This window comes from Achromobacter sp. UMC71 (genome assembly GCF_014170305.1).
Classification (GTDB): domain Bacteria; phylum Pseudomonadota; class Gammaproteobacteria; order Burkholderiales; family Burkholderiaceae_B; genus Achromobacter.
The window spans coordinates 229,637-340,669 of the sequence record NZ_LZZT01000015.1 but is presented as its reverse complement, the minus strand read 5'-3'; the positions used below and the strand labels follow the sequence as shown (position 1 = coordinate 340,669).

107 protein-coding genes, 3 tRNA genes, 3 rRNA genes and 1 other RNA gene (2 of these 114 only partly in view) are annotated in these 111,033 nt (G+C 65.4%); 56 read left to right on the top strand and 58 right to left on the bottom strand.

What is annotated here, in order from left to right:
* The 7 genes in view from sctQ to sctC are tightly spaced (at most 47 nt apart) and all read left to right on the top strand, a layout consistent with a single transcriptional unit that may run on beyond the window.
* Positions 1-403, top strand: partial view of a type III secretion system cytoplasmic ring protein SctQ gene (gene sctQ / locus A9974_RS07885; RefSeq protein WP_255468070.1) — the final stretch only. The gene continues 665 nt to the left of window position 1, outside the view; the window shows 403 of its 1,068 coding nt (coding positions 666-1,068); its start codon lies beyond the left edge, outside the window; it ends in the stop codon at positions 401-403.
* The gene (gene sctR / locus A9974_RS07880) at positions 400-1,068 is read left to right on the top strand and encodes a type III secretion system export apparatus subunit SctR (RefSeq protein WP_183003539.1); all 669 of its coding nucleotides are present in this window, start codon (positions 400-402) and stop codon (positions 1,066-1,068) included. The genes sctQ and sctR overlap by 4 nt, the downstream gene beginning before the upstream one ends.
* A gap of 7 nt (positions 1,069-1,075) precedes the next feature.
* Positions 1,076-1,342, top strand: a complete 267-nt coding sequence (sctS, locus tag A9974_RS07875) for a type III secretion system export apparatus subunit SctS (RefSeq protein WP_008163300.1) — start codon at positions 1,076-1,078, stop codon at positions 1,340-1,342.
* 15 nt (positions 1,343-1,357) lie between these two features.
* Positions 1,358-2,158, top strand: a complete 801-nt coding sequence (sctT, locus tag A9974_RS07870) for a type III secretion system export apparatus subunit SctT (RefSeq protein ID WP_183003538.1) — start codon at positions 1,358-1,360, stop codon at positions 2,156-2,158.
* Positions 2,155-3,213: a type III secretion system export apparatus subunit SctU gene (gene sctU, locus A9974_RS07865; RefSeq protein WP_183003537.1), complete on the top strand. Its 1,059-nt coding sequence runs from the start codon at positions 2,155-2,157 to the stop codon at positions 3,211-3,213. Before sctT ends, sctU begins: the two co-directional genes overlap by 4 nt.
* Entirely contained in the window at positions 3,210-3,608 is a 399-nt protein-coding gene (locus tag A9974_RS07860; protein ID WP_183003536.1) for a CesT family type III secretion system chaperone, read from the top strand. The genes sctU and A9974_RS07860 overlap by 4 nt, the downstream gene beginning before the upstream one ends.
* Before the next feature lie 47 nt (positions 3,609-3,655).
* Positions 3,656-5,581, top strand: a complete 1,926-nt coding sequence (gene sctC, locus A9974_RS07855; RefSeq protein WP_304503311.1) for a type III secretion system outer membrane ring subunit SctC — start codon at positions 3,656-3,658, stop codon at positions 5,579-5,581.
* Positions 5,582-5,645: 64 nt separating this feature from the next.
* On the opposite strand, the gene A9974_RS07850 is transcribed toward sctC, so the two are convergent.
* The 4 genes from A9974_RS07850 to A9974_RS07835 form a co-directional block, all read right to left on the bottom strand.
* Positions 5,646-6,257, bottom strand: coding sequence for an RNA polymerase sigma factor (locus tag A9974_RS07850; RefSeq protein WP_183003534.1), 612 nt, complete (start codon positions 6,255-6,257; stop codon positions 5,646-5,648).
* Positions 6,258-6,453: 196 nt separating this feature from the next.
* A complete protein-coding gene (locus A9974_RS07845) occupies positions 6,454-7,023 on the bottom strand; it encodes a hypothetical protein (RefSeq protein ID WP_183003533.1) in 570 nt (189 codons plus the stop codon).
* 192 nt (positions 7,024-7,215) lie between these two features.
* Positions 7,216-8,439: an ABC transporter substrate-binding protein gene (locus tag A9974_RS07840; RefSeq protein WP_183003532.1), complete on the bottom strand. Its 1,224-nt coding sequence runs from the start codon at positions 8,437-8,439 to the stop codon at positions 7,216-7,218.
* Positions 8,436-10,439 (bottom strand): SpoIIE family protein phosphatase, encoded by a 2,004-nt coding sequence (locus A9974_RS07835; protein ID WP_183003531.1) that lies wholly within the window; start codon positions 10,437-10,439, stop codon positions 8,436-8,438. The genes A9974_RS07840 and A9974_RS07835 overlap by 4 nt, the downstream gene beginning before the upstream one ends.
* Before the next feature lie 109 nt (positions 10,440-10,548).
* Here A9974_RS07835 and A9974_RS07830 point away from each other — a divergent pair, with 109 nt between their 5' ends.
* On the top strand, positions 10,549-13,017 hold the full coding sequence (locus tag A9974_RS07830) for an MFS transporter (protein WP_183003530.1): 2,469 nt from the start codon (positions 10,549-10,551) through the stop codon (positions 13,015-13,017).
* 102 nt (positions 13,018-13,119) lie between these two features.
* On the opposite strand, the gene alr is transcribed toward A9974_RS07830, so the two are convergent.
* A complete protein-coding gene (gene alr, locus A9974_RS07825) occupies positions 13,120-14,268 on the bottom strand; it encodes an alanine racemase (protein ID WP_183003656.1) in 1,149 nt (382 codons plus the stop codon).
* Between the two features lie 134 nt (positions 14,269-14,402).
* Positions 14,403-14,834, bottom strand: a complete 432-nt coding sequence (locus tag A9974_RS07820; RefSeq protein WP_183003529.1) for an ATP-binding protein — start codon at positions 14,832-14,834, stop codon at positions 14,403-14,405.
* Between the two features lie 194 nt (positions 14,835-15,028).
* Here A9974_RS07820 and A9974_RS07815 point away from each other — a divergent pair, with 194 nt between their 5' ends.
* Positions 15,029-15,364 (top strand): STAS domain-containing protein, encoded by a 336-nt coding sequence (locus A9974_RS07815; protein ID WP_183003528.1) that lies wholly within the window; start codon positions 15,029-15,031, stop codon positions 15,362-15,364.
* 24 nt (positions 15,365-15,388) lie between these two features.
* Here A9974_RS07815 and A9974_RS07810 read toward each other — a convergent pair whose 3' ends face one another.
* The gene (locus A9974_RS07810; RefSeq protein WP_183003527.1) at positions 15,389-15,625 is read right to left on the bottom strand and encodes a hypothetical protein; all 237 of its coding nucleotides are present in this window, start codon (positions 15,623-15,625) and stop codon (positions 15,389-15,391) included.
* Positions 15,626-15,835: 210 nt separating this feature from the next.
* Here A9974_RS07810 and A9974_RS07805 point away from each other — a divergent pair, with 210 nt between their 5' ends.
* The 3 genes from A9974_RS07805 (at position 15,836) to A9974_RS07795 (ending at position 18,796) form a co-directional block, all read left to right on the top strand.
* The gene (locus A9974_RS07805) at positions 15,836-16,771 is read left to right on the top strand and encodes a hypothetical protein (protein ID WP_183003526.1); all 936 of its coding nucleotides are present in this window, start codon (positions 15,836-15,838) and stop codon (positions 16,769-16,771) included.
* A gap of 127 nt (positions 16,772-16,898) precedes the next feature.
* Entirely contained in the window at positions 16,899-17,780 is an 882-nt protein-coding gene (nadC, locus tag A9974_RS07800) for a carboxylating nicotinate-nucleotide diphosphorylase (RefSeq protein ID WP_183003525.1), read from the top strand.
* A 29-nt stretch (positions 17,781-17,809) separates the two neighbouring features.
* The gene (locus tag A9974_RS07795; RefSeq protein ID WP_183003524.1) at positions 17,810-18,796 is read left to right on the top strand and encodes a tripartite tricarboxylate transporter substrate binding protein; all 987 of its coding nucleotides are present in this window, start codon (positions 17,810-17,812) and stop codon (positions 18,794-18,796) included.
* A gap of 79 nt (positions 18,797-18,875) precedes the next feature.
* On the opposite strand, the gene A9974_RS07790 is transcribed toward A9974_RS07795, so the two are convergent.
* The gene (locus A9974_RS07790) at positions 18,876-19,553 is read right to left on the bottom strand and encodes a tellurite resistance TerB family protein (protein WP_183003523.1); all 678 of its coding nucleotides are present in this window, start codon (positions 19,551-19,553) and stop codon (positions 18,876-18,878) included.
* Positions 19,554-19,734: 181 nt separating this feature from the next.
* On the opposite strand from A9974_RS07790, the gene A9974_RS07785 reads away from it, so the two are divergent.
* Positions 19,735-20,133 (top strand): OsmC family protein, encoded by a 399-nt coding sequence (locus A9974_RS07785; protein ID WP_183003522.1) that lies wholly within the window; start codon positions 19,735-19,737, stop codon positions 20,131-20,133.
* 40 nt (positions 20,134-20,173) lie between these two features.
* On the opposite strand, the gene fabI is transcribed toward A9974_RS07785, so the two are convergent.
* The 3 genes from fabI to gloB all read right to left on the bottom strand — a co-directional run bounded on the left by fabI (position 20,174) and on the right by gloB (position 23,335).
* On the bottom strand, positions 20,174-20,959 hold the full coding sequence (gene fabI, locus A9974_RS07780) for an enoyl-ACP reductase FabI (protein ID WP_183003521.1): 786 nt from the start codon (positions 20,957-20,959) through the stop codon (positions 20,174-20,176).
* A 131-nt stretch (positions 20,960-21,090) separates the two neighbouring features.
* Positions 21,091-22,506 carry a transglycosylase SLT domain-containing protein gene (locus A9974_RS07775; protein ID WP_183003520.1) on the bottom strand — a complete coding sequence of 472 codons (1,416 nt, stop codon included), beginning with the start codon at positions 22,504-22,506 and terminating at the stop codon, positions 21,091-21,093.
* A gap of 7 nt (positions 22,507-22,513) precedes the next feature.
* A complete protein-coding gene (gene gloB / locus A9974_RS07770) occupies positions 22,514-23,335 on the bottom strand; it encodes a hydroxyacylglutathione hydrolase (protein WP_183003519.1) in 822 nt (273 codons plus the stop codon).
* Positions 23,336-23,355: 20 nt separating this feature from the next.
* Between gloB and A9974_RS07765 the strand changes: the two genes are divergently transcribed.
* From A9974_RS07765 to A9974_RS07735, 7 genes are all read left to right on the top strand, one after another.
* The gene (locus A9974_RS07765) at positions 23,356-24,159 is read left to right on the top strand and encodes a methyltransferase domain-containing protein (protein ID WP_183003518.1); all 804 of its coding nucleotides are present in this window, start codon (positions 23,356-23,358) and stop codon (positions 24,157-24,159) included.
* Between the two features lie 26 nt (positions 24,160-24,185).
* Complete coding sequence (gene rnhA, locus A9974_RS07760) at positions 24,186-24,647, top strand: ribonuclease HI (protein WP_183003517.1); 462 nt, start codon at positions 24,186-24,188, stop codon at positions 24,645-24,647.
* A 199-nt stretch (positions 24,648-24,846) separates the two neighbouring features.
* Entirely contained in the window at positions 24,847-25,935 is a 1,089-nt protein-coding gene (locus A9974_RS07755; RefSeq protein ID WP_183003516.1) for an efflux RND transporter periplasmic adaptor subunit, read from the top strand.
* A gap of 33 nt (positions 25,936-25,968) precedes the next feature.
* Positions 25,969-29,091: an efflux RND transporter permease subunit gene (locus tag A9974_RS07750; RefSeq protein WP_183003515.1), complete on the top strand. Its 3,123-nt coding sequence runs from the start codon at positions 25,969-25,971 to the stop codon at positions 29,089-29,091.
* Between the two features lie 4 nt (positions 29,092-29,095).
* On the top strand, positions 29,096-29,818 hold the full coding sequence (gene dnaQ / locus A9974_RS07745; RefSeq protein ID WP_183003514.1) for a DNA polymerase III subunit epsilon: 723 nt from the start codon (positions 29,096-29,098) through the stop codon (positions 29,816-29,818).
* Between the two features lie 60 nt (positions 29,819-29,878).
* A tRNA-Val gene (locus tag A9974_RS07740) sits at positions 29,879-29,953 on the top strand.
* Between the two features lie 381 nt (positions 29,954-30,334).
* Positions 30,335-30,502, top strand: a complete 168-nt coding sequence (locus A9974_RS07735; protein ID WP_183003513.1) for a hypothetical protein — start codon at positions 30,335-30,337, stop codon at positions 30,500-30,502.
* Positions 30,503-30,533: 31 nt separating this feature from the next.
* On the opposite strand, the gene A9974_RS07730 is transcribed toward A9974_RS07735, so the two are convergent.
* Genes A9974_RS07730 through A9974_RS07710 form a run of 5 tightly spaced genes read right to left on the bottom strand, consistent with a single transcriptional unit; the run spans position 30,534 to position 34,552 of the window.
* The gene (locus A9974_RS07730) at positions 30,534-31,001 is read right to left on the bottom strand and encodes a YaiI/YqxD family protein (protein ID WP_183003512.1); all 468 of its coding nucleotides are present in this window, start codon (positions 30,999-31,001) and stop codon (positions 30,534-30,536) included.
* The gene (locus A9974_RS07725) at positions 31,001-31,264 is read right to left on the bottom strand and encodes a hypothetical protein (RefSeq protein ID WP_183003511.1); all 264 of its coding nucleotides are present in this window, start codon (positions 31,262-31,264) and stop codon (positions 31,001-31,003) included. The genes A9974_RS07730 and A9974_RS07725 overlap by 1 nt, the downstream gene beginning before the upstream one ends.
* Positions 31,265-31,306: 42 nt before the next feature.
* Positions 31,307-32,809, bottom strand: coding sequence for a TAXI family TRAP transporter solute-binding subunit (locus tag A9974_RS07720; RefSeq protein ID WP_183003510.1), 1,503 nt, complete (start codon positions 32,807-32,809; stop codon positions 31,307-31,309).
* Positions 32,806-34,014 (bottom strand): sodium/glutamate symporter, encoded by a 1,209-nt coding sequence (gene gltS, locus A9974_RS07715; protein WP_183003509.1) that lies wholly within the window; start codon positions 34,012-34,014, stop codon positions 32,806-32,808. The genes A9974_RS07720 and gltS overlap by 4 nt, the downstream gene beginning before the upstream one ends.
* A 34-nt stretch (positions 34,015-34,048) precedes the next feature.
* On the bottom strand, positions 34,049-34,552 hold the full coding sequence (locus A9974_RS07710) for a GNAT family N-acetyltransferase (protein ID WP_183003508.1): 504 nt from the start codon (positions 34,550-34,552) through the stop codon (positions 34,049-34,051).
* Positions 34,553-34,821: 269 nt separating this feature from the next.
* On the opposite strand from A9974_RS07710, the gene A9974_RS07705 reads away from it, so the two are divergent.
* Positions 34,822-35,874, top strand: a complete 1,053-nt coding sequence (locus A9974_RS07705) for a glycosyltransferase family 2 protein (RefSeq protein ID WP_183003507.1) — start codon at positions 34,822-34,824, stop codon at positions 35,872-35,874.
* On the top strand, positions 35,874-37,463 hold the full coding sequence (locus A9974_RS07700; RefSeq protein ID WP_183003506.1) for a glycosyltransferase family 39 protein: 1,590 nt from the start codon (positions 35,874-35,876) through the stop codon (positions 37,461-37,463). Before A9974_RS07705 ends, A9974_RS07700 begins: the two co-directional genes overlap by 1 nt.
* On the opposite strand, the gene A9974_RS07695 is transcribed toward A9974_RS07700, so the two are convergent.
* Positions 37,420-37,815, bottom strand: a complete 396-nt coding sequence (locus tag A9974_RS07695; protein WP_183003505.1) for a GtrA family protein — start codon at positions 37,813-37,815, stop codon at positions 37,420-37,422. The genes A9974_RS07700 and A9974_RS07695 overlap by 44 nt on opposite strands.
* 36 nt (positions 37,816-37,851) lie before the next feature.
* On the opposite strand from A9974_RS07695, the gene A9974_RS07690 reads away from it, so the two are divergent.
* Positions 37,852-38,718, top strand: coding sequence for a ChbG/HpnK family deacetylase (locus A9974_RS07690; RefSeq protein ID WP_183003504.1), 867 nt, complete (start codon positions 37,852-37,854; stop codon positions 38,716-38,718).
* A 9-nt stretch (positions 38,719-38,727) separates the two neighbouring features.
* Here the strand turns inward: A9974_RS07690 and A9974_RS07685 are convergent, their stop codons facing one another.
* Entirely contained in the window at positions 38,728-39,591 is an 864-nt protein-coding gene (locus A9974_RS07685; RefSeq protein WP_183003503.1) for a LysR family transcriptional regulator, read from the bottom strand.
* 109 nt (positions 39,592-39,700) lie between these two features.
* Between A9974_RS07685 and A9974_RS07680 the strand changes: the two genes are divergently transcribed.
* Positions 39,701-40,186: a multidrug/biocide efflux PACE transporter gene (locus A9974_RS07680; RefSeq protein WP_183003502.1), complete on the top strand. Its 486-nt coding sequence runs from the start codon at positions 39,701-39,703 to the stop codon at positions 40,184-40,186.
* Here A9974_RS07680 and A9974_RS07675 read toward each other — a convergent pair.
* The 9 genes from A9974_RS07675 to A9974_RS07635 all read right to left on the bottom strand — a co-directional run bounded on the left by A9974_RS07675 (position 40,173) and on the right by A9974_RS07635 (position 48,516).
* The gene (locus A9974_RS07675; RefSeq protein WP_183003501.1) at positions 40,173-40,823 is read right to left on the bottom strand and encodes a GntR family transcriptional regulator; all 651 of its coding nucleotides are present in this window, start codon (positions 40,821-40,823) and stop codon (positions 40,173-40,175) included. The two genes, A9974_RS07680 and A9974_RS07675, sit on opposite strands and share 14 nt — an antisense overlap.
* Positions 40,823-41,788, bottom strand: coding sequence for a branched-chain amino acid ABC transporter permease (locus tag A9974_RS07670; protein WP_183003500.1), 966 nt, complete (start codon positions 41,786-41,788; stop codon positions 40,823-40,825). Before A9974_RS07670 ends, A9974_RS07675 begins: the two co-directional genes overlap by 1 nt.
* Entirely contained in the window at positions 41,789-42,691 is a 903-nt protein-coding gene (locus tag A9974_RS07665; protein WP_183003499.1) for a branched-chain amino acid ABC transporter permease, read from the bottom strand.
* Between the two features lie 10 nt (positions 42,692-42,701).
* Complete coding sequence (locus tag A9974_RS07660) at positions 42,702-43,907, bottom strand: ABC transporter substrate-binding protein (protein ID WP_183003498.1); 1,206 nt, start codon at positions 43,905-43,907, stop codon at positions 42,702-42,704.
* 64 nt (positions 43,908-43,971) lie between these two features.
* Positions 43,972-44,706, bottom strand: coding sequence for an ABC transporter ATP-binding protein (locus tag A9974_RS07655; protein WP_255468069.1), 735 nt, complete (start codon positions 44,704-44,706; stop codon positions 43,972-43,974).
* A complete protein-coding gene (locus A9974_RS07650; RefSeq protein ID WP_183003497.1) occupies positions 44,699-45,454 on the bottom strand; it encodes an ABC transporter ATP-binding protein in 756 nt (251 codons plus the stop codon). Before A9974_RS07650 ends, A9974_RS07655 begins: the two co-directional genes overlap by 8 nt.
* An 85-nt stretch (positions 45,455-45,539) precedes the next feature.
* Positions 45,540-46,451 (bottom strand): dihydrodipicolinate synthase family protein, encoded by a 912-nt coding sequence (locus A9974_RS07645; RefSeq protein WP_183003496.1) that lies wholly within the window; start codon positions 46,449-46,451, stop codon positions 45,540-45,542.
* Between the two features lie 218 nt (positions 46,452-46,669).
* Positions 46,670-47,557 carry an alpha/beta hydrolase gene (locus A9974_RS07640; RefSeq protein WP_183003495.1) on the bottom strand — a complete coding sequence of 296 codons (888 nt, stop codon included), beginning with the start codon at positions 47,555-47,557 and terminating at the stop codon, positions 46,670-46,672.
* Positions 47,558-47,628: 71 nt separating this feature from the next.
* Positions 47,629-48,516, bottom strand: a complete 888-nt coding sequence (locus tag A9974_RS07635; protein ID WP_183003494.1) for a LysR family transcriptional regulator — start codon at positions 48,514-48,516, stop codon at positions 47,629-47,631.
* Between the two features lie 94 nt (positions 48,517-48,610).
* On the opposite strand from A9974_RS07635, the gene A9974_RS07630 reads away from it, so the two are divergent.
* On the top strand, positions 48,611-49,048 hold the full coding sequence (locus A9974_RS07630) for a CidA/LrgA family protein (RefSeq protein WP_255468068.1): 438 nt from the start codon (positions 48,611-48,613) through the stop codon (positions 49,046-49,048).
* Positions 49,038-49,730: an LrgB family protein gene (locus tag A9974_RS07625; RefSeq protein WP_183003493.1), complete on the top strand. Its 693-nt coding sequence runs from the start codon at positions 49,038-49,040 to the stop codon at positions 49,728-49,730. Before A9974_RS07630 ends, A9974_RS07625 begins: the two co-directional genes overlap by 11 nt.
* Before the next feature lie 53 nt (positions 49,731-49,783).
* On the opposite strand, the gene A9974_RS07620 is transcribed toward A9974_RS07625, so the two are convergent.
* Entirely contained in the window at positions 49,784-50,428 is a 645-nt protein-coding gene (locus A9974_RS07620) for a LysE family translocator (RefSeq protein WP_183003492.1), read from the bottom strand.
* The gene (locus tag A9974_RS07615) at positions 50,425-51,351 is read right to left on the bottom strand and encodes a DMT family transporter (protein WP_183003491.1); all 927 of its coding nucleotides are present in this window, start codon (positions 51,349-51,351) and stop codon (positions 50,425-50,427) included. Before A9974_RS07615 ends, A9974_RS07620 begins: the two co-directional genes overlap by 4 nt.
* A gap of 175 nt (positions 51,352-51,526) precedes the next feature.
* On the opposite strand from A9974_RS07615, the gene A9974_RS07610 reads away from it, so the two are divergent.
* From A9974_RS07610 to fusA, 4 genes are all read left to right on the top strand, one after another.
* Entirely contained in the window at positions 51,527-52,921 is a 1,395-nt protein-coding gene (locus A9974_RS07610; protein WP_183003653.1) for a PLP-dependent aminotransferase family protein, read from the top strand.
* Positions 52,922-52,971: 50 nt separating this feature from the next.
* Positions 52,972-53,316, top strand: coding sequence for a TIGR01244 family sulfur transferase (locus tag A9974_RS07605; RefSeq protein WP_025137488.1), 345 nt, complete (start codon positions 52,972-52,974; stop codon positions 53,314-53,316).
* A gap of 87 nt (positions 53,317-53,403) precedes the next feature.
* Positions 53,404-53,868 carry a universal stress protein gene (locus tag A9974_RS07600; RefSeq protein WP_183003490.1) on the top strand — a complete coding sequence of 155 codons (465 nt, stop codon included), beginning with the start codon at positions 53,404-53,406 and terminating at the stop codon, positions 53,866-53,868.
* Positions 53,869-54,196: 328 nt separating this feature from the next.
* On the top strand, positions 54,197-56,308 hold the full coding sequence (fusA, locus tag A9974_RS07595; RefSeq protein ID WP_183003489.1) for an elongation factor G: 2,112 nt from the start codon (positions 54,197-54,199) through the stop codon (positions 56,306-56,308).
* 50 nt (positions 56,309-56,358) lie between these two features.
* Here the strand turns inward: fusA and A9974_RS07590 are convergent, their stop codons facing one another.
* Positions 56,359-57,315: a DMT family transporter gene (locus A9974_RS07590; RefSeq protein WP_255468067.1), complete on the bottom strand. Its 957-nt coding sequence runs from the start codon at positions 57,313-57,315 to the stop codon at positions 56,359-56,361.
* A 243-nt stretch (positions 57,316-57,558) separates the two neighbouring features.
* On the opposite strand from A9974_RS07590, the gene A9974_RS07585 reads away from it, so the two are divergent.
* Positions 57,559-58,029: an Lrp/AsnC family transcriptional regulator gene (locus tag A9974_RS07585; protein WP_183003488.1), complete on the top strand. Its 471-nt coding sequence runs from the start codon at positions 57,559-57,561 to the stop codon at positions 58,027-58,029.
* Between the two features lie 19 nt (positions 58,030-58,048).
* Here A9974_RS07585 and A9974_RS07580 read toward each other — a convergent pair whose 3' ends face one another.
* Positions 58,049-58,858 (bottom strand): alpha/beta fold hydrolase, encoded by an 810-nt coding sequence (locus A9974_RS07580; protein ID WP_183003487.1) that lies wholly within the window; start codon positions 58,856-58,858, stop codon positions 58,049-58,051.
* Positions 58,859-58,943: 85 nt separating this feature from the next.
* On the opposite strand from A9974_RS07580, the gene A9974_RS07575 reads away from it, so the two are divergent.
* Entirely contained in the window at positions 58,944-59,441 is a 498-nt protein-coding gene (locus A9974_RS07575) for a YbaK/EbsC family protein (protein ID WP_183003486.1), read from the top strand.
* A gap of 56 nt (positions 59,442-59,497) precedes the next feature.
* On the opposite strand, the gene A9974_RS07570 is transcribed toward A9974_RS07575, so the two are convergent.
* The 10 genes from A9974_RS07570 to A9974_RS07525 form a co-directional block, all read right to left on the bottom strand.
* Positions 59,498-60,289 (bottom strand): ABC transporter ATP-binding protein, encoded by a 792-nt coding sequence (locus A9974_RS07570; RefSeq protein WP_183003485.1) that lies wholly within the window; start codon positions 60,287-60,289, stop codon positions 59,498-59,500.
* A complete protein-coding gene (locus A9974_RS07565) occupies positions 60,286-61,329 on the bottom strand; it encodes an iron ABC transporter permease (RefSeq protein WP_183003484.1) in 1,044 nt (347 codons plus the stop codon). Before A9974_RS07565 ends, A9974_RS07570 begins: the two co-directional genes overlap by 4 nt.
* 5 nt (positions 61,330-61,334) lie before the next feature.
* Positions 61,335-62,027, bottom strand: coding sequence for a tol-pal system protein YbgF (gene ybgF / locus A9974_RS07560; protein ID WP_183003483.1), 693 nt, complete (start codon positions 62,025-62,027; stop codon positions 61,335-61,337).
* A gap of 85 nt (positions 62,028-62,112) precedes the next feature.
* The gene (gene pal / locus A9974_RS07555; protein WP_025137478.1) at positions 62,113-62,610 is read right to left on the bottom strand and encodes a peptidoglycan-associated lipoprotein Pal; all 498 of its coding nucleotides are present in this window, start codon (positions 62,608-62,610) and stop codon (positions 62,113-62,115) included.
* 31 nt (positions 62,611-62,641) lie between these two features.
* On the bottom strand, positions 62,642-63,964 hold the full coding sequence (gene tolB / locus A9974_RS07550; protein ID WP_370539592.1) for a Tol-Pal system beta propeller repeat protein TolB: 1,323 nt from the start codon (positions 63,962-63,964) through the stop codon (positions 62,642-62,644).
* Positions 63,965-63,984: 20 nt separating this feature from the next.
* A complete protein-coding gene (gene tolA, locus A9974_RS07545) occupies positions 63,985-65,094 on the bottom strand; it encodes a cell envelope integrity protein TolA (protein ID WP_183003482.1) in 1,110 nt (369 codons plus the stop codon).
* Positions 65,095-65,133: 39 nt separating this feature from the next.
* On the bottom strand, positions 65,134-65,592 hold the full coding sequence (locus A9974_RS07540; RefSeq protein ID WP_006392914.1) for an ExbD/TolR family protein: 459 nt from the start codon (positions 65,590-65,592) through the stop codon (positions 65,134-65,136).
* Complete coding sequence (tolQ, locus tag A9974_RS07535) at positions 65,592-66,272, bottom strand: protein TolQ (protein ID WP_025137474.1); 681 nt, start codon at positions 66,270-66,272, stop codon at positions 65,592-65,594. The genes A9974_RS07540 and tolQ overlap by 1 nt, the downstream gene beginning before the upstream one ends.
* 2 nt (positions 66,273-66,274) lie before the next feature.
* Complete coding sequence (ybgC, locus tag A9974_RS07530; protein ID WP_025137473.1) at positions 66,275-66,697, bottom strand: tol-pal system-associated acyl-CoA thioesterase; 423 nt, start codon at positions 66,695-66,697, stop codon at positions 66,275-66,277.
* 58 nt (positions 66,698-66,755) lie between these two features.
* The gene (locus tag A9974_RS07525) at positions 66,756-68,486 is read right to left on the bottom strand and encodes a proline--tRNA ligase (protein WP_183003481.1); all 1,731 of its coding nucleotides are present in this window, start codon (positions 68,484-68,486) and stop codon (positions 66,756-66,758) included.
* Between the two features lie 65 nt (positions 68,487-68,551).
* Between A9974_RS07525 and A9974_RS07520 the strand changes: the two genes are divergently transcribed.
* The 6 genes from A9974_RS07520 to A9974_RS07495 all read left to right on the top strand — a co-directional run bounded on the left by A9974_RS07520 (position 68,552) and on the right by A9974_RS07495 (position 74,606).
* Positions 68,552-69,124 carry an RNA pyrophosphohydrolase gene (locus tag A9974_RS07520; RefSeq protein WP_006217428.1) on the top strand — a complete coding sequence of 191 codons (573 nt, stop codon included), beginning with the start codon at positions 68,552-68,554 and terminating at the stop codon, positions 69,122-69,124.
* A complete protein-coding gene (locus A9974_RS07515) occupies positions 69,105-69,791 on the top strand; it encodes a response regulator (protein ID WP_025137471.1) in 687 nt (228 codons plus the stop codon). Before A9974_RS07520 ends, A9974_RS07515 begins: the two co-directional genes overlap by 20 nt.
* A gap of 10 nt (positions 69,792-69,801) precedes the next feature.
* Positions 69,802-71,334 (top strand): sensor histidine kinase, encoded by a 1,533-nt coding sequence (locus A9974_RS07510; RefSeq protein ID WP_370539590.1) that lies wholly within the window; start codon positions 69,802-69,804, stop codon positions 71,332-71,334.
* Between the two features lie 217 nt (positions 71,335-71,551).
* Positions 71,552-72,031: a tripartite tricarboxylate transporter TctB family protein gene (locus tag A9974_RS07505; protein WP_175195624.1), complete on the top strand. Its 480-nt coding sequence runs from the start codon at positions 71,552-71,554 to the stop codon at positions 72,029-72,031.
* 6 nt (positions 72,032-72,037) lie between these two features.
* Entirely contained in the window at positions 72,038-73,561 is a 1,524-nt protein-coding gene (locus A9974_RS07500; protein ID WP_183003480.1) for a tripartite tricarboxylate transporter permease, read from the top strand.
* 115 nt (positions 73,562-73,676) lie between these two features.
* The gene (locus A9974_RS07495) at positions 73,677-74,606 is read left to right on the top strand and encodes a glyoxylate/hydroxypyruvate reductase A (protein ID WP_183003479.1); all 930 of its coding nucleotides are present in this window, start codon (positions 73,677-73,679) and stop codon (positions 74,604-74,606) included.
* Here the strand turns inward: A9974_RS07495 and A9974_RS07490 are convergent.
* On the bottom strand, positions 74,600-75,550 hold the full coding sequence (locus A9974_RS07490; protein ID WP_183003478.1) for a LysR family transcriptional regulator: 951 nt from the start codon (positions 75,548-75,550) through the stop codon (positions 74,600-74,602). The two genes, A9974_RS07495 and A9974_RS07490, sit on opposite strands and share 7 nt — an antisense overlap.
* Before the next feature lie 126 nt (positions 75,551-75,676).
* Between A9974_RS07490 and A9974_RS07485 the strand changes: the two genes are divergently transcribed.
* Entirely contained in the window at positions 75,677-76,309 is a 633-nt protein-coding gene (locus tag A9974_RS07485) for an FMN-dependent NADH-azoreductase (protein WP_183003477.1), read from the top strand.
* 52 nt (positions 76,310-76,361) lie between these two features.
* Here the strand turns inward: A9974_RS07485 and A9974_RS07480 are convergent, their stop codons facing one another.
* The 4 genes from A9974_RS07480 to A9974_RS07465 all read right to left on the bottom strand — a co-directional run bounded on the left by A9974_RS07480 (position 76,362) and on the right by A9974_RS07465 (position 81,113).
* Positions 76,362-77,267, bottom strand: coding sequence for an NAD(P)-dependent oxidoreductase (locus A9974_RS07480; RefSeq protein WP_183003476.1), 906 nt, complete (start codon positions 77,265-77,267; stop codon positions 76,362-76,364).
* A gap of 52 nt (positions 77,268-77,319) precedes the next feature.
* Positions 77,320-78,924, bottom strand: coding sequence for a gamma-glutamyltransferase family protein (locus A9974_RS07475; protein WP_183003475.1), 1,605 nt, complete (start codon positions 78,922-78,924; stop codon positions 77,320-77,322).
* Between the two features lie 205 nt (positions 78,925-79,129).
* Complete coding sequence (locus tag A9974_RS07470) at positions 79,130-80,635, bottom strand: tripartite tricarboxylate transporter permease (protein WP_183003474.1); 1,506 nt, start codon at positions 80,633-80,635, stop codon at positions 79,130-79,132.
* Positions 80,636-80,648: 13 nt separating this feature from the next.
* Positions 80,649-81,113: a tripartite tricarboxylate transporter TctB family protein gene (locus A9974_RS07465; RefSeq protein ID WP_183003473.1), complete on the bottom strand. Its 465-nt coding sequence runs from the start codon at positions 81,111-81,113 to the stop codon at positions 80,649-80,651.
* A 396-nt stretch (positions 81,114-81,509) separates the two neighbouring features.
* On the opposite strand from A9974_RS07465, the gene A9974_RS07460 reads away from it, so the two are divergent.
* From A9974_RS07460 to A9974_RS07445, 4 genes are all read left to right on the top strand, one after another.
* Positions 81,510-82,040: a hypothetical protein gene (locus A9974_RS07460; RefSeq protein WP_183003649.1), complete on the top strand. Its 531-nt coding sequence runs from the start codon at positions 81,510-81,512 to the stop codon at positions 82,038-82,040.
* The gene (locus tag A9974_RS07455; RefSeq protein ID WP_025137459.1) at positions 82,040-82,351 is read left to right on the top strand and encodes a cell division protein ZapA; all 312 of its coding nucleotides are present in this window, start codon (positions 82,040-82,042) and stop codon (positions 82,349-82,351) included. Before A9974_RS07460 ends, A9974_RS07455 begins: the two co-directional genes overlap by 1 nt.
* A gap of 44 nt (positions 82,352-82,395) precedes the next feature.
* Positions 82,396-82,580: non-coding RNA, 6S RNA (gene ssrS, locus A9974_RS07450), on the top strand.
* Between the two features lie 74 nt (positions 82,581-82,654).
* Positions 82,655-83,425 (top strand): SIMPL domain-containing protein, encoded by a 771-nt coding sequence (locus A9974_RS07445; RefSeq protein ID WP_183003472.1) that lies wholly within the window; start codon positions 82,655-82,657, stop codon positions 83,423-83,425.
* Here A9974_RS07445 and lgt read toward each other — a convergent pair.
* Positions 83,400-84,188 carry a prolipoprotein diacylglyceryl transferase gene (gene lgt / locus A9974_RS07440; protein WP_183003471.1) on the bottom strand — a complete coding sequence of 263 codons (789 nt, stop codon included), beginning with the start codon at positions 84,186-84,188 and terminating at the stop codon, positions 83,400-83,402. The genes A9974_RS07445 and lgt overlap by 26 nt on opposite strands.
* A 155-nt stretch (positions 84,189-84,343) precedes the next feature.
* Here lgt and ilvD point away from each other — a divergent pair, with 155 nt between their 5' ends.
* The 3 genes from ilvD to msrA are packed head-to-tail and all read left to right on the top strand — an operon-like array spanning position 84,344 to position 86,930.
* The gene (gene ilvD, locus A9974_RS07435) at positions 84,344-86,029 is read left to right on the top strand and encodes a dihydroxy-acid dehydratase (RefSeq protein WP_183003470.1); all 1,686 of its coding nucleotides are present in this window, start codon (positions 84,344-84,346) and stop codon (positions 86,027-86,029) included.
* Positions 86,013-86,348 (top strand): c-type cytochrome, encoded by a 336-nt coding sequence (locus tag A9974_RS07430; RefSeq protein WP_183003469.1) that lies wholly within the window; start codon positions 86,013-86,015, stop codon positions 86,346-86,348. Before ilvD ends, A9974_RS07430 begins: the two co-directional genes overlap by 17 nt.
* A gap of 27 nt (positions 86,349-86,375) precedes the next feature.
* Entirely contained in the window at positions 86,376-86,930 is a 555-nt protein-coding gene (gene msrA / locus A9974_RS07425; RefSeq protein ID WP_183003468.1) for a peptide-methionine (S)-S-oxide reductase MsrA, read from the top strand.
* Between the two features lie 89 nt (positions 86,931-87,019).
* Here msrA and hppD read toward each other — a convergent pair whose 3' ends face one another.
* Entirely contained in the window at positions 87,020-88,132 is a 1,113-nt protein-coding gene (hppD, locus tag A9974_RS07420; RefSeq protein ID WP_183003467.1) for a 4-hydroxyphenylpyruvate dioxygenase, read from the bottom strand.
* A 157-nt stretch (positions 88,133-88,289) separates the two neighbouring features.
* On the opposite strand from hppD, the gene A9974_RS07415 reads away from it, so the two are divergent.
* The 6 genes from A9974_RS07415 to rrf all read left to right on the top strand — a co-directional run bounded on the left by A9974_RS07415 (position 88,290) and on the right by rrf (position 95,409).
* Positions 88,290-88,766: an Lrp/AsnC family transcriptional regulator gene (locus A9974_RS07415; protein ID WP_183003466.1), complete on the top strand. Its 477-nt coding sequence runs from the start codon at positions 88,290-88,292 to the stop codon at positions 88,764-88,766.
* A 1,271-nt stretch (positions 88,767-90,037) separates the two neighbouring features.
* Positions 90,038-91,568: ribosomal RNA gene (locus A9974_RS07410) — 16S ribosomal RNA — on the top strand.
* A gap of 134 nt (positions 91,569-91,702) precedes the next feature.
* Positions 91,703-91,779 (top strand) — tRNA-Ile (locus tag A9974_RS07405).
* 33 nt (positions 91,780-91,812) lie between these two features.
* Positions 91,813-91,888: transfer RNA gene (locus A9974_RS07400), tRNA-Ala, on the top strand.
* 321 nt (positions 91,889-92,209) lie between these two features.
* A 23S ribosomal RNA gene (locus A9974_RS07395) occupies positions 92,210-95,094 on the top strand.
* A 202-nt stretch (positions 95,095-95,296) separates the two neighbouring features.
* A 5S ribosomal RNA gene (rrf, locus tag A9974_RS07390) occupies positions 95,297-95,409 on the top strand.
* Together the 16S, 23S and 5S rRNA genes with 2 tRNA genes alongside form the textbook arrangement of a ribosomal RNA operon.
* 153 nt (positions 95,410-95,562) lie before the next feature.
* Here the strand turns inward: rrf and A9974_RS07385 are convergent.
* Both A9974_RS07385 and A9974_RS07380 read right to left on the bottom strand, forming a co-directional pair.
* A complete protein-coding gene (locus A9974_RS07385) occupies positions 95,563-96,987 on the bottom strand; it encodes a sigma-54 dependent transcriptional regulator (RefSeq protein WP_255468066.1) in 1,425 nt (474 codons plus the stop codon).
* Positions 96,971-98,947 carry an ATP-binding protein gene (locus tag A9974_RS07380; protein ID WP_255468065.1) on the bottom strand — a complete coding sequence of 659 codons (1,977 nt, stop codon included), beginning with the start codon at positions 98,945-98,947 and terminating at the stop codon, positions 96,971-96,973. The genes A9974_RS07385 and A9974_RS07380 overlap by 17 nt, the downstream gene beginning before the upstream one ends.
* 293 nt (positions 98,948-99,240) lie before the next feature.
* On the opposite strand from A9974_RS07380, the gene A9974_RS07375 reads away from it, so the two are divergent.
* Complete coding sequence (locus tag A9974_RS07375) at positions 99,241-100,575, top strand: dicarboxylate/amino acid:cation symporter (protein ID WP_183003465.1); 1,335 nt, start codon at positions 99,241-99,243, stop codon at positions 100,573-100,575.
* 101 nt (positions 100,576-100,676) lie between these two features.
* Here the strand turns inward: A9974_RS07375 and A9974_RS07370 are convergent, their stop codons facing one another.
* From A9974_RS07370 to A9974_RS07340, 7 genes are all read right to left on the bottom strand, one after another.
* Positions 100,677-101,294: a nucleoside triphosphate pyrophosphatase gene (locus tag A9974_RS07370; protein WP_183003464.1), complete on the bottom strand. Its 618-nt coding sequence runs from the start codon at positions 101,292-101,294 to the stop codon at positions 100,677-100,679.
* A 60-nt stretch (positions 101,295-101,354) separates the two neighbouring features.
* Entirely contained in the window at positions 101,355-101,825 is a 471-nt protein-coding gene (rlmH, locus tag A9974_RS07365) for a 23S rRNA (pseudouridine(1915)-N(3))-methyltransferase RlmH (protein ID WP_183003463.1), read from the bottom strand.
* Between the two features lie 10 nt (positions 101,826-101,835).
* On the bottom strand, positions 101,836-102,240 hold the full coding sequence (gene rsfS / locus A9974_RS07360; protein WP_183003462.1) for a ribosome silencing factor: 405 nt from the start codon (positions 102,238-102,240) through the stop codon (positions 101,836-101,838).
* 73 nt (positions 102,241-102,313) lie between these two features.
* On the bottom strand, positions 102,314-102,901 hold the full coding sequence (gene nadD, locus A9974_RS07355; protein WP_183003461.1) for a nicotinate (nicotinamide) nucleotide adenylyltransferase: 588 nt from the start codon (positions 102,899-102,901) through the stop codon (positions 102,314-102,316).
* Positions 102,898-103,809: an oxygen-dependent coproporphyrinogen oxidase gene (hemF, locus tag A9974_RS07350; protein WP_183003460.1), complete on the bottom strand. Its 912-nt coding sequence runs from the start codon at positions 103,807-103,809 to the stop codon at positions 102,898-102,900. The genes nadD and hemF overlap by 4 nt, the downstream gene beginning before the upstream one ends.
* A 13-nt stretch (positions 103,810-103,822) precedes the next feature.
* Positions 103,823-105,130 carry a phosphoribosylamine--glycine ligase gene (gene purD / locus A9974_RS07345; RefSeq protein ID WP_183003459.1) on the bottom strand — a complete coding sequence of 436 codons (1,308 nt, stop codon included), beginning with the start codon at positions 105,128-105,130 and terminating at the stop codon, positions 103,823-103,825.
* 130 nt (positions 105,131-105,260) lie between these two features.
* A complete protein-coding gene (locus A9974_RS07340) occupies positions 105,261-105,992 on the bottom strand; it encodes a YebC/PmpR family DNA-binding transcriptional regulator (RefSeq protein ID WP_183003458.1) in 732 nt (243 codons plus the stop codon).
* Positions 105,993-106,151: 159 nt separating this feature from the next.
* Between A9974_RS07340 and A9974_RS07335 the strand changes: the two genes are divergently transcribed.
* From A9974_RS07335 to A9974_RS07325, 3 genes are all read left to right on the top strand, one after another.
* Positions 106,152-107,675 carry a helicase HerA-like C-terminal domain-containing protein gene (locus A9974_RS07335; protein WP_183003457.1) on the top strand — a complete coding sequence of 508 codons (1,524 nt, stop codon included), beginning with the start codon at positions 106,152-106,154 and terminating at the stop codon, positions 107,673-107,675.
* Between the two features lie 122 nt (positions 107,676-107,797).
* The gene (locus A9974_RS07330; protein ID WP_183003456.1) at positions 107,798-108,865 is read left to right on the top strand and encodes a tartrate dehydrogenase; all 1,068 of its coding nucleotides are present in this window, start codon (positions 107,798-107,800) and stop codon (positions 108,863-108,865) included.
* A 2-nt stretch (positions 108,866-108,867) separates the two neighbouring features.
* Positions 108,868-109,848, top strand: a complete 981-nt coding sequence (locus A9974_RS07325; protein WP_183003455.1) for a hypothetical protein — start codon at positions 108,868-108,870, stop codon at positions 109,846-109,848.
* 47 nt (positions 109,849-109,895) lie between these two features.
* On the opposite strand, the gene A9974_RS07320 is transcribed toward A9974_RS07325, so the two are convergent.
* Positions 109,896-111,033 carry the 3' portion of a DHA2 family efflux MFS transporter permease subunit gene (locus tag A9974_RS07320; RefSeq protein ID WP_255468064.1) on the bottom strand. 482 nt of this gene lie beyond the right edge of the window, so the window shows 1,138 of its 1,620 coding nt (coding positions 483-1,620); its start codon lies beyond the right edge, outside the window; the stop codon is at positions 109,896-109,898.

Below are 111,033 nucleotides of genomic sequence, written 5' to 3'. Positions count from 1 at the left end.
CACGCCGGAAGGCGAACTGTGGCTTGGCGCCGGCCGCCAGGGGCTGCGCGTGCGCCGGCAAGATTCCTCATACCTCATCACTCAAGGCTGGACCTCTCTTATGACCGAGACGCCGCAACCCTCGGCCGACGCCGCGGCGGCCGCTGTAGCGTCGGGCGCCGTAGAGCCGCTCGACCTGGACGCCATTCCCGTCAGGCTGACTTTTGAACTGGGCGAACGCCAGATCACCCTGGGCGAGCTCAAGCAGTTGCAGCCCGGCGAAACCTTTGACCTGCAACGGCCGCTGGCCGACGGCCCCGTGCTGGTGCGCGCCAACGGCGCGCTGGTGGGCAGCGGCGAGCTGGTCGAGATCGACGGCCGCATCGGCGTGACGCTGCATCGGCTGGGCAAGGCGGGCGCATGAGCGGCGCGGATCCCATCAGCCTGGCGGTCGTGCTGGCGCTATTGGCGCTGGTGCCGCTGGCCGCCGTGATGACCACATCGTTCCTGAAGATCGCCGTGGTGCTGACGCTGGTGCGCAACGCCATGGGCGTGCAACAGGTGCCGCCGAACATGGCGCTGTATGGGCTGGCACTGATCCTGTCGGCCTACGTCATGGGCCCGGTGGTGATGCAGATCGGCGACGAACTGCGCGCCCCGCCCGCGGTGGTGGCGCCGGGCGCGGCGCAGCCCGACCGGCTGGAAGGCATCCTGGACGCCGTGGCGCGTGGCGCCGAACCGATGCGCGCCTTCATGCTGAAGAACAGCCGGGCGGAGCAGCGCGACTTCTTCATGCGCACCGCGCGCAGCCTGTGGGGCGAGCAGCAGGCGCGCAACCTGAAGCAGGACGACCTGCTGGTGCTGATCCCCTCGTTCCTGCTGTCGGAGCTGACGGCGGCGTTCCAGATCGGTTTCCTGCTGTACCTGCCGTTCGTCATCATCGACCTGATCGTGTCCAACATCCTTTTGGCGATGGGCATGATGATGGTATCGCCGGTGACGATTTCCATGCCCCTGAAGCTGTTCCTGTTCGTCATGGTCGACGGCTGGACGCGGCTGATCCAGGGCCTGGTTCTGTCCTACGCCTGAGGCCGCCATGGGAACCGTCGACCTCGTCTCCTACATGACTCAGGCGCTGTACCTGGTGCTGTGGCTGTCGCTGCCGCCCATCGCCGTGGCGGCGATCGTGGGCACGCTGTTTTCGCTGTTCCAGGCGCTGACGCAGATCCAGGAACAGACGCTGTCGTTCGCCGTCAAGCTGATAGCGGTGTTCGCCACCATCATGCTGACGGCGCGCTGGCTCAGCGCCGAGCTCTACAACTTCACGATCTCCGTGTTCGACCTCTTCTACAAGATCCACTAGGAGCGACACGCGGCCATGATCTCGGGCATCACCTACGTCGAAGCAAAAGTCTTCCTGGGCACGCTGGCGCTGACGCAGCCGCGGATCCTGGCGCTGTGCGCGATGCTGCCCCTGTTCAACCGGCAGCTTCTACCCGGCATGCTGCGCTACGCGGTCTGCGCGGCCATCGGCATCGTGCTGGTGCCGGCGTTGGCGCCGCGCTACGTGCAGATGGACCTGGGCGCCATCGAACTGGTGCTGCTGGTGGCCAAGGAGGTGTTCGTCGGCCTGGTCATGGGGTTCCTGGTGGCGATTCCGTTCTGGATCTTCGAGGCGGTGGGCTTCGTGGTGGACAACCAGCGCGGCGCCAGTCTGGGGGCCACCATCAATCCGGCCACGGGCAATGATTCATCGCCGCTGGGCATTTTGTTCAACCAGGCCTTTATGGTGTTCTTCCTGGTCGGTGGCGGCTTCATGCTGATGCTGACGATGCTGTACGACAGTTTCCGCCTGTGGGACCTGTGGGACTGGACGCCCACGCTGCGCCGCGAAAGCGTGCCGCTGATGCTGGACCAACTGGGCCGCTTCCTGCGGTTGACGCTGCTGTTCGCCGCGCCGGCCATCGTCGCCATGTTCCTGGCCGAAGTGGGGCTAGCGCTGGTCAGCCGTTTCGCGCCGCAGTTGCAAGTGTTCTTCCTGGCGATGCCGATCAAGAGCGCGCTGGCCCTGCTGGTGATGGTGCTCTACATGAATACGCTGTTCGAGTACGCCGCCGAGGCCACGGGCCAGATCGGGTCGGCGCTGCCGTTCCTGGACAACCAATGGCGGGCGCCATGAGCGGCGAAAAGACAGAACAGCCCACTACCAAGAAGCTGCGCGACGCTCGCCAGAAGGGCGACGTCGCGCACAGCAAGGACTTCACGCAGACGCTGCTGGTGCTGGCGCTGTTCGGCTACATGCTGGCCAACGCGCACGGCATCGTCGAGGCCCTGGGGCGGCTGATCCTGATTCCGTCGACGCTGGTGGGCCAGCCGTTCGAGCAGGCGTTGCCGTTGGCGCTGGACGCGGCGCTACGCGAGGCCGTCTACCTGGTGCTGCCGTTCGTGCTGATCGTGCTGGTGGTGGGGATGTTCTCGGAATTCCTGCAGGTGGGGGTGGTGCTGGCATTCGAAAAGCTCAAGCCGTCGGCCAAGAAGCTGGACGTGATGACCAATCTGAAGAACATGTTCTCGAAAAAGAACCTGGTCGAACTGCTCAAGTCCGTCATCAAGATCGCCTTCCTGTCGGTGCTGGTAACGCTTGTGGTGCGCGATGCGCTGCCGGAATTGATGGCGGTGCCGCACAGCGGCCTGGCCGGGCTGGAGGCGGGCGTGGGCGGCATGATGCGCACGCTGATCGTCAACATCGCCTTTGCCTACGTGGTGATCTCGCTGGCCGACTTCGTCTGGCAGCGCATGCAATACCGCAAGGGGCTGATGATGAGCAAGGAAGACATCAAGCAGGAATTCAAGGAGATGGAGGGCGACCCCCACATCAAACACAAGCGCAAGCATCTGCACCAGGAAATGGTGATGCACGGCGCGGTGGCCAATACCCGCAAGGCCTCGGTGCTGGTGACCAATCCGACGCACCTGGCGGTGGCAATCTATTACGAGCCGGGCGAGACGCCCCTGCCGATGGTGTTGGCCAAGGGCGAGGGCGCGCTGGCCGAACAGATGATGCAGGCCGCGCGCGAAGCCGGCGTGCCGGTGATGCAGAACATTCCGCTTGCGCGCGCGCTGATGGCGTCCGCGCAACCTGACCAATACATCCCCAGCGAGCTGATCGAGCCCGTCGCCGAAGTCTTGCGGCTCGTCAGGAAATTGGCTGGCAACCCGGACGAGCCGACATGAACGCGACCCCCCATCCCCTGATTTCCACCTACGCGGCGCGCCACGGCCTGGCGCCGTCCACGCGCGCCGATGGCCGTGTCACCGTGGTGATCGATGACCGCTACCGGGTCCACCTGCTGGCGGGCCGCGACGGCTGGCTGGTCCTGAGCGCGCGGCTGTGTGCCTTGCCGGCCCGCCAGGCCGGCCGTGACGAATTGATGCAGGAGATCGGCAAATTGGCCGCCGGCATGCTGGCGCGGCACGCCGCCGCCTGCGTGGTCGACCCGCAGGAGCGGGCGTTGTGGCTGCAGCAATTGCTGCGGCCCGACAGCAGCGAGCTGGCGCTGGATGAAGCCATGGGCGCGTTCGCGAACGCGCTCTCCTTTTGGGCCGGCGCCGTGCGGCGGCTGGCATGAACATGGGTGACGGGTACCCCGCCCGAGGAGAAAGAGTGTTGAAGCGGATGATTCTGGCGACCGCGCTGTCGCTGGGCCTGACGGCCGGCGCGCAAGCCGCGCCAAACTGGCCGAACGTGCCCTATAGCTACTATGCCCGGGAAGAGAACCTGCAGACGCTGCTGCGCGAATTCGCCGGTGGCTTCAGCCTGTCGCTGCAGATAGGACCCAACGTCACGGGCACGGTCAACGGCAAGTTCAATGCCAACACGCCCACCGAATTCCTGGACCGGCTGGGCGGCGTGTATGGTTTCAATTGGTTCGTCTACGCGGGCACGCTGTTCGTCAGCCGCACCAACGACATGAAGACGCGTTCGGTCAGTGCCATGGGCAGTTCGATCAGCGCGTTGCGCCAGGCCTTGCAGCAGCTGGGCGTGCTGGACCCGCGCTTCGGCTGGGGCGAATTGCCCGACCAGGGCATCGCGCTGGTGTCCGGTCCGCCGGGCTATGTGGACCTGGTCGAACGCACCGTGGCCGCCTTGCCGATGGGCGCGGGCGGGCAGCAGGTGGCGGTGTTCCGGCTCAAGCACGCCTCGGTCAACGACCGCACCATCAGCTACCGCGACCAGAAGGTGGTGACGCCCGGCCTGTCGACCGTGCTGCGCAACCTGATCACGGGCGGCGGTGGCGGGGCCAACAATGAAACCCTGGCGGCTATCGCGGCGCCGCTGCGCGACAACCCGCCGGCCTTTCCGCAGGTCAACGGCGGCGGCGGCGGTGGCGGTGGCGGCGGCGACGGCGGGGGCGCAGGCGCGCAAGGCAGCCAGGCGGCGGCGCCGGCTGCGCCCGGCAAGTCGGGCCTGCGTCTGCGTGAACCCACCGTGCAGGCCGACGCGCGCCTGAACGCCATCATCGTGCAGGACATTCCCGACCGCATTCCCATCTATCGCAGCCTGATCGAACAGCTCGACCTGCCCAGCACGCTGGTCGAGATCGAGGCCATGATCGTGGACGTGAATTCCGATCTGGTCAGCGAGCTGGGCGTGACCTGGGGCGCGCGCGCCGGCAGCACCTCGTTCGGCTACGGCAACCTGGGGCTGGGTCCCAGTGGCGGCCTGCCGCTGGAAAGCGGCGCGGCCCTGTCGCCCGGCACCATCGGCATCAGCGTGGGCAACACCCTGGCGGCACGCCTGCGCGCGTTGCAGACCAAGGGCCAGGCCAACATCCTGTCGCAGCCGTCGATCCTGACGGCCGACAACCTGGGCGCCATGATCGACCTGTCGGACACGTTCTACATCCAGACGCGCGGTGAGCGTGTGGCGACGGTGACGCCGGTCACGGTGGGCACGTCCCTGCGCGTGACGCCGCGCCATATCGAAGCCAAGAGCGGCTCGCGGGTGGAGCTGACGGTGGACATCGAAGACGGCCGCATCCAGGAAGAGCGCCAGATCGACAATCTGCCGACGGTCAGAAAGAGCAACATCAGCACCCTGGCTATCGTCGGCAACGACCAGACGCTGCTGATCGGCGGCTACAACAGCAGCCAGAATTCGGAACAGGTCGACAAGGTGCCGATCCTGGGCGACATCCCGGGGCTGGGCATCCTGTTCTCCAACAAGTCCAAGACCGTGCAGCGGCGCGAACGCCTGTTCCTGATCCGGCCGAAGGTGGTGGCGATCAACGGCGAAGCGGTGGCCACGCCGGGCGCGGCCGGTACCGGTCCGATGCTCAATGCCACCTGGGGCAGCGACGGCCGCATGACGGCGGGCCAGTACCTGGACCTGGCGCAGAGCCAGCGCACCCGCATCCTGTTCGGGCCGAACGTCGAACTGCGGCGCGTCAGCGGGCCGGTGCGGCCGTCGGAATGGCTGCAAGGCACGCCGACGGCGGACCCGGTGGCCACGCCGGTGCTGGAAGGCACGTCCAATGCACGGCAAGGGCCGGTGATCCAGATCGAGCCGGTGGCGGCGCCGGGAACGGGGCGGGCGCCGTAAACGGGCAACGGGGCGGGGCGGCCGGCAAGCCTTGCGTGAGGGACGGGCCGGTGGCGCCGGCCGTTCAATCGTCCAGTTGCAGGCCTTTTTCGGCCAGTTTGGTGCGCAAGGCAGAGCGCGCGCGCGACAGGCGACTGCGCACGGTGCCGATAGGCACCGTCAGCAGCGCGGCGGCTTCTTCGTAGGAAATGTCATCCACGCCGACCATGAGCAGGATGTCGCGCATGTTCTCGGGCAGTTCCTCCAGCGATTCCTGCAGCAGCGCCAGGGTCTGGTTCTGCTCGAGGATGCGGTCGGGGGAAAGGTCGGTACAGGCATGCTCGGCCAGCACGCTGTCGCTGACGAAATCGTGGCGCCGTTCGGGGGCGCGCGACAGGTAGTTGCGCACCAGGTTCAGCGCAATGCCGTACAGCCAGGAAGACAGTTGCGATTCGCCGCGAAAATTGCGGTATGACCGCGCGGCTTCGACAAAGGCCTGCTGGGCCAGGTCTTCGGCCTCGCTGGTATTGCCGATGTGCTTGATGATGAAGCGTTGCAGGCGGGTGGAATGCTCCCGCACCAGATCCCGCAGCAGGTATTCGTCGCCCGTGTCCCAGCCAGACCCGTCGCCGTCAGCGCGAATGGGCGGCAGATCCGCTTCCGGGGAAGCGGTTGTGCAATCGCTGGGGTTGGTCATGGAAGGGGAAAAGAAACGTGTATTAAGCTACAAGTTACTACCGGCATGGCCGAGATTATCGCAGCATACCGACGTCACAATATTTCGATTTTCGAAATATTGAGGCAAAAGTAGCTTTTTTATAGTCAGATATGTAAAAACAAGTAAGCCATTTTCGGACGGCGATCTGACCGTCGAAATGAGGGACGTAAAACCCCTAGGCCTTGAGCAGTTCGCGCAGCCAACCGGCGGCGGTGCCCAGCGATACCGGGCTTTGGCCGGATTGAGCGGCATGGTCGAAACGAGCCTGCATGGCCTGGTCCAGCGCGCCGCGGCGGGCGGCATCCAGGCTGGCGGGCGCCACGCCAGCATCGGCGCAGGCTTGCTGGAAGGCAGGTGCGCCATTGGCGGCCGACAGGGCCAGGCGGGTCAGGAAGTCCACCCCCGACAGCGCATCGCTTGAGGTTTGCGCCATGTCCAGCGCCAGCGCGACAGTGCGCGCGGACAAGGGCTTGCCGGGATTGGGTTCCAGGCCCAGTTCGCGCGACACGGCGCTGGCGATGCCTTGGCCGTAGCTGCGGGCCAGCGCCTGGGCGAACATTCCGGTCGTGTCGACATTGGGCGCGACCCATGCCACGCTGCGGCCGCCGGGCGTGGCGCCCATGCCCAGGACCTGCAGCTTTTCGCCCGCGATGTCGACGTAGATGTCTTGCCCGCTCTCGGCTGCCTTGGCGAAGGCATCAAGAGAGACGAAGGGCGACGAAGGGGTAACCGATGAGATTGTCATGCAGCCAATAAATCCGGCGTGTCCGAAATCGGGCCCGAAATGAGGTCTAACGGCGGGGTCTGATTGCCCCTGTAGTTAAGTAACCTCGATGGCGCTTTTAGTTCCATCGCCCAGACGCGTGGATGAATTCTAAGCGATTGGGCGAGCAGGGGCCGGCGGCGCGGAAACAGCGGGTTACCGCCGCCCGGTCCCTTACTGGGCTTCGTAGACCTCGTCGGCGGCCAGCAGGATGTCCACCGGCGGGTCAAAGCCGATGACCCGCGCGGTCTGCAGATTCAGCGCGATCTTGGCGGGATCGATCCACACCTGGCTCAGTTCGCGCGCCTTGGCGCCGTTGAAAATGCGGGCCATGGTTTCGGCGTAGAACAAGCCGACGTACGAATAGTCCGCCTGGGCCAGGCTCAGCAGCAGGCCATGCTTGACCTCTTCGGACCCCAGCATCGAAAAGCTGGGCACTCGCGCCTGGCGCAGGATTTCGGCCACCGTATCGACCGAGGTCGGGGTCACGCCCCGGTGCACCGTCACGTAGGCTGCGTCGATCTGTGGCGCCAGCTTGGCATAGCACTCCAGCGCGTTGCGGGTGGCGACTTCCGGGGCGATGCCGTTGGACGGCGCATTGCACGTCAGCACCTTGAAGCCTTGCTCGCGCGCGACCTGTTCCACGGCGTCCACCGCGCTATAGGTGCGGCCTTCGGGGCTGTCTTCGTAGACCAGGCCCAGCCGCTTGAACGGCACGATCTCGTGGAACAGGCGCACCTGGCGCTGATAGCGCTCGGGTTGGACGCGGGCATGCAGATTGTCCAGCCCGCTGTCCTGCGCCGAGCGGGTGATGCGGGCGCCCACCGCGTCGCTGGTGGAGGCCACGATGGTGGGCACCGGCGCGCCCATGCTGGCCATGTCCTGGCCGGCCCAGGTGCCCATGGCGATGATCAGGTCGATGTCCTTCTTGCCTTCGAGCCGCTGTTTGATCGACTCGCGCACGGCGGGGCGCTGGGCGGCGTCGAAATTGCCCGGTTGCCACCAGGCATCGCGCACGAATTCGAGCGTGTCGCTGCGGGCGTTGTCGGCCAGGTATTCCCACATCTGCTTGCCGCTCAGCCCGTCGGGAATGGCGGGCACGGTGATCCAGCCCAGTTTCTGCAGGCCGTCCACCGTGACCCGCAGCGTGCGCGGGTATTCGCTGTAGTCGCCGCTCTCGAAATAGCCGATGCGCCATTTCTTGCCGTCGGGACGGGCAATGGGCTTGGTCGGGAACACCTGGGGCGTCGCGGCTGCGGGCGTCCCGGCAGCGGGCGTTCCCACTACGGACGCTCCCGGCGTGCCGGCCGCGGAAACCGCCGCCGCGGCCTGGGCCAGGCAGGCGGTGGGCGCCAGCAGGGCCAGGCTCAGCAATAGGGTGGGCAGCGATGTCTTCATGGGCGGCGGATCACGATCAATGTGATGTCATCGGATTGTTCCGCGCCGTCGGCAAAGGCCTGCACGTCTTCGAGCAGACGCTTGGCGAGGCTGGCCGCCGGCACGGGGGGATTGGACAGCACGGCCAGCAGGCGGGGATCGCCATACTGCGCATTCTGCGGATTGACAGCTTCGGTGACGCCGTCGGTGTAGCCCACCAGCATCTCGCCGGGAGCCAGCACCGTCGACAGGCAGCGGTACTGCAGGTCTTCCTGCACGCCGCAGGCCGGACCGCTGCGGCCTTGCAGCAGCCGCACCACGCCGTCGGCGCCCACTACCGCCGGCGGCAGATGGCCGGCGTTGGCCCACTGCAATTCGCCGGAAGTCATGTCCAGCACGCCGATCAGCAGCGTGACGAACATCATGTTCGGGTTGTTCTCGGACAGGCGGTTGTTGATCTTCTGCATCATCAACGCCGGGTCGGTCTCGTCCTCGGCGGTGGCGCGGATCAGGGTCCGCGTGACCGCCATGAACAGCGCGGCCGGCACGCCCTTGTCCGACACGTCGCCGATGGCCAGGCACAGCCGGCCGTCGGGCAGCGTGAAATAGTCGTACAGGTCGCCGCCCACTTCCTTGGCCGGCAGCATCACCGCGTTCAGGTCGATCTGCTCGCGGGTGATGGCCGATAGCGGCACCGGCAGCAGGCCCAACTGGATGGCGCGGGCGATGTTCAGTTCGCTCTCGAAGCGTTCGCGCGCAGTGGTCTCGCGCATCAGGCGGGCGATATTCTCGCGCAGCTTGCGGTCCATGAACAGGAACGACGACGCCAGCCGGCCGACTTCGTCCTTGTGCTTGGCTGGCAGCGCCGCGATGTGGGCGGGCACGCTGGAGGCGGTGGTCAGGTCCTGCTCGGGCAGCAGGCGGGCATAGCGGGTCAGCGTCTCCAGCGGCCGCACGATGCGTGCGGCCACCAGCCACGCGCACACCAGTGCCACCAGCATCATGATCACGAAGATCAGCGCCTGCCGGTTCAGCAGTTCGCGCGCCGGCGCGGTCAGGTCGCTCTCGGGTACCACCGCCACCACGGTCCAGCCCAGCGGCGCGAAGCGCGCGCTGTCGATCTGCCAGGGGCCGTCGCCGCCGTCAAAGCGCAGGCTTTGCAGCTTGCCGCCACCGTCCTGGCGCGCCAGCAGGGCGCGCAGCGTTTCGCCGCCACTGTCCTTGGCGTCCAGCAGCCCGGCGCGGGCCGTGGGCGGGGGCACCACCATGCGGCCGTCGTCGGTCGCGATGAAAATGAAGCCCGATTGCGCCAGGGTCAGTTTCGACAAGGTGTCGCGCACGGAATTTTCCAGCTGCGCGCGGCGCGTCTCGATCTGCTCGATCACGTCGTGGGCGCTGTCGGAAATGGCGAACACCCAGTTCCACGGACGGAAGTAGCCGAAGTAGGCATAGCGCGTTTCACCCTCGCCGCGTTGGGCCGACGGCGGCCAGCGGTAGATGGCGAAACCGTAGCCGGACGTGCGGCTTTCTTCCAGCAGCGCTTGCGCCAACGGCCGGTTCTTGAAGTCGGACAGCGCCGACAGGTCGCGGTCGATCATGTCGGGGTTGCCGCTGGCCAGCACCTGGAAGTCGGCGTCGTAGACGAACGCGTAGCGGCGGTCGTCCAGCTTCAGGCGGTTGATCCACGCGCGCGCCATGCCCTTGGCCGCGCCGGGAGTCATGATGCCGCGTTCGGCGAGGTCGGCGTAGGCGCCCAGCGCCGCCGCGACCACCGTGCCGCTCTGCATCAACTGGCGCCGGCCGCTGCGCACCGTGGATATCTTGTCCGCCAGCAGCGCGCCCCAGCGGGCCTCGGCGTCGCGCAGCACCAGTTCCATCACATTGCTGACGGCATGACGCTCGCTGTTCATCACCGTGCGCGTCACATTGCGCTGCGAGGTCAGCATCACGAATGCCGCCACCGCCAGGAGCAGCGCTACGACCAGTAGAAAAATCTTGCTACGGAGCGAGCGCAACGACATGGGGGCGATGGGGGGCGGGTGAGGTAATGACGTGAAATAAGATGCAATTTGCATTAATTGTAAATACCATTAGTGCCCGTGTGTAAATACTTTGCGGTGGCGTGGCCCCATGCGTAGCGAACCAATACAAATAGTGCTCGATGGGTTGCGTCGCCGCCCGGTGCTTGAAGTCACATTGGCCTGTCTGGCCGTGCTGTTGCTGGCCCAGGCGCTGATCGGCGCGCTGAGCCTGTCGGCCCTGAACCGACTGGTGGTGGACACCACCGCCGACCGCGTCGAAGTGGTGGCGCGCCGCGTCGCCGGCAACATCGAAAACGGCTTGCGCCTGGGCAAGCCGCTTGAACAATATTTTGGGCTGCGCGATACGCTGCGCGACGGCGTCGCGGGCTCGCGCGACCTCCAAGGCGCGGCGGTGCTGCTGGCCGATGGCCAGGCCTTGGCCATGCAAGGCGAGCTGCCCGAAGACGCCGCCTACCTGGCGCGCACGCTGGACACGCGCGGCGCGCCCGGCGCCGGCCTGACGCGGCGCGGCTCCGGCGCGCTGGTGGGGGTCGCCGACAACCGCGTGACGGTGGCCGTGCCGCTGACCGCTGCCGGCGGCAAGGCGGTAGGTGCTGTGGTGCTGTCCGCCGCCAAGGACGGCGAAGCCAGCCGCCGGCTCATCGTGGACAACCTGCAGGTGCTGCTGATCGTCACGGTGCTGGTCGGGCTGGGGCTGGCCGCGGTCTTCAAATACGTGGTGCCGCTGACCTCGCTGGCGGCGGGCGGCCGAGCCCGTTTCGTGGTGCCCTTGCTGGCGCTGGTGCTGGCCCAGGGTGTGTACGCGGCCTACACCATCTCGACCTTCCGCAGCGGCTGGCTGGAGGTCACGCGCAATAACGTGGGGCTGCTCGCCGAAGGCTTGCAGCGCGATCTGAACCGCGTGCTGGGCTATGGGCTCGAAGTCGATCGCCTGCGCGGCGTGGACGCGCCGTTTTCGCGTCTGGCAGGCACTTTCCCGGCCGTGGCGCAGATCGAATTGGCCGACCGCGACGGCCGCGTGCTGTACGGCGCCGATGCGCGCGGTCCGCTGGATGTGTCGCGCCTGCCGCAGGCCCGTCCGCAACCCGACGACCTGACGCTGGTATTGCCGCTGGGCGCCGCGCTGGCCGACCCGAAGGCGCACGGCGACCTGGTGTTGCGGCTGTCGGGCGATGTGATCGCCGCGGGCGTGCGCGGCCGGGCGCTGGACGCCGTTACCGTCGTGGCCGTGGCGCTGGTGGCCGCGATTGAAATGCTGTTGCTGTTGTCGCTGCTGATGAATCGCGCGTTCGCCGCGCGTGCCACGCTGCCGGACGGCACGCGCGTCGGACCGGACGATGAGTCCGAAGTGGGCCGCATCGCGCGGCCGGTGATGTTCGGCTTCCTGTTCGCCTGGGCCTTGCCGCTGGGCTTTCTGCCCTTGTATGCGCGCAGCCTGTCCGCCGGCGGCCTGGATCTGCCGGCCAATCTGCTGCTGGCGCTGCCGATCTCGGTGGAAATGGGCTGCGGCCTGTTGACTTCGCTGCTGGCGGGCCGGCTGACCGATCGCAAGGGCTGGCAGGTGCCGGTGCTGGCTGGCCTGGGCGTGTCCGCCGCGGGCATGCTGGCTTGCGCGGCCGCCAGCAACCTGCTGATGTTCAGCGCCGCGCGCGGCCTGGTGGGCCTGGGCTACGGCCTGACCTGGATGGGTCTGCAGGGCTTCATCGTGACCCGCAGCCCGCCGCAATACCGTGGCCGCAATATGACGGGCGTGATCGCGGGCCTGTTCGCCGGCCACCTGTCCGGCGCGGCGGTGGGCGCGATGCTGATGGAGCAGGTGGGCTTTCGCGCCGTGTTCGCGGTGGGCGCTGTAATGCTGGTGATGCCGCTGGCCGGCGTGCTGGTGCTGATGAGGCCGTACATGGACCGCGGCCGCAAGCTGGCCGTGCAGACCGCGGGACGCGCCCGCGCGCATTTCTCGGATACTTTGAAGCTGCTGTTTTCGCGTGATTTTGGCTTGCTGCTGGTGGGCAGCGTGATTCCGTTTTCCATCGCGCAGGTGGGCTTGCTGTCCTTCGCGTTGCCGCTGTACCTGGAAGCCGAAGGCGTGGCCGCCTCCAGCATCGGCCGCGTGCTGATGATCTACGGTTTGTGCGTGATCTACGTCGGGCCGCTGATGGGCCGCGTGGTGGACCGCAGCCACATCAAGAAAAGCTGGATCGTGCTGGGCGGCCTGGTGGGCAGCGTCGGCATGCTGGGCCTGTACTTCACCAGCGGCCTGCTGGCTGCCGCGGCCGCGGTGCTGCTGCTGGCCCTGGCCAGCTGCTTTGCCGGCGCTTCGCAATCGCCCTACATGCTGGCGTTGCCTGACGTGCAGCGCTATGGCGCGGCGGGCGCCACCAGCGTCATGCGCGCCGCTGACAAGCTGGGCCAGATGGCGGGGCCCCTGGTGGTCGGCGCGATGTTCGGCGCCGCCGGCATGGGCGCGGGCCTGGCGGCCACGGGCGTGATCTATCTGTGCGCCACCCTGTTGTTCCTGTTGTTCGCGCCGGCCAAGCCGCGCGAAGAGACCGCCTGACACGGCGGGTAGAGCCGCTCGCGGGCGGCGCGGCCTACAGGCCGCGCCGCTGCGAGCTGCGGCAGGCTTGAACGTGGCGCCGTCGTGCGTGGGCGCCGCCATTCAGCGCACGGGGCCCGCGCCGGCCTGCGCCACCGGCACCCGGGCCGACAGCCCCGTCAGCAACTCCGCGGCGATCGTGCCCGCGGACGAGGCAACCTCTTCCACCGGCAGGCCATCTGCGCCCCACAGCGTCACGGGCGAGCCGATGGCGGCCCGCGGCACGGGCCCCAGATCCACCGCCATCATGTCCATCGACACGCGGCCCAAGAGGCGGGTGCGCGCGCCGGCCACCACCACCGGCGTGCCGGTGGGCGCATGGCGCGGGTACCCGTCGGCGTAGCCGCAGGTCACGATGCCCACGTCCATGGGGGCGACGGCCTGGAAGGCGCCGCTGTAGCCAACGCCGGCGCCGGCCTTGACACGCTGGATGCCCACCACTTGCGAATGCAGCGACATCGCCGGCAGCAGGCCCAGGTCGGCCGCGCTGCGGTCGGCGAACGGACTGGCGCCATACAGCGCCAGGCCCGGCCGCACCCATTGGGTGCCCGCGGCCAGGACGCCATGGCGCAGCACGGCGGCGGAATTGCTGGTGGACACCGGGCCCGGCAGGCCGTTGATGACCTGGCGGAACAAGGTGTCGGCAGCGGCCACGCCGTCGGCCTCGTCGGCGCGGGCGTAATGGTTCAGATGGCCGACCTCGCCGATCAGGCCGCGCGCGGCCAGGCCGGCGGCCAGCTCGAAGGCGGGGCGGTAGTCGTCGGCGCTGAAGCCGGTGTGATGGATGTCGCCCGCGAAACGCAGCCACACCGCGGGCCGTTCGGCCGCCGGCGATTGCGCCAGCCATTGCAGCTGCGCCGCGTGGGTGATCACCAGGTGCAGGTCCGGCGTGTCCAGCAGCAGCGTGTCGGCCTGCGAATACAGCCCGCCGTACACCAGCACGGGGCCGCGCCAGCCCAATCGGCGGCAGGCGCGGGCTTCGTCCAGATGCAGCACGGCCAGTCCGTCGGCGTCGCGCAGCGCGGGCAGCACACGCGCCAGGCCGTGACCGTAGGCGTCGGCTTTCACGGTGGCCCACAGGCGCGGCGCGCCGGCGGGCAGCGCCGCGCGCAGGCGGGCGAGGTTATGGGCCACGGCGCCCGCGTCGACGCGGGCGTAGAGCGGGCGGGCAAGCAATCCTTCTGGACGATAGGGAGCGTTCACGGGCGGCATCTGGGCGTGGGCCGCGCGCAACCTTGCGCGCAGTCTATGCATGAGTGACAGATGGACCGGTTTTGTTCGGTACTTTCTGTCTATGCATTGCAAGTTGTCGATAGCGCATCTTGATCAGCCGCGCCAAGAGTGGCTCACGCGGCGCGCATGACCAGTGTCAGGCGGTTCTCGTCGCCATGACGCGCGTAGCGCAGTTCGTGCAGGTAGTGCTGCATCAGCCGCACGCCATGGCCGCCGATTTCGGCGTCATCGAGCGTTGCTGCCAGTGGGGGAGGCGGGGTTTTGGTGGGATCGTACGGCCGGCCATTGTCGATTATCTCCAGCGATATCCATTCGCCGTCCTGGCGGCAGGCGAGGCTGACGCGGGCGGGGTGGGGGGCAAGAAGGGGATCGTCGAAGGCGTATGAAACGATGTTCGTCAGCGCTTCGTCCAGGCTCAAGGACAGACCGAAACTCAGCTTGGGCGACCAGGCGTCGCGCTCGGCGATGGCCTCGATCCATTGCATGGCGGAGGCGACGGCGCGGGCGTCGGGAGCGAGGTCAAGCGTATCGGGCTGAGAGGGCATGGTCGCCTTGCGTTCAGTGGTACACGTGCAGGTGCAAGTATGCCCGATTGCAGGCGGGTGGCGTAACGGGGCGGCGATGCGCCGCGTCGAAGGAAGTTTGCTTGGCAGCGTGGACGGCTCGCGTATCATCTCGGCATCGCGCCGCCACCCGCATGGGCCGGGATCGGGGCGCCGGTCATTTATCGGGAACCACTATGAATCTCGCAATCGAGAAAGTCGGAGAAGTGCTGGTTGTCTCGCCCGAAGGCCAGATCAACAGCGGCAACGCCGCGGGCATCGAAGCCGACTTGCTGTCGCATGTGGAAAAAGGCGAACGCCGTTTCGTGCTCGACATGTCCAACCTGAACTACATCTCCAGCGCCGGCTTGCGTGTGGTGCTGGTGCTGGCCAAGCGCCTGAAGCAGGGCTCGGGCGCGCTGGCCTTGTGCGCCATGCAGCCGCATGTGCGCGAAGTGTTCGACATCAGCGGCTTCCTGGCCATCCTGACCGTGGTCGACACGCGTCAGGAGGCGGTGGCCAAGGTCGGCTGAACGGCCAGGTTTCGCGCCGCTGCGTCAACGCTTGTGGTTTTCGTAGGACGTATCAAGCACGTCGTCTTCGGGCGTGATAATGCCGGGGTCGCCGGGCTCTTCGATGGCGCGGCCGCGGCGCGGCATGCCGGCCACCGTGTCGCTTTGCGCGGGCATCGGCAGGATGCCGGTGCCCTTGCGCGGATCGACCGGATTCGGGTGCTCGATGGTGCCGTCCGGCACGGGTTGGACGGGGGGGGAATCGTTGGCGGTTTTCAGCATGATGGCGGCTCCGGTTGCGGGCGTCCCAGGATGGCGGCGCGCCGGGATTCTTGTTCCATCTTAGGACGGCGCGGCGCCCGCCTGGCGCTTTGCGCTGTCACGTTTGCAAGGGGCTGTTGCAGGGCCCGAACCTTATAATGCCGAGCGCTTCGCGACGTGGTCCGACCCTGACCGCTACGCCTGGTTTCTTCCATTTTTTCCAAGCCTACCTTGACCGAATCCGTCGAACGCTCCGTGCATGCCGAACTCGTCGCCGTCCTGGTCGCCGTCACCAACGGCGAGCCGCGGGTGCTGACGACAGATGACGCGCGGGCCTTGCCGGCGGGGCCGTTCGAACTCTCGCACCGCTCGCTGCAGGCAGGCTTGCGCGCCTGGGTCGAAACGCAGACGCATCATCCGCTGGGCTATGTCGAGCAGCTCTACACCTTCGCCGACGGCGACCGTTCCGACGAATCGGGCGGCCGCGTCATGTCGGTCAGCTACCTGGGCTTGACGCGTGAGGCCGGCGAGACCGGCGTGGCGCAGGTGGGCTGGCAGGACTGGTACCGCTATTTCCCATGGGAAGACCGCCGCATGGGCACCCCGGCGCTGGTCGACGAGCAGATCGTGCCGCGTCTGCAAGCCTGGTGCGATGACACGCCCGATGCCGCGGCGCGCAGCCGCCGGCGCCAGCGCGCCGCCATCACCTTCGGACTGGAGGGCGCTGCCTGGAATGAAGATATGGTGCTGCAGCGCTACGAGCTGCTGTTCGAGGCCGGCCTGGTGCCCGAGGCGGCCCGCCGCCAGCCGGGCGCGGCGCTCGCGGCATTGCCGGGCGAACCCATGCGCCACGACCACCGCCGCATCCTGGCCACCGGCATTGCGCGGTTGCGCGCCAAGATCAAGTACCGGCCCGTGGTGTTCGAACTGATGCCGGCGCAGTTCACGCTGCTGCAACTGCAACTGGCCGTCGAGGCCTTGGCTGGGCGCGGCCTGCACAAGCAGAATTTCCGCCGCTTGATCGAACAGCAGGCGCTGGTGGAAGAAACCGGCGACATGGCCACCGGCACCACGGGGCGCCCCGCCAAGCTGTTCCGCTTTCGCCGCGACGTGCTGCTCGAGCGCGCCATCGCAGGCAGCAAGCTGCCTTTGTCGCGCGGTCTGTAGGGCTACGCGCGTCCTGGCCGGGCGCAGCCCGGCTTTGTGCAGCGCAGCTTGACAAGCAATATGCTCATCTCTAGCATAAGTGTTGCGCAATCTTTGCGCGCCTTTTTTTAACTACTAAATACTCAAAATGAGCATAAAAGGTGTAGTCCCCGCTGCCGCCCGTTTGGCCATTCCCGCCCTGCCGGATGTGATGCTGGAGCCGCTGGTGCGCTCGGCCTTGCTCGAGGATCTGGGGCGCGCCGGCGACCTGACCACCGACGCCATCGTGCCCGCGGATGCCGTGGCCGAGACGCGCCTGGTGGCTCGCCAGGAAGGCGTGCTGGCCGGACTGGACCTGGCCCGCCTGGCGTTTCGCGCCATGGATCCCGCCATCGAATTCATCGTGGCGCAACGCGACGGCGCCGCGCTCGAGCCCGGCATGGAGATCGCGCGCATCCGCGGCAACGCCCGCGCCATGCTCTCCGCCGAGCGGGTGGCGCTGAACTTCCTGTGCCACCTGAGCGGCGTGGCCACTGCCACGGCGTCCATCGCCCGCGCCATCGCCGGCCATGGCGCCCGCGTCACCTGCACCCGCAAGACCCTGCCGGGCCTGCGCGCCGTGCAGAAGTACGCGGTGCGCGTGGGCGGTGGCAGCAACCACCGCTACGGCCTGGACGACGCGGTGCTGATCAAGGACAACCACATCGCCCTGGCCGGCGGCGTCGAGGCCGCGGTGCAACGCGCCCGCGCCGGCGTGGGCCACATGGTCAAGATCGAGCTGGAAGTGGACACGCTGGCCCAGCTGGAAACCGCGCTGGCGCTGGGCGTGGACGTGGTGTTGCTGGACAACATGAGCCTGGACGAACTGCGCCAGGCCGTCGCCATGGCGCGCGGCCGCGCCATCACCGAAGCCTCCGGCCGCATCACCCCCGACACCGCCGCGGCGGTCGCCGCCACCGGCGTCGACCAGATCGCCGTGGGCTGGTTGACCCACAGCGCCAAGGTGCTGGACATCGGCCTGGACGCCTGAGCCCGGCCCCGCCACGACAGGCAGACATCATGAAACGCGCGCGCTTATCCTCATCGTTGCTGTTGGCCCTGGCGCTGGGCGCTTGCGGCAATCCGCCCTCGGGCGACACGCCGTCCGACGCGACCTATCCGACCCACCCCATCACCATCGTGGTGACCTTTCCGCCGGGCGGAGGCACCGACCTGCTGGCCCGCCGGCTGGGCGCCAGCCTGCAAGAGCAGTTCGGCCAGCCGGTCGTGGTCGAGAACCGTCCCGGCGCCAGCGGCAATATCGGCGCCCGCATCGTGGCGGAATCACCGCCCGACGGCTACACGCTGCTGATGGTCAACAGCTCGTTCGCCATCAATCCGGGCGTCTATCGCAACCTGGGTTTCGCGCCCAAGCGCGATTTCACGGCAGTGATCAACGTGGCGTTCGTGCCGTCCGTCTTCGTGGTGCCGACGGCATCGCCGCTGCGCAGCCTGGACGACGCGCTGGCCGCCGCGCGGCCCGACAAGCCGCTGCCGTTCGCTTCATGCGGCAACGGCACGCCGCAACATCTGGCCGGCGAAATGCTGGCCCGCGCCACCAGCGCCTCGTTGCAGCACGTGCCCTACAAGGGCTGCGGGCCGGCCCTGACCGACGTGGTGGCCGGCCAGGTCGGCATGGGCGTCGTCACGGCCTCCAGCGCGGCGCCGCTGATCGCGGCGGGCAAGCTGCGGGCCCTGGCCGTGACGTCGCCGCAGCGCTCGCCGTTGCTGCCCGCCGTGCCCACCGTGGCCGAGCAGGGCGTGCCGGACTACGCGTTGGATCAGTGGCACGGCCTGCTGGCGCCGGCCGCGACGCCGCCGGCGGTGGTGGCCAAGCTGAACGCGGCGGTGGCCCGGATCGTGCAGCGGCCGGACGTGCAGGCGTCGCTGCGCGAGCAAGGTTTCACACCGACGATCAGTTCGCCGCGCGCGTTCCAGGTGATGATCAACGCGGACATCGACCGCTATACCGCGCTGACCGACGCCATCGGACTGCGGGCCGATTAATGGCGCGGGCGGCCGGTTACTGCATGCAAACGGCCGCCCGAGTGGGGCGGCCGTTTGCGTATAGGGGGAGAGACGGCCTTCAGGCCACCGCGGCCCTGGCGTGCTGTTCCAGCTGTTCCTTCAGGCCGGGCTGCAATTGCAGGCGGCGCGCCAGTTCGTCCAGGTAGGCGCGTTCCATGTAGCTTTCCTCGTCCACCACCAGCAGGCTGGCCAGGTACATTTCGGCCGCCATTTCCGGCGTCTTGGCCGACTGCGCGATCAGGGCGGGATCCAGCGGGCGCGCCAGTTCGGCTTCCAGCCAGCGGTGGTCTTGCGCGTCGGTGGACAGCTTGCTCATCTCGGATTCCAGCAGCGCGCGCTCTTCGGGGCCGATATGGCCATCGGCCTTGGCTGCGCCGATCATCGCGGTCAGTACCGCGGTGCTGTGCTGTTCGGCTTCGGGTGGGGGCAGGCGGTCCAGCGTTTGCGGCGGTCCGGACGGGGCGCCGGCCTGCTTGCGCTGCCAATCGCCGTAGGCCCGGTAGGCCAGGGCGCCCAGCGCGGCCATGCCGCCGTACATGGCGACCTTGCCGCCGATCTTGCGGGCCTTCTTGCTGCCCAGCAGCAGTCCCAGCGCGCCCGCGCCCAAGGCGCCGCCGCCCAGGCCGGTCAGGAAGGAGCCCTTGCCGCCAGTGGCTCCCTGCACCTTGGAATTGGCGTCGGACAGCAGGCCCTGGCCGGATTGCAGCAATTGATCTAGAAGTTGTCTGGCGCTCATGGTGCCCCCTGGTGAATGCAATCGATTTTGCGGATAGGGATATCCGACCGGCGGGGCGCCAAGAAGTTCAGCTTACAGTCAGAAATGGATGTTGCCGCGCAGGGCGGGAGCCGGCGGCGGATGCTACAACGTGGAGCAGGGGTGGCCGTGCGCGCCGCCCGCAACGCGAGGAAATCCGCTCATGACCATCCACGTGCGCCAGAACGCGCCCAACACCCTGCAATTCACCGCCACGGCCGAAGGCCACGATCTGCCGCTGGACATGCCGCAGCCGCAGGGCGCGGGCCCCGATCCGCATGACTATTTCGATACCGCGCTGGGCGGCTGCAAGGCCATGACGCTGATGGTCTACGCGCAGCGCAAGGGCCTGCCGCTGGAATCGGTGGGGGTGGACGTGGTGCGCGATGCCGGGGAAGAGCGCAAGGGCATCTATCGCCTGACGGCCAAGCTGACGCTGCATGGCGCGCTGTCGGACGCCCAGATCGACGAATTGCTGGCTGTGGCCGAGAAATGCCCGATCCACAGGCTGATGACGGCGGTGGACGTGCAGGTGTCCACGCTGATCGTGCGGCCGGCCTGACCGGCAAAAAAAAGCGGGCCGCCTGGCCCGCTTTCTGGTCTTACTCTTCCATGCCCGGTACGACCGTCGAGAAACCCGCATCCACGTGGGTGATCTCGCCGGTGACGCCAGCGGCCAGGTCCGACAGCATGAATGCGGCTACGTTGCCGACGTCGTCGATGGTGACGTTGCGGCGCAGCGGTGCCTGGGCTTCGACGAACTTCAGGATGGACGAGAAGTCCTTGATGCCGCTGGCGGCCAGCGTCTTGATCGGGCCGGCGGAAATGCCGTTGGCGCGGATGCCGCGCGGGCCCAGCGCGGTGGCCAGGTAGCGCACGCTGGCTTCCAGCGAGGCCTTGGCCAGGCCCATGGTGTTGTAGTTAGGCACCACGCGTTCGGCGCCCAGGTAGGTCAGGGTCAGCACCGAGCCGTTGCGGCCTTCCATGAGCGGCAGCGCGGCCTTGGCCATGGCGGCGAAGCTGTAGGCGGAAATGTCGTGGGCGATGCGGAAGCCCTCGCGCGACAGGCCGTCCAGGAAGTTGCCGGCGATGGCTTCGCGCGGCGCGAAGCCGATGGAGTGCACCAGGCCGTCCAGGCCGTCCCAGCGCTTGGCCAGGTCGGTGAACGTGGCTTCGATCTGGCTGTCTTCGGCGACGTCGCACGGCAGCACGATGTCGCTGCCGAATTCGGCGGCGAATTCGCTCACGCGATCCTTGAAGCGGTCGCCCACGTAGGTGAACGCCAGTTCGGCGCCTTGCTGGTGACAGGCACGCGCGATGCCGTAGGCGATGGAGCGATTGGAAAGCACCCCGGTGACCAGGATGCGTTTGCCGGCGAGAAAGCCCATGTGTGGTTCCTTTGATTTTTCCTTCTGGAGACCGCCTATTTTAAGGAGTTTGGCGGCCTCGCGGACAAAACAGAGCGGCGCCCTGGCGGGCGCCGCGATATGGCGTGGGAAGCGGCGAGGCGCCTGCGGCCTTAGCCGCGGGCGTTGGTGCCCGGCACGCGCAGTTGGGCGCCGACCTTCAGCGCGTTGCCCTTCAGGTTGTTCAGGGCGCGCAGCGCATCCACCGACGTGCCGTATTGCTTGGCCAGCGAGAACAGGGTGTCGCCCTGGCGGACCTTGTGGGTGCGCACGTTGGGGCGGGCCGACGCGCCGCGCGCGGCGGGGGCGCTGGCCTTGCCGCGCGGCGCCGGCGTCTTGCTGGAAACGGGGGCCGAGTCCAGCGCGCCCACCGGGGCGGCCAGCGAGGCCAGTTGCACGCCGCCTGCGCCCGGATCACCCGGCACCAGCAGCGACTGGCCCGAGGCCACCTTCTGGCGCGAGCTGATGTCGTTGGTTTCGCGCAGCTTGGCTTCGGTCACGCCGAAACGCTTGGCGATCGAGGCATAGGATTCGCCGCGGCGCGTAGGGTAGACCTTCCAGGCGCTCAGGTCGCCCTTGTAGTTGGTCAGGTTGGCGTTGAAGATCTCGACGCGGTCGGCCGGCAGCAGCAGCGTGGGGCCGTGGTCGCCGCGGATGACGGGGCGGTTGAACGACGGGTTCAGGGCCTTGAATTCGTCCAGCGGCATTTCGGCCAGCTTGGCGGCGATTTCCAGGTCGATGTCGCTGTTCTTTCGCACCGTCACGAAGTACGGGGTGTTGCCCACCGGGGGCAGCGCGACCGCATAGCGCTGCGGATCGGCGATGATGTTCTTGATGGCCTGCAGCTTGGGAACGTAGTTGCGGGTCTCGTCCGGCATGTTCAGGGACAGGTAGTCCGTGGGCTGGCCGGCGGCCTCGTTCTTGGCCATGGCGCGCTGCACCGAGCCTTCGCCCCAGTTGTACGAGGCCAGGGCCAGGTACCAGTCGCCCTGCATTTCAAACAGCTTTTCCAGGTAGTCCAGCGCCGCGTTGGTCGAGGCGATGGGATCGCGGCGTTCGTCGCGCCACCAGTCTTGCTTCAGGTTGAAGTGCTGGCCGGTGGCCGGCACGAACTGCCACAGGCCGGAAGCCTGGGCGCGCGACAGGGCCGTGGGGTTGTAGGCGCTCTCGACGAAGGGCAGCAGCGCCAGCTCGGTCGGCAGGCCGCGGCGGTTGATTTCGTCGACGATGAAATACAGGTACTTGCCGGCGCGCTCGGCCATGCGCTGCACCGCCTCGGGGTGGGACGCGTAATAGTCGGTCCACTGCTGCGAGAGGTCGGTGTTCAGGTTGGGGATGGCGAAGCCGCGGCGGATGCGGTCCCAGGCGTCGGCCGGCGGGTTGGTCAGGTCAACCGTGCGGGACGTGTCGCGGGCGATGTAGCGCCCTTGGGAGTTGGTGGTGAGATTCTTGCTGTCGGGGGACTTGGTTCCTGCGCAACCGGCGAGGACTGCCAGCAGAAGCGGCAGAAGGAGTCGGGATAGATTCATCGGGCGGTCACTTGAAATCGTTCTTCCATTCACGAAGGGAGGCAAAAACCTCTACCGGCGTAGTTTGGTCGCGGCCGGCCCAGTTACCTGCGGCGCGGACGACGTCGGCTTGCTGCGTACGCAAAAACGGGTTGGTCGCGCATTCCTGACCGATGGTCGACGGAAGCGTGGGATGACCTTCTGCGCGTAATTGCTGGGCCCGCTGATACCACTGTTGCAGGGTGCGGTTGGCGGGTTCGACTGCCATGGCCCAGCGCAAGTTCGCTAGAGTGTACTCGTGTGCGCAAAAAACCTGTGTATCTGGCGGTAAAACAGAAAATTTTTCCAGGGAATCATGCATTTGCGCGGGAGTTCCCTCGAAAAGCCGGCCACACCCCCCGGCAAACAATGTGTCCCCACAGAACAGGACAGGCTGTTTTCCCGCCGCCCGGCCGACATACGCGATGTGGCCGGCCGTGTGGCCCGGCACGTCCAGCACGGTCAGGTCCAGGTCGAGCTCGGGCAGGGTCACCCGGTCGCCCTCGGTCAGCGGCACATCGCAGCGCGGCAGCTTTTCGCGGGCCGGGCCATATACGGTGAGATCGCCGATGCGGGACAATTCCAGGACGCCTCCCACATGGTCGCCATGGTGGTGCGTGAGTAGAATGGCGCGCAGCTTCAGGCCTTCGCGGGCCAGCCATTGCAGCACGGGGCCGGCTTCGCCGGGGTCGACCACGGCGGCCTGGTCACCGCGCACGATGGCCCAGATATAGTTGTCGGTGAAGGCGGGCAAAGGCAAGACCGCGGCAGTGCTTTCGCGGCCGCCTGCGGGGGCGGTCAAGGCTTGCATGAGATTCGAAGGAATAAGACGTGGCAGAAGAGACTGCGCCGATTGTAGAACTGGCTGAATGGTTCCAGACGCCGCCAGGGCAATACGCCCTGGCCTGGGAACGCGCGCAGTTCGACGCGGCCGTGGCGGACGTGTTTGGATATTACGCCTGGCAGGTCGGCCTGGCCGACATGAACCTGCTGCGCGCCAACCGCATGCCCTTCAAGGGCTACGTCGGCACCGAGACCCCATCGCCCGAAAGCACCACGGGCTGGCAGTCGCGGGTGGTGTTGGCCCAGCCCGAGGCCCTGCCGTTCGAATCCCAGAGCGTCGACCTCCTGATCTTGCCGCACGCCTTCGAATGCGCCGCCGAGCCGCATAACGTGCTGCGCGAAGTCGAGCGCGTGCTGGTGCCCGAGGGGCGGGTGGTGATCTCCGGCTTCAACCCCTGGAGCATGTGGGGGGCGCGCACGCGCATGCCCGGCATGGAGCCCTGGCTGCCGCAGCCGCCGTCGTCCCAGGTGTCGCTGCCGCGCCTGAAAGACTGGTTCAAGCTGCTGTCGCTGGAAGTCGAGCAAAGCCATTTCGGCTGCTATGCACCGGCCTGCCGCAGCGAAAAATGGCTGCAGCGCTGGGGCTTCCTGGAGTCCGCCGGCGCCCGTTGGTGGAGCCTGGGCGGCGCGGTTTATCTCGTGTCGGCCGTCAAGCGCGTGGCCGGCATGCGTATCATCGGTCCGGCCTGGAAGACCAAGCCCAAGCGCGCCCGCGCGGCGTCGGTGGTGGTCAACCGCCAGGCGGACGGCGGTTTCGACCGCGCCTCGCGCGGCCGGCCGGATTCTCTGTGACAGTACAAGGACAACCAAGCAGCACCATGCAGGACAACAACGCGAACGACCAGAAAGTGGAAATGTGGACCGACGGGGCCTGCAAGGGCAATCCCGGTCCCGGCGGCTGGGGGGTGCTGATGCGCGCCGGCGCGCACGAAAAGACAATGCATGGCGGCGAGGCCCAGACCACCAACAACCGCATGGAATTGCTGGCCGTCATCGAGGGGCTGCGGGCGCTGAAACGCTCGTGCTCGGTCACCATCCACACCGACTCCCAGTACGTCATGAAGGGCATGACCGAATGGCTGGCCAACTGGAAGCGGCGCGGCTGGATGACCGCCGACAAGAAGCCTGTCAAGAACGCCGAGCTGTGGCAGGCGCTGGACGAGCAGGTGCGCCGCCATACCGTGTCCTGGCGCTGGGTCCGCGGCCACGCGGGCGATCCTGGCAACGAGCGTGCCGACCAGCTGGCCAACCTGGGCGTGGAGTCCATCAAGCGCTCTTGATCGGCCGCAATGGGGGCGGGCGGCCGCCGCGCCGCATCGGGATATACCCTGGGTCGGGCGTTTTAGTGCTTTCAGTGCGCTACCGGATTGTTCCAGTATGTAAATCCGGGTGCTACAGTGCCAAGCCTTATTCCAGATCCAGCGGCGCCGCCCCAGCGGGGCATGCGTGGCGCGCGCCGCGATACCGCCACATTCACGCATGAAAAAAGCTGTATTGATGGCCGCCGTCGCGGCCGGGTTGGCCGCGGGGGCCGCTCTTGGCGTATTCGTGCCGCGCTGGCTTGCGCCGGCGGCCGTCGACGCGCCCAAAGCCGCGGCCAGCGCCAAGCCGGCGCCCAAGGCCGCGCCCGTCCGGGTCGAAGTCGCCGCTGTCACTGAGATTCCGTTTGCCCGGGGCCTGTCGGCCGTGGGCAGCCTGCGCTCGGACGAAGCCGTGGTGCTGCGTCCCGAGGTGGCCGGGCGCATCCAGTCCATCGATTTCAAGGAAGGCCAGCCGGTCAAGCGTGGCCAGCCCCTGGTCCGCCTGGACGATTCGGTGCCGCGGGCCGAACTGGCCCAGGCCCGCGCCAACCTGACACTGGCGCAGAGCCACTACCGCCGGGCCGTGGCCCTGCAGGGCAAGGGCTTCGTCAGCCAGCAGGCACGCGATGAATCGGCCAGCACGCTCAAGGTGCAGGAAGCCGCCGTGGCGCTGGCCCAGGCGCGCCTGGACAAAATGACCATCACCGCGCCGTTCGCCGGCTTTGCCGGCCTGCGCAGCGTGTCGGTGGGCGACTACGTCAACCAGGGCCAGGACCTGGCGCCGCTCGAGGCCATCGATCCGCTCAAGGTCGATTTCCGCGTGCCGGAAATGTATCTGAGCAAGGTGGGCGTGGGCCAGCAGCTGACGCTGCGCCTGGACGCGTTGCCCGGCCAGGAACGCCAGGGCCTGGTGTACGCCGTCAGCCCGCTGGTCGACGCGGGCGGCCGCTCGATCCTGCTGCGCGCCACCGTGGCCAACCAGGATTCGGTGCTGCGGCCGGGCATGTTCGCCCGCGTGCAGCTGATGTTCAACCAGGACAAGGCGCTGGTCGCGCCCGAGGCCGCGCTGTCGCCTTCCGGCGAAACGCAATACGTCTACCGGGTTAAGGACGGCGTGGCCGAGCGCCGGGAAGTCACCATCGGCGAACGCCGCGAGGGCCGCGTCGAGATCCTGACCGGCGTGGCGGCGGGCGACCACCTGGTGGTGTCGGGCCTGCAACGCGTGACCGACGGCGGCGCCGTGCAGGTCGTGAATAACGGCGTGTGACGCCAATTTCTTTACAGTTAGCGGCGGCCCACCATGCGTATTTCCGAAACCTGTATCAAACGGCCGGTGTTCGCGTCGGTGCTGTCGCTGATCATCGTCCTGATCGGCCTGATCTCGTATTCCCGCCTGTCGGTGCGCGAATATCCCAAGATCGATGAACCCATCGTGTCGGTAGACACCACCTACAAGGGCGCCTCTCCCGAGGTGATCGAATCGCAGGTCACCAAGCCGCTGGAAGACCAGTTGGCCGGTATCGAAGGCGTGGACGTGATGACGTCGCGCAGCCGCTCCGAGCGCAGCCTGATCAACATCAAGTTCAACCTGTCGCGCAACCCGGACGCGGCGGCGGCCGAAGTCCGCGACAAGGTCTCGCGCGCCCGGCGCTTTTTGCCCGACGAAATCGACGAACCCATCATCGGCAAGGTCGAGGCCGACTCCCAGCCCATCATCTACATCGCGGTGGAGTCCGGCTCGTACTCGGCCATTCAGACCTCCGACTACATCAACCGCTACATCAAGACGCGCCTGTCGGTGCTGCCGGGGGCGGCCGAAGTGCGCGTCTTCGGCGAACGGCTGCCGTCGATGCGCATCTACGTGGACCGCGACAAGCTCGCCGCCTACGGCCTGACCGTGCAGGACGTCGAAACCGCGCTGCGCAGCCAGAACGTGGAAATTCCCGCCGGCCGCATCGAATCGCGGGCCCGCGAATTCTCGGTGGTCTCGTCCACCGACCTGCAGACCCCGGCGCAATTCGAGAACGTCATTGTCGCCAATGTGAAGGGCTATCCGGTGCGGCTGCGCGACGTTTCCAAGGTCGAGATCGGCGCTGCCAACGACCGGGTGCTGTCGCGCTTCAATGGCAAGCCCGCCATCAATATCGGCATTACCCGCCAATCCACCGCCAACCCGCTGGAATTGTCCAAGGCGGCGCGCGAAGAGATCGTGCGCCTGAACGAAAACCTGCCGGCGGGCATGAAGCTGACCATCGCCTACGACTCGTCGGTCTTCATCGAGAGGTCGATCGATTCGGTGTTCCACACCATCGGCGAAGCCATCATCCTGGTGGTGCTGGTGATCTTCTTCTTCCTGCGCAACCTGCGGGCCAGCATCATCCCCATCGTCACCATCCCGGTGTCGCTGGTGGGCGCCTGCGCATTGATGTACCTGTTCGGCTTTTCCATCAACACGTTGACGCTGCTGGCCATGGTGCTGGCCATCGGCCTGGTGGTGGACGACGCCATCGTGGTGCTGGAGAACATCTTCCGCCATATCGAAGACGGCATGCCGCGCAAGGAAGCCGCGCTGCGCGGATCGCGCGAGATCGGCTTCGCGGTGGTGGCGATGACCATGACCTTGGTGACCGTGTACGCGCCGCTGGCGTTTGCCACCGGCCGCACGGGGCGGCTGTTCATCGAGTTCGCGTTGGCGCTGGCCGGCGCGGTGCTGGTGTCCGGCTTCGTGGCCCTGACGCTGACGCCGATGATGTGCTCGGTGCTGCTGCGCCACCAGAGCAGCCATAGCCGCTGGTACAACCTGATCGAAGGCTGGCTCAATGCCATGAGCAGCGGCTACCGCCGCCTGCTGGGCGCATCGCTGCGGCACCGCTGGCTCGTGGTGGCCATCGGCGTGGCCGTCGCGGCCGGCAGCGGGGTGCTGTTCAAGGTAGTCAAGAGCGAGCTGGCGCCCATCGAGGATCGCGGCGTGGTGTTCGGCATTGTCAGCGCGCCCGAAGGCGCCACGCTGAACTACACGCTGGACAGCATGCAGGGCATCGAAGGGTTCTACGCTGGCATTCCCGAGGCCAGCGGCAGCCAGGTGACCGTGGGCTTTCCCACCGTGACGGACGGCACCGCCATCCTGCGCCTGAAGCCCTGGGAAGAGCGCAGCCGCAAGCAGCAGGCCATCACGCAGGAACTGCAGCCGCTGTTCTCGTCGCTGCCCGGCGTGCGCGCGTTCCCCACCAATCCGCCGTCGCTGGGGCAATCGGCGCGCTCCAAGCCGGTGGAGTTCATCATCATGAGCCAGGCTTCCTACCCGGAGCTGGCCCGCCTGACCGAGGTATTCCTGACCGAGCTGCGCAAGTATCCCGGCCTGATGAACCTGGACACCGACCTGCGCCTGAACACGCCTGAACTGCGGGTGCGGGTGGACCGCGACAAGATGGCGGACGTGGGCGCCAACGTGGATACCGTGGGCCGCACGCTCGAATCGATGCTGGGCGGCCGCCAGGTTACGCGCTACAAGGACCAGGGCGAGCAGTACGACGTGATCGTGCAGGTGACGCCGCGCGACCGCGCCAACCCCACCGACATTTCCGGCATCCACATCCGGGCGCGCGATGGCAGCATGGTGCAGCTGGACAACCTGCTGGGCGTGCACGAAGGCGTGTCGCCGCAGTCGCTGAACCACTTCAACCGCCTGCGCGCGGTCAAGATCGACGCCGCGGTGGCGCCGGGCTATGCGCTGGGCGAGGTGCTGACCCACATGCACCAGGTGGCCCGCGATGTCCTGCCCAACACGGTGGTGACGGACCTGGACGGCCAGTCGCGCGAATTCCGCGATTCGTCCGGCAGCATCTACCTGGTGTTCGCCATGGCGCTGGCTTTCATCTACCTGGTGCTGGCCGCGCAGTTCGAAAGCTGGCGCAACCCCTTCATCATCATGCTGTCGGTGCCGCTGTCCATGACTGGCGCGCTACTGGCCCTGTATCTGACGGGCGGCACGCTGTCGATCTACAGCCAGATCGGCCTGATCACCCTGGTGGGGCTGATCACCAAGCACGGCATCCTGATCGTGGAATTCACCAACCAGTTGCGCGACGAGGGCAGGGAACTGTTCGAGGCCGTCACCGAGGCCAGCGTGCTACGCCTGCGGCCGATCCTGATGACCACCGGGGCCATGGTGCTGGGCACCGTGCCGCTGGCGCTGTCGTCGGGCGCCGGCGCCGAATCGCGCCAGCAGATCGGCTGGGTCCTGGTGGGCGGACTGATGCTGGGTACACTACTGACCTTGTTCGTCGTGCCGGTGGCCTACACCCTGATCGCCACCGCACGCCAGAAACCCGGCCCCGCCGGCAGCGCAGCGCATCCCCCGGCCCAGCCGGATGGCCCGGATGCCCATACGCCGCCGGCGCCTGCGGCCCATGCGTCGGAATAGCTTTATGCGCCAGATCATCTTTGACACTGAAACCACCGGACTGGACCCGGCCCAGGGACACCGCATCGTCGAAATCGGCTGCGTCGAACTGGTCAACCGGATGTCCACGGGCAACAACCTGCACATCTACCTGAACCCGGACCGCGACAGCGACCCCGAGGCATTGGCGGTGCACGGCTTGACCACCGAGTTCCTGTCCGACAAGCCGCGCTTTGCCGACGTGGCCGACGAATTCGTCAAGTTCATCCAGGGCGCCGAACTGATTGCGCACAACGCCGCGTTCGACGTGAAGTTCTTCAACGCGGAATTGGCCAAGACCGGCCGCGGCGCCATCACCGAATACTGCGACACCATTACCGACTCGCTGTTGCACGCGCGCTCGCTATTCCCAGGCAAGCGCAACTCGCTGGACGCGCTGTGCGACCGCTTCGGCATTTCCAACGCCCACCGTACGCTGCACGGCGCATTGCTCGACTCGCAGCTGCTGGCCGAGGTCTGGCTGGCCATGACCCGCGGCCAGGACGCGCTGCTGATCGATGTCGACGACAACAACCAGGGCGCCAATGGCGGCGTGGTGCTGGCCAAGTTCGATGCCTCGGGTCTGCCGGTGCTCAAGGCCAACGATGCCGAATTGGCCGAGCACGAAACCTACCTGGCCGCGCTGGACAAGTCGGTCGGCGGCGAATGCGTCTGGCGCAAAATGGACGCGCCGGCAGCGGCCAACTGAAGATTTTCCGAGGCGGCTTGCACACATCCAAAAAAGCGTGCTAATATTTCGCCTCTTTCGGGGTGGTTAGCTCAGTGGTAGAGCACTGCCTTCACACGGCAGGGGTCACAAGTTCGAAACTTGTACCACCCACCAAAGACCCTCGAAGAGCATGGCGCAGGCCTAGGCCCAGGTCCAGACCCAAGCCCCGGCCGATTAGGCCAACAGGCGCGCGATTGCGATTCGAGACAGGTAGCCAAAGGCCGCCTACAGCAATGAAGCCAACCCTAGCGGTTGGCTTTTTTGTTTTCCGGCAGGGATAGAGCAAAGCAGCTGCTGAAGGCCACGGAGGGCTATGGAGCTAGGGCCCGAAGCGACAACAAAGCCCAACTCATTGATCTCGCGCAAGCGGTGCGGCCCCGATTGCGCGTCGTCGCGCCGGGTTTTGCCTATGATGAAGGTGGGCCAAGGCAGCAGCCTTGGCAGGCAGGCCAGGGCAACAGCCCTGGCGGAAAGCCCAGCCTTTCGGAGACCGTCATGCATCCCAGCACCAACACCATGTTGATCATCATCGTCACCGGCGTGGCGCTCATGCTGGTCGGGTTTGGACTGCGTGACCGCAATATCGGCATGGGCCTGATGGGCGTGGGCCTCATCACGGCCATCGGCACCATCATCTACAAGGCGTACATCACGTTCTATTGATGCGGGCCGGCAGCGCAGCCCGGTTGTCCGCTCAGCCCTTGGGCGCGGTTTGGCGCGCCACGCGCGCCAACAGGGTATCGAGCTGGTTGGCGAAGGCCTTGCGGTCCGCCTGACTGAACGAGGGCGGCCCGCCCGTGTCCACGCCGCTGGCGCGCAATTCTTCCATCATGTCCCGTACTGCCAGCCGTTCCCGGATGGTTTCCGGCGAATAGCGCTCGCCGCGCGGATTCAGCGCCATCGCGCCCTTTTCCAGCACCTGCGCGGCCAGCGGGATGTCGCCGGTGATCACCAGGTCGCCCGCGACGGCCCGTTCGACGATGTGATCGTCGGCCACGTCAAAGCCGCGCGGCACCTGCACCGCGCGGATCAGCGGCGACGGCGGCGTATGCAGCGGCTGGTTGGCCACCAGGGTCAGGGGCACCTGCCAGCGCTGCGCGGCGCGGAACAGGATGTCTTTGATGACCCCGGGGCAGGCGTCGGCGTCGACCCAGATATGCATCAGCCCAGAGCCTTTTGCAGGGCTTCGGCCACGAGGTCGTTGGTGGTGACGCCGCGTTCGGCGGCCGCCGCGCGCAGCTGGTCCGCCTGGGCCTGCGACAGCTTCAGGGGAAACGGCACCAGGCCGGCGGCCTGATCCAGTTTGCGCTGCTCGCGGCGGTCGGGTGCCTGCGAGGCCGCGCCGAAGCGGTCGGGCGTGGCGGATTGTTTGAGTTGGCCGGCCAGTTTCAGCGCCTGGTTCTTTTGCAGATCGAATTTATTCATGAAGATTCCTGATTGGGAGCGCCATCATAAGCGCAAGCGCCGTTAGCGGGGTTTGGGGTGCTCCAGCGCGGCCAGACCTTCTTCCGCGCCGTCGTGCAGCGGCACGGTCAGGCCGCGCCGGGCGGTGGCCACGCTGACCTGGGCGCCCTGGGCCGACCCGGCGGCCAGGAGATCCTGTCCCGTCTGGTAGACCGCGCGCACGACCTGCAGGGCCTCGTCGCGGGTCAGGTCCGAGGTGGTCAGCAGCAACGCCGCCATGCCGACGGTGGCGACCGGCTCGGCCTGATTCGGGTAGGTGCCGCCCACGATATCCATGGGCATCAGGGCGCTGTCCTGCGTGGCCAGGGCCTTGATCGCGGCGGGGTCCAGCGGCAGCAGCTTGAGGTGCGCCTGGGTCAGCGCGTCGCGTAGCGGCGCGGCGGGCACGCCGATCACCTGCGCGGCCGCGTCGATCGCGCCCGAGTTCAGCGCGGGCAGCGAGCCGGCAAACGGCGCGGGCACGGCCTCGTAGTCGCGTCCGGCCTGCAGGCCATGGGCTGCCAGCACCGTTTCCAGCGTGGCGCGCACCGCCGAGCCCTCGGCGCCCAGCGCGATCTTCTTGCCCTTCAGGTCGCGCACGCTGCGCAGCTTGGCGTCGTCGCGCACGACGATGTGCACCAGTTCCGGATACAGGCTGCCCAGCGCGCGCAGCCCCGTGAACGGGCCTTGCGCCGCGAACGGGCCGCGGCCCTCGTAGGCCAGCTTGGCCGTGTCGGCCTGGGCCAATCCGACCACGGCGTCGCCGCTGCGCAGCAGGGCGATGTTCTCGGCCCCGCCGCCGGTGATCAGCGGCGTGACCCGGATCTGGCGAGCCTGGCCCACCGCGCCCAGCGCCCGCGCGAAGTTGACGTATTCGCCCCGGTCCGGGCCGCCCGCCAGCGGGTAGCCCTGCTGCATGCGTGCCAGGCGGCCGTTGATGCGGGCGACCGAGCGTTCCAGCTCTTGCTGCACGACGTGCTGCGCGGTGCTGGACGCGCTGTAGGCCACGGAATGCGTGATCTGGTCCAGCGTTTCCAGCAGGCGCTGCGTCACGGGCGGCGGCGCGCCGGTGTCCAGCGACGGGGCCTCGGCGGCCTTGAAGCCGGCCGGGGTTACCAGCGACCAGGTGTCGCCGTCCTTGCGGTAGATGGCGCTGGCGTGGGCCACGATGCGGTCGCCGGCCTGGTTGCCGCTGGACTTCACGCCGCTGATGCTGCGCGGACCGGCGCCCAGCAAGGTCACCAGCGCGGCCGCGCCCGGCTGGTCCCACGCACCCAGCGAGATGTCGCGGGTCACTTCCAGCCGCAGGTCGTAATAGACCACGCGGCGGGTTTCACCGGCCGGCGCGCTGTTGTCGGCAGCCGAGCCCATGCGTTTGATTTCATTGATGCGGAACAGGTCCGCGCCATAGGTGGCGGTCAGGCTGCGTTCGACGTCCGCGCGCAGCGCATCCGTCTCGGGCGCCCGGCCGCAGGCGGCCAACACCAGGCACAGGGCCATCAGCAGGAAGCGTTTCAGCATGCTCACATCCCCCCCACGAACGGCAAGGAGATCAGCGAGGTCAGCACGATCACGTTCAGGATGTCCACCAGGAAGGCGCCGGTCACGGGCACCACGATGAAGGCCTGGGGCGCGGGGCCATGGCGGCGGGTCAGCGCCTGCATGTTGGCGATGGCGGTGGCGGTGGCGCCCAGCGAGAAGCCGCAGAACGCCGCCGACATGATGGCGGCCTCGTAGTCGCGCTTGAGCAGGCGGAACACCACCACGCTCGCGTACAGTGCGCAGAACAGCGTCTGCACTGCGAGGATCAGCGCTAGCGGGCCGGCCAAGCGTGCCACGCTGGACAGGTCCAGCGTCATCATCGTCATGGCCAGGAACAGCGACAGCGTGATGGTGCCGATGATTTCGGTGGCGCGGTCGTCCAATTTCAGGCCCAGGCGTTCGCCGCCGTTGCGGATCAGCACGCCGGTCGCCAGGCACCACAGGAAGTTGGGCAGGCTGACGGGCGCGCCTTCCACCAGCGTCGCCAGGAAGCCGCCCACCACCAGGCAGACGAAGGCCGCGGTCATGGACGTGATGAACGACGCCGGCGTCGACGGCGCCTGCGCTTCGGTCAGGTCGGGCGCGTCGTGGCCGCCTTCGGCCTGCGGATCCAGGCTGCCGCGCAGCTTGTGGCGCCGCATGATCCATTCAGCCACCGGGCCGCCCACCACGCCGCCCAGCACCAGGCCGATCGTCGCGGCGGTCATGGCCAGCGCCATCACGTCCTGGATATTGTTGACGTCGGCAAAGCGGGTGGCGTAGGCCGCGCCCGTGCCATGGCCGCCGACCAGCGTGATGGTGCCGCCGAGCAGGCCCATCAGCGGATGCATGTCCAGCAGCCAGGCCATGCCCAGCCCCACCGCGTTCTGCAGCACCAGAAAGGGAATCAGCGCCAGCAGGAACGCGATCAGCCGCGGGCCGCCCTTGGCCAGCAGCTTCAGGTTGGCCGTCAGGCCGATGCAGCCGAAGAACAGCAGCAGCAGCGTCGGCTTGATGCTGGTTTCCAGCGCCACGGAAACGCCGCCCCAGGTCGACAGCAGATAGGCGCCGATGGCAAACAGCAGGCCGCCCACGATGGGGTCCGGGATGCTGTAGCGGGCAAGCACGCCGATCCGGGTGGTCAGCAAGCGGCCGACGGCGAGCACCAGGCAGCAGGCCAGCAGGGATTGGACAGGGGAAAGCGAAATCATGGAAACCTTTGTGCCCCGTGGGGCGCGGCAAAATTCAGAGCGGAAACGCGCGCGCCATGTAACTGGCGTCCTGGCCGTAGCCTTCGAGCTTGTCGGCCAGGGCCTGGCCGCCGGCCGCGACCGGCGCGTAGCCGTGGCGCAGCCAATACCCCACCGCGGAACCCAGCGATACCAGGCTGGCGCGCCGTAAACCCGACTGCATGGCGCCCTGGGCCGCCGCGCGCAGCAGCGCCTGGCCCACGCCCAGTCCTTGGGCCGTCGGCGCCACGGCGCAATCGTGCAGGAACCAGTGGTCCGCGGCCGGGGGCAGGGCGGTCAGCGGCGCATCCAGCGCCGGCGGCAGGCCCGCGTCCCAGGGATACGACACCAGATAACCCAGCAACGGGTCCGCATCGCGCGGCCCGGCGGCTTGCGCCACCCAGCAATGGGCCGGCGCCAGCGCCAGCCGGTTCAGGAAGAATTCAGCGCTTTCCAGCAGAAAACCGGGGTAGGCCTGGGCCTGCACCTGCAGGATGCGGTCCACGTCGCCGGTCAGCATGGAGCGGACTCGGTATTGCATAACCACCTTGTAAAACAAGAACTTCGCGCATTTTACCGATGTCGGTCGGGTGGGGCGGCCGGCGCTGCTTTACGGCATTTCACATATCGGGGACAGAGATTCACCGGACTTCATACATTTACCGCTCCCGCTTCCTAGAATCAGCATGAATTCATGCCGGTTCGGCAGCTGTGTCATTTCATGAAAATTCGACGAGGGCCTGCGCATACTCCGTCCCATAGCGTCCCGTACTCCAGTTCCAGAGCCTTATGCACATCCAATTCCGGTCCGAGCCCATGGGGCAGCAAGTCCTGACCAAACCGCTTCCCTCGGAAACGGTTTGGCCGACTGCCGCCGCCAACGTGCCCTACGACACCTGCGTCACTTGCGTCATTCCATGCCTGAATGAATGCGAGAACCTGCGCGTGCTGCTGCCCTTGCTGCGCAGCCGCCTGGCGGCGCTGTGCTCGGGCTGGGAAATCATCGTGGCCGACGACGGCAGCACCGATGGCACCGAAGCGCTGATGGCCGAATGGACCCAGTACGACGGCTTTCGCTACGTGCAGCTGTCGCGCAACTTCGGCAAGGAAGCCGCGCTCAGCGCCGGCCTGGAAAGCGCCACCGGCGACGTGGTCATCTGCCTGGATGCCGACATGCAGCATCCGCCCGCGCTGATCGAACAGATGCTGGCCCGCTGGGCCGCCGGCGCCGAGATGGTCTACGCCGTGCGCGAAACCCGCAACGACGAATCCTGGATCAAGCGCACGGGCGCGCGCTGGTTCTACAAACTGCTTAGCGGCGCGCGCGGCGTGGACGTGCCGGCCCATGCCGGTGACTTCCGCCTGATGGACCGCGGCGTGGTGGACGCGCTGAACGCGCTGCCCGAACGCACCCGCTTCATGAAGGGCCTGTACGCCTGGGTCGGTTTCAAGGGCGAAGCGTTGCCCTACACGCCGGACGAGCGCATGCATGGCGACAGCCGTTTTGGCAGCATGCGCCTGGCGCGGCTGGCGCTGGACGGGCTTACCGCCTTCACCACTTGGCCGCTGCGCCTGGTCAGCCTGGTCGGCGTGCTGTTCGCCGTGCTGGCCATGGCCTACGCGACGTACCTGGTGATTGAATACCTGGTGTCCGGCAACGAAGTGTCGGGCTGGACCACGATCGTGACGGCGGTGCTGTTCTTTGCCGGCGTCAACCTGATTTCCCTGGGCGTGGTCGGCGAATACGTCGCCCGCATCTTTGACGAGGTCAAGGGACGCCCGCTGTTCGTGGTGCGTCGCCGCCAAGGACAAGCCTCCCGTATCGACAAGGCAGCACACTGATGACCACCGCGACGCAACGCCCGGCGCGCTCCGAATGGATCCCGCCGGCAGGGTGGTTCCTGCTCGCGATCGGCTTTTGGTTGATCTTCCTGGCTTGGGTGCGGCCGCTGACGCTGCCCGATGAGGGCCGCTACGCCGGCGTCGCCTGGGACATGCTGCGCAGCGGCTCGCATGCCGTGCCGCTGCTGGACGGCATGCCGTATTTCCACAAGCCGCCGCTCTACTACTGGATGACCGAACTGTCGTTCACGGTGTTCGGCGTGCACCCGTGGGCCGCGCGCCTGCCGTCGCTGCTGGCGTCCTGGGCCGCGATCGCCGCGCTCTATGGCTTCGTGCGGCGCTATCGCGACGCCGCCAGCGCCACCATGACCGCGCTGGTCCTGGCGACCGTGCCCTTCTTCTACGGCGGTTCGCAGTTCGCCAACCTGGACATGCTGGTTGCCGGCATGATTACGCTGTGCGTGCTGGCCGCGGCCGATACGGTGCTGCGCGTCGAGCGCGGCCAGGCCTATCGCTGGATGTCGCTGGCCGCCGCCGCGCTGGCGGGCCTGGCGGTGCTGGCCAAGGGCCTGATCGGCCTGGTGCTGCCGGGCGCCATCCTGTTCATCTGGCTGGTCTGGAGCCGCCGCTGGCGTGGCCTGGCCGCCCTGGTGTGGCCGCCCGCACTGTTGGTGTTCGCCATTGTCGCGGTGCCGTGGTTTGCCCTGATGCAGATCCGCTACCCGGGCTTTTACGACTATTTCTTCGTCTATCAGCACTTCCAGCGCTTCGCCGAGGGCGGCTTCAACAACGCCCAGCCGTTCTGGTTCTACCTGCCGGTGGTAGTGGGCCTGTCCCTGCCCTGGTCGTTGTGGGGCGGCGGCATCCTGCGCAAGGCCTTCTGGGCGGAAAGCCCGCAGCGCGACCTGCGCCGCCTGGCGCTGGTCTGGTTCGTGGTGGTGGTGGGCTTTTTCTCGCTACCCAATTCCAAGCTGGTCGGCTATGTGTTGCCGGCGCTGCCGCCGCTGGCCTTCCTGCTGGCCGAGGTCATCATTGCCGCGTTGCGCCAGAAGAACGAGTCGCTGGCGCCGCGCCTGGTGCGCATCTGCGCTGGCGTGGGCGCCGGTATCTGCGTGGTGGCCATCGGTATCGCCGCCCACAGCGCCCGCGGCAGCGCGGGGCCGTTGGCGGCCGTGATCCGGCCGTTGGCGCAGCCTGGCGATACCTATGTGTCGCTGCACACTTATCCGTTCGACCTGGCGTTGTATGCGCAGGCGCCCAAGCCGTCGTGGGTGGTGGATGACTGGCTCAATCCGGACGTGCCGGTGCGCGACAACTGGCGCAAGGAGCTTTACGACGCCGCGAAGTTCGAACCCGAGATCGGCAAACAGGTGTTGATCAGTGCGCAGGAATTCGATGCACGGCTGTGCGCGGCGCCCGACGGGTCCCGCTACTGGGTCTGGGGTACCAATTCAGATGGGAGCAACTACCGCGCGCTGCAAGGTTCGCAGCCGGTGGCGACCAGCGTGAAATACGTGATCTGGCAAGTGGTGTCGGACGCCGCTTTCAAGCAGCGGGTTTGTGGCGGAACGCCCAAAGCCGGCTCGTGATGAAGGTGGCGACCGCCAGCGCAATCAGGATCAGTGCCAACAGGATGTCGTAGCGTACGGCCGTTACCCGCAGCAACCATGCGTAAGCGGATTCATTGATCACGAAGCCAACGGCTGAAATGAAGAAGAAACGGCGGACTGCTATGGTCCAGGGTGTGTGGGAATGTCTGAACGTAAGCCGGTAGTGCCCGCTGAAGGAAACCACGAACGCCACCAGCCAGCCGATCAGGTTGGCCAGGAGCGGCGCGGCGCCCAGGGCTTCCACGCAGGTGACGGCGACTCCCCAATGCGTGGCGGCCGCTGCGCATCCGACGGCGATGAACAGGCTGACTTGTTGAAGCAGGGCGCGCATGTGGGGCGTGTCGAGGAAAAATTGCGGGGTGAGGACATGACCAAACGGATAGTGGTCTGCGGTGATGATTTTGGCATGAATGCCGACATCGATGAAGGCATGATTGCGCTGGTCGCCATGGGCCGGCTGAGCGCCGTCAGTTGCCTGGCCCAAGGCCCGACCCTGGCCGCCAATGCGCCGCGCCTGGCCGTCCTGGACGCCGATATCGGTCTGCATATCAACTTCACCGAGGCGATGGATGCCAGCGACGCCGGCCTGCCGTCTTTGTCCGGGCTGATCCTGCGCGCCTACGCCCGCCGACTGGAGCTCGCCTGGGTCGACCAGCGCCTGGCACGCCAGTTCGACGCCTTCGAAGCCGCGTTCGGCCGCGCGCCCGACTACGTGGATGGGCACCAGCACGTGCACCAGCTGCCCATCATCCGCGAACGCCTGTTGCTGCTGCTCAAGCAACGCTACGGCGCCAGCATGCCGTGGGTGCGCCAGACCGCGCCGGGCATGCTTTGCGGCATTCCGCTGAAAGAATCGATCAAGGCGCGCATCATCGGCGCGCTGGGTGCGGGCGAGTTTGGCCGCCAGGCCCGCCAGGCCGGGTTGCGCAGCAACCGCCGCCTGTTGGGCGTCTACGGTTTCGAAGGCGGCAAGCGGCGCTATGCCGACCTGCTGCAGAACTGGCTGTTCAATGCCCGCGACGGGGACCTGCTGATGTGCCATCCCGCCAAGGACTGCCAGGACGGCAGCGCCATGGCGCGCCAGCGCCAGGCCGAATACGACGTGCTGGCCAGCCCCAAACTGGGTGACTGGCTTGCCGCCAACGGCATGCGCATCGCACGTCTGTCGGCCGTGCCCGCCGGCGCCGAGGCGCGCCCGGGCGTGACCCCGCGGCGCCAGGCGGCAGCCAGCTAGGCGGTAGCGCTAGGCCTGCGTCAGGTTCTGCAGCAGCCAGGCGCCCGCCGGGCCCAGCGGGCGGCGCGTCGACCAGACCGCATCCACCCGGATCTGCCGGGGCCAGCCCGGTACCGCCAGCTCCACCAATTGCCCCCGCCCGAAACGTTGCAGCATCCAGCGCGGCAGCTCGGCCCAGCCGAATCCCAGGTTGGCCATTTCCAGCAGCATCAGATAGCCCGGCGCCGACCACGTCGAATGCGAGGGGGCGGGCGCCTTGTCGTCCAGTTCGTAGGTGCTCAGGCGCAACTCGCGTTCGGTCTTCAGGTGGTCCGCCGTGATGCCGGACAGGGCCGCCAGCGGATGGCCGCGGCCCACGCACAGCACGATCTCCGAGGCTTCGCGCAGCGTGGCGTGCGCCACGTCGGGCGGGTAACTGTCCTGCGCCGCCATCAGGCCGAGGTGGGCACGGCCCTGCTGCACCAGCGCCACCACATCTTCGTATTCCGCGATCAGGCATTCAAAGCGCAGCGCCGGATAGCGCCGGTCGATCTGGCTGAGCATGTTTTCAAAGGTTTCGGACTGAAACGTGTCCGACAGCACCACGGTCAGGCGCGGTTCCAGTCCGGCCGATAACTGGCTGGCGCTGCGGTTCAGGCGGTCGTTGGCCGCCAGCACCTGCAAGGCCTGGCCCAGCAGCACCTGGCCGGCCTCGGTCAGCGCCGGCTGGCGCTGGCTGCGGTCGAACAGCGCCACGTTCAGGTCAACCTCGAGGTTGGCGATGGTTTCGCTGACGGTGGATTGGCTCTTGCCCAGCTTGCGGGCTGCGGCGGAAAAGGTGCCTTCGGCGGCAACCTGGGCGAAGGTGGCCAGGGATTCCAGGGAATGGCGCATGGGAGGGTGGGATTTTTATATCGGATTTTCCGATGGATATTATCTTTATCGTACCGGAAATATCGTCGAAAATCGCGCCGTTACTCAAGCAACCGACCTCAGGTGGGTCATGACGCAAGCCAAGAAAACCCTCAAAGAACGCTTCTTCCACGCGTTCCTGTTCGAAATCCTCGCCATCGGCCTGTGCGCGCCGGTCGCGGCCTGGGCCATGGGCAAATCGCTGTTTGAAATGGGCGTGCTGACGGCCGTGATCGCCTGGATCGCGCTGCTCTGGAACATGATCTACAACGCCGGCTTCGACCGCCTGGAAAACCGCCTGGGCTTCACCCGCAACCTGCGGGTGCGCATCCTGCACGCGTTCGGCTTCGAGCTGGGGCTGATCCTGATCGTGATTCCGCTGGCGGCCTGGTGGCTGAGCATCAGCCTGTGGCAGGCGTTCGTGCTGGACATCGCGCTGGTGCTGTTCTATCTGCCCTACGCGTTCTTCTACAACCTGGGCTACGACCGGGCGCGTCCGCGCGTCATGGCCTGGCTGGCGCGCGGCGCCAAGGACGCGGCCGAGCCGGCCGCGGCCGCCGCCGCTACGCGTCAATGACCTTGCGCGTGAACATCTCCAGGTAGTCCATCAGCGAATCCGCGCCCTTGATGGCCGCGGCTTCGTCACCGGTGGCGATGCCCTCGGCCATGGCCATGTGGCGCCGGGCGCCCTCGGTGATATCGCCTTCGTGCTGGTAGGCGTACCAGAAGCGCCGGCACTGGATGATCAGGGGTTCCACGGCATTCACCGCCGATGCGTTGCGGCAGGCGTTATGGCAGACGTGGTCCAGGGACTGGTCGGCCTGCATGTAGTCGTCCAGGTTGCCGCCGTCGGCGGCGCGGATCATCTGGGCCGCGCATTCCACGATCTGGCTGCGCTGCGCCGGCGTGGCGCGGCGCGCGGCACTGGCAGCGATCAGCTGTTCCAGCGCCCGTCGGGTCTGGATCAGGTCCATGTGGTCGGCCAGCTGGATCATCGATACCCGCAGGCCGCGGCGCGGCTCCTGGCGGATCAGCCCGGCCGCCACCATGCGCAGCAGCGCTTCGCGCAGCGGGGTGCGGCCCAAGCCGGTTTTCTCCACCAGATCCGCTTCCACGACCGCGCTGCCGGGCTGCAATTGCAGCGTGGCGATCATGCTTTCGATCTGGTCGTAGGCGACGTCGGCGGCGCGCCGTTTGGGTTCTGCTCCGGCCATCAATTATTGTTTTCCTTCGTTCTGCGCCACTGCGTGTAGGCCAGCCATTCGCCGACGAACCCGCGCCGGAAGAACGACACGCACAACACGAAAATCAACCCGATGACGATGGTGACGACATCGCCCAGGGTGGCAAGGTAGTTCTGCAGGCTGACCACCAGGGTGGCGCCCACGACGGGGCCCCACACGGTGCCGATGCCGCCCAGCAGCGTCATCAGCAGCACCTCGGTGGACGTGGCCAGCGACACATCGTTCAGGGCCACCAGTTGCAGCACCAGCGCCTTGAGCGAACCGGCCAGACCGGCGACCGAGGCGGACAGCACGAATGCCAGCAGCTTGCACCGATCCGTATCGTACCCTAGCGAAATCGCACGCGGCGCGTTGTCGCGCAGGGTCTTGAGCACCTGTCCGAAGGGAGAGTGGATCACCCGGTACACGAACAGGAATCCCAGCACGAAGACCCCCAGCGTGAAGTAATACATATGGGTGTCCGAGCTCAGGTCGACCAGGCCCAGGAACTTGCCTCGGGGGATGCCCTGCATGCCGTCTTCGCCGCGCGTCCAGCGGACCTGCACCGCCATGAAGTACGCCACCTGCGACAGCGCCAGCGTGATCATCGCGAAATAGATGCCGGTGCGGCGGATGGCCAGCCAGCCGATCGCATAGCCGATGGCGGCGGCCATGGCCACGCCGCACAGCATCGCGATTTCAGGCGGCAAGCCGGCCGCGCCGTACAGGATCATCATTTCGCCGGCGGCATACCCCGCCCAGCCAAAGAACGCGGCGTGGCCGAACGACACCAGGCCGGTGAAGCCGGTCAGCAGGTTGAAGGCCAGCGCGAACAGCGCAAAGCACAGCACCTTCATGACGAACACCGGATAGACAATCTGCGGAAAGAACGGCACCAGCAGGGCCGGCACCAGCAGCAACGCCAGGATGCGGATCGAAAGGGGGAGGCGCGACACTTATTTCTCCTTGCCGAACAGGCCCGCGGGGCGCATCAGCAGCACCACCGCCATCACGATGAACACGACCACGGTGGAGGCTTCCGGGTAGAACACTTTGGCCAGGCCTTCCAGCAGGCCCAGCGCCAGCCCGGTGACGATGGCGCCCATGATCGATCCCAGGCCACCGATCACCACCACCGCGAACACGATGTTGAGCAGGTTCGAGCCCATCAGCGGATTGATCTGCATTACCGGCGCCGCCAGCACGCCCGCCACCCCCGCCAACGCTACGCCGAAGCCGTAGGTCAGGGTGATCATCACCGGCACGTTCACGCCAAACGCCTGCAGCAACTTGGCGTTTTCGGTGCCGGCCCGCAGCATGGCGCCCAGGCGGGTGCGCTCGAACAGGTACCAGGTCGCGATGCACAGCGTCAGCGAGGCCACCACCACGAATGCCCGATACGCCGGCAGGAACATGAAGCCCAGGTCGAAGCCGCCCTGCAGGATCTCGGGCGGTTCATAGCCCACCCCCGAGATGCCGTAGAAATAGCGGAAGCCGCCTTCCATCATCAGCGCGATGCCGAAGGTCAGCAGCAGGCCATACAAATGGTCCAGGTGGTAGAGCCGCTTGAGCAGCGTCTTCTCGATCACCACGCCAACGGCGCCCACGACCAGCGGCGCCAGCACCAGGGCGGCCCAGAAATTGATCTGGACGCCCGGGCCCAGCAACTGCGGCAGCTGGGTGAAGCCGATCCACGCCAGGAACGCCGCCATCATGAACTGGGCGCCATGCGTGAAGTTGACGATGTTGAGCAGGCCGAAAATGATGGCCAGCCCCATGCTGAGAATGGCGTAGAAGCAGCCGTTGATCAGCCCCACCAGCAATTGGGCCAGCAGGGCGGGTAGCGAGATGTCGAACATGGCGGCCGGCTTAGGACTTGTTCAACGGGCAGGCGGCCTGCGGCTTGGGAAACACTTCGTCGCCCTTCAGGACCGACTTCACGTGGTAGTAGTCCCACGGCGCCTTGGACTCGGCGGGCGCCTTGACCTGCAACAGCAGCATGTCATGCACCAGCGCGCCGTCCGCACGCAGCTTGCCGTTGCGGATCACGGCGTCGTTGATGGTCATCTCGCGCAGCTTGGCCATGACGGCCGGTGCATCGTCGGTGCCGGCCGCCTCGATCGCCTTCAGGTACGACAGCGTGGCCGAATACACGCCGGCCTGCGACGCGGTCGGCATCTTCTTGGCCTTGTCGAAGAACTTGCGGGCCCAGGCGCGCGAGGCGTCATCGAAGTCCCAGTAGAACGCTTCGGTCAGGTACATGCCCTGAGCCTTGGGCAGGCCCATGCTGTGCACGTCCGAGATATAGGTCAGCAGCGGCGCCACGATCTGCTTCTTGGTGATGCCGAATTCGTTGGCCTGCTTGACCGCGTTGACGGTGTCGTTGCCGGCGTTGGCCAACGCGATCACGTCGGCCTTGGACGCCTGCGCCTTCAGCAGGAACGACGAGAAGTCGTTGCCGGGGAAGGGATGGCGCGACACGCCCACCACGGCGCCGCCGTTTTCCTGGATTACCTCGGTGGCGTCCTTTTCCAGCGAGTGGCCGAAGGTGTAGTCGGCGGTGATGAAGTACCAGGTCTTCTTGCCTTCCTTGACCAGCGCGCGTGCCGTGCCGGCCGCCAGCGCGTAGGTGTTGGTGGTCCATTGCGCGTTCAGCGGCGAGCATTTCTCGCCCAGGATCGCGGTGGACAGGCCGGCCGACGGCATCGTGACGCGGTTCTTCTGCTTGGCGATCTCCATCACGGCCAGCGCGGTCGAAGCGGTGGGGAAGTCGGTGATCATGTCGACCTTGCCCTGGTCGAACCATTCGCGCGCCAGGTTGGCGGCGACGTCGGGCTTGTTCTGGTGGTCCGCCGCCACCACTTCCACTGGCTTGCCCAGCACCTGGTTGCCCATTTCCTCGGCCGCCATGCGGGCCGCAATCACGGAGCCGTTGCCGGCCAGGTCGGAATAGACGCCCGACAGGTCGGTCAGCACGCCGATCTTGACGATGCCGTCGCTGATGCCGGCCTGCGCGTGGGCGGCGCCCGCCAGGCCAAGGGTGCACAGCGCTGCTGCGATTCGATTCAATTTCATCTGACTACGCTCCGGATAGGAATGGGACTGCGGTCGGAACAACGATGGAAAACTGCGTGGGCCTTCAGATGCCGAGCAGGGCGTTCAGCCGGTCTTGCGAGTGCTGGACTTCGGCCCGGTCGATCACGGCGGCCACCTGGCCATGCTCGATGACGTAGTGGCGGTCGGCCAGGTGCTGGGCGAAGCGGAAGTTCTGCTCGACCAGCACGGTGGTGTAGCCACGTTCTTTCAATTGTCGGATCACCCGGCCCAGCGCCTGCACGATCACAGGGGCCAGGCCTTCGGTGATTTCATCGAGCAGCAGCAAGCGGGCGCCGGTGCGCAAGATGCGCGCCATCGCCAGCATCTGCTGCTCGCCGCCCGACAGCCGCGTGCCGGGGCTGTGGGCGCGTTCCTTCAGGTTGGGGAACATCGCGTAGATCTCGTCCAACGACATGCCGCCGGGCCCCACCGAGGGCAGCAGCATCAGGTTTTCCTCGGCGCTCAGCGAGGCATAGATGCCGCGCTCTTCGGGGCAATAACCGATGCCCTTGCGCGCGATCTTGTGCGGCGGCAGGGCGATGGTTTCCTGTCCCATGACCTTGATGGAGCCGCTGCGGCGGCCCACCAGTCCCAGCACCGATTTCAGGGTCGAACTGCGACCGGCGCCGTTGCGACCCAGCAGCGTGACGCATTCGCCGGCCTGCACGTCCAGGTCGATGCCGTGCAGGATGTGCGATTCGCCATACCATGCATGCAGGTCGCGGATCTCCAGCATGGCCTGGGGCGCGCCAGCGCCGTTCGCACGGGTCTCATTCATCTTCCGCTCCCATGTACGCCTCGCGCACCGCCGGATTGGCCGATACCTCGGCATACGGCCCTTCGGCCAGGATCTCGCCGCGTTGCAGTACCGTGATGGCGTCGCAGATATCGGCCACCACTTTCATGTTGTGTTCCACCATCAGGATGCTGCGCCCGGCCGAGACCTGCTTGATCAGGTGCTTGACGCGGTCCACGTCCTCGTGGCCCATGCCTTGCGTGGGCTCGTCCAGCAACAGCAGCTCGGGTTCCAGCGCCAGCGTGGTGGCGATCTCCAGCGTGCGCTTGCGGCCATAGGGCAGGTCGCCCGCGGCCACGTCCAGCTGCGCGCGCAGGCCGACCTGGTCCAGCAGTTCCTCCACGCGCTGATGCAGGCGCTCCAGCGTGCTTTCCGAGCGCCAGAAGCAGTAGTCCACGCCCAGCTTGCGCTGCAGCGCCACGCGCACGTTCTCGCGTACCGACAGCTGCGGGAACACCGCGGAGATCTGGAACGAGCGCACAATGCCGCGGCGCGCGGTCTGCGCGGGGCGCTCGGCGGTGATGTCCACGCCGTCATAGACGATCTGGCCGCGGGTCGGAATATGGAACTTGGTGAGCAGGTTGAAGACCGTGGTCTTGCCCGCGCCGTTGGGCCCGATCAGCGCATGGATCGCCCCGCGCCTGACGCTTAGGTTGACGTCGTTGACCGCCACGAAGCCGCGGAATTCCTTGGTAAGGCCCCGGGTCTGAAGGATGATGTCGCTTTGCATGGTGTCCAAGTGGCTGCGGCAAGGCGGCGCGGCGCGGCCTGCGCCGCGCGCATCGCGCCGGTCCTGCTTTGCGGGGCTGGGTCGCTTACTTCGACTGGTATTGGCGCGGCCGCTTGGCCAGTTGCGCCTCGATGATGGCGGCGCAACGTTCGCGTTCGGCGCCCACCAGCGGCAGGCGCGGGCGGCGTACGTGTTCGTTGCCCACCCCGGCCAGCGTTTCGGCCAGCTTGATGTTCTGCACCAGCTTGGTCGACACGTCCAGGTGCAGCAGCGGCGTGAACCACTGGTACAGCGCCAGCGCTTCCTGCCACTTGCCCGCCTTCATCAGGTCGTACAGCGCCACGGTTTCCCGCGGGAACGCCGTCACCAGGCCCGCCAGCAGGCCATCGGCGCCCAGCGCCAGGGCTTCGAACGACAGGTCGTCCACGCCGATGAACAACTGGTAGCGGTCGCCCAGCGCGTTGCGCAGGTCGGTCACGCGACGGATGTCGTCGCTGCTTTCCTTAATGGCCACCAGCCACTTGCAGTCGGCCAGCTCGGCCATGTGCTCGGGCTTCAGGTCCACCCGGTAGGCCACCGGGTTGTTGTAGATCATGCAGGGCTTGGCGGCGGCTTCGGCCATCGTGCGGATGCTTTGCATCGCTTCGCGCGAATCGGCCACGTAGATCAGCGACGGCATCAGCATGAAGCCGTCCACGCCCAGCGCCACCGCTTCCTTGATGAAGCGCAGGGCCTCGCGGGTGCTGGTCTCGGACACGTTGGCCAGCACGGGGATGCGGCCGGCGCTGACTTCCACGGCGCAGCGCGTCACGGCCAGCTTTTCCTCCAGCGTCAGCGTGCTGGCTTCGCCCAGCGATCCGCAGGTGACAAGGCCATGCACGCCGTTGTCGATCAGGAAGCCGAAATGCTTGCGCATCGCTTCGAAGTCGAGGGTTTCGTCGGCATGGAACTTACTGGTTACGGCAGGAAAGACGCCCTGCCAACGCACGTTACTCAACTTGGTTCTCCTCGGAAGGCCGGCGCCGCGATGGGGGAGCGGCGGGCAGGAGAAAGTCTAATATTCATTAAATATATTTAGAAGATATTTTGATATGGGAGTTTCCCCAGAGCGGGTTTTCCCGGGACGGTGCGTGGCGCGAGGGGGCAGTGGGCCAACGGCCAGGCCGAGGCGGCAAGCGGGACAGCCGGCGCGCGCCGGCCGGCTTGCAGGCGGGGTCAGCCCGCCTTGCGTTTATAGGCGCGGCTGGCGTCCTGCATGAAGGTCTTCACGGCGGCGTCGTATTGCGCGCCGCTGCGGAAGGCGCCGGAGTGGGTGGCGCCTTCGATCTTGACCAGGCGCTTGAGGTCCGGCGACACATTGCGGGCGGCGGCGTAGAGCTCGTCGCTCATCGTGTGCGGCACCACGCGGTCGGCGGTGCCGTGCATGAACAGCATGGGCGTATGCATGCCGGCCAGCTTGTCGACCGAGTCGAACGGCTGCGTGACCAGAAGGCCGGCGCCCGGTACACGGCCCCATTTCATGGTCGCCAGCATGGCGCCGATGCTGGTGAAGCTGGACTCGACGATCAGGCCGGCGAAGTCCGGCTGTTCCGGCCGCGCCGCCAGATCGATGGCGATGGCGCCGCCCAGGCTGTGCCCGTAAACAAAGCGGCGCGACGCATCGGGCTGCAGCCGCGCCAGTTCCTTCAGCCCGGCCATGGCGTCTTCCAGCGCGCTGGCTTCGGAGGGCAGGCGCGGGGTCGACGCGCCAAAGCCGCGGTAGTCGATCGCCAGCACCGAGTAGCCCATACGGGTCCAGCCGTCGATGCGGAAGGCGCTGCCGTTCAGGTTCCAGCGGGCGCCGTGCAGGTACAGCACGGTGGGCGCGCCGGCCTTGGGGCTTTCCCAGTACCAGGCGCGCACTTTGTCGCCATTGGCCAGCGCCAGGTCGTAGACCTGCGTGCCCGCGGCGGGCTCGCGCCACCATGTCTGCGGTTCGGATTGGGGCGAGAAAATGGTCTGCCGTTGCCAGGAATCCAGTTGCGAGCAGCCGACCACGCCGGCGGCGGTCAGGAGGGCGGCGCCGAACAGACGGCGGAAAGTGAATCGGGGCAGGGCGGGCATGACAAATATGACTCAGGCGGACGGGCGTGGTTCCGCGGGCAGCATACAACGCGGTCCGGCGGCCGATCGCATCAAGCCGTATCCGGATGCATCTCGCGGGCCAGCGCCAGCCAGGCCTGCGCCGGCTGCGACAGATAGCCGCCGCGGCGCCACACCAGGCCCATTTCCCAGTCCGTGCCGGCATCGCGCAGCGGCACTTGCGACACGCCCGCGCAGCGTTCCTCGTCCGCCTTGATGCGCGGCAGGAAGGCCACGCCCAGGCCCGCCGTCACCAGCGCCACGATGAAATCGATCTGGCCGCTGCGGGCGGCCACCGCGGGCGCGAAGCCGGCCCGCAGGCAGGCGTCCTGGATGATGCGGTTCAGCGCAAAGCCGCTTTCGAATAGGATGAAGGGCGAGTCGCGCAGCTCGGCCAGTCCGACGGACGTGGCCTGCGAGCACGGGTGGTCGGCGGGCAGCAGCGCGATCAGCGGTTCGCGCGCCACGGGCTGCCAGTCGAAATTGGCGGAATCTGGTCGCAGCGAGGCGGCCAGTTCGATGTCGCCGGCCATCACCATTTCTTCCAGGCGATGGCCGCCGTGTTCCAGCAGGCTGATTTCGATGCGCGGATAGCGGCTGCGAAAACGCGCGAACATCGGCGCGAACAGCGCGTTGCTGCCCAGCGGCGGCAGCCCCAGGCGCAGTGTGCCGCGCGTCAGACCGCGCAGCTCGTCCAGTTCGGCGTACAGATCGTCGCGTTCGGCCAACATCTTCACCGCCCGCCGGTAGACGATTTCGCCGGCCTCGGTCAGCCGCGGCGGCTGGGCCTGGCGATCCAGCAGCGGCATGCCAATCTCGTCCTCCAGCTGGCGCACCGCCTTGCTGACCGTGGGCTGGGTGGCGAAAACGGTCTTGGCTGCCTGCGAAAAGCCGCCCTGGCGGACGACCTCCACCAGGGCGCGCAAGGGACGCAGATCCATGATTATTCCAATATCGAATGGGATGAATTCAACAAATTCATTTTATCTATGGTGCGGCCAGGCGTAAAACGTTTCCATCCGCCGGAATTTCCCCATGTCACGCCCGCTCCTGCTCGTTCGTCACCCCGTGTTCCCCGCTCGCCATGCCGTCATGGTGCGCAGCCTGCTGCGCCGCAGCCGCGTCCTGCAGATCGCGCTGCTGATCCTGTTTTCGCTGCTAGGCCAGGCGCTGGCCAACGCCGCCAGCCTGCCGGTGCCAGGAGGCGTCATCGGCATGGTCTTGGTATTGGCGCTGCTGGCCGCCGGCCTGCTGCGGGTGCGCAACGTGCACCGCGGCGCCAACTGGCTGCTCGGCGAGATGCTGCTGTTCTTCGTGCCGGCGGTGATGTCGCTGCTGGACCATCGCGAATTCCTGGGCGTGCTCGGCCTGAAGCTGCTGGCGGTGATCCTGCTGGGCACCGCGCTGGTCATGATCGGCACGGCCTTGACGATCGAGCTGTGCTATCGCTGGATGAACCGCCATGCGCGCTGAATTCAATCTGCTGTTCTGGCCGCTGGCGACTGTGCTGGCCTATCTCTGCGCGCGCCTGTTCTACCGCCGCTACGCCTACTGGTGGACGTCCACGCTGGTGGTGGCGCCCGCCCTGCTGCTGGTGCTGGCGCTGTTGCTGCACACCGGCTACCGCGACTACATGTCGGGCTCGCACTGGCTGATGATGATGCTGGGGCCGGTCATCGTCGCGTTCGCGCTGCCGCTGTATGAGCAGCGCGCGCTGATCCGGCGCTATTGGCCCGTGCTGGTCGCGGGCGTGGCGGTGGGCAGCGCTATCGCCGGCGCCAGCGCCTGGTTGCTGGGCAGCTTGCTGGACCTGCCGCCGGACTTGCGCCTGAGCTTGCTGCCGCGCTCGGTGGCCACGCCGTTCGCCATCGCGGTGTCCTCGCACGTCGGCGGCGTGCCGGACCTCACCGCGGTGTTCGTGATCGTCACCGGTGTATTCGGCGCGGCGATCGGCCAGCTGATGCGGCACTGGTTGCCGCTGCGTTCGGCCTTGGCGCGCGGCGCGCTGTTCGGCATGGGCGCGCACGGCGCCGGCACGGCCAAGGCCCGCGAGCTGGCTGCCGAAGAAGGCGCCGTGGCGGGCCTGGTAATGGTGATGGCGGGGCTGTTCAACGTGCTGGTCACGCCCGCCGTGGTGGCGGGCCTGCTGGCGTAGCGCCGCCGCCAGATGCCGGACTTTGACTCGGCCTGAGCCGTCCGGCGTGTGGATCAGTGCAGCGCTTCCAGCACCACCGGATACAGCGACGCTACCAGCAGCAGCGCCATGCCGATGTTGAACGCGCGGATCGCCCAGGGCTTGTGCAGCACGCGGCGCAGCGCGGTGCCGAAGGTGACCCAGATGCCGATGCTGGGCAGGTTGACGATGCCGCAGACCACCGTGGCGATAACCAGGTTGGCGAAGAACCCGGCTTGCGGCGTATAGGTGGCCACCACGCCCACCGCCATTACCCAGGCCTTCGGATTGACCCACTGGAATGCCGCGGCCTGCAGGAAGGTCAACGGCTTGGCGCGGGCCTCGCCTTCTTCCATGCCGCCGGAATTGGCGATCTTCCAGGCCAGGTACAGCAGGTAGGCTGCGCCCACGTACTTCAGCACCGTGTACAGCACGGGCACCTGCTGGAACACCGAGCCCAGGCCCACGCCCACCAGGAAAATCATCAAGGTAAAGCCCAGGTTCACGCCCAGCAGGTGCGGCATGCTGCGGCGGAAGCCGAAATTCAGGCCGGACGAGGCCAGCATCACGTTGTTTGGCCCGGGCGTAATGGAACTGACCAGGGCGAACAGCGCCAGGGGTCCCAGCAGAGACAGCGAAGCGAGCGGCACATCGGCCAGACTGGCGGGGAACAGCGTCATTTCTTGACTCCAACAATCGCGCGGCGGCCGCCGGCGATGACTACGATAACGGCGGCGGCGAACAGGAACGTGGCCAGGTCCACCGATTCACCAAAAAACAGGGCCGCGGCCAGCACCGTCAGGAACGGCTGCAGCAGCTGGATCTGGCCGACGCGGGCGATGCCGCCCGCGGCCAGGCCGCGATACCAGGCGAAAAAGCCCACGAACATCGAACCGAACGCCAGGTAGGCGCAGGCCAGGACGACATCGGCGCTGGGCCAGCCGGCCTGCTGCGACGCCAGCCAGCCTACCGGCGCGGCGATGAACGGCGCGCTGATGACCAGCGCCCAGCAGATGGTGCGCCAGCCGCCCAGGGTGCGCGAGGCGCGGGCGCCTTCGGCATAGCCCAGGCCGCCCAGAACCACGGCCAGCAGCAGCCAGAAATCGCCGACGGCCAGCGTGCCGTGGCCCTGGCGCAAAGCGAAGGTGCAGACTAGCGCCGCGCCCACCATGGCCCACAGCCAGAACGAGCGCGATGGGCGCTCGCCGCTGCGCCAGGCCGCGAACGCCGCGGTCGACAGTGGCAGCAGGCCGTTGAACACCGCGCCGTGCGAGGACGATACGCTTTGCATGGCCAGCGTCGATGCCAGCGGCCAGCCGACCACGATGCCCACGGCGGCCAGGATCACCCCCGGCCATTCGTGGCGGTCGGGCCGGCGGCTGCGGGTGAGCCACAGCAGGATCAGCGCCGGTACGGCGGCTAGCAGGGCGCGGCCCAGCCCGATCAGCAGGGGCGGCAGTTCCGCCACCGCCAGGCGGGTCATCGGCAGGGTCAGTGAGAAGATCAGCACGCCCAGGAAACCGTAGCCGTAGCCCTCCCAGGGAGGGGCCGCAGACGCGGCGGGAGCAGTCTGGGGCGACGGGTACAGCACGGAGCGGTTCATGCGGGAGATCCACGAAAAATGGGTGCCCATGGCCGGCACTTGCGGGCTTGGGGCATTGCTGTCACTCTACGCATAGTCATCGGTACAGTACCGGTACACTTTGGCATATCACTCTAACCACTGGCCTGGTGAAATCCCCATGACAGTTGCTTCGCCTTCCATGCCCTGGCAGCCCGTGCGCCAGGCCGACGCCACCCTCGTGGCGCAATTGGCCGACGGCCTGGCTCGCCGTATCGACGAGCAGGGCCTGCGTCCTGGTACCCGCCTGCCGTCCATCCGCAAGATGGCCGAGCAGTCCGGCGTCAGCCGCTTCACGGTAGTGGAAGCCTACGACCGGCTGGTGGCGCGCGGCCTGGTGCAGTCGCGCCGCGGCGCCGGCTTTTTCGTGCGCGCGCGCAGCGGCCCGCTGGCCGCCGTCGCCGCGCCCGCGGCGCACTCGTTCACGCCGCCCGCGCGGGTCGACATCGCCTGGCTGCTGCGCAGCATGTTCCGCGAGAACGGCGGCCCCGGCATGCCCGGCGGCGCCGGCCTGCTGCCCGCGGAATGGCTGGACCCGGACATGGTGGCTGGCGCCGTGCGCGCCGTGGGCCGCTCGGTGCGCGGCCAGCTCGTGTCCTACGGACATCCCCAGGGCTTTGCGCCGCTGCGCCAGCAGATCGCCGCCTCGCTGCAAAGCGAGGGCGTGCCGGCCCACCCCGAACGCAACCTGTTGACCACCAACGGCGTCACCCATGGCCTGGACCTGATCACCCGCCTGCTGGTCCAGCCCGGCGATACCGTCCTGGTCGAGGACCCGGCCTGGTTCGTCATCTTCGGCCGGCTGGCCGCCTTCGGGGCCCGCCTGATCGGCGTGCCGCGAGGCCCCGACGGTCCCGATATCGCGCTGCTCGAACAACTGGCGGCGCAGCACAAGCCCAAGCTGTTCATCGTCAACAGCGCCGTGCACAACCCGACCGGGCATACCCTGTCGGCCGGTGTCGCCTACGACATCCTGCGAATCGCCGAACGCCACGATTTCATGGTGGTGGAAGACGACACCTACGGTGACCTGCATCCGGGCGGCGCCATGAAGCTGGCCGTGCTGGACCGGCTCAACCGCGTGATCCTGGTCAGCGGGTATTCCAAAATGCTGGCCGCCAGCCTGCGGGTGGGCTATGTGGCGGCCAATCCGGACATCCTGCAAAAGCTCGCCGACCTGAAAATGCTGGCGGGGCTGACCTCGCCCGAGTTGGGCGAACGGGTGGTGCACCGGGTGCTGACCGAAGGCCAGTACCGGCGCCACATCGAACGCGTGCGCCTGCGGGTGGACGAGGCCCGCCAGCGCTGCGTCAAAGGGCTGCTCAAGCTGGGGCTGACCATTCCGCACGAGCCCCACGCCGGCATGTTCGTCTGGGCCGATTGCGGCCGCGACAGCGAGGTGCTGGCCCGCGCCGCCGCCGACCGCGGCATGCTCCTGGCGCCGGGCACGCTGTTCTCGCCGTCGCAGGCGCCATCCACGATGCTGCGCTTTTCCGTGTCCATGGCGGACGACCGCGGCGTCTGGAATGTGCTGGAAAAACTGTTCGCCTGAAACGGCCCCTACAATCAATAATACGCAGCTATCTCTATCAAGGAATCGCCATGTCCGCACCGATCAAGCCCCTCACCGAGAATTTCGCCGTCGCCCCGCAACTGGGGCCTGACGACATGGCCGACGTGGCCGCCGCCGGCTACAAGAGCGTCATCATCAACCGCCCCGATTTCGAAGGCGGCCCCGACCAGCCGACCGCCGCCGACGTTTCCAAGGCCGCTGCCGCCGCCGGCCTGAAGATCGAATACCAGCCCGTGGTGGGCAGCGCCATGACCGCCGCGGACGTGGTCCGTTTCGCCGAACTGTTGCGCACGCTGCCGGGCCCCGTGCTGGCGTATTGCCGCACCGGCACCCGTTGCACCAATCTGTTCGCCGCCGCCCAGCAGCTGGGTTGATGCGCATCAAGCGCCCCAGGTTCGCTTGATGTGAACCTGGCGGGTTTCCGGTAGCATGGAGCTTCCTCTCAAACAGGAGCAGGCAAGATGTTCAAGAAGATCCTGATTCCCACCGACGGCTCGCCGCTGTCGGCCCAAGCCGCCAACGCCGGCATTTCGTTTGCGCGTTCCGTGGGCGCCGAGGTCGTTGCGCTCTACGTGACGCAGCCTTTCGCCGCCACCATCGGTTTTGACGGCATGGCCGCGGCCTACGCCATCACCGACGAAGACTACGAAAAAGCCTCCGCCGAGCAGGCCGACAAGTACCTCAAGCAGATCACCGACCGTGCCGATACCGGCGGCGTGAAGGCCGAGGCACGCGCCGTGTCCAACTTCAACGTGGCCGACGGCATCGTGCAGGCCGCCGCCGACGCCGGCTGCGACCTGATCTTCATCGGCAGCCACGGCCGCAGCGGACTGTCGCGCCTGCTGCTGGGCAGTGTCACGGCCAAGGTGCTGTCGCTGGCCAGCACCGCCGTGCTGGTGTACCGCGTCAAGGAAGACAAGAAGTAAACGCCACCGGCGTCAGGCGGCTGTCAGGCCGTCCGGCGCCGCTGCCGGACGTGCAGGCCTTGCCTGGCCGTTGCCCGTGCTGGCGAATGCGCAAGCCCCTCATTGCCGAGGGGCTTTTTTATTTCCGGCCAGCCTGTGGCGCCTGCCCCTATGCCGCATATGGCTAAAGCTTGTAAACGCGCCGGCGGCGCGTAATATTTATGGATAAGTGCGGGCGCGATTTCGCAATATCCCGAGCACACCTCTCACGCGGCATGGCGCCCGCCGCGGCAGCGTCCGGTCGGACCCTGCCGCCCCATTCCTGGTGATTACTGCAAGGAACGAGGCCATGACTCGCAAGACGCCTATCGAGCTATACCGGAATATCGGCATCAGCGCCCACATCGACGCCGGCAAGACGACGACCACCGAGCGCATCCTCTTCTATACCGGTATCACCCACAAGATCGGCGAAGTGCACAATGGCGCCGCCGTGATGGACTGGATGGAGCAGGAACAGGAACGCGGCATCACCATTACGTCCGCCGCCACCACGGCCTTCTGGAAAGGCATGGCCGGCAACTACCCCGAACATCGCATCAACATCATCGACACGCCGGGCCACGTCGACTTCACCATCGAGGTCGAGCGCTCCATGCGCGTGCTGGACGGCGCCGTCATGGTCTATGACGCGGTGGGCGGCGTGCAGCCGCAATCCGAAACCGTCTGGCGGCAGGCCAACAAATACCGCGTGCCGCGGCTGGCGTTCGTCAACAAGATGGATCGCGTCGGCGCCGATTTCCTGCGGGTGCAGCGCCAGATCACCGAACGCCTGAAGGGTGACGCCGTGCCGGTGCAATTGCCCGTGGGCGCCGAGGACGGCTTCGAAGGCGTCATCGACCTGGTCAAAATGAAGGCCATCATCTGGGACGACGCCAGCCAGGGCGTGCGTTTCGAATACCGCGATATTCCGCCCGCGTTGCAGGCACAGGCGCAGGAATGGCATGACAAGATGGTGGAAAAGGCCGCCGAGGCCAATGAAACGCTGCTTGAAAAGTACCTGGGCGGCGAAGCCCTGACCGAGGCCGAGATCAAGCAGGGCCTGCGCCAGCGCACGGTCGCCAATGAAATCGTGCCGATGCTCTGTGGCAGCGCCTTCAAGAACAAGGGCGTGCAGGCCATGCTGGACGCCGTCATCGATTACTTGCCGTCGCCGCTGGACGTGCCCGCCATCAAGGGCCACGACGAGCGCGACCATGAAATCGAACGCCATCCCAACGATAAGGATCCGTTCTCGGCGCTGGCCTTCAAGATCATGACCGACCCGTTCGTCGGCCAGCTGGTCTTTTTCCGCGTCTATTCGGGCGTGGTGAAGTCCGGCGACTCGGTCTTCAACCCGGTCAAGGAAAAGAAGGAGCGGCTGGGCCGCATCCTGCAGATGCACGCCAACGAGCGGCGTGAAATCACCGAGGTCTACGCAGGCGACATCGCCGCCGCCGTGGGCCTGAAGGACGTCACCACCGGCGACACGCTGACCGATCCGGGGCATGTCATCGTGCTGGAACGCATGGTCTTCCCCGAGCCCGTCATCTCGCAGGCCGTCGAGCCCAAGACCAAGGCCGACCAGGAAAAAATGGGCATCGCCCTGGGCCGGCTGGCACAGGAAGATCCTTCGTTCCGCGTGCGTACCGACGAAGAGTCCGGCCAGACCATCATTTCGGGCATGGGCGAGCTGCACCTGGAAATCCTGGTCGATCGCATGAAGCGCGAATTCGGCGTCGAGGCCACGGTGGGCAAGCCGCAGGTGGCCTACCGCGAAACCATCCGCAAGACCTGCGACGAAGTCGAAGGCAAGTTCGTCAAGCAGTCGGGCGGCCGCGGCCAATATGGCCACGTGGTGCTCAAGCTGGAACCCCAGGAACCCGGCAAGGGCTACGAATTCGTCGACGCTATCAAGGGGGGCGTGGTACCGCGCGAATTCATCCCGGCGGTGGACAAGGGCATCCGCGAAACGCTCAACACGGGCGTGCTGGCGGGGTATCCGGTGGTGGACATCAAGGTCACGCTGTTCTTCGGCTCCTACCACGACGTCGATTCCAACGAAAACGCCTTCAAGATGGCGGGTTCGATGGCGTTCAAGGAAGGCATGCGCCGGGCCGATCCGGTGCTGCTCGAGCCGATGATGCAGGTTGAAGTCGAAACCCCCGAGGACTTCACCGGCAACGTCATGGGCGACCTGTCGTCGCGCCGCGGCATGGTGCAGGGCATGGAAGATATCGCCGGGGGCGGCGGCAAGGTCGTGCGCGCCGAAGTGCCGCTGGCCGAGATGTTCGGCTACTCCACGTCGCTGCGTTCACTGACCCAGGGACGCGCCACCTACACGATGGAGTTCAAGCACTACGCCGAAGCGCCTCGCAATGTGGCGCAGGAAGTCATTGCCGCCCAGGGCCCCGGCCGCTGATCGGCGACAGGCAAGCGACAACGGGCGGCCGGGATCCGGCCGCCTTTTTTTCACGCGGTAGCGGCCGCCGCGGTTGTCGCGGTGCGCAGGCGCAACGACGCCAGCTTCACGCCCAGCAGAATCATCACGAAGCCGTAGGCATGGAACAACTGCGGGGCTTCGCCCAGCAGTGGCCAGGCCAGCAGCGCGGCGTAGACCGGCACCAGGAACATCGATAAACCTGCCGTCGCGGGCCCGGCCCGGCTGATCAGCCTGCCATAGACGTAGTACGCGCCCAGGCTGGGCACCACCGCCAGGAACAGCAGTACCGCCGCCAGCCGCGGATCCGTCCAGGGCGGGGTGGCGCCGGTTGCCGCCTCGATGCCAGCGAAGGGCGCCAGCGCAATCACCCCGCCCAGCATCATCGTCGCCAGGCGCGCGCTGTCGGGCACCGCCGGCAACGTCAGGCGCTTTTGCAGCACCGTGTAGAAGGCCCAGCCCGTGGCGGCCAGCAGCACCCAGAGGTCGCCCTGGCCGAACGCCAGCCGCGCCAGCGCGTGGGCGTCGCCGCGCGTCAGCACCACCAGCACGCCGCCCAGCGCCAGCGCCAGGCCGGCGGCCCGCAGCGGTTGCAGGGGCTTGCGCCACAGCATGGCTTCCAGCAGCGCCACCAGGATGGGGCTGCACGAGAAGATCAGGGCGATATTGGTGGCGCTGGTGGACTGGGCGCCGATGTATTGCGGCGCCACCGCCACGCCCATGCCCAGCACCGCCAGCGGCAATAGCGCGGGCAGGCCGTGCCATAGCGCGCGGCGGTGCTGCCGCAAGGCCGGTGCCGCCAAGGGCAACAGGATCAGCAGGGCGATCAGCCAGCGGCCGAAAGCCAGGAAAACGGGAGGAAGGGCGGCGTCGTGGGCCCAGCGGGCGGCCACCATATTCGAGGCGAAAAGCGCCGGGGCGGCCAGGAGCATGGCGGTGCCGGACAGGCCCAGGCCGGTTCTTGCGGGTACTGCTGCTGCGTGAGACATGATTTCCCGCCGCGCGGATCGACGCGCGGCATGCTGCGGTGGACTGCCCCGCGCCAGCGCCGGGTTGTGCCGCGGCGGTAAGCGCTGGATACGACGAGCGGGGGTATGCCCGTCTTGCTGGAAAGTCTACGGCCGGCGCCGGAAAATAGGTTTCCTGATTGCCGCCCATTTGGCAGTAAAAGGAGAATATCCATCCCGTAAAATCCATATTTCCAGAGAAATTCTCTTTTATGGATCGCCCACGTGTCCACCGCCCCGAAAATCGACGAAACCGACCGCAAGATCCTGCGCGCGTTGCGCACCGATGGCCGTCTTACCAACCTGAAGCTGGCCGAGCAGGTGGGCCTGTCGCCCACGCCCTGCTGGAACCGGGTGAAGGCGCTGGAAGAGGCCGGGGTCATCGAAGGCTACGCGGCCCTCTTGAACCAGAAGGCGCTGGGGCTGCCCGACACCGTCATGATCGAGGTCACGCTGGAACATCACGACGACGACACCCTGGCGCGCTTCGGCGAAGCCATCACCCGGCTGCCGCAGGTGGTCGAGGCCTTCCTGGTGACGGGGGAATACGATTACCTGATCAAGGTGGCCGTGGCCGGCACCGAAGGCTACGAGGAATTCCTGCGCAAGCGGCTCTATAAGCTGCCCGGCGTGCGGCACAGCCGTTCGACTTTCGTGCTCAAGCGGCTCAAGCACACGCCGTCGGTCGAACCCTGACGGCGCGTATTGACAGGCTCTAGCTACGCAGGAACGACTCGATGGCGCCATTGAAGGCGCGCGGGTTGCCCAGGTTCATGCCATGAGACGAGCCGGCGATGGTCACGCGTTGCGACTGTGGCAGCCACTGCTGCAGGGCGTCGAGCACCGCGGGGTAGGGGGCGGGACTGAGCGCCCCGCCGATCAGCAGCGTCGGCAGCGTCAGCGAACCGATCTGTGCGGGGCTCAGGACCGCCGGGGTTTCGCGGGCCTGGCCGAACAGCGTGCCGGCATTGTCGCGCACCATTTCCTTGAACCACGGCACCATGCGCTGCCAGGTGTCCGGCCCGGTCACGGTGTCCACGAATAACGCCAGGCCTTCCTCGACGGCGCCGTCGCGAATCAGGTCCAGCGCCCGCTGGCGAAAGCCGCCGCGTGCATCGTCATCGCCGGGCAGCGGCAGGCCGGGGTCCGCCAGCGTCAGGCTGCGCAACGCCTCGGGCCGCGTCAGCGCCGCTTCCAGCGCCACGCGGCCGCCGCGGGAATGTCCCACCAGGTGCGCCGGCTCGCCCGCCACGCGGTCGATGAATTCCAGCACGTCGGCCGCATGCTGGGCCACCGAGAAACCGTCGCCTTCGCCGTCCCAGGCTTCGGGCCAATAACGCCGCAGGCACACCGCCAGCACCCGGAACGTGCGGCCCAGCGGCGCCATCTGCGACTTCCAGTAGCGGCTGTCGGACAGCGAACCATGCACCAGCACCAAGGGCGCGCCCTCGCCGTACTCGGTGTAGGACAGGGCGTAGCCGCCGATCTCGGCGGTTTGCAGGGGCAGCACAGGTTCGGAACGCATGGGGCACGGGTAGGGAAAGGCAGGCCCGCATTTTAGGCTGATACACTCGTTTCCCGATTTCTTCCTGTCGAACGGAGTCCGCCAGATGTCATCCGCCACGCCCGCCGATCTTCCCGAATCCGCCCAACGCGTCGCCCGCCTGCTGCAGGAATTGGGTCACGACAAACCCGTCGTGGTACTGCCTCAAACCGGCAAGACCTCGGCGGAAGCGGCGGCGGGCCTGGGCTGCGAAGTGGCTCAGATCGCCAAGTCCATCATTTTCCGCCGCGCCTCGGACAACGCGCCTGTGCTGGTCATTGCCAGCGGCGTGAACCGCGTGGATGAAGCCAAGGTCGCTGAGCAGGTCGGCGCGTTGGCCAAGGCCGACGCCAAGTTCGTGCGCGACATGACCGGCTACGCCATCGGCGGTGTGTGTCCCATCGGCCATGCAGTCAAGCCGGTCATGCTGCTGGACCAGGACCTGTTCCAGTACGACAGCCTGTGGGCTGCGGCCGGGCATCCGCACGCCGTCTTCAACCTGACGCCGCAGCAGCTGGCCGCCATGACCGGCGCGCCGGTGGCCGACGTCGCCCAGCGCGTATAGTGGCGTGCCGCGCAGTTGGCCTGACCGGACCTTCTTGAAAAGGAAGGCCCGCGGGCCTAGTGCGGATCGGCTTCCAGATCGTCGATCAGCACCTGCAGCCGGCCGCGTGAGCAGGCCTCGACCCGGCCCAGCACCCCATACACCGACGCCAGCGCCGCCGGGGTAATCACCTCGGCCGGCGCCCCTGCGGCGACCAACCGGCCGCCATGGATCATCACTGCGCGGTCGGCATGCTGCAACGCCACGTTCAGGTCGTGCAGCACGATCACGGTAATCAGCCCATGCTGGGCCGTTTCCTGCTTGAGCAGCCGCATCACGTGGAACTGGTAGTTCAGGTCCAGCGCCGAAAGCGGTTCGTCCAGCAACAGTACCCGCGGCCGGCGCACCAGCGCCTGGGCCAGCCCCACCAGCTGCTTTTGGCCACCGGACAGCGCATCCAGGTAGTGCAGCGCCAGGTGCCCGATGCCCAGTCTTGCCAGCAGCTGGTCGATGGCATGCAGATCCGCCGGCGGCCCCTGGGCCTCGCTGGCGCGGGCAGCCACCAGTACGGATTCGAATACCCGCAGATGCACGGAGGCGGGCAGGCTCTGCGGCAGATAGACCAGGTGCCGGGCCCGGGTCGCGAAGTCCAGGCGCACCAGGTCCAGGCCGTCCAGCCGGGCATGGCCGGCGCGGACCCGCAGCAGGCCCGCCAAGGCCTTGAGCAACGTCGACTTGCCGGTGCCGTTCGGGCCCAGCAGCGCGGTGACTTCTCCGGCCTTCAGGTCGGGCAGCGACAGGTCGTGCAGCACGTCTGCGCCGCCGTAGCCGGCGGTGACGTGGCTGACGGCTAGTACCGGATGTGTCACGGCAGCCTCCGGCGCAGCAGCACGGCCACGAAAAAGGGAATGCCGATCAGCGAAGTCACGATGCCTACCGGCACGATCACGCCCGGCGCCAGGTTCTTGGACGCCACCGATGCCAGCGACAGGATGACGCCGCCCACCAGGGCGCTGCCCGGCAGGAAAAAGCGGTGGTCCTCGCCCACCAGCCGGCGGGCGATATGCGGCGCAATCAGGCCGATGAAGCCAATCGTGCCCACAAACGCCACCGCCAGAGCCGACAACAGGCTGACGCGCGCCAGGGCTGTCACGCGCACCCGGCGCACGTCCACACCAAAACTGGCGGCGCGCTCTTCGCCCAGCCGCAGCGCCGTCAGTTTCCAGGACTGGCGCATGGCCAGCGGCAGCGCCAGCGCGAACGCCACCCCCAGCGTGGCCACCGTGGTCCAGGTGGAGCGCGACAGGCTGCCCATGGTCCAGAACACCAGGTTCTGCAGCGCCTCGGCGCTGGCCGTGAACTGCACCAGCGACACCAGCGCATTGAACGTGAACACCATGGCGATGCCGAACAGCACCACGCCGGACGTGTTCATGCCGCTTCGGCGAGCCACGAAATCCAACAGCAAGGCGGCCAGCAGCGCGAACAGGAACGCATTGCCCGCGATCAGCCAGCCGTCCGGCACGCCCGGCAGGCCCAGGCCCAGCACGATTGCCAATGACGCCCCGAAAGCGGCGGCCGACGACACGCCCAGCGTGAACGGGCTGGCCAGGGGATTGTTGAGGATGGTCTGCATCTCGGCGCCGGCCAGGCCGAGCGCCATGCCCACCAGCGCCGCCATCAACGCGTAGGGCAGCCGGATGTCCCAGACGATCACGCGCAGCGTCGGCTCGGCACCGCCGGGCGAAGTCAGCGTGCGCCACAGCTCGTCCCAGCCCAGGCCCGAAGGCCCGAGGGTGAAGTCCAGCAGCAGCCCAATGAAAATCGCCGCCAGCAGCAGGGCGATGAGCCCTGCGCGGCGGCGCAGGATATGCCGGTAAGCGGCGACCGCGGTCGCGGCGTCCGCCATGGCCATTACTGGAGCAGTTGCAGGCGGCTCTTGGCCGTGCTGGCGGCCGGCGTGGTCGGGTAGTCGCGAACAATGCGCTGCAGCGTCGTCTTGGCGCCGGCGCGGTTGTTCATTTCGATCTGGCTGCCGGCGATGACCAGCAGGGCGTCGGGCGCGCGGCCGTTGTCCGGGGCCTTCTGCACCATGGCGGTCAGCTGCTCGATGGCGCCCTTGAAGTCCTTCAGGGCGTAGCGGCTGCTGCCCAGATAGAACTGGGCGCTGGGGGCCAGCTGGCTGGCGGGGTAGAGCGCGGTGAAGGCGGCCAGCGACTCGGACGCCTCCTTGTACTGGCCCTTGCGGAACAGGTCGATGGCGCCGTCGTAGGCGGCCTGCTCTTGCGGATCGCCGGCGGTCGCGCCCGGCGGATTGGCGCCGCCTGCGGCGCCGCCCGGCTTGTTGGCGCTGGGCTGCTGACGCGACACCAGCTCGAGTTGGTCGCGCAGTTGGGCGACTTCCTGTTGCAGGGCTTGAATCTGATCGGCCAATTGGAGCTTGGCGCGTTGGCTCTGCTCGTTCTGCTGCTGTACTTGCTGGCGCAAATCCAGGATGGCCTTGCGGGCCTCATCATCGGAAAAAGCGTGGGCGGGCGCCGTCAGGGCCGCAAGCACCAGGCCGGTGGCCGCAATCAAAGGACGCAGGGACAGAACGTTATCGCGCATGAAAATTCCCGGGTATAAAAACAAACGTCGGGACGGCCGGCTGACCGTCCCGACGCGTGGTGGGGCACTTAGCTATACGGAAAGCTTAACGCTGATATTCGATATCGGCGCGGCGGTTTTCCGCAAAGTCGGCTTCCGACGTACCAGTCGCCTTCGGCTTTTCTTTACCAAAGCTGATGGTTTCGATCTGGTTGTCGCTGACGCCCAACAGGGTCATCATGCGACGCACGGCGTCGGCACGGCGCTGGCCCAGGGCCAGGTTGTATTCGGCGCCGCCGCGTTCGTCGGTGTTGCCTGCGATCTTGATTTTCTGCTGCTGGTGCGAAGCCAGGTAACGGGCGTGGGTTTCCACCAAACCGCGGTACTGGTCGGACACCGTGTAGCTGTCGAAGTCAAAGTACACCGAGCGCTGTTGCGCCAGGATGCTTTGGGGGTTGAAGGGATCAAGGATCTGGCCTGAGGCCGATCCTTGGCCAGCGCCTCCGCCCTGACCCGCTTTATCGTCGAGAGGGACGGAGCTGCAAGCTGCCAGGGTGGCGGCCAGAGCGGCGATGGTTAGGCTTTTGGCAATGCGCGACTTCATGATAGTTCCTTTGCAAAGAGAGTCACACGTGTTATCGGGTAAATGGGCCCCAAGTCGGTTCACGTATTTCCCCGTTCAGTACCGAAAGCGTCTGTCGTACGCGGCCATCGCTCGAGACACCAGCAAGTACGCTACGACCATTTTGGATGGCGGCGTAAAGGACTTGCATGCCGTTCGGCGCGAAGCTTGGCGACTGATCGTCTCGACCATCGGTCAACAAGTTCTCCGAGCCGGAGGACAGGTTCAACGATGCGATCCGGAACGCGCCGTCGCGTCTGGCAACGTACAGCAACGTCGATCCATCGGGGGAAATTCGGGGTGAGATGTTGTAACCACCATTAAACGTGAGGCGGCGAGCATCGCCACCGTCCAGGCCGGTTTGATAAATCTGCGGCCCGCCGCTGCGGTCACTGGTAAAGATAATGGAACGGCCGTCTGGCGTAAAGCTCGGCTCGGTGTCAATCCCGGGAGAACGCGTAACTCGCTTCATATTCGAGCCGCCGGCCGCGCTAACGATGTAAATTTGCGACAAACCGTCACGCGTCAGGGCCACGGCCAACTGGGTGCCGTCAGGGGACCAGCCGGGGGCGCTGTTGTTGCCCTTGAAGTTGGCGACCGGCACGCGGGCGCTGGTGGCCAGGGTGTGCACATACACCACGGGCTTGCCCGACTCGAAGCTTACGTAGGCCAGCTTGGCACCGTCCGGCGACCAGGCCGGCGAAATGATCGGCTCGCGCGAGCGCAGGGCGACCTGGGGATTCTGTCCGTCGGCGTCGGCCACTTGCAGCTCGTACGTCGGGCCTTGCTTGAGCACGTAGGCGATGCGGGTCGAGAAAACCCCGCGCACACCGGTGATCTTTTCATAGATGCGGTCGGCGATCTGGTGGGCCACACGGCGCAGTTCCTGCTCGGTGCCCGAGAACGCTACGCCGTCCAGCTGACCCTTCTTGACCGTGTCGGCCAAGCGGTAGCGCACGTCGTAACGGCCGTCGCTGCCGCGAACGATGCTGCCGTAGGCGATGAAATCGGCGCCCTTGGCGCGCCAATCGTCATGGGCGATGGGCGAATCGACGTTCAGGCCCGAGCCCGCGGCGCTGATCAGGCGGAACTGGCCCGTGCGGGTCAGGTCGGCGCGGATCACTTCGGCCAGCGCGCGGCCATGGGTGTCGTCTACCGCGAAATCGGCGATGGCGACCGGATATTGGGTAGCGCCGGTCCCGGAGATATCGACGCGCAGCTGCGCCTGGGCGGGCTTCATGGCCATCAGGCAGGCCAGTGCGAGCAGCAGCAGTCCGAACCCGTACAGTCGCCACAGGGCGGGTTGGGGGGCTCGTCGGCTAGGGGCGGGAGTCATAATCAGCAATCTCCTGTCTATTAGTACATGCTGTACTCACCGTAGATACTCGGTTCGTAGCGGCCATTAGAAGGTTTCGGGAACGGGTTGCAGCGGCGGATGCCGCTTTCGATTGCGCGGTCAAACGCGGGAATACCCGAAGATCTGGTAATCGTAACCGCAGTGACCTTTCCGTCGGAGGTATTCAACTTTACTTGGTATTCGGCCGTCGGGTTCTCGGCGCCGCTGCGAGGCGGGGTCGGATAGGCCACACCGGGCTGCACGCAAGCGCGCACCTTGGCGCCGTAGCCCGCGTCGCGGCCACCTGCGCCACCCGTCTGGTTGCGGTCGGCGGTGCCGCCGGGGATGCCGGCCGCGCCCAGGGCGTCGTTGCGGAAGGCATCCTTCAGCGCCTTGTCGGCGGCGGCCTTCTTGGCGGCTTCTTCCTTGGCTTTCTTCTCGGCGGCGGCCTTTTCGGCAGCCGCCTTGTCGGCAGCGGCTTTTTCCGCGGCCGCCTTGTCAGCAGCTGCCTTGTCCGCCGCGGCCTTGTCGGCGGCGGCTTTTTCGGCGGCAGCCTTCTTGGCGGCGTCGTCCTTGGCCTTCTTCTCGGCAGCTGCCTTGTCCGCCGCGGCCTTGTCGGCGGCAGCCTTCTCGGCGGCCTGGCGTTCCTGCTCCAGGCGCTTCTTTTCCTTCAGTTCAGCCTGCTTGCGCTCGTCTTCCAGGCGCGCCTTTTCCTTGGCGGCCTCGGCGGCCTGGCGGGCCTGCTCTTCCTGTTCACGCTTTTTCTTGGCTTCCTGCAGCGCGATTTCCGGATCCACTTCCTCGGTCTTGGGCTGGACCTGGGGTTCCGGCTTGGGCGGCGGGGGCGGCGGCTCGGGCGCTTTTTCAGGCTCGGGCTGCGGCTTCGGTTGGGGCTGCGGCTTGGGCGGTTCGGGCTGGGGCTTGGGCGGAGTCGCGTCCGGCGACACGCCGTCGGCCCACAGCTGGACTTCCACGGGGCCCGGGGTTTCGGTGCGCCAGTTCAGATTGAGGATCAACACGGCCAGCAGCAGGCCGTGCACCAGCAACGCCAGGACCAGAGCGATCCGGTTGTCGTTGTTGGGCGGGGTGGCCGGGGGGCCGCTGTGGTGTCGAATAATGGGTGGCGTCATGAGCGTTGCAAGCCGGCGGCGCCGGCGGAGGGCGGCGCGTTAGCGTTTTTTCGCGGGGGCAGGCTGATTGCCGCCGGCGGACTGGTCCACCAGCAGGCCCAGGCGGGTAATGCCATTGGTACGCAGTTCGTCCATGACCTTCACGACCGTCTCGTAGGGCACCTTGCCATCGGCCGCGATAACGACCGGGGTTTCGGCGGTGATGCGCGAACGCACCTGCGCCACCAGTTCGGGGCGGGCGATGTCCTGCAGCGTGGCGCCGGGCTCGCGCATGCGCAGCGCGATCTTGCCGTCTTCCGAAATCTGGACTTCCAGCGGCTTGACCGGCACGTCGGACGCCGCGCCCACCGAGGGCAACTGGATCAGGCCCGGCGTAATCAGCGGTGCCGTCACCATGAAGATGACCAGCAGCACCAGCATCACGTCGATGTAGGGCACCACATTGATGTCGGCCTTCATGCGGCGGCCGGACCTGCCGCGCGAGCTTACCGAGGGCATTAGCGCACCTGCCGTTGCAGAATGTTCAGGAATTCATCGACGAAACTGTCGAAACGGATCGAGATGCGGTCGATGTCGTTGGTGAAGCGGTTGTAGGCGACGACGGCCGGGATCGCGGCGAACAGGCCGATGGCGGTGGCGATCAGGGCTTCGGCAATACCGGGGGCCACCGAGGCCAGCGTGGCTTGCTGCATGTTCGACAGGCCGATGAAGGCGTGCATGATGCCCCAGACCGTGCCGAGCAGGCCGATGTACGGCGAAACCGAGCCAGCCGAAGCCAGGAAGTTCAGGTGCGATTCCAGTGCGTCCATCTCGCGCTGGTAGGCCGCGCGCATGGCGCGGCGCGGGCCGTCGAGCAGGGCGGTGGCATCGCTGCCGGCGTTGCCGCGGCGGGCCTTCAGGAATTCGGTCATGCCCGCGTCGAAGATGCGGGCCAGGGCGCCTTGCTCGTCGCGGCGCGAGGCCACGGCCTGCTGCAGCATCGACAGGTCGCCGCCGGACCAGAAGTCGTCTTCAAAGCGGCGGGTCTGGGCGTGGGCGCGCTTGATGGCCAGCCGTTTGGCGAAGATGTACGTCCAGGACATGATCGAGATGCCCAGGAGCATCAGCATGATCAGCTGGACCGGCACGCTGGCGTGCGAAATCAACGAAAGCAACGACATGTCGTTGGTGGCTTGCATGGTTATTCCTGAATTGATTCCAGTTTGGCGCGGACGTCGGCCGGTAGTTCCACCGGCCGCATGTTGACGGCATCGACGCAGCAGACTTGGATGTTGCCTTCGGCAAGCAGTTCCCCGTCCCGTTCTGCGCGCTGCGCGAAGTGTATCGAAGCGCGGCCCAATTTTGTGACCCGGCTGCGAATAGTAAGCAAATCGTCCAGTTTGGCCGGTTTGCGGTAGGACATGTCCAGCGAGCGGACAACGAACAGTCGTTGCTCGCCGGTGGCCAGGTCGGATTGGTTGACGCCCAGGTCGCGCAGCCACTCGGTGCGGGCGCGTTCCAGGAATTTCAAGTAGTTAGCGTAGAAAACCACCCCGCCCGCATCCGTGTCTTCGTAGTAGACGCGGACTTGCAGGCGGGATTCGGCGGACTTCGGATCGGTCACGATGCGGGCTTCGATAATGCGGGTCGGGACGCGAAAAAGTCCGTAGTTACTTTAAGGTTTACAGCGTGTCGAGTTTCGTCAGCACGGCTTCAAGCGCGGACTCTACCGGAATCTTGCCCGCTTCGGTTTCCCGACGGGCCTGCAATTCCACCACACCGTCGTTCAATCCGCGTTCTCCAACTGTTACACGGAGCGGCGCGCCGATCAATTCCCATTCGGCGAACATCACGCCGGGGCGGGCATCGCGGTCGTCCAGGATGACGTCCACGCCGCGCGCCAGCAGCGATTCGTATAGCTTCAGAGAGGTGTTACGCACGGTTTCGCTTTTGCCCCAGCCCACCGGGCAGATCACCACTTCGAACGGCGCAATGGCACGGGGCCAGATGATGCCGCGGGCGTCGTGGTTCTGTTCGATGGCGGCGCCGACGATGCGGGTCACGCCGATGCCGTAGCAGCCCATTTCCAGGGTCGCCGGCTTGCCGGTCTCGTCCAGGAAGGTGGCTTTCAGGGCTTCGGAGTACTTCTTGCCCAGGTAGAAGACGTGTCCGACTTCGATGCCGCGCTGGATGGACAGCGTGCCCTTGCCGTCCGGCGAGGGGTCGCCCGCGACTACGTTGCGCAGATCGGCCACGAGTTCGGGCTCGGGCAGGTCACGGCCCCAGTTCACGCCCTGGATGTGGAAGTCTTCGCGGTTGGCGCCGCAGACGAAGTCGGCCATGTTGGCCACGGTGCGGTCGGCGATGACGTGCACCGGGCGCGCGGTGCGGACCGGGCCCAGGTAGCCCGGCTTGCAGCCGAAGTGTTCGACGATCTCGGTTTCCGTGGCGAAACGGAAACCCGCCAGGCCCGGCAGCTTGCCGGCCTTGATTTCGTTCAGTTCGTGGTCGCCGCGCAGGAGCAGCAGCCAGACGTCGACTTTGCCTTTTTCGCCGTCGGTCGCCAGGACGATGGATTTCACCGTCTGTTCCAGCGGGATGCCCAGCAGGCGGGCCACGTCTTCGCATTTGGCCGCGCCCGGGGTGGCCACGTCGGCCATGGCCTGAGTGGCGGCGCCGCGCGTCGGGTACAGGCTGACCGCCTCGGCCAGCTCGATGTTGGCGGCGTAGTCGGTCTCGGCGTTGTAGACCAGCAGGTCTTCTCCGGTGTCGGCGATGACCTGGAATTCATGGCTGCGGGTGCCGCCGATCGAGCCCGTGTCCGCGGCCACGGCGCGGAATTCCAGGCCCAGGCGGCCGAAAATGCGCATGTAGGCGGCGTACATGTTGTCGTAGCTGCGCTGGGCGCCGGCTTCGTCGCGGTCGAAGGAGTAGGCGTCCTTCATGGTGAATTCGCGGCCGCGCATCAGGCCGAAGCGCGGGCGGCGCTCGTCCCGGAACTTGGTCTGAATGTGATAGAAATTCAGCGGCAGCTGGCGGTAGCTGTGAATTTCGTTACGGGCGATGTCGGTGATCACCTCTTCCGAGGTGGGCTGCAGCACGAAATCGCGCTGGTGGCGGTCCTTGATGCGCAGCAGTTCCGCGCCGTATTGCTCCCAGCGGCCGGATTCCATCCAGAGCTCGGCCGGCTGGACCACCGGCATCAGCAGCTCGATCGCGCCGGAGGCGTTCATTTCCTCCCGGACGATGGCCTCGACCTTGCGGATGATCTTCAGGCCCAGGGGCATGTAGGTGTAGATGCCGCCCGCGAGTTTGCGGATCATCCCGGCCCGGGTCATCAGCTGGTGGCTGGCGACTTCGGCTTCGGAAGGGGCTTCTTTGAGGGTGTTGATGTGGTAGTTGGATGCGCGCATGTTTAAAGGTGGCAGCAGATACGTATAATCGACTGTAATTGTATTGAATTCGGTGGGGGTGGCCCATGCTTGACCGCGAAGGCTACCGCCCCAATGTCGGCATCATTCTCGTCAACAGTAGAAACGAGGTCTTTTGGGGCAAGCGTATCAGGGAACATGCCTGGCAGTTCCCTCAGGGCGGCATCAAGTACGGCGAAAGCCCGGTGCAGGCCATGTATCGCGAGCTCCATGAAGAGGTGGGCCTAAAGCCCGAGCATGTCCGTATTTTGGGGCGTACACGCGATTGGTTACGTTATAACGTGCCCGATCACTTCGTCCGGCGTGAGTGGCGTGGCCACTATAAAGGACAAAAACAGATTTGGTTCTTGTTGCGCCTGGTGGGACGTGACAGCGACGTTTGCCTGCGCGCGACGCAGCATCCGGAATTCGATGCCTGGCGCTGGAGCCAGTATTGGGTACCCCTGGATGCCGTCATCGAGTTCAAGCGGGACGTCTATACCCAGGCGTTGAACGAGTTGTCAGCAATCCTCTTTCGGCGGCATCACGAAACCCGCTACCTGCGTCAGCGCGTGCATGGGCAGCGGGCGGCAGAGAACTTGCCCGAAGGAACGGACGGTCATGCGCATATTGTTGGTTGAAGATGAACGGGACATGGCGTCCTGGCTCATGCGCGCGCTTGCGCAAAGCGGGTTCGTGCCCGATCACGCGGCCGATGCCCGCACGGCGGAAGCCTTCATGGCGGGCACCGAGTACGACGCCATCGTCATGGACTTGCGCCTACCGGACAAGCACGGCCTGGTCGTGCTGCGCGAAATGCGCAACCGCGACGACCGCACCCCCGTCCTCCTGCTCACCGCCCAAGGCGCGCTGCAGGATCGGGTGCGCGGCCTGAATCTGGGCGCCGACGACTTCCTCACCAAGCCGTTCGCCCTGGAAGAACTCGAAGCCCGCCTGACCGCGCTGGTGCGCCGCAGCCGCGGCCGTCAGCATCCGCGCCTGCAATGCGGCTCGCTGTCCTACGACAGCGAAAGTCGCGCCTTCACGCTCGACGGTTCGCTCCTGTTCCTGACCCCGCGCGAACACGCCGCCCTGGCGGCGTTGCTGACCCGTAGCGGCTATCCGGTGGACAAGTCGCAGCTGTTCGGCAAGGTCTTCACCCACGACAGCGAGGCCAACCCCGATGCCATCGAGGTCGTGCTGCACCGCCTGCGCAAGAAATTGGCGGGCAGCGACGTGCGCATCGTGACCGTGCGCGGGCTGGGCTACATGCTGGAAAGCGTTGCCAGCGAAGCCGCCGACACCTGACCTGCCCCCCGTGAGCCTCCGGATTCCTGGGCTGCCGCGGGTCGGCATCCGCGCCCTGCTGATCATCCTGCTGCTGCCCGGCGTGGTGGCGCTGCTGGTCATCGACAGCCTGAACGACTACCGCACCCTGTCCGAGATCACCAACGAGGCCTACGACAGCGCGCTGGTTGAACCGGCCCGGGTGCTGGAAAGCAGCCTCGAGTTCACCCCCGACGGCTCGTTGCAGGTGGCCACGCCGCTTTACGCCCAGGTCATGCTCGAGTCCCGCGCTGGCCTGCGCAAGTATTTCCGCATCGAGCAGATCGATCCGCCGCTGCCCGACGAATCGCCCGTGCCCACCGAGCAGGGCAAGACCCTGCTGGGCATGCCCGAGCTGCCGCGCCCGCCCACCTGGCCGCGTGCCAACGGCCAACCCGTGTTCTACGACGGGGTCTATCGCAATGACCCGGTGCGGGTGGTGTCCGTCGTGCGCGACCTGTACTACCAGGGTAACCACCGGCAGGTGCTGGTGCTGGTTGCCGAAAGCACCGGCAAGCGCATCGAGGCCGAAAACAGCGCGCGGCGCCAGGAAATCCTGCGCGATGCCCGCATGTTGGCGCTGGTCGTGCTGCTGGTCTGGTGGGGCGTGTCGTGGGCCCTCAAGCCATTGCGGCGCCTGCGCGCCGACATTCGCAACCGCCGCCCCGACGACCTCACCCCGCTGGACGCCTCGCGCGTGCCCAGCGAGGTGGCGCCGCTGGTCGACGCCGTCAATCACCATATCGCCCGCTACCGCCGGGTGCTGGAAGAACAGTCGCATTTCCTGGCCGACGCCTCGCACCAGTTGCGCACGCCCTTGGCCATCATGCTGACCCAGGCCCAGTACGCGCTGCGCGAACGCGACCCCGCGCGGGCGCAGGAAGGCCTGCGCGCCATCGTCGACCAGCTGGGGCGCACCCGCCGGCTGACCGAACAGTTGCTCTCGCTGGCGCATGCCAACCAGGCCGACCCGTTGCCGCGGCAATTGCTCGACATGAACGCCGTCTCGCGCGAGGTGGTGCTGCAATACCTGCCGCTGGCGCACGAAAAACAGCAGGACCTGGGCTGGGTACAGGCCATGAACGAACAAGGGCAGGAGATCGGCGCGCCGGTGTCCGGCAACGAGGCCGAGCTGCACGAAGCCCTGTCCAACCTGGTGCACAACGCCATCCATTACGCGCCCGTGGGCGCGCGCATCACGGTTTCGGTCAGCCGGGTCGACAACCACGCAGAAGTCGCCGTGTCCGACAACGGCCCGGGCCTGGAGCCGCTGCTGCGCGCCCGCGCGTTTGCCCGTTTCGAGCGGGTGGGCACCGACAAGCCCGTAGCCTCTTCGGGGTCGGGCCTGGGCCTGGCGATCGCCCGCGCCTACGCCCGCCGCAACGACGGCGACATCGACCTGCGCGACGGCGAGCCCAACGAGCAGGGCGGGGTGGGCCTGGCGTCCGTGCTGTGGCTGCCGCTGGCCGCCACCGTCTCGCAGTATCCGCGCCCCACGGATGTCGAGTTCACGGGCGAACAGTAGATTTGTCCAACTCAGCTTTCATTCTTTCCTCCTAGCCGCCATTGCCGATCCTGTCTGTTTCCATCAGGGATAACCCCTGGATTCAGGCTTGCGACAGCGCATAGAAAGCGGATTAGCAGCTTGCTTCCGTAATCTGCCAGCCGGTCTGTCGTAAAGGGCCGGGTGGCGCTCGGTCTGAGCGGCGCCTAAAGGGCCCGCACGGCCCTGCTTCAGGAGGATGGAAGTGCAAAAAACAATTAATAGAAAGGACTACTACGGCGGCGCGCTGATGGTCCTTATCGGTTTGGGGGCGATTTACGGTGGTACGGACTATCACATCGGATCGCTCAGCCACATGGGCCCCGGGTTCTTCCCCGCGGCATTGGGCGGCCTGCTCGCCCTGACAGGCATTCTGATTGCGATTTCGGCGCGTTCGGGCGAGGCGACTCCGCCCGCGCCGGGCGACGGTCACGCGCACGGTCTGCCGGATTTCCGCGGCGGCGCCTGCATCCTGCTGGGCACGCTGGCGTTCCTGGTGCTGGGCCACTGGGGCGGCTTGCTGCCGGCCACGTTCGCCATCGTCTTCATTTCCGCCTTGGGTGATCGTAAGAACACCATCAAGCAGGCGTTCGTACTGTCGCTCGGCATGTCCGTGATCGCGGTGGTGGTTTTCTGGTGGGCGCTGCAACTGCAGCTGCCGCTGTTTCGTTGGGGTTGAAGCGCCATGATCTCTCAATCTTTGATGGACCTTTGGTACGGCTTCGGCGTCGCGTTCCAGTTCCATAACCTGATGTGGTCGTTCTTCGGCGTGCTGGTGGGCAACCTCATCGGCGTGCTGCCCGGCATGGGCGCGTTGTCGGCCATTTCGATCCTGCTGCCGCTGACCTACGTGATGCAGCCGGTGCCGGCCATCCTGATGCTGGCTGGCATCTTCTACGGCTCGCAATACGGCGGCGCCATCGGCGCGATCCTGCTCAACCTGCCTTCGCATCCGCCGCACGCGGTGACCTGCCTGGACGGCTATCCTTTGACCAAACAGGGCAAGGGGGGCACGGCGCTGGGCATCACGATGATCTGTTCGTTCTTCGCGGCCTCGGTCGGGATCATCGTCATGATCTTCGCGTCGCCCTTGCTGGTCGAGGTGGCGTTCAAGTTCGGTCCGACCGAAATCTTCTCGATCATGCTGCTTGGCCTGCTGGCCGGCGCGACCATGTCGCGCGGTTCGCCCCTGAAGGGCGTGGCCATGACGCTGTTCGGTCTGATGTGCGGCGTGGTGGGCACTGACGTCAACACCGGCACCATCCGCTTCTCGTTCGGTTTGCTGGACCTGTCCGATGGTCTGGAGCTGGTGGCGATCTCGATGGGTCTGTTCGGCGTTGCCGACTTCCTGATGAGCGTCAACCGCATGACCATCATCGGCAGCGGCGCCAAGCTGCGCCTGCGCGACATGCGGCCCAGCAAGCAGGAACTCAAGACGGCGTTCTGGCCCATGGTGCGCGGTACCGCGGTTGGCACGCTGTTCGGCGCCATGCCCGGCACAGGCCCCACCATCACCACCTTCGTGGCCTACGCGCTGGAACGCAAGATCTCCAAGACGCCCGAGAAGTTCGGCACCGGCATGATCGCCGGCGTGGCTTCGCCCGAAGCGTCGTCGCACTCCAAGACGCAGGTCGACTTCATCCCGACGATGAGCCTGGGTATCCCTGGCGACGCCGTGATGGCGCTGATCCTGGGCGCGCTGCTGATCCAGGGCATCCAGCCCGGCCCGCAGCTGATCACCGAGCATCCGGACATCTTCTGGGGCCTGATCGCCAGCTTCTGGGTGGGCAACGTGCTGCTGATGGTGCTGAACGTGCCGCTGATCGGCGTGTGGGTCAAGCTGCTGCAGGTGCCGTATCGTTACCTGTTCCCGTCCGCGCTGTTCTTTATCGCGGTGGGCGTGTTCAGTACGCAGAACAGCCTCTTCCAGATCTGGGAAGTGCTGGCCTTCGGCGTGATCGGCGCCATCCTGATGACCCTGGAGTTTTCCGTCGCACCCATCCTGCTCGGCTTCGTGCTGGGGCCCATGGTCGAAGAGAACTTCCGCCGCGCGCTGCTGTTGTCGCGCGGTGACCTGGCGGTGTTCGTGCAGCGCCCGATCAGCGCCTGGTTCATCGCCGCCAGCGCGCTACTGATCCTGCTGCAGGTGTGGGCCTTCCTGCGCCGCAACAAGGGCAAGAACAAGCCGGCGGTCACGCAGACGGTCTGATTCCGCCTGGCGGTACCCTGGCTTGCGCACGGCCCGGCTTTCATGCCGGGCCGTTTGATTTATGCGCCGCCTTGCCGCAAGCTTCTGGTTTCCCCAGCCCGAACAGATCCCCGTCATGCACATACTCTTTGCCTGCCCCCTGCACGATCCCGATGTCTGGGTTCCGCGCTTGGAAGCCGCCATGCCCGGTTGCCGCATTTCCGTCTGGAATCCCGACGGTCCGCCTTCCGGCGCCGAAGTCGCCCTGGTCTGGCGTCCGCCCGCGGAGCTGTTCAGCCACGAGACCCGCATCGAGACGCTCTTCAACCTGGGCGCGGGCGTGGATGCCTTGCTCAAGATGCCCGAGATTCCACCGCATGTGCGCATCGTTCGTCTGGAAGACGCCGGCATGTCGGTGCAGATGGCCGAATACGCGCTCTACGCCTTGCTGCGCGTGTCTCGCGATTTCCAGGCCTTTGACGAGGCGCAGGCACGCCAGCATTGGGACACTCGCGAAGGCACGCGGCAGGCCGATTGGCCGGTCGGCGTGCTGGGCCTGGGGCAGGTCGGCGCCCGCGTGGCGCAGACGCTGGCCGAGTTCGGCTATCCGGTGGCGGGCTGGTCGCGCACACCGCGCGAGATCCCCGGCGTGCAGCCGTTCTCGGGCCAGGACGCCTTGCCAGCCTTTCTGGCCCGCACGCGTTTCCTGGTCAACGTCCTGCCCCTCACGCCCGATACCCGCGGCATTCTCAACCGCGGCACGCTCGGGCAGTTGCTGCCCGACGCGCATCTGGTCAACGTCGGCCGCGGCGAGCACCTGGTCGAAGAAGACCTGGTGCAGATGCTCGAAGAAGGCGAAATCGCCGGCGCCACGCTGGATGTCTTCCATACCGAGCCGCTGCCCAAAGATCACCCGTTCTGGCGCGATCCGCGGGTGCATGTCACGCCGCACATCGCCGCGCGCACCTTGCGCGACGAAAGCATCGAGCAGATCGCCGCCAAGGTCGCCCAGCTGATGCGGGGCGAAGCCATTACGGGCGTGGTCGAACGTTCGCGCGGCTACTGAGCCGCTGCTGTCGCGGGCGCCGCGGCGCCTTGCTTTTCCAGCCGTTGGTAGGTGGGGGGCAGGCGCTGCGATAGAAAGTCCAGCAACGTGCGCACCGCGGGCATCATGCCCCGGCGCGATGGATAGATGCAATGGACGATGCCTTCGGGCGACTGCCATTGCGGCAGCACCGGCACCAGCTGGCCGCGGCGCAGTTCTTCCTGCGTCGCGATCGACGGCAACAGCGCGATGCCGCGGCCGCGCACCGCGGCCTCGACCAGCACGATGAAGTCGTTGCAGGACAGCTGCGGCTTCAATTCAATATGCACTTCTTCGCCCTTGTCGTTGCGCAAGGGCCAGCGCACTTCGTTCTGCGGATCGCTGAAGCTCAGCGTGGTGTGCGAAGCCAAGTCCTGCGGCGTGTCCGGCACGCCATGGCGCTGCAGGTAGCCGGGGCTGGCCACCAGCGTGCCACGCGCGGTGCCCAGGTGGCGCACCACCAGCTCTGCGTCCGTATCCAGCTTGGTCCGCACCCGCAACGCCAGATCCACCCCTTCGCGGATCAGGTCCACGCGGCGATTGGTCACCAGCAACTGCACCGAAATCGCGGGCCAGGCATCCAGGAATTCAGGCAGCAGCGGCGCCAGCACATCCTGCGCGATCGACACCGGGCAGCTGACCACCACGGGGCCGGTGGGCTCGGACTGCAGCTGGCGCATGGCGTCGTCGGCCGCGCGGGCCGAGGCCGCCATCTCGCGGCAGTAATGCAGGTAGCGCTCGCCCGCGGCCGTCAGACGCAGGCGGCGGGTCGTGCGTTGCAAGAGCCGCACCCCGAGGCTTTCTTCCAGGTGCGAAATCCGGCGCGACAGGCGGGATTTGGGAATATCCAGCGCCCGGGCCGCCGCGCTGAAGCCGCCTTGCTCGACGACTTGGGAGAAGTAGTAGAGGTCGTTCAGATCTTGCATGATTGTTCTATGTGTGGAACGAGTAGTTCATCATACATGGGTTTATGCGATCAATTAAGCGGTCTACAGTGAGGCCATGCATTCAGGACCTGCGCCTTCGCCGCGGTCCCCACTGGAGATTAAGTCATGAAAACCCTGGTAATTCTTTCGTCGATTCTCGGCGACCGCTCGCACAGCAAGCAATTGGCCGACCATCTGGTGGCCCGCGTCAAGCAGGCCCATCCGGCCGCCATCATCACCATCCGTGATATCGGCGCCGCGCCACTGCCGTACTTCGACGGCGCGACCGCCGGGGCCCTGTTCACGCCCGCCGACGCGCGCAGTGTGGAGCAGCAGCGCATCGTCGAACTCAGCGATACGCTGGTGGCCGAGCTGCAGGAAGCGGACCGCATTGTGTTCGCCGTGCCGGTCTACAACTTCAACCTGCCCGCGCAGTTCAAGAGCTACCTGGACTACGTCGCCCGTGCTGGCGTCACGTTCCGTTATACGCCGGAAGGCGTACCCGAGGGCTTGGTGAAGGGTAAGCAGGTGTTCGTGCTGACGGCGCGCGGCGGCAAGGCCGAAGGCACGCCGTCGGACACCATGACGCCGTACCTGCGCCAGATGCTTGCCTTCCTGGGCATGACGGACGTGGCCTTCATCGCCGCCGAAGGCATGGCGATGGGCGAAACGGCCGCGCTGGAAGGCTTGGCGCTGGCCCGTCAGCGCATCGATGCGCTGTTGCTGGATGCGCCGCAAGCCGAGCGCCAAGTGGCTTGAAGCATGAAAAAAGCGGGCCCGTGGGCCCGCTTTTCTTGCCGCGCGGCGCGTATCAATCGCGCAGGCGCTTGACCAGGCTCGACGTATCCCAACGGCCGCCGCCCATTTTCTGCACGTCGCCGTAGAACTGGTCGACCAGCGCCGTCAGTGGCAGGCGGGCGCCATTGTGGCGCGCTTCGGCCAGCACCAGGCCCAGGTCCTTGCGCATCCAGTCCACCGCGAAACCGAAGTCGAACTTGTCGTCGACCATGGTGCCGCCGCGGTTTTCCATTTGCCAGCTTTGCGCCGCGCCCTTGCTGATCACGTCCAGCACCACCTTCATGTCCAGGTCGGCGGCCTGGCCGAACGCCACGGCTTCCGACAGGCCCTGCACGATGCCGGCGATGCAGATCTGGTTGACCATCTTGGCCAGTTGCCCGGCGCCCGGAGGGCCCACGCGGGTGACGGCGCGCCCAAATGCCTGCGCCACCGGCTTGATGGCGTCGAACACGGCCTGTTCGCCGCCGCACATGATGGTCAGCACGCCGTTGACGGCGCCCGCCTGGCCGCCGGACACCGGCGCGTCGATGAAATTCAGTCCCAGGTCCTTGGCCTGCGCATAGAGCTCTCGGGCCACGTCGGCCGATGCCGTGGTGTGGTCCACGAAGACCGCGCCCGGCGCCATGCCCGAGAACGCGCCGTCCGGGCCCAGCACCACACTGCGCAGGTCGTCGTCGTTGCCCACGCAGGCAAAGACGATCTGTGCGCCGGCCACGGCTTCGCGCGGCGTCATGGCGCTGCGGCCGCCGAATTCCGCTGCCCAGGCCTGGGCCTTGGACGGCGTGCGGTTGTAGACGGTGACGTCGTGCCCGGCGCGGGCCAGGTGGCCGGCCATGGGCAGGCCCATCACGCCCAAGCCTAGGAATGCAACTTTCTGGGCCACGACCGCGTCGTAGCTCTTGGTACCGATCGATGCCATGCAGGGGACTCCGCTAAGGAAAGGTAAACCTGAGGCAGTAACCTTAACGCAATCAAAAGCCGGCGGCGAGTCCGTCGCGGCGGCTGTCGCTGGCGCTGACATAGCCGTCCACCGCCGGGTCACCCAGGCGCCAGATGAATTGGCCCGAGCCGAAATCCATATAGGGGTCTTCGATGCCTTCCAGGACATGGCCGCGCGACCGCAGACCCTGCGTCATGGCCGGCGCCATCGATGCTTCCACATCGACCGCCAGCCCCTGGTTCCATTTCCAGCGCGGCGCATCGCACGCCGCCTGGGGCTGCTGGCCGTAGTCCAGCATGCGCACCAGTGTCTGCACCTGGCCCTGCGGCTGCATGTTGCCGCCCATGACGCCAAAGCTCATCACCGGCGCGCCATCGCGCATCAGGAAGCCGGGGATGATGGTGTGGAACGGGCGCTTGCCGCCCGCCACGGCATTGGGGTGGTCGGGCAGGGTGCTGAAACAGTGGCCGCGGTTCTGCAGGCTGACCCCAGTGCCCGGCACCACCACGCCCGAGCCGAAGCCCATGTAGTTGGATTGGATGAAGCTCACCATCATGCCGCTGCGGTCGGCGGCGGTCAGGTACACCGTGCCGCCCTGTGGTGCATGGCCACAGGCGAACGCCTGGGCCACATTGGGATCGATCAGCCGCGCGCGTTCGGCCAGGTAGCCGGGGTGCAGCATCTGCGCGGGGCTTAGGCGCATGTGGCGCGAGTCCGCCACGTGCGTATAGACGTCGGCGAAAGCCAGCTTCATGGCCTCGATCAGCAGATGCTGGGTTTCGGGGTGATCTACGGGCCGGGCCGCCAGATCGAAATTCTGCAGGATGCCCAGCGCGATCAAGGCCGCGATGCCCTGGCCGTTCGGCGGAATCTGGTGCAGCGTGTGGCCGCGGTACAGCTGGCTGATGGGCGCGACCCATTCCGGCGCGTAGTCGCGCAGGTCCGCCAGGGTCAACGCGGCGTCATGGGCCTGCGCATGGGCGACCAGCTTATGGGCCGTTTCACCCTCATAGAAGTCGCGTCCGCCGCTGGCGGCAATGCGCCTGAGCGTCGCGGCGGCGCCCTTCAGCGTGAAATGTTCGCCGATGTGCGGCGCGCGGCCGCGCGGCAGGAAGTGTTCGGCAAAACCGGGTTGCGGTTGCAGCACATCGGCCTGCGCCGCCCACTTTTCATGCACCATCGGGCTGATGGCAAAGCCGCGTTCGGCGTAATCGATGGCGGGTGCCAGCACGTCGGCGAACGGCAGGCTGCCCAGCTTTTCATGCAGCGCGGCCCAGCCTGCCACGCAACCCGGCACCGTGACGCTGTCCCAGCCGCGGGTGGGAATGACGCCCTGGTGCCGGCGCCGGAAATAATCCAGGTTCCAGGCGCCGGGCGCCGTGCCCGATGCGTTCAGGCCATGCAGTTTCGAGCCGTCCCAGACGATGGCGAAGCAATCCGATCCCAGGCCGTTGCTGACGGGTTCGGTCAGCGTCAGCGTGGCCGCCGCCGCGATGGCTGCGTCCACGGCGTTGCCGCCATTGGCCAGGATGCGCAGTCCGGCCTGCGCCGCCAGCGGCTGCGAGGTGGCGACGACATTGCGGGCGAAGACGGGCGTGCGCGTGGTGGGATAGGGGTTGTTCCAGTCGAAATTCATGTCGAATCATCGCGTGGGGTAAACCCGTAGCTTAACGTAGATGCCTGGCGGCGCCGTGCATCCTGTAGTGCACTGTAATTATCAGTATTCTTTGATGGGCTGGACAGGGCGGCTGCGCTTTGTGGCCAGCCAAAAGAAAAACCCCCGGCAAGCCGGGGGTTGAAGTGGATTGCTGACCGCCGCCTTGAGGGCAGCGGACAAGACATCAATCTTCTTCGACGAAAGTCTCTTCGCGCTTCTTGCGGATGGCCGGCAGGGCCACCAGGATCACCAGGAACACGGCCACGGCCAGCAGGGATGCCGACAGGGGGCGCGTCACGAAGGTGGTGAAGTCGCCACGCGACAGCAGCAGGGCACGGCGGAAGTTTTCTTCCATCATGGGGCCCAGCACCAGGCCCAGCAGCAGCGGAGCGCCTTCGCACTTCAGCTTCGACCAGACATAGCCCACGATGCCGAACATGGCGGTGGTGAAGATGTCGAACGCGTTGTAGTTCAGCGAATACACACCGATGGTGCAAAACACCAGAATCGCGGGGAACAGGATGCGGTAGGGCACCTTCAGCAGCTTGACCCACAGGCCGATCAGCGGCAGGTTCAGCACCACCAGCATCAGGTTGCCGATCCACATCGAGGCGATTAGGCCCCAGAACAGCTCCGGGTGGCTCGTCATGACTTGCGGGCCGGGCTGGATGTTGTGGATCGTCATCGCGCCCACCATCAGCGCCATCACGGCGTTGCCCGGGATACCCAGGGTCAGCAACGGAATGAACGACGTTTGCGCGGCGGCGTTGTTGGCCGATTCCGGCCCTGCCAGGCCGGCCGGGTGGCCCTTGCCGAAGCGTTCCGGATTGCGCGAGATCTTCTTTTCCAGCGTGTACGACGCGAACGACGACAGCACGGCGCCACCGCCCGGCAGGATGCCCAGTGCCGAACCCAGGGCCGTGCCGCGCAGGACGGCGGGGTACGATTCCTTGAATTCCTGCTTGTTGGGATACAGCGAGCCGATCTTGTCGGTGATGTCGACGCGGTTTTCCTTCTGCTCCAGGTTGGTCATGATTTCGGCAAAGCCGAACACGCCCATGGCCACGATGGCGAAGTCGATACCGTCTTGCAGTTCCGGCACGCCGAAGTCGAAGCGGGCAACGCCCGAGTTGACGTCGGTGCCGACCATGCCCAGCAGCAGACCCAGGATGATCATCGCGATGGCCTTGGGCAGCGAGCCCGAGGCCAGCACCACGGCGCCGACCAGGCCCAGGCACATCAGCGAGAAGTACTCGGCGGGGCCGAACTTGAAGGCGACTTCAGCCAGCGGGGGTGCGAAGGCGGCCAGCAGCAGCGTGGCCACGCAACCGGCGAAGAACGAACCCAGGGCGGCAATCGCCAAGGCGGCGCCAGCGCGGCCGTTGCGGGCCATCTGGTGACCGTCCAGCACGGTCACTACCGCGGACGTTTCCCCTGGCAGCGCCACGAGAATGGCCGTGGTCGAACCACCGTATTGAGCACCGTAGTAAATACCGGCCAGCATGATCAGGCCGGCCACCGGGGGCAGCACGTACGTGATCGGCAGCAGCATCGCGATGGTCGGAACGGGGCCGATGCCCGGCAACACGCCGATCAGCGTACCCAGCACGCAGCCCAGCAGGGCGTACAACAGGTTCTCGGGCGTGAACGCCACCGAGAAACCCAACATCAGGTTGTCAAACAATTCCATGACCGGTTGCTCCTTAGTTCATGCCCAGAAACGACGGCCACAGCGGGAAAATCAGCCCCAGCCCCTTGACGAATGCGAGATACGAGAACACCACCAGGAAGATGCCGTTGGCGACGGCGACCTTCAGGCTGAACTCGTGGCTCGCCAGGCTGCTGATCACAACCAGAATGAACACCGAGATATAGATGCCCAGCAGCTTGAGGACCAGGCCGTAGATGACCACGGACCCGACCACCAGCAGCACGATGCGCCAGTCGAATTTGTCGACATGGGTTTCGTGGGCCTTCTTGGACATCGAGCCAAGCAGCACGATTGCGCCCAGCAATGCCAGAACAATGCCTAGCCAGAAAGGAAAATACCCGGGGCCCATCCGGGCGGCAGTACCCATTTGGTAGCTGCTGGCTTGCCAGGCGAATCCCAGTCCAAGGGCGATGAACATCACCCCCGACCAGAAGTCCTGTCGATTGCGTAGCTGCATGATTGGTTGGCTCCTGTTTACAGCATGTAGATAAAAAAGGTTTGTGATCCGTCGCGCTGGCCGAAAGGCGAGTGACAGGCACAAAAAAGGCACGTCGCGGTGCCTTGGGTTCTTTTGAAAGCGTCGGCGAGGCTTCTTGAAAGGCCGAATGGTAATGGACACCCGCGACGATGCAAACCCTGTAAGCTCGGTGAAAGCCTGGGGTTTTCCCTAGAATTGGGGAACTCCCGATCCCCAGATGTAACGGGGCGGGCAGATTGATGGCGTTTTGAAAGCTAAGTGAAAGTTTATAGAAAGAAATGCGAAAGCGGGGTGGAGCGATCCCCCTGATTTCCGTTGCGCGGGACTTTTCTAGTCGGCCCTGATCGGTTATGTTGCCCGCCGCTGGAATGACAGCTGCATTTCCTACTGAATATTGCCGTGTTTCTCACCTTGCGTGAAGAGGCCCGATTCCCACCTGGATGGTTTACGATAGCGCCCATGCTGCAAGACCTAGACCAACTCGCCGCCCGTATCGGGCAACTGGTGCAACGCACCCGGCACCTCCATGCCGAGCGCGACGCCTTGCGCGCGCGCCTGAATGAATCCGAAGCCGAGCAGCGCGTGCAGAAGCAACGCGCCGCCGAGCGCGATGCCGACATCGCCGCCTTGCAGAGCAAGCTGCAAGACAATGACGGCGCCGTGACCGCGATGCTCGAGCAGGCGCAAAAGGCTGAAGTCGCCTTGCGCGAACAGCTCGCTCGCGAAACCGCCGAGCGTCATTCGCTCGAAGCGCGCTTCTCCGCAAGGGAAACCGAGCTGCAGGGCAGCCTGCAAGTCCGCGACGCTGAACTACAGCGCTTGCGCGTGGCCGCGGCTGCGGCCCGCGAGCGCATCGACGCCGTCCTGGCCCGCTTGCCGGGTGCGCCGTCCGGAGAGCAACACTGATGGAACGCGTTGACGTAACGATATTGGGGCGCGACTACTCGCTGGCGTGCTCCGCCGAAGAAAAGCCCACGCTGATGGCTGCCGTGCGCCACGTGGACCAGCTCATGCTGCGCATCCAGGGCACCGGCAAGGTCTCCAGCAACGAACGCATCGCCGTCATGGCCGCGTTGCAGGTCGCTGGCGAGCTTCTCGCCATGAAAGCACCTGACGGTCCGTTGGGCGGTTTGGCGGTCGGCGACTTCAAGCGTAGAATTGAGGACATGAACGCAGTCCTCGACGATGCCTTGTCGGGTCAAGAAAAGCTGCTCTGACGTTCATCCGCAGTTTTCACCCAGTTTTTTTCAGTATTTTCAGTTTGTCCCTGCCGTGTCCGTGACCTGGCCATACATTCTCTGAACCTATGTCTTATGGCATATTGGTTGCGGGAGTGCAGAGCTGGAGTGATTGTCTCTCGTAGACGAACCCGACGCTCTTCGGAACGCGACCACCTTGAACCTCAGGGTTCGAGATGCCGGCCTTGACGGCACAGGCGGGGCATCTACCCAGCGGGCCTGCCATCAGCGCAGGTCCGCGTCGGGCGCCTCCCCCATCGTCCTCCCTCATAGGACCAGTCCATGTTCAAACCCCCTGTTTTTTCGCTGACCAAACTTGGCGCGGCGTGCGCAGCCGTGGCTGCTCTTGCCGTTGCACAGCCCGTTTTCGCGCAAGCACAGGCCCCCGCGCCTGCCGCGACGGAGTCCGCGGCCAACCGGTCGCCGGAACTGACCCTGCAGGCCACGGCTTCGTCCGAGGTCAAGCAGGACACGGTGCGCATCACCTTGTCCGCCGAGGTCGAGGCCGCGGATCAGCCGGCCGCTGGCAAGAAGCTGACCGCCATGCTGGACGATGTCGCCAAGCGCGCCCGTGACACCAAGGGCGTGGACGTGCGCACCGGCAGCTTCAATGTCTGGCCCAATTCCAGCAGCGGCAGCAAGGTCGTCAAGAACGCCGGCTGGCGCGGCCAGGGCGAGATCATCCTGGAATCGAAGGACTTCCCGGCCGCGGCGGCGCTGGCCTCCACGCTGTCCGACAAGACCGCCATCTCGAACATCAGCTTCTCGCTGTCCCGCGAAGTCCGCGAAGCCGAAGAGCGCAAGCTGCTGAAAGAAGCTGCGCAGGCCTTCAAGGATCGCGCGCTGGCCGCCTCCAATGCCTTCGGTTTCTCCGGCTACCGCCTGAGCAAGCTCGAGCTGGGCGGTTCCGGCGGCGTGACGCCCATGCCGCGCATGATGGGCGCGATGGCCAAGGACGCCTCGGGCGGCGCCGGTTTCAGCGCCGACGTCCCCCTGGAAGCGGGAGACGTCACGGTCAGCATCTCGGTTAACGGGACGATCGTTTTGCAGTAATGCTGAACATGATGGCGCCCAGGGCGACCATCGGCAGGGACAGCCACTGCCCCATGCTCAATCCCCCCGCGAGCAGGCCGAGGAAATTGTCCGGCTCGCGGGTGAATTCCACCAGGAAACGGAACGTTCCGTAGCCCATCAGGAATACCGCGCTCACCTGGCCCAGGGGGCGCGGCTTGCTCGAAAACCACCACATCAGCGCGAACAGCACGATGCCTTCCAGGCCCAGCTCATAGAGCTGCGAGGGATGGCGGGGCACGCCGTCGCCACTGCTCGGAAACACCATCGCCCAAGGCACGTCGGTCGGACGGCCCCACAGTTCGCCGTTGATGAAGTTGCCCAGGCGGCCAAAGCCCAGTCCCAGCGGAATCAGCGGCGCGATGAAGTCGCTGACCGCAAAGAACGGCAGGCCCTTTTTACGGGCGAACAGCAGCATCACCAGGATCACGCCGATCAGGCCGCCATGGAAGGACATGCCGCCTTCCCACAGATAGAACACTTCCAGCGGGTGCGACAGGTAGTAGCTCGGCTTGTAGAACAGCACGTAGCCCAGCCGCCCGCCCAGCACCACGCCCAGGACGCTGTAGAAGATCAGGTCTTCCAGGTCGCGCACGTTCAGCGACGTGGTGTGCCCGCGCGTGATGCGCCGGCGGCCCAGCAGGTACACCAGGGCGAAGCCCACCAGATACATCAGCCCGTACCAATGGATGGACAGCGGCCCGATCTGCAGGGCAACGGGGTCGAATTTTGGATATTGCAGCATGTTCCGCCCGACACAATAAAGTTGAATGATAATAACCGGCGAGCCCTGAGGTGTATCGACATCCGCAGGGGTCTCGCCACAGGCCGGTATCTGGTTGCCAGGCTAGGCGCGGCCGCCACGTCCGCGCCCTGACGGCCGACAGGAGACAACAGACCATGTCGCACAACGAACGTTCCCGCCATATCACCCACGGCGTCGCCCGGGCCCCCAACCGCGCCATGTATTACGCGCTGGGCTACCAGGAAGCCGACTTCGAAAACCCCATGATCGGTGTGGCCAATGGCCATTCCACCATTACGCCCTGCAACAGCGGCCTGCAGCGCCTGGCCGATGCCGCCATCGACGCCATCCGCGGCGCCCGCGCCAATCCCCAGGTCTTCGGCACGCCTACCATCTCCGATGGCATGTCGATGGGCACCGAGGGCATGAAGTATTCCCTGGTGTCGCGCGAGGTCATCGCCGACTGTATCGAGACCGCCGCGCAGGGCCAGTGGATGGACGGCGTGGTGGTCATCGGTGGCTGCGACAAGAACATGCCGGGCGGCATGATCGCCTTGGCGCGCATGAACGTGCCTGGCATTTATGTCTATGGCGGCACCATCAAGCCGGGCCACTACAAAGGCAAGGACCTGACTATCGTGTCCGTCTTCGAAGCGGTGGGCGAATACACCATGGGGCGCATGCCCGAAGCCGATTTCAAGCAGATCGAAAAATGCGCCATTCCCGGTTCGGGCTCCTGTGGCGGCATGTACACCGCCAACACCATGAGCTCGTCCTTCGAGGCCATGGGCATGAGCCTGCCGTATTCCAGCACCATGTCCAATGTCGACGACGAAAAAGTCGTGTCGGCCGCCGAATCCGCCCGGGTCCTGGTGGATGCCGTGCGGCGCGGCCTGCGTCCGCGCGACATCATCACCCGCGAATCCATTGAAAACGCGGTATCGGTCATCATGGCCACGGGCGGCTCGACCAACGCCGTGCTGCATTTCCTGGCCATCGCGCACGCCGCCGAAGTGCCGTGGACCATCGACGACTTCGAGCGCATCCGCAAGCGCGTACCCGTGCTCTGCGACCTGAAGCCGTCCGGCAAGTATGTCGCCACCGACCTGCATCAGGCTGGCGGTATCCCGCAAGTCATGAAACTGCTGCTCAACGCAGGGCTGCTGCATGGCGACTGCATCACCATCACCGGCAAGACAATCGCCGAAACCCTGGCGGATGTTCCTGATACGCCGCGTGCCGACCAGGACGTGATCATGCCGCTGGACCGCGCGTTGTATCCCCAAGGCCACCTGGCTATCCTCAAAGGCAACCTTTCGCCCGAAGGCTGCGTGGCCAAGATCACCGGCTTGAAGAATCCCGTGATCACCGGACCGGCGCGGGTCTTCGATTCCGAAGACGACGCCATGGCCGCTATCATGGCGCGCCAGATCGTCGACGGCGACGTCGTCGTGATCCGCTACGAAGGTCCCAAGGGCGGGCCCGGCATGCGCGAAATGCTGGCGCCCACCTCCGCGCTGATCGGACAGGGGCTGGGCGAAACCGTCGGCCTCATCACCGATGGCCGCTTTTCCGGCGGCACCTGGGGCATGGTCGTGGGTCATGTCGCGCCCGAGGCCTTCGTGGGCGGCCCGATCGCGCTGATCCGCGAGGGCGATTCGGTTACCATCGATGCCCACAAGCTGCTGCTGCAGCTCAACATCAGCGACGAAGAGATGGCGGCTCGTCGCCAGGCCTGGGTCCAGCCCAAGCCGCGTTATACACGCGGTGTGCTTGCCAAGTTCGGCAAGCTCGCCAGCACCGCGAGCCGTGGGGCAGTAACCGATGCATTTGATACGTAGTTTGTGGGTGGCCGCCGCCGGCCTGCTGGTCGCAGGCGCGGCGCAGGCCCAGACCACCGGCCTGGACCTGGCCAAGAACAAGGCCTGTATGGCCTGCCACCAGGTGGAGGCCAAGCGCGTGGGGCCGCCGCTGGCCAGCGTGGCCGAACGCTATGCCGGGCAAGGTCCCGCCATGGTGGATTACCTGGCCGGCAAGATCCGCGGGGGCGGCCGCGGGGCTTGGGGCGCCGTGCCCATGCCAGCGCAAACGCACGTCAGCCCGGAAGACGCGCGCCTCCTGGCCGAATGGATCTTGTCGCTGGCGCCGGCCAAGCAGTAGTCTTATCGTCTTTAGAAAGGAATCGTCATGGCAGAACAACCCTCCCCAGGCAATGAAGTCGCCGTTCTTGGCGGCGGCTGCTTCTGGTGCGTCGAAGCGGTCTTCACTGACCTGCGCGGCGTCAAAAGCGTGCTGCCCGGCTATAGCGGCGGCCATGTGGACAACCCCAGCTACGAACAGGTCTGCGGCAAGGACACCGGGCACATCGAAGTGGCCCGCATCGAATTCGATCCGGCCGAACTGTCGTACAGCGATCTCTTGCGCGTGTTCTTCGCCACGCACGATCCAACCACGCCGGGCCGCCAGGGCAACGACATCGGTCCGCAGTACGAATCGGCCATCTTCTGGCAGAACGACACGCAGCGCGAGCAGGCCCAGGCCATCATCGCCGAAGTCGACGCCCAGAAAATCTACGACGCGCCCATCGTCACCAAGTTGCTGGCGCCCGCCAAATTCTGGCAAGCCGAGGACTACCACCGCGACTACTTCGCCCTGCATCCCGAACAGGGCTATTGCCAGTTCGTGATCGCGCCCAAGGTGGCCAAATTCCGCAAGCAGTTCCAGGATCGCCTGACGAAATAACGCCGGCGCAGGCAAAAAAAACCTCACCCAAGGTGAGGTTTCAAAGCCAGCGCACGGCGCATCGCGCCACGCGCTGGAGGGGGAAGCGGTCAGTCGACGGTTTTCACCACGCCGCGGCGCATCTGATCCAGTTCGATCGATTCGAACAGGGCCTTGAAATTGCCCTCGCCGAAACCATCGTTGCCCTTGCGCTGGATGATCTCGAAGAAGATCGGGCCAATCTGGTTTTCGGTGAAGATCTGCAGCAGCAGGCCGCCGTCGGGGGCACCGTCCAGCAGGATGCGGTTCTTCTGCAGGCGGGCCACGTCTTCGCCGTGGTTGGGCAGGCGGCGGTCCAGCAGCTCGTAGTAGGTTTCCGGCGTATCCAGGAACACCACGCCATTGGCGCGCAATGCTTCGATGGTGCCGTAGATGTCTTCGGTCGACATCGCGATGTGCTGGATGCCTTCGCCGCGGTACAGGTCCAGATATTCCTGGATCTGGCCTTTCTCTTCCGTGCCTTCCTCGTTGATCGGAATGCGGATATTGCCGCAGGGCGAGGTCATCGCCTTGGACTTCACGCCCGTCACCTTGCCTTCGATGTCGAAGTAACGCACTTCGCGGAAGTTGAACAGGCGCTCGTAGAACTCCGACCATTCCGCCATGCGGCCCTTGTGCACGTTGTGCGTCAGGTGGTCGACCAGGGTCAGGCCGGCGCCGCGATGGTTCAGGTCGGCCTGTGCATTGCCCGGATCTACCGGCACGAAGTCGACGTCGTAAATGCTGATGTCGCCAATGCCGCCGTGGCCTTCCTTGCCCGTCCAGCGGTCGACCAGGTAGATCAGCGAATCGCCGATGCCCTTGATGGCGGGGATGTTCAGTTCCATCGGGCCGCTATGCGAGTCAAAGCCCCAGGCGCCCAGCTCCAGCGCGCGCTTGTACGCGGCGGCGGCGTCCTGCACGCGAAAGCCGATCGCACAGATGGATGGGCCATGCAGGCGGGCGAAGCGCTGCGCGAACGAATCGGGCTCGGCGTTGATCAGGAAGTTCACGCCGCCTTGACGGTACAAGGTCACGTCCTTGTGGCGGTGCTTGGCGATGGCTTTGAAGCCCAGCAGTTCGAACACTTTGCGCAGCGCGGCGGGGTCCGGCGCGGCGTACTCGATGAACTCGAACCCGGCTGTGCCCATCGGGTTGTCCCAGGGTTGGAATGCGCTGCTCATAAGTCTGCTCCCTTGAATCGTTGTAGCGGACGACTTGTTCTTCAAGTCTAGGATGGAGATTGTAGGGAGGAAAGGCAGGCAGACAATTGCAAACATGTCGCGAAAGCCGTCCTGTTGGGCAATAATATTGCCGAAGATAAAACATATGGGGCTGAAAATGTCTGACTTAGAGCTTGATAGGACAGATCTAAGGATTCTGGCCGAGTTGCAACGGGATGGCCGGCTCAGTAATCAGGAGTTGGCCGATCGCGTATCCCTGTCACCCAGCCCGTGCCTGCGTCGGGTGCGGCGCCTGGAAGAAAAGGGCTTCATCAAGAAATACGTCGCGCTGATCGATGCCGAAAAGGTGGGGCTGGGCCTGCTGGCCTACGTGAACATCCGCCTGAACAAGTACAGCGGCTCCAGCCACGCCCCGATGAGCGACTTCGCCCGCGATGTGCAACTGTGGCCCGAAGTGGTCGAGTGCTATGCCATGTCCGGCGACATGGACTACCTGCTGCGCATCCAGGTTGCCGACCTGGCCCACTTCTCCAGGTTCGCCATGGACACCCTGATGCGCCACCCCGCGGTGGTCGACATGCGCTCCTTCTTCGCGCTCCAGCAAATTAAGGAAACCACCGAACTGCGGCTGTAGTCCGTGGGGTGGAGCGGGACTTTCGCGTGCGCTCTATATAAGAGTAAGAGGGCGCAAGGGTGGCGAACCTAAGCAGGCCAAGTCGGCTCTCCTATAGTCGGCTCTCCTATATATGGATAGGGCGCCGGTTTAGATAGGACGTCGGTCGGCGGGGGCTAAGGCAGGAGGCCCGCTGGATGAGATGGGTCTCTTATCTATATATAGACGTGCCCTGCCTATATAGCGGGATCTGTCCGCGCCAGGCTGCTCCGCTATATGGAGGAGCAGCTACAGGAATGACGGGTCTCAAGGGATGCGTCCCCCGAAAACATCATCTTTCTGCAAAGCGGGTGTCATCCTGGCGTGACAAGCCGAAATTCTGTGCTATAGTCTCGCTCCTTCGCAGTTCAAGCAGTTTTGTGAGCAGCGAGGCCAAGCAAGTGCAACGGATCGGGACGCAAGCGCGAACGGATCTGCCGCAGGGCTCCAAGGCGATGGGTTGGCAACAGCTCTCGAACCAGCAGTCAGTGGGTTTTGCAAAAGAAGGTGCAAATCAGGCAGAAGCCAGTTGCACAATCTGCAAAAATTGTGCTATAGTCTTGGGCTTGGCTGGTGACAGCGAATCAGGGTTTACCCGGTAGGGTGGTCTGAGTCAAGTTGCTAGTCATCTGGGCGGTAACCAACCTCTGGGGTGTCCCGGGGCTGCTGCGAAAGTGAAGCGATTCACGAAAAGCGGCGGGGTTGCAAGATAGGATGCAAATTAGGCAAAAGCCGGTTGCATAATCTGCAAAAGTTGTGTTATAGTTTCAGGCTTGGCAGTTGCCGAAAACTTAGGGTTAACCCTGATATTTCGATAGCTGCTAGGGCGAGACCTGAAGGGGTCGCAAGGCAGGGCGGCAGGTTGAGTTGAAGAACGAAAGTTTTAAGACGAAACGAAGCTGACTTGACAAGCGATAAAAACTTCTTCATAATCTCGTTTCTCTGCTGCAACGACAGCGACGACGCGAAAGCGAAGTTAGCCGAAGTTAAGGGCAGAAGGCAGTAAGAAGTAAGCGCAGTACAGAATTTAGCAGTGCCGCTCTTTAACAATTAAACAACCGATAAGTGTGGGCGCTTGATGCGAGTGCAGTGACCGGGTTTTAAACCCCAGTCACAAGCACAATGAAATCAAGTGCTCACTAGAAGTGAAGTACCTTAGACGTCAAGTTTAAGAACATACCTCACTTCCTTTGAGTAGCGACGTATGACTCGACCCTTTCGGGGGTTAAGAAATACGAACAAATACAGAGATTAAACTGAAGAGTTTGATCCTGGCTCAGATTGAACGCTAGCGGGATGCCTTACACATGCAAGTCGAACGGCAGCACGGACTTCGGTCTGGTGGCGAGTGGCGAACGGGTGAGTAATGTATCGGAACGTGCCTAGTAGCGGGGGATAACTACGCGAAAGCGTAGCTAATACCGCATACGCCCTACGGGGGAAAGCAGGGGATCGCAAGACCTTGCACTATTAGAGCGGCCGATATCGGATTAGCTAGTTGGTGGGGTAACGGCTCACCAAGGCGACGATCCGTAGCTGGTTTGAGAGGACGACCAGCCACACTGGGACTGAGACACGGCCCAGACTCCTACGGGAGGCAGCAGTGGGGAATTTTGGACAATGGGGGAAACCCTGATCCAGCCATCCCGCGTGTGCGATGAAGGCCTTCGGGTTGTAAAGCACTTTTGGCAGGAAAGAAACGTCCCGGGTTAATACCCCGGGAAACTGACGGTACCTGCAGAATAAGCACCGGCTAACTACGTGCCAGCAGCCGCGGTAATACGTAGGGTGCAAGCGTTAATCGGAATTACTGGGCGTAAAGCGTGCGCAGGCGGTTCGGAAAGAAAGATGTGAAATCCCAGAGCTTAACTTTGGAACTGCATTTTTAACTACCGAGCTAGAGTGTGTCAGAGGGAGGTGGAATTCCGCGTGTAGCAGTGAAATGCGTAGATATGCGGAGGAACACCGATGGCGAAGGCAGCCTCCTGGGATAACACTGACGCTCATGCACGAAAGCGTGGGGAGCAAACAGGATTAGATACCCTGGTAGTCCACGCCCTAAACGATGTCAACTAGCTGTTGGGGCCTTCGGGCCTTGGTAGCGCAGCTAACGCGTGAAGTTGACCGCCTGGGGAGTACGGTCGCAAGATTAAAACTCAAAGGAATTGACGGGGACCCGCACAAGCGGTGGATGATGTGGATTAATTCGATGCAACGCGAAAAACCTTACCTACCCTTGACATGTCTGGAATTCCGAAGAGATTTGGAAGTGCTCGCAAGAGAACCGGAACACAGGTGCTGCATGGCTGTCGTCAGCTCGTGTCGTGAGATGTTGGGTTAAGTCCCGCAACGAGCGCAACCCTTGTCATTAGTTGCTACGAAAGGGCACTCTAATGAGACTGCCGGTGACAAACCGGAGGAAGGTGGGGATGACGTCAAGTCCTCATGGCCCTTATGGGTAGGGCTTCACACGTCATACAATGGTCGGGACAGAGGGTCGCCAACCCGCGAGGGGGAGCCAATCCCAGAAACCCGATCGTAGTCCGGATCGCAGTCTGCAACTCGACTGCGTGAAGTCGGAATCGCTAGTAATCGCGGATCAGCATGTCGCGGTGAATACGTTCCCGGGTCTTGTACACACCGCCCGTCACACCATGGGAGTGGGTTTTACCAGAAGTAGTTAGCCTAACCGCAAGGGGGGCGATTACCACGGTAGGATTCATGACTGGGGTGAAGTCGTAACAAGGTAGCCGTATCGGAAGGTGCGGCTGGATCACCTCCTTTCAGAGCTAAAGTGCTCGTGTTAAGTGTCCACTCTTATCGGTTGTTTGATATATAGCTGGGATCGGTTGTGGGCTTGGGTAGAGGGATTCCTCCCTGTGTCCATGGCATCCTGACTACTGATCCGAGAAGGTTTTGGGTCTGTAGCTCAGTCGGTTAGAGCACCGTCTTGATAAGGCGGGGGTCGTTGGTTCGAATCCAACCAGACCCACCAAGTATTTCTGCGCAGGTGACTGTGTTGGAATATGGGGGTGTAGCTCAGCTGGGAGAGCGCCTGCTTTGCAAGCAGGATGTCATCGGTTCGATCCCGTTCACCTCCACCATTGATTCTTGGGCTTGGTTTTCAAGCGATCGCCTGGTGGTGTCGTGTAGAGGCTAACTCATAGCGTCGTGTGCTGATAAGCGCACGGTCTTATGAGTTAGGTTTTACCTAACAGCTATATTCGTTCTTTAACAATCTGGAAGAAGCACAACGAAATGTACTTATCAAGTACTCGGCGCAAGCTGATGAAGATAAGTACGGGTTGTGATTGCATTATTTTGTTCCAAGTTCTCAAGACTGAAGTGATTCACTTCAGACTGCTTTGAAACTTATGAACGGCACAAACGCTAATACTCAGGTCCTATAGCCTACAGCGTTATAGGATCAAGCGACTAAGTGCATATGGTGGATGCCTTGGCGATCACAGGCGATGAAGGACGTAGTAGCCTGCGAAAAGCTACGGGGAGCTGGCAAACAAGCTTTGATCCGTAGATATCCGAATGGGGAAACCCACTGCAGCGATGCAGTATCCCTAGCTGAATACATAGGCTAGTGGAAGCGAACCGGGTGAACTGAAACATCTCAGTAGCTCGAGGAAAAGAAATCAACCGAGATTCCGAAAGTAGTGGCGAGCGAAATCGGAAGAGCCTTTACGTTTTAGCATGCAAGATAATCGAACGGAATGGAAAGTCCGGCCGTAGCAGGTGATAGCCCTGTAGATGAAATTTTGTGTGTGGAACTAAGCGTAAGAAAAGTAGGGCGGGACACGTGAAATCCTGTTTGAAGATGGGGGGACCATCCTCCAAGGCTAAATACTCGTGATCGACCGATAGTGAACCAGTACCGTGAGGGAAAGGCGAAAAGAACCCCGGAAGGGGAGTGAAATAGATCCTGAAACCGTATGCATACAAACAGTAGGAGCCTCCTTGTGGGGTGACTGCGTACCTTTTGTATAATGGGTCAGCGACTTACATTCAGTGGCAAGGTTAACCGAATAGGGAAGCCGTAGCGAAAGCGAGTCCGAATAGGGCGATTCAGTCGCTGGGTGTAGACCCGAAACCAGATGATCTATCCATGGCCAGGTTGAAGGCACGGTAACACGTGCTGGAGGACCGAACCCACTAATGTTGAAAAATTAGGGGATGAGCTGTGGATAGGGGTGAAAGGCTAAACAAATCTGGAAATAGCTGGTTCTCTCCGAAAACTATTTAGGTAGTGCCTCAAGTATTACTGCGGGGGGTAGAGCACTGTTATAGCTAGGGGGTCATGGCGACTTACCAAACTATGGCAAACTCCGAATACCCGCAAGTACAGCTTGGGAGACAGAGCACCGGGTGCTAACGTCCGGACTCAAGAGGGAAACAACCCAGACCGCCAGCTAAGGTCCCGAATTATCGCTAAGTGGGAAACGAAGTGGGAAGGCATAGACAGTCAGGAGGTTGGCTTAGAAGCAGCCATCCTTTAAAGAAAGCGTAATAGCTCACTGATCGAGTCGTCCTGCGCGGAAGATGTAACGGGGCTAAGCGATAAACCGAAGCTGCGGGTGTGCACTTTTAGTGCACGCGGTAGGAGAGCGTTCTGTAAGCCTGCGAAGGTGGCTTGTAAAGGCTGCTGGAGGTATCAGAAGTGCGAATGCTGACATGAGTAGCGATAAAGGGGGTGAAAAGCCCCCTCGCCGTAAGTCCAAGGTTTCCTGCGCAACGTTCATCGGCGCAGGGTGAGTCGGCCCCTAAGGCGAGGCAGAGATGCGTAGCTGATGGGAAACTGGTTAATATTCCAGTACCGTCGTACAGTGCGATGGGGGGACGGATCGCGGAAGATCATCAGGGTGTTGGATGTCCCTGTTGCTGTATCGAAGATGGCGCTTAGGCAAATCCGGGCGCGTAAATCAAGGGTATGGCACGAGCGAGCATTGCTTGCGAAGTGATTGGAAGTGGTTCCAAGAAAAGCCTCTAAGCTTCAGCTGTACGAGACCGTACCGCAAACCGACACAGGTGGACGGGATGAATATTCCAAGGCGCTTGAGAGAACTCAGGAGAAGGAACTCGGCAAATTGATACCGTAACTTCGGGAGAAGGTATACCCCGGTAGTGTGAAGCGCCTGCGCGCTTAGCATGATGGGGTCGCAGAGAATCGGTGGCTGCGACTGTTTATTAAAAACACAGCACTCTGCAAAGACGAAAGTCGACGTATAGGGTGTGACGCCTGCCCGGTGCCGGAAGGTTAAGTGATGGGGTGCAAGCTCTTGATCGAAGCCCCGGTAAACGGCGGCCGTAACTATAACGGTCCTAAGGTAGCGAAATTCCTTGTCGGGTAAGTTCCGACCTGCACGAATGGCGTAACGATGGCCACACTGTCTCCTCCTGAGACTCAGCGAAGTTGAAGTGTTTGTGATGATGCAATCTACCCGCGGCTAGACGGAAAGACCCCATGAACCTTTACTGTAGCTTTGCATTGGACTGTGAACCGGCCTGTGTAGGATAGGTGGGAGGCTTTGAAGCGTGGTCGCTAGATCACGTGGAGCCATCCTTGAAATACCACCCTGGTTTGTTTGCGGTTCTAACCTTGGTCCGTTATCCGGATCGGGGACAGTGCATGGTGGGCAGTTTGACTGGGGCGGTCTCCTCCCAAAGTGTAACGGAGGAGTTCGAAGGTACGCTAGGTACGGTCGGAAATCGTGCTGATAGTGCAATGGCATAAGCGTGCTTGACTGTGAGACTGACAAGTCGAACAGGTGCGAAAGCAGGACATAGTGATCCGGTGGTTCTGAATGGAAGGGCCATCGCTCAACGGATAAAAGGTACTCTGGGGATAACAGGCTGATACCGCCCAAGAGTTCATATCGACGGCGGTGTTTGGCACCTCGATGTCGGCTCATCTCATCCTGGGGCTGTAGCCGGTCCCAAGGGTATGGCTGTTCGCCATTTAAAGAGGTACGTGAGCTGGGTTTAAAACGTCGTGAGACAGTTTGGTCCCTATCTGCCGTGGGCGTTGGATACTTGACGGAGCCTGCTCCTAGTACGAGAGGACCGGAGTGGACGTACCTCTGGTGTACCGGTTGTCATGCCAATGGCATTGCCGGGTAGCTAAGTACGGAAGAGATAACCGCTGAAGGCATCTAAGCGGGAAACTCGTCTGAAGATTAGGTATCCCGGGGACTTGATCCCCCTAAAGAGTCGTTCGAGACCAGGACGTTGATAGGTCGGGTGTGGAAGCGCAGTAATGCGTTAAGCTAACCGATACTAATTGCTCGTGAGGCTTGATCCTATAACACTGATGGTTATGACCTGGTGATATAGCGTTCCAAGTGTCGTTCAATACAAAATCTGGCTGCCCCGTCAGCAGCCAGCCAACACCAATTACACCCCACTGTGCGTAATCATCGAGCTGCTAGCTCTGATTACCCACACGTTGCGCTTCTTCCAAGATTGGAGTTGTTGCCCACAAAGCAATAACTCAACCAGTTACGCCTGACGACCATAGCAAGGTGGTACCACTCCTTCCCATCCCGAACAGGACAGTGAAACGCCTTTGCGCCGATGATAGTGGACGGACGTCTGTGAAAGTAGGTCATCGTCAGGCTTTTATTGCTCAAAACCCCATAGGCTCAGCGCCTGTGGGGTTTTGTCTTTGCGGCGCCGGATCGGCGCGCCGGAAAAGATCAAACCCCAAAAAGAAAACCCCTGTGCGGCTACGCCGCCCAGGGGTTTTTTCTTGCCCGATACTGTCGTTGATCTAGACCGGTGTGCCGCCGGTGTAATCCTGACGGTCGATACCGTGGCGCTGGAGCTTGTCGTAGAAGGTCTTGCGGGCAATGCCCAGGGTTTCCAGCGTGGCGCGCACGTCGCCCTGGTGGGCGGAGAGGGCGTCGCGGATGAGCTGGGCTTCGAAACGCTCCATCTTTTCGGGCAGGGTGCCAGGGCCGGTGTCTTGCACAGGGGCCACCGCGGCGGGCGCGTTGAGCACGCCCAACACGAAGCGTTCGGCGAAGTGCGCCAGTTCGCGAACATTGCCGGGCCAATCGTGCGTCAGCAGATGATGCTTGATGTCGGCCGGCATGTCGGGGATGTCGCGGTGGAAGCGGCGTGATGCGTGGCCCAGGTAATGGGCGAACAGCAGCGGGATATCTTCGCGGCGTTCGCGCAGCGGTGGGATGCGTATGGTGACGACATTGAGCCGGTAGAACAGGTCTTCGCGGAATTTGGCGCGAATGGCCGGGCTGCCGAGATCCTCCTTGGTGGCGGCGACGACGCGCAGGTCCAGGCTGCGGACATCGTTGCTGCCCAATGGCGTGATCTGGCGGGATTCCAGCACACGCAGCAGCTTGACCTGCACGGCCAGCGGCATGCTTTCGATTTCGTCCAGGAAAAGGGTGCCGCCGCTGGCGTGTTCGATGCGTCCGATGCGCCGCTTCTGTGCACCGGTGAATGCGCCGGCCTCATGGCCGAACAACTCGCTTTCGATCACGCTTTCGGGCAGGGCGCCGCAATTGATGGCGACCAGCGCGCGGTGGCGCCGGCGGCTCAAGCGGTGCAGTGCGGTGGCGACCACCTCCTTGCCCGTGCCTGTTTCGCCTTCGACCAGCACGTCCACGTCGGCGTCGGCGATGTGGCGCAACGTCTGCTTGATGCGCTGCATGGCCGGCGTGGTACCGATGAAGGGGACTTCGTCGGCTTCCACCGCAAAGGCGGCTTCGCGCAGCCGCCGGTTTTCCAGCACCAGATGGCGCTTTTCGGCGGCGTGGGTAATGGCGGTGACCAGGCGGTCAGGCGGATAGGGCTTGGCCAGAAAGTCGTAGGCGCCGTCGCGCATGCACTGCACCGCGGTGGCGATGTCGCCGTGGCCGGTAATCAGAATGACGGGAATCTCCGGATCGATGGCGCGCAGGCGCTGGAACAGCTGCAAGCCGTCGATATCCGGCATGCGGATGTCTGTGACCACCACGCCATCGAAATCGCGGTTCAGTGTATTGAGCGCGCTGCGCGCGTTGGCGTGGGCGTGCACGGCGATGCCGTGCAGCTTGAGCGTCTGCACATTGGCGCGGCGCAGTTCCTCGTCGTCGTCGATGAAGGCGACGTGGGGCGTCAGCGGTTTGCCGGGCGCGTCTTCCAGGGCGGCAAGGGCGGCAGGAGCCGGAGCTGGGTCAGGTACGCGGGTCATGGATGGAGGGCGGCGACTTGCGCAGCGTAAGGGTGAACATGGCGCCGCGGCCGGGGCCGTGGGGCGCAGGGAAAATGGCGTCTCCGGGATGGGCGGCCCGCAGGTCGCCGCCGAACTCGACGACGATGTCCCGCGAGATGACCAGGCCCAACCCCAGGCCTTCGGCCTTGGTCGTGTGGAATGGGGTGAAAAGGCGCGCGCTGGCTGCGGGTGAGAGGCCGGGGCCGTTGTCGTTGACGAAGAGCTGCACCGATGCGCCCATGTCCTGAATGGCGATGATGATCCGGCCGTCCGCCTGGCCTTCCAGGGCATCCATGCCGTTTTGCAGCAGGTTCACCAGCACCTGTTCCAGGCGGATGCGGTTGGCTTGCACCCGGTAGTCGGGCTCGGCGGGCGGACGCTGCAGGGTCACGCCCTGACGCCGGGCACGCGGGCCGACCAGCAGGAATGCGCCGTCCAGCGCCTCTTTCAGGCTGGTGGGCCCGACCGAGGCACCCGCCTTGCGGGAAAACGCGCGCAGCTCGCCAGTGATGTGACCGATGCGTTCGGTGAGCGAGGCGATGGTGCCCAGGTTTTCGTCGACCGAAGCGTTGTCCTGGCGGCGCAGGAATTCGGCGGCGTTGTCGGCATAGGCGCGAATAGCGGAAACCGGTTGATTGATCTCGTGCGCGACGCTGGCGGCTACCTGGCCCAACAGGGCGAGCTTGCTGGCCTGCACCAGTTCGTCCTGCATGGTGTGCAGCCGAGCTTCGGTGCGCTGGCGTTCGTCCATTTGCGCGAGCAATTGCTGATTGACCTCGCGCAGTTGGGCGGTGCGCTCTTCGACCTGGGCGGCCAGTTGTTGACGCACGGCCAGTTGCTGGGCGGCGCGTTCGCGGTTGCGGTGGCGGCGGTACAGGAAAATGCCGATCACGGCCGACAGCACGCCCTGCGCGAGCAGGGCGCCCAGTTGCGCGTTGGCGGTGGCGCGGTTCAGCGCCGACTGCACGGGCGACAGCAGATGCAGCGTCCAGCCGGGCGATTCGACGATGGGCAGGGTGGTGTGCAAGAGAGGCGCGCCGGCGGGAATCTGCGGCAGCGGATCGTCGGCGCGTACCAATTGGCCGCCGCTGACCGTTTTCAACGGCGGGCGCAGCGGCACGGGCTGGAACATGGCGTCGCCGAACTGCAGGCTGGTGCGCAGTGTCTGGGCCAGGTCGGGCGCCAGCGGCGCCAGCACCCGGAAGCGCCAGTCAGGCAGGCTGCCCAGCAGCACCACGCCGTGCTCGTCGGTGACGAAGATGGGAGCGTTCGATTGCCGCCAGTCGGCCTCCAGGTCGCGGAAATCGACCTTCAGGACCACCACGCCCAGCATGGCGCCGTTGGTGTCATCCACGCGCCGCGACAGGTACAGGCCGGCTTCATGGCTGATGGTGCCGAGCGCGAAGTGCTCGGCCGAGCCATGCGCCACGGCGCCTTGGAAATACGGCCGGAACTGGTAGTCGACGCCGACGAAGGTGGCGGGCTCGCGCCAGTTGCTGGCCGCGATAGCGTAGCCGCTCTTGTCCAGGACATAGATGGCCGATGCGCCGACGCCGCGGCTCAGGGTGTCCAGCTTTTCATCCAGGGACTCGATCTGCGCAGGCGTGGGATTTTGCAGCGTGGCGCGCAGGTCGACGTCGCGCGTCAGCACAAAGGGCAGGGCGCGGAATTTGTCCAGGTTGTTGCGCAGCAGGGCGGCGTTGATCTGCCCCGCGCTGCGGGCCTGGAGGGCGGCTTCGTTGAGCGCGCCTTCGCGGGCCCACTGGCTGGCGGCATGCAGCGTGCCGAAGATGATGCCCACCGCTAGCAGGATCAGCAGTGCCCAGCGCCAGCCTATGCCCGGCGGATGAGGGCTGGGCAGGGCCGTCTTGGACGGGGTGGTGTCCGCGTGAGGCGGCGCGGCGGGCGGCGCCCCGGGAGGCGAGGAATGGGGAGGCATAAGTTTGTGCGGGTTTCCGCACATTCTATCCCGGTTCTGTGCGGAATTCCGCCATTTGTGATCAAGCGGTGGCAGCCCAGGGATGAAAACCTTCGCCTTATCAATGGCTTGGCGGCGAGGGCTCACCGGCCCCGGCCTGGCATGGCATTTGCATATACCCAGGTAAGCCTGGCGGCACTGCGCACCGGGTGAAATGGCCTGCGGAGATACGCAAGGCTTTAAAAGAGAAAACGCCCCGGCGCCCGCTGCGACCATCGCAAGGAGCTTGGGCCCCCTGGTGGGGACAAATCCCAATGATCGAAGTAGATCAAGTCGCGCCTGCGCGCAAGCTCAAGTTCTATCAAATCCTGTACGTGCAAGTGCTGTTCGCCATCGTGGTGGGCATCTTGCTGGGTTACTTGAAGCCGGAAATCGGCGAGGCAATGCAGCCGCTGGGCGACGCCTTCATCAAGCTGGTGAAGATGATCATTGCACCGGTGATCTTCCTGACGGTGGCTACCGGTATCGCGGCAATGAGCGACCTGAAGAAGGTCGGCCGCGTGGCGGGCAAGGCCATGCTGTACTTCCTGGTGTTCTCGACCCTGGCCCTGATCGTGGGCATGATCGTGAGCCATATCGTGCAGCCGGGCGCCGGCATGCATATTAATCCGGCCACGCTGGATCAGAAGCAAGTGGCGAGCTACGTCGCCAAGGCGCACGATTCGACCATCACCGGCTTCCTGATGAACGTGATTCCCACCACGATCTTCAGCCCGTTCGTGGGCGGCGACATCCTGCAGGTGCTGTTCGTGGCCGTGCTGTTCGGCATCGCGCTGGCCCAGGTGGGTGAACGCGGCAAGCCGGTGTTGAATTTCCTGACGGCGCTGGCGCAACCCATCTTCAAGCTGGTCGCTATCTTGATGAAGGCCGCTCCGATCGGCGCTTTCGGCGCGATGGCGTTCACCATCGGCAAGTACGGCATCAAGTCCATCGTCAATCTGGCGATGCTGGTGGGCACGTTCTACGCCACCGCGGTGCTGTTCGTGGTGGTGGTGCTGGGCCTGGTGGCGCGCTACAACGGCTTTTCGATCCTGAAGCTGGTGCGCTACATCCGCGAAGAGCTGCTGCTGGTGCTGGGCACGAGCTCATCGGAAGCCGCGCTGCCGACGCTGATGCAGAAGATGGAACGCGCCGGGTGTTCGAAGTCGGTGGTTGGCCTGGTGGTGCCCACTGGTTACTCGTTCAACCTGGACGGCACCAACATCTACATGACGATGGCGGCTTTGTTCATTGCCCAGGCTTGCGACATTCCGCTGTCGTTGGGCGACCAGATCCTGCTGTTGCTGGTGGCCATGCTGAGCTCCAAGGGTGCGGCGGGCGTGACGGGTGCGGGCTTCATCACGCTGGCTGCCACGCTGTCGGTGGTGCCGACGGTGCCGGTGGCGGGGATGGCGCTGATCCTGGGCGTGGACCGCTTCATGTCGGAATGCCGCGCGCTGACCAACCTGGTCGGCAACGCCACCGCCGCCGTCGTGGTGGCCCGTTGGGAAGGCGAGCTGGACAAGGACAAGCTGCATGCGGCGCTGGAAGGCGAGGCGCCCGCGGCCGAACCACAAGCGATGGCGAGCGTGTCGGCTTCGCAAGGCTGAACGCCATCGCACACTGCCCCGCAGCGCTGAATGCCGCGGCGGGGTAAAGAGAAAGCCCCCGAGCCTGCTGGCCCGGGGGCTTTTTTTCTATGGGGCAGGGGCTAGGGAATCGCGATGCCGGCGTCGCGCAGGAGATTGGCGGTTTCAAATAGCGGCAGACCCATGACGCCGGTATAGCTGCCGTCGATGCGGGCGATGAACGTGCCGGCCAGCCCCTGGATGCCATAGGCGCCGGCCTTGCCGAAGGGTTCGCCGCTGTCGCAGTAACGGCCGATTTCGTCCAGGCCCAGCGGACGCATCCACACGTCGGTCACGGAGACGGTTTCCAGCAGGCGATCACCTGTCCAGAGCGCGACGGCGGTGTGCACTTGGTGCCTATTGCCTGACAGCGTCTGCAGGATGCGGATCGCGTCGTCGGGGTCGGCAGGCTTGCCCAGCACCTGACCGTCCAGGATTACGGTGGTGTCGGCGGCCAGGAGCGGCAGCAGGGGGAGGGCTTGGGCGCCCAGCCAGTCGCGGCCGCGCAGGGCCTTGTCCCGCGCGGTGCGCTGGACATAGTCGGCAGCGCTCTCGCCGGCATGCTGCGGTTCGTCTTCTCCGGGCGGCGCGGGAACGCGCAGCACCTCGTGGGTCAGGCCGATCTGCGTCAGCAATTCGCGCCGCCGCGGGCTGGCGGAGGCGAGGTAAAGGCGTGCGGGAGCGGGACGATCTTGTGTCATACGTGGGCGGCAGGGCGAAGGCCGGCTCGCCGCGCGCCAGGCACGAAGGCCGGGCGCGGGTCAGGCGCGGTGGTAGGGATGGTTGGTCATGATGGCCCACGCGCGGTAGAGCTGTTCGGCCAGCACCACGCGCACCATGGGATGCGGCAGGGTCAGGGACGACAGGCGCAACTGGCCGCTGCAGGAGGCCTTGAGGTCGGCGTCCAGGCCATCGGGGCCGCCAACCAGGAACGCCACGTCCTGGCCGCCCGCCCGCCACTGCTCGAGCTTTTGCGACAGGGCCATGGTAGTCAGGTCGCGTCCGCGTTCGTCCAGCGCCAGGCGCAGCGCGCCGGCGGGCAGGACGGCGTCGATCCGCTTGGCTTCGGCCGCCATCATCTGGGCGGGCGTTTTACCGGTGGTACGCGGTTCGGGCTTGATTTCGCGCAGTTCCAGCGCGCAGTCGGGCGGCAGCCGCTTGGCGTAGTCGTCCCAGGCGGTCTGCACCCAGTCCGGCATGCGTGTGCCCACGGCGGCGACGATCAGTTTCACAACAGCCGCCTCAGTTGTCGGCGTCGTCGTAAGCGCTGTCGCTGGGGACCGGCGCGGCCCGGGTGGATTCGGGCAGGAGCTTGACGCGTACCGGCTTGCCGCCCCAGATCTCTTCCAGGTTGTAGTACTGGCGGATGGCGGGTTGCATGATGTGCACGACTACGTCGCCCAGGTCGACGACGACCCATTCGCCGGTGTCTTCGCCTTCGATCGTGATGCCGGACAGATCGAGCGCGCGGCCGCTGTCCGCCACGCTGGAAGCCAGCGCGCGGGTTTGACGGTTGGAGGTGGCGCTTGCAATCACGACGCGATCGAACAGGCTGGTCAGATGCGTGGTGTTGAAGACCTTGATGTCTTGCGCCTTGACGTCTTCGAGGGCATCGATGACGGCGCGTTGGAGTTTCTGTATATCCATAGCTGCAAATATAACCCGCGCACGGACAGCAGGTGCCGGTTCCGTGGCGCTGCGCGCCCAGGCGGGTGTGGGTTTATCGGTAAAGATGGTGCGCCGCAATGTAGGCGGCGACGGGCGCGGCCAGCAGGCCGTCGGTGGATTCGTTGTTGGCCAGGCGCTGGCGGATCTGCGAGGCCGACACCGGCATGGGGGCAAAAGGCAGTTCTTCCAGTTGCCGGCCCAGGCTGTCCAGCCAGGCCGCCAATTCGGCGGGCGGCGCCAGGGGCGTGCCGGGGCGGGTGGCCACGGCCAGGTCCACGCGCTGGGAGATTTCCTGCCAGTCGCGCCAGGTGCAGAAATTGGCGAGCTGGTCGGCGCCCAGCAGCCAGACGTAGCGGGCATCCGTGGGCAGGGCGCGCAGGGTGTCGACGGTGTAGGTGGCGCCGCCGCGGTCCAGTTCGATGGGGTTGACGACCAGGCCGGCATGGCCGGCGATGGCCAGTTCGAGCATGTCGCGGCGCTGTGCTTCGGAGGCATGCAGGGCCGCTCGCTGCCAGGGATTGGCGGCGGGGATCAGTTGCACCTGCGCCAGGCCGAGCGCGCGCAGCGCGTTTTCAGCGAGCGCAATGTGCGCGACGTGGACGGGGTCGAAGCTGCCGCCCAGCAGGCCAATGCGCTTCACACCCAGTCCCGCGGCGTCAGGTAGGCCGCCAGCTCGGACTCGGGCGTGCCGGGCGCGGGCTGCCAGTCGTAGCGCCATTGCGCCAGCGGCGGCATGGACAGCAGGATTGATTCGGTACGGCCGCCAGATTGCAGCCCGAACAGGGTGCCGCGGTCGAAGACCAGGTTGAATTCGACGTAGCGGCCGCGCCGGTAGGCCTGGAAGTCGCGTTCGCGTTCGCCATAGGGCGTGCCGCGGCGGCGTTCGACGATGGGCAGGTAGCTGTCCAGGAAGGCGTCGCCGACCGACCGGGTCAGGGCGAAGGACGCGTCGAAGCCGGGCGCGTTGAGGTCGTCGAAGAAGATGCCGCCGATGCCGCGCGTTTCGTTGCGATGCTTGAGGAAAAAATACTCGTCGCACCAGCGCTTATAGCGGGGGTAGTAGTCGGCGCCGTGGCTGGCCAGGGCATCGTGGCAGACCGTGTGGAAGTGACGGGCGTCGTCTTCAAACGGGTAGTAGGGGGTCAGGTCGATGCCGCCGCCGAACCAGAACACGTCGGCTTCGTCGTGGCCCGGACGGGCCGCGGCCACGAACATGCGCACGTTCATGTGCGTGGTGGGCACATACGGATTGCGCGGATGCAGCACCATGGACACGCCCATGGCTTCCCAGGAGCGTCCCGCCAGTTCGGGGCGGTGCGCGCTGGCCGACGGAGGCAGTTTGGTGCCCTTGACGTGGCTGAACAGCACGCCTGCCCGTTCGAACAGGGCGCCGCCTTCGAGCAGGCGCGACAGTCCGCCGCCGCCTTCGGCCCGGGTCCATTCGTCGGCGCGGAAGGCACTGCCTTCCGCGGCTTCAAGCGCGGCGACGATACGGGACTGCAGGCCGGTGAGGTAGTCCCGGACGGCGGCGACGGGCAAGGCGTTCATCAGCGCTTTCCGGTTACGCGTTGGGCTTGGGCTTTTGCTGCGACGGCTTCAGCGCGCGCCAGCCGATGTCGCTGCGGTACTGGCGGCCATCGAAGTGGATGCCGTCGATGGCTTCGTACACGCGGTCGCGTGCCATCTTGACCGAGTCGCCCAGCGCGGTAACGCACAGCACGCGGCCACCGGTGGTCTTGGTGTCTTCGCCGTCCAGTTCGGTGGCGGCGTGGAACACCATGCAGTCGTCGGCATCGGCGGGCAGGCCGCGGATGACGTCGCCGGTGCGCGGGGTGTTGGGATAGTTGTGCGAGGCCAGCACTACGCCCAGGGCCGTGCGGCGGTCCCAGGTGATGTCGGCCTGGTCCAGCGTTCCGTCCACGGCGTGCTCGAGCGCATCGAGCAGGTCGCTCTTGACGCGCATCATGATGGGCTGGGTTTCAGGGTCGCCCATGCGGCAGTTGAATTCCAGGGTCTTGATGGCGCGGTCAGGATCGTCGCCAGGGGCGATCATCAGGCCCGCGTACAGGAAGCCGGTGTAGGGGATGCCGTCGCGCGTCATGCCCTGCACGGTCGGCAGGATGATTTCGCGCATGATGCGGTGGTGCAGTTCGGGCGTGACGACAGGGGCGGGCGAATACGCGCCCATGCCGCCCGTGTTCGGACCCTGGTCGCCATCCTGCAGGCGCTTGTGGTCCTGGCTGGTGGCCAGGGCCAGCACGTTGCGGCCGTCGCACATCACGATGAAGCTGGCTTCTTCGCCAACCAGGCATTCCTCGATGACGACGCGCGCGCCGGCGGCGCCCATGGAACCGTCGCCCAGCATGGCGTCGACGGCGGCGTGCGCTTCGTCGAGCGTGGCGGCGACGACGACGCCCTTGCCGGCAGCCAGACCGTCGGCCTTGATCACGATGGGAGCGCCTTCCTGGTCAATATAGGCGTGGGCCTGGACCGGGTCGGTGAAGGTGGCGTAGCGCGCGGTGGGGATGTTGTGCCGGACCATGAAGGCCTTGGCGTAATCCTTGGAGCTTTCCAGCTGCGCGGCGGCCTTGGTCGGGCCGAAGATCTTCAGGCCCCGGGCGCGGAAGACGTCCACCACGCCGGCGGCCAGCGGCGCTTCCGGGCCGACGACCGTCAGGGCAATGCCTTCGCGCTGGACGAAATCGGCCAGTTCTTCGGCATTGGTGAACGGGATGTTCTCCATTTGCTCGGCTCGTTGCGTGCCGCCGTTGCCCGGCGCGATGTACACCTTGTGTACGCGCGGGGAGCGGGCCAGTCGCCAGGCGAGGGCATGTTCGCGGCCGCCCGAGCCAATTACCAGGAGTTTCATGTTGCGTGATTCTTAAGGTTGCCAGTCGAGTGTCGCAAGACACCTGCCCGAGAAATAGGCTGCGCACCCGGGCGAGGCCCGGATCCGGAGACAGCGTGGCGCCCGCAGGGCGGGCGCCGGGGTAATGGGATTACTGCGCTTCGTCGAAAATGACGGTGGTATAGACTTCCTGCACGTCGTCCAGGCCTTCCAGGGCGTCGAGCAGTTTCTGCATCTTGATGGCGTCCTCGCCGGCCAGCTCGGTTTCGTTCAGGGCCTTCATGATGATGCCGTCGACTTCGGCCTTCAGGCCGGCGGCGTCGAAGGCGCTGCGCACGGCGGCGTAGTCGGCCGGGGCGCACACGACTTCGATCACGCCTTCTTCGTCGGTCGTGACGTCTTCGGCGCCGGCCTCGAGGGCGGCTTCCATGACCTTGTCTTCGGGTGTGCCGGGCGCGAACAGGAATTGCCCGCAATGCTTGAACATGAAGGCCACCGAGCCTTCCTGGCCCAGGTTGCCGCCGTTCTTGGCGAAGGCGTGGCGCACTTCGGCCACGGTGCGGGTGCGGTTGTCGGTCATGCAGTCGACAATGACCGCCGCGCCGCCGATGCCGTAGCCTTCGTAGCGCACTTCTTCGTAGGCGTCGCCGTCGGCGCCGCCCGCGCCGCGCTGGATGGCGCGCTGGATGTTGTCCTTGGGCATGTTGGCGTCGGTCGCCTTGTCCCAGGCCATGCGCAAGCGCGGATTGCTGTCCGGGTCGGGGCCGCCGGCGCGCGCCGCCACGGTGATTTCACGAATGATCTTGGTCCAGAGCTTTCCGCGTTTGGCGTCTTGGCGGCCTTTGCGGTGCTGAATATTGGCCCATTTGCTGTGTCCGGCCATGGCTTCCCAGATAAATTGTCTGCAAAAACGGCATTTTACCGTGCCGGCGGCCCGCGCGCCCGGGAGCCGGCCGCCTGTGTCCATATTGCCACGCGCACAAGCGCCGCGGCAGGCTCTACACTTGGGCATCTGATTCATCCCGGCCCGGAGAGTTCGCCCATGCCCAGCCCCATCGTCATCGCCAAGAATGCGCAGACCGAGTTGGCGCTCTTGCCAGCCCTGGCCAACCGGCACGGTTGCATCACCGGCGCCACGGGTACCGGTAAGACGGTCACCCTGCAGGTGCTGGCCGAATCCTTTTCCCGCCTGGGCACGCCGGTCTTCATGGCCGACGTCAAGGGCGACCTGACAGGCATTTCGCAGGCGGGGGCGCCAAGCCCCAAGTTGCAGGAGCGCTTGAAGAACCTGGGCCTGGCCGAACCGGCCTGGGGCGCCAGCCCGGTGTCGCTCTGGGACGTATTCGGCGAGCAGGGCGTGCCGGTGCGGGCCACCATCACCGATATGGGGCCGCTGCTGCTGGCGCGTATTCTCGAGCTGAATGACACCCAGGAAGGGGTATTGACCCTGGTTTTCAAGGTGGCCGACGACGAAGGCCAGTTGCTGTTGGACCTGAAAGACCTGCGCGCCATGCTGCAGAACGTTGCCGACCGCGCCGCCGAGCTCAAGACCCGCTACGGCAACGTGTCCTCGGCCAGCGTGGGCGCCATCCAGCGCGGCCTGCTGGCGCTGGAGTCCCAGGGCGCCGAGAAATTCTTCGGCGAACCCATGCTGGACGTGGCCGATCTGATGCGCACCGACGCGCAGGGCCGCGGCATCGTCAACGTGCTGGCCGCCGACAAGCTCATGCAGGCGCCCCGGCTGTACGCGATTTTCCTCTTGTGGCTGTTGGCCGACCTGTACGAGAAGCTGCCCGAAGTGGGCGACGTCGAACAGCCCAAGCTGGTGTTCTTCTTCGACGAGGCGCATCTCCTGTTCAACGATGCGCCGCCCGCGCTCCTGAACAAGATCGAACAAGTGGTGCGGCTGGTGCGTTCCAAGGGAGTGGGCGTCTACTTCGTTACGCAGAACCCGCTGGATATTCCTGACACCGTGCTGGGGCAACTGGGCAACCGGGTGCAGCACGCGCTGCGCGCCTTCACGCCGCGCGACCAGAAGGCCGTCAAGACCGCCGCGCAGACGATGCGGCCCAATCCCGGCCTGGACATCGAAGCCGCCATCACCGAACTGGGGGTGGGCGAAGCCCTGGTGTCGCTGCTGGACGCCAAGGGAAGGCCGATGCCGACCGAACGCGCCTGGATCGTGCCGCCAGCCAGCCGCATCGGTCCGGCTACGGACGCCGAACGCCAGGCCCTGCGCCAGGCCAGTCCGATGACCGCCAAGTACGGACAGGCCATCGACCGCGACTCCGCCTACGAGGTGCTGGCCGGCCGCGCGTCCGTCCCCGCCAAGCAGGACTCCGCGGCGCCCGCGCCGACCGCCGGCGCACCGGCGCCTGCCCCGGAAGAAAAGGGCGGCGGCTTCATGGACGGCTTGAACGACGTGCTGTTCGGTTCCACCGGCCCGCGCGGCGGCAAGCGGGATGGCGTGGTGCAATCCGTGGCCAAAAGCACGGCGCGTTCCATTGCTCGCGAATTGGCGCGCGGCATCCTCGGATCCTTGCTCGGGTCCAAAACCCGCCGCTGAATTCTGTATTCCATTGCTGGAACACGCATATACCCCTCGTTTTGTAACGGGGGGTATTGCGTTGACGCCATTTATGCCTATGATTCTGGGCGGTGCAACCCAGGAATCGAAAGGACAAAGCGGTGGCGAAGAAACACAAGATTGCGGTGCTTCCAGGCGACGGTATCGGCAAGGAGGTCGTGCCGGAAGGCTTGAAGGTGCTTGAGGCCGTCGCGACGCGATTCGGCATCGATTTCCAGTGGGACCATTTCGACTGGAGCTGCGATTACTACGCCAAGCACGGCAAGATGATGCCGGATGATTGGCAGCAGCAGATCGGCCAGCACGAGGCCATTTTCTTCGGCGCCATCGGTTGGCCGGCCACGGTGCCCGACCACGAAGCCCTGTGGGGCTCGCTGTTCAAGTTCCGCCGTGAATTCGACCAGTACATCAATTTGCGCCCGGTGCGGCTGATGCCCGGCGTGCCGTCCCCGCTGGCGGACCGCAAGCCCGGTGAAATCGATTTTTTCATCGTCCGCGAAAATACCGAAGGCGAGTATTCCAATAGCGGCGGCATCCTGTTCGGCGGCACCGAGCGGGAAGTGGTGATCCAGGAAAGCGTGTTCACCCGCGTCGGCGCTGATCGCGTGCTGAAATTCGCGTTTGAATTGGCCCGCAAGCGCGGCAAGCACCTGACGGCGGCCACCAAGTCCAACGGCATTTCCATTTCGATGCCGTGGTGGGACCAGCGGGTGGCCGATATTGCGGGGAACTATCCGGACGTGCGCTGGGACAAATACCATATCGACATTCTCTGCGCGCATTTCGTGCAGCATCCTGATTGGTTCGACGTGGTCGTGGCTTCCAACCTCTTCGGCGATATTCTTTCCGACCTCGGCCCGGCTTGCACGGGCACGATCGGCATCGCGCCGTCCGCCAACCTGAACCCGGAACGCAAATTCCCTTCCTTGTTTGAACCCGTACATGGTTCCGCACCCGATATCTATGGCAAAGGCATCGCCAACCCGATCGGCCAGATCTGGAGCGGCGCGCTGATGCTGGACTTCCTGGGCTACCCCGAGGCCTGCGCGGCCGTGGTTCGCGCCATCGAAACCGTGCTGGCCGAAGGCCCGCGCACGCGCGACATGAAGGGCAGCGCGTCCACCGCTGAAGTAGGCGACGCCATTGCGTCGCTGATCGCGGCGGGCTAGCCATGCGTTATCAGGGGGCCGAGGACATGGTCGACTCCATTGCTTCTTCCCCAACCCAGGTGGGGGCAAGCCGTGCCGACCGTTTCGCCCGCAAGCTGTTCCGCATGTTGCGGTCGCGCACTCAACGGCATAACCAGCACCTGTGGCCGTTTGTTCGTATTTGGCGCAATCCGGCCGGCGTGATCTGCGGCTTTCGGGCGTTCGGCCGGTCGTTGCCCATCACGCCGCTCGAGCAGGGTTACGATCCCGCCGACGACGAGATGCATCTGATCCTGAGCGGGCCTTCCATCGCCGAGATCCCCTATGACCGCCTGAACATCCGGGCGGCGATGGGCGTGAACGGCTCGATCGCGCTGACCCGCAAGTTCAATCTGCCGTTCAAGTATTACTGCATCATTGACCAGAACTTTGTACGGGACCGCATCGACCTGGTGCGCGAGATCGTCGCCTGTGACCTGACGCTGTACGTCTTGCCTGAAGTGCTGCGCTACATCATGCAAGGCGTGCCGCAAGAGCAGATCCGCTGCCGCATCTGCATCATCGAACTGATCTCCGAGCGCGCTTACCAGCGCAGCGCCGCGCCCGCCGTGCTCAAGCGCATGGTGGCGGCTTCGCCGGATCTGCAGTTGCTGGATGCCAAGCAAGGCCTGGGTTATAGCTTCAACGCCTCGCTGGGCGTGTTCGATGCCGACACGGTCGCGTATGTGGCGCTGCAAGTGATGATTTCCGGCGGTGCGCGCAAGGTGTACCTGCACGGCCTGGATCTGACGCTGCAGCACGGCATGCGTTTCTACGACGAAGGCCAGACGCCGCAGACCAGCCGCCTGGCCCGCAATTTCGCCCGCCTGATCGAACCGTCGTTCCGTTTCGCGGCCCAGCAGTGGCGCGGCCGGGGCGTGTCGGTGATCAACCTGTCGCCTGTCAGCGCGTTGCCGCCGGAGGTGATCGAGCGGCAGGACTGGCATGCGCTGCTGAAGAATTGAAAAGGCCCGGCATTGCCGGGCCTTCTTCTTTCAGAGCAGGGCGTCCGTCAATGGGCGCCCGCCGCGGCTTCCGCAGCGCCGCCGCCACCGCCCGCCTTGGCGGAGCGCGGCTTGGCGAACCAGACCAACCCGATCAGCAGCATGAAGATGACCGCCGAAGCGTAGAACACATCCACCGCCGACATGGTGAACGCCTGGGCGTTGATCAGCCGGTCCACCGTGCTGAGCGCCTGTTGGTGCGACATGCCCACGCCGTTCTGCAAGGCGTTCAGGGTCTGGTCGAACGCCTGCTGGCCGGGCTTGGCGGCCTCGGTCAACTGGGAGTGGTGCAGGGTGGCGCGGTTTTCCCACAGGGTCGTCGCGATCGAGGTACCGAACGCACCGGCGGTCAGGCGCAGGAAGTTCGACAGGCCCGACGCGGCCGGAATGCGCCACGGTTCGATGCTGGACAGCGTGATCGAGGTCAGCGGCACGAAGAACGCCGCCATGGCCGCGCCCTGGATGATCGTCGGGATCATGAGCGTGCGCACGTCGGTCTGCGTATTGAAGCCCGAACGCATGTAGCAGACCAGCGCGAAGATCAGGAACGCCACGGTGACGATCTGGCGCGGGTCACGCGTGGCCAGCATCTTGCCGACCATGGGGGTCAGCAGAATCGCCAGCAGGCCCACCGGCGCGGTGACCATGCCCGCATACGTGGCCGTGTAGCCCATGTAGCTTTGCAGCCAGAGGGGCAGCAGCACCACGTTGCCGAAGAAGACGCCGTAGGCGACGGCCAGCGTCACGGCTCCCACGCTGAAGTTGCGAATCTTGAACAGGCGCAGATCCACCACCGGGTGCGCGTCGGTCAGCTCCCAGATCAGGAAGAAGACAAAGGCCACGAAGGCGATGGCGGCCAAGGCGATGATGGTGGGGCTGGCGAACCAGTCCAGTTCCTTGCCCTTGTCCAGCATGATCTGCAGCGAGCCCACCCACACCACCAGCAGCACCAGGCCGAGCTTGTCGATGGGCAGCTTGCGGGTCAGGGATTCGCGGTTGCCGTAGATGCGCCAGCTGATCCAGGCGGCCAGGAGGCCCACCGGCACGTTGATGTAGAAGATCCAGGGCCAGGTGTAGTTGTCGGAAATCCATCCGCCCAGCAGGGGTCCTGCCACGGGGGCGACCAGCGTCGTCATGGACCAGACC

Coding starts and splice junctions, on each gene's coding strand:
- sctR (WP_183003539.1), top strand. CDS start 400: ATGAGCGGCGCGGATCCCATCAGCCTGGCGGTCGTGCTGGCGCTATTG.
- sctS (WP_008163300.1), top strand. CDS start 1,076: ATGGGAACCGTCGACCTCGTCTCCTACATGACTCAGGCGCTGTACCTG.
- sctT (WP_183003538.1), top strand. CDS start 1,358: ATGATCTCGGGCATCACCTACGTCGAAGCAAAAGTCTTCCTGGGCACG.
- sctU (WP_183003537.1), top strand. CDS start 2,155: ATGAGCGGCGAAAAGACAGAACAGCCCACTACCAAGAAGCTGCGCGAC.
- A9974_RS07860 (WP_183003536.1), top strand. CDS start 3,210: ATGAACGCGACCCCCCATCCCCTGATTTCCACCTACGCGGCGCGCCAC.
- sctC (WP_304503311.1), top strand. CDS start 3,656: ATGATTCTGGCGACCGCGCTGTCGCTGGGCCTGACGGCCGGCGCGCAA.
- A9974_RS07850 (WP_183003534.1), bottom strand. CDS start 6,257: ATGACCAACCCCAGCGATTGCACAACCGCTTCCCCGGAAGCGGATCTG.
- A9974_RS07845 (WP_183003533.1), bottom strand. CDS start 7,023: ATGACAATCTCATCGGTTACCCCTTCGTCGCCCTTCGTCTCTCTTGAT.
- A9974_RS07840 (WP_183003532.1), bottom strand. CDS start 8,439: ATGAAGACATCGCTGCCCACCCTATTGCTGAGCCTGGCCCTGCTGGCG.
- A9974_RS07835 (WP_183003531.1), bottom strand. CDS start 10,439: ATGTCGTTGCGCTCGCTCCGTAGCAAGATTTTTCTACTGGTCGTAGCG.
- A9974_RS07830 (WP_183003530.1), top strand. CDS start 10,549: ATGCGTAGCGAACCAATACAAATAGTGCTCGATGGGTTGCGTCGCCGC.
- alr (WP_183003656.1), bottom strand. CDS start 14,268: ATGCCGCCCGTGAACGCTCCCTATCGTCCAGAAGGATTGCTTGCCCGC.
- A9974_RS07820 (WP_183003529.1), bottom strand. CDS start 14,834: ATGCCCTCTCAGCCCGATACGCTTGACCTCGCTCCCGACGCCCGCGCC.
- A9974_RS07815 (WP_183003528.1), top strand. CDS start 15,029: ATGAATCTCGCAATCGAGAAAGTCGGAGAAGTGCTGGTTGTCTCGCCC.
- A9974_RS07810 (WP_183003527.1), bottom strand. CDS start 15,625: ATGCTGAAAACCGCCAACGATTCCCCCCCCGTCCAACCCGTGCCGGAC.
- nadC (WP_183003525.1), top strand. CDS start 16,899: ATGAGCATAAAAGGTGTAGTCCCCGCTGCCGCCCGTTTGGCCATTCCC.
- A9974_RS07795 (WP_183003524.1), top strand. CDS start 17,810: ATGAAACGCGCGCGCTTATCCTCATCGTTGCTGTTGGCCCTGGCGCTG.
- A9974_RS07790 (WP_183003523.1), bottom strand. CDS start 19,553: ATGAGCGCCAGACAACTTCTAGATCAATTGCTGCAATCCGGCCAGGGC.
- A9974_RS07785 (WP_183003522.1), top strand. CDS start 19,735: ATGACCATCCACGTGCGCCAGAACGCGCCCAACACCCTGCAATTCACC.
- fabI (WP_183003521.1), bottom strand. CDS start 20,959: ATGGGCTTTCTCGCCGGCAAACGCATCCTGGTCACCGGGGTGCTTTCC.
- A9974_RS07775 (WP_183003520.1), bottom strand. CDS start 22,506: ATGAATCTATCCCGACTCCTTCTGCCGCTTCTGCTGGCAGTCCTCGCC.
- gloB (WP_183003519.1), bottom strand. CDS start 23,335: ATGCAAGCCTTGACCGCCCCCGCAGGCGGCCGCGAAAGCACTGCCGCG.
- rnhA (WP_183003517.1), top strand. CDS start 24,186: ATGCAGGACAACAACGCGAACGACCAGAAAGTGGAAATGTGGACCGAC.
- A9974_RS07755 (WP_183003516.1), top strand. CDS start 24,847: ATGAAAAAAGCTGTATTGATGGCCGCCGTCGCGGCCGGGTTGGCCGCG.
- A9974_RS07750 (WP_183003515.1), top strand. CDS start 25,969: ATGCGTATTTCCGAAACCTGTATCAAACGGCCGGTGTTCGCGTCGGTG.
- dnaQ (WP_183003514.1), top strand. CDS start 29,096: ATGCGCCAGATCATCTTTGACACTGAAACCACCGGACTGGACCCGGCC.
- A9974_RS07735 (WP_183003513.1), top strand. CDS start 30,335: ATGCATCCCAGCACCAACACCATGTTGATCATCATCGTCACCGGCGTG.
- A9974_RS07730 (WP_183003512.1), bottom strand. CDS start 31,001: ATGCATATCTGGGTCGACGCCGACGCCTGCCCCGGGGTCATCAAAGAC.
- A9974_RS07725 (WP_183003511.1), bottom strand. CDS start 31,264: ATGAATAAATTCGATCTGCAAAAGAACCAGGCGCTGAAACTGGCCGGC.
- gltS (WP_183003509.1), bottom strand. CDS start 34,014: ATGATTTCGCTTTCCCCTGTCCAATCCCTGCTGGCCTGCTGCCTGGTG.
- A9974_RS07710 (WP_183003508.1), bottom strand. CDS start 34,552: ATGCTGACCGGCGACGTGGACCGCATCCTGCAGGTGCAGGCCCAGGCC.
- A9974_RS07705 (WP_183003507.1), top strand. CDS start 34,822: ATGCACATCCAATTCCGGTCCGAGCCCATGGGGCAGCAAGTCCTGACC.
- A9974_RS07700 (WP_183003506.1), top strand. CDS start 35,874: ATGACCACCGCGACGCAACGCCCGGCGCGCTCCGAATGGATCCCGCCG.
- A9974_RS07695 (WP_183003505.1), bottom strand. CDS start 37,815: ATGCGCGCCCTGCTTCAACAAGTCAGCCTGTTCATCGCCGTCGGATGC.
- A9974_RS07690 (WP_183003504.1), top strand. CDS start 37,852: ATGACCAAACGGATAGTGGTCTGCGGTGATGATTTTGGCATGAATGCC.
- A9974_RS07685 (WP_183003503.1), bottom strand. CDS start 39,591: ATGCGCCATTCCCTGGAATCCCTGGCCACCTTCGCCCAGGTTGCCGCC.
- A9974_RS07680 (WP_183003502.1), top strand. CDS start 39,701: ATGACGCAAGCCAAGAAAACCCTCAAAGAACGCTTCTTCCACGCGTTC.
- A9974_RS07675 (WP_183003501.1), bottom strand. CDS start 40,823: ATGGCCGGAGCAGAACCCAAACGGCGCGCCGCCGACGTCGCCTACGAC.
- A9974_RS07665 (WP_183003499.1), bottom strand. CDS start 42,691: ATGTTCGACATCTCGCTACCCGCCCTGCTGGCCCAATTGCTGGTGGGG.
- A9974_RS07660 (WP_183003498.1), bottom strand. CDS start 43,907: ATGAAATTGAATCGAATCGCAGCAGCGCTGTGCACCCTTGGCCTGGCG.
- A9974_RS07655 (WP_255468069.1), bottom strand. CDS start 44,706: ATGAATGAGACCCGTGCGAACGGCGCTGGCGCGCCCCAGGCCATGCTG.
- A9974_RS07650 (WP_183003497.1), bottom strand. CDS start 45,454: ATGCAAAGCGACATCATCCTTCAGACCCGGGGCCTTACCAAGGAATTC.
- A9974_RS07640 (WP_183003495.1), bottom strand. CDS start 47,557: ATGCCCGCCCTGCCCCGATTCACTTTCCGCCGTCTGTTCGGCGCCGCC.
- A9974_RS07635 (WP_183003494.1), bottom strand. CDS start 48,516: ATGGATCTGCGTCCCTTGCGCGCCCTGGTGGAGGTCGTCCGCCAGGGC.
- A9974_RS07630 (WP_255468068.1), top strand. CDS start 48,611: ATGTCACGCCCGCTCCTGCTCGTTCGTCACCCCGTGTTCCCCGCTCGC.
- A9974_RS07625 (WP_183003493.1), top strand. CDS start 49,038: ATGCGCGCTGAATTCAATCTGCTGTTCTGGCCGCTGGCGACTGTGCTG.
- A9974_RS07620 (WP_183003492.1), bottom strand. CDS start 50,428: ATGACGCTGTTCCCCGCCAGTCTGGCCGATGTGCCGCTCGCTTCGCTG.
- A9974_RS07615 (WP_183003491.1), bottom strand. CDS start 51,351: ATGAACCGCTCCGTGCTGTACCCGTCGCCCCAGACTGCTCCCGCCGCG.
- A9974_RS07605 (WP_025137488.1), top strand. CDS start 52,972: ATGTCCGCACCGATCAAGCCCCTCACCGAGAATTTCGCCGTCGCCCCG.
- A9974_RS07600 (WP_183003490.1), top strand. CDS start 53,404: ATGTTCAAGAAGATCCTGATTCCCACCGACGGCTCGCCGCTGTCGGCC.
- fusA (WP_183003489.1), top strand. CDS start 54,197: ATGACTCGCAAGACGCCTATCGAGCTATACCGGAATATCGGCATCAGC.
- A9974_RS07590 (WP_255468067.1), bottom strand. CDS start 57,315: ATGTCTCACGCAGCAGCAGTACCCGCAAGAACCGGCCTGGGCCTGTCC.
- A9974_RS07580 (WP_183003487.1), bottom strand. CDS start 58,858: ATGCGTTCCGAACCTGTGCTGCCCCTGCAAACCGCCGAGATCGGCGGC.
- A9974_RS07575 (WP_183003486.1), top strand. CDS start 58,944: ATGTCATCCGCCACGCCCGCCGATCTTCCCGAATCCGCCCAACGCGTC.
- A9974_RS07565 (WP_183003484.1), bottom strand. CDS start 61,329: ATGGCGGACGCCGCGACCGCGGTCGCCGCTTACCGGCATATCCTGCGC.
- ybgF (WP_183003483.1), bottom strand. CDS start 62,027: ATGCGCGATAACGTTCTGTCCCTGCGTCCTTTGATTGCGGCCACCGGC.
- pal (WP_025137478.1), bottom strand. CDS start 62,610: ATGAAGTCGCGCATTGCCAAAAGCCTAACCATCGCCGCTCTGGCCGCC.
- tolB (WP_370539592.1), bottom strand. CDS start 63,964: ATGACTCCCGCCCCTAGCCGACGAGCCCCCCAACCCGCCCTGTGGCGA.
- tolA (WP_183003482.1), bottom strand. CDS start 65,094: ATGACGCCACCCATTATTCGACACCACAGCGGCCCCCCGGCCACCCCG.
- A9974_RS07540 (WP_006392914.1), bottom strand. CDS start 65,592: ATGCCCTCGGTAAGCTCGCGCGGCAGGTCCGGCCGCCGCATGAAGGCC.
- tolQ (WP_025137474.1), bottom strand. CDS start 66,272: ATGCAAGCCACCAACGACATGTCGTTGCTTTCGTTGATTTCGCACGCC.
- A9974_RS07525 (WP_183003481.1), bottom strand. CDS start 68,486: ATGCGCGCATCCAACTACCACATCAACACCCTCAAAGAAGCCCCTTCC.
- A9974_RS07520 (WP_006217428.1), top strand. CDS start 68,552: ATGCTTGACCGCGAAGGCTACCGCCCCAATGTCGGCATCATTCTCGTC.
- A9974_RS07515 (WP_025137471.1), top strand. CDS start 69,105: ATGCGCATATTGTTGGTTGAAGATGAACGGGACATGGCGTCCTGGCTC.
- A9974_RS07505 (WP_175195624.1), top strand. CDS start 71,552: ATGGAAGTGCAAAAAACAATTAATAGAAAGGACTACTACGGCGGCGCG.
- A9974_RS07500 (WP_183003480.1), top strand. CDS start 72,038: ATGATCTCTCAATCTTTGATGGACCTTTGGTACGGCTTCGGCGTCGCG.
- A9974_RS07495 (WP_183003479.1), top strand. CDS start 73,677: ATGCACATACTCTTTGCCTGCCCCCTGCACGATCCCGATGTCTGGGTT.
- A9974_RS07490 (WP_183003478.1), bottom strand. CDS start 75,550: ATGCAAGATCTGAACGACCTCTACTACTTCTCCCAAGTCGTCGAGCAA.
- A9974_RS07485 (WP_183003477.1), top strand. CDS start 75,677: ATGAAAACCCTGGTAATTCTTTCGTCGATTCTCGGCGACCGCTCGCAC.
- A9974_RS07480 (WP_183003476.1), bottom strand. CDS start 77,267: ATGGCATCGATCGGTACCAAGAGCTACGACGCGGTCGTGGCCCAGAAA.
- A9974_RS07475 (WP_183003475.1), bottom strand. CDS start 78,924: ATGAATTTCGACTGGAACAACCCCTATCCCACCACGCGCACGCCCGTC.
- A9974_RS07470 (WP_183003474.1), bottom strand. CDS start 80,635: ATGGAATTGTTTGACAACCTGATGTTGGGTTTCTCGGTGGCGTTCACG.
- A9974_RS07465 (WP_183003473.1), bottom strand. CDS start 81,113: ATGCAGCTACGCAATCGACAGGACTTCTGGTCGGGGGTGATGTTCATC.
- A9974_RS07455 (WP_025137459.1), top strand. CDS start 82,040: ATGGAACGCGTTGACGTAACGATATTGGGGCGCGACTACTCGCTGGCG.
- A9974_RS07445 (WP_183003472.1), top strand. CDS start 82,655: ATGTTCAAACCCCCTGTTTTTTCGCTGACCAAACTTGGCGCGGCGTGC.
- lgt (WP_183003471.1), bottom strand. CDS start 84,188: ATGCTGCAATATCCAAAATTCGACCCCGTTGCCCTGCAGATCGGGCCG.
- ilvD (WP_183003470.1), top strand. CDS start 84,344: ATGTCGCACAACGAACGTTCCCGCCATATCACCCACGGCGTCGCCCGG.
- A9974_RS07430 (WP_183003469.1), top strand. CDS start 86,013: ATGCATTTGATACGTAGTTTGTGGGTGGCCGCCGCCGGCCTGCTGGTC.
- msrA (WP_183003468.1), top strand. CDS start 86,376: ATGGCAGAACAACCCTCCCCAGGCAATGAAGTCGCCGTTCTTGGCGGC.
- hppD (WP_183003467.1), bottom strand. CDS start 88,132: ATGAGCAGCGCATTCCAACCCTGGGACAACCCGATGGGCACAGCCGGG.
- A9974_RS07415 (WP_183003466.1), top strand. CDS start 88,290: ATGTCTGACTTAGAGCTTGATAGGACAGATCTAAGGATTCTGGCCGAG.
- A9974_RS07385 (WP_255468066.1), bottom strand. CDS start 96,987: ATGACCCGCGTACCTGACCCAGCTCCGGCTCCTGCCGCCCTTGCCGCC.
- A9974_RS07380 (WP_255468065.1), bottom strand. CDS start 98,947: ATGCCTCCCCATTCCTCGCCTCCCGGGGCGCCGCCCGCCGCGCCGCCT.
- A9974_RS07375 (WP_183003465.1), top strand. CDS start 99,241: ATGATCGAAGTAGATCAAGTCGCGCCTGCGCGCAAGCTCAAGTTCTAT.
- A9974_RS07370 (WP_183003464.1), bottom strand. CDS start 101,294: ATGACACAAGATCGTCCCGCTCCCGCACGCCTTTACCTCGCCTCCGCC.
- rsfS (WP_183003462.1), bottom strand. CDS start 102,240: ATGGATATACAGAAACTCCAACGCGCCGTCATCGATGCCCTCGAAGAC.
- hemF (WP_183003460.1), bottom strand. CDS start 103,809: ATGAACGCCTTGCCCGTCGCCGCCGTCCGGGACTACCTCACCGGCCTG.
- purD (WP_183003459.1), bottom strand. CDS start 105,130: ATGAAACTCCTGGTAATTGGCTCGGGCGGCCGCGAACATGCCCTCGCC.
- A9974_RS07340 (WP_183003458.1), bottom strand. CDS start 105,992: ATGGCCGGACACAGCAAATGGGCCAATATTCAGCACCGCAAAGGCCGC.
- A9974_RS07335 (WP_183003457.1), top strand. CDS start 106,152: ATGCCCAGCCCCATCGTCATCGCCAAGAATGCGCAGACCGAGTTGGCG.
- A9974_RS07325 (WP_183003455.1), top strand. CDS start 108,868: ATGCGTTATCAGGGGGCCGAGGACATGGTCGACTCCATTGCTTCTTCC.